This window comes from Luteibacter anthropi (assembly GCF_023699965.1).
Taxonomy (GTDB): domain Bacteria; phylum Pseudomonadota; class Gammaproteobacteria; order Xanthomonadales; family Rhodanobacteraceae; genus Luteibacter; species Luteibacter anthropi.
Genome location: NZ_CP077072.1, coordinates 57,672 through 172,559 on the forward strand (window position 1 = coordinate 57,672; position 114,888 = coordinate 172,559).

At 64.9% G+C, this 114,888-nt stretch carries 103 protein-coding genes and 4 tRNA genes (1 of these 107 cut by a window edge); 51 read left to right on the forward strand and 56 right to left on the reverse strand.

What is annotated here, in order from left to right; translation table 11 throughout:
• A protein-coding gene (locus tag KR767_RS00300) for a LysR substrate-binding domain-containing protein (protein ID WP_250877731.1) crosses the window boundary here: on the forward strand, positions 1–943 show its 3' portion. The gene continues 47 nt to the left of window position 1, outside the view; the window shows 943 of its 990 coding nt (coding positions 48–990); its start codon lies beyond the left edge, outside the window; the stop codon is at positions 941–943.
• Positions 944–1,150: 207 nt separating this feature from the next.
• Positions 1,151–1,891, forward strand: a complete 741-nt coding sequence (locus KR767_RS00305) for a sulfite exporter TauE/SafE family protein (RefSeq protein ID WP_341778051.1) — start codon at positions 1,151–1,153, stop codon at positions 1,889–1,891.
• Here KR767_RS00305 and KR767_RS00310 read toward each other — a convergent pair.
• Positions 1,841–2,812 (reverse strand): LysR family transcriptional regulator, encoded by a 972-nt coding sequence (locus KR767_RS00310; RefSeq protein ID WP_250877732.1) that lies wholly within the window; start codon positions 2,810–2,812, stop codon positions 1,841–1,843. The two genes, KR767_RS00305 and KR767_RS00310, sit on opposite strands and share 51 nt — an antisense overlap.
• Positions 2,813–2,932: 120 nt before the next feature.
• Here KR767_RS00310 and KR767_RS00315 point away from each other — a divergent pair, with 120 nt between their 5' ends.
• The 5 genes from KR767_RS00315 (at position 2,933) to KR767_RS00335 (ending at position 8,508) form a co-directional block, all read left to right on the forward strand.
• Positions 2,933–3,565: an NAD(P)-dependent oxidoreductase gene (locus KR767_RS00315; protein ID WP_250877733.1), complete on the forward strand. Its 633-nt coding sequence runs from the start codon at positions 2,933–2,935 to the stop codon at positions 3,563–3,565.
• Between the two features lie 141 nt (positions 3,566–3,706).
• Positions 3,707–4,612 (forward strand): 23S rRNA (adenine(2030)-N(6))-methyltransferase RlmJ, encoded by a 906-nt coding sequence (locus tag KR767_RS00320; protein WP_250877734.1) that lies wholly within the window; start codon positions 3,707–3,709, stop codon positions 4,610–4,612.
• Positions 4,613–4,640: 28 nt separating this feature from the next.
• Complete coding sequence (locus KR767_RS00325; RefSeq protein WP_250877735.1) at positions 4,641–5,147, forward strand: Slp family lipoprotein; 507 nt, start codon at positions 4,641–4,643, stop codon at positions 5,145–5,147.
• A gap of 68 nt (positions 5,148–5,215) precedes the next feature.
• The gene (locus KR767_RS00330) at positions 5,216–7,942 is read left to right on the forward strand and encodes a serine/threonine-protein kinase (RefSeq protein ID WP_250877736.1); all 2,727 of its coding nucleotides are present in this window, start codon (positions 5,216–5,218) and stop codon (positions 7,940–7,942) included.
• A complete protein-coding gene (locus tag KR767_RS00335) occupies positions 7,939–8,508 on the forward strand; it encodes an ECF-type sigma factor (RefSeq protein WP_250877737.1) in 570 nt (189 codons plus the stop codon). The genes KR767_RS00330 and KR767_RS00335 overlap by 4 nt, the downstream gene beginning before the upstream one ends.
• Positions 8,509–8,514: 6 nt before the next feature.
• On the opposite strand, the gene KR767_RS00340 is transcribed toward KR767_RS00335, so the two are convergent.
• Entirely contained in the window at positions 8,515–11,904 is a 3,390-nt protein-coding gene (locus tag KR767_RS00340; RefSeq protein ID WP_250877738.1) for an autotransporter domain-containing protein, read from the reverse strand.
• 289 nt (positions 11,905–12,193) lie between these two features.
• Between KR767_RS00340 and KR767_RS00345 the strand changes: the two genes are divergently transcribed.
• From KR767_RS00345 to mfd, 5 genes are all read left to right on the forward strand, one after another.
• Entirely contained in the window at positions 12,194–12,619 is a 426-nt protein-coding gene (locus KR767_RS00345) for a LuxR C-terminal-related transcriptional regulator (protein WP_250877739.1), read from the forward strand.
• A gap of 131 nt (positions 12,620–12,750) precedes the next feature.
• Complete coding sequence (locus tag KR767_RS00350; protein WP_250877740.1) at positions 12,751–14,250, forward strand: hypothetical protein; 1,500 nt, start codon at positions 12,751–12,753, stop codon at positions 14,248–14,250.
• 30 nt (positions 14,251–14,280) lie between these two features.
• A complete protein-coding gene (locus tag KR767_RS00355) occupies positions 14,281–14,706 on the forward strand; it encodes a hypothetical protein (protein WP_250877741.1) in 426 nt (141 codons plus the stop codon).
• Between the two features lie 75 nt (positions 14,707–14,781).
• Positions 14,782–15,690, forward strand: a complete 909-nt coding sequence (locus KR767_RS00360; RefSeq protein ID WP_250877742.1) for a cation diffusion facilitator family transporter — start codon at positions 14,782–14,784, stop codon at positions 15,688–15,690.
• A 267-nt stretch (positions 15,691–15,957) separates the two neighbouring features.
• Complete coding sequence (gene mfd, locus KR767_RS00365; RefSeq protein WP_250879202.1) at positions 15,958–19,407, forward strand: transcription-repair coupling factor; 3,450 nt, start codon at positions 15,958–15,960, stop codon at positions 19,405–19,407.
• A gap of 101 nt (positions 19,408–19,508) precedes the next feature.
• Here the strand turns inward: mfd and egtD are convergent, their stop codons facing one another.
• Both egtD and egtB read right to left on the reverse strand, forming a co-directional pair.
• A complete protein-coding gene (gene egtD, locus KR767_RS00370) occupies positions 19,509–20,492 on the reverse strand; it encodes an L-histidine N(alpha)-methyltransferase (RefSeq protein WP_250877743.1) in 984 nt (327 codons plus the stop codon).
• Positions 20,489–21,757, reverse strand: a complete 1,269-nt coding sequence (gene egtB / locus KR767_RS00375) for an ergothioneine biosynthesis protein EgtB (protein WP_250877744.1) — start codon at positions 21,755–21,757, stop codon at positions 20,489–20,491. The genes egtD and egtB overlap by 4 nt, the downstream gene beginning before the upstream one ends.
• Before the next feature lie 183 nt (positions 21,758–21,940).
• Between egtB and KR767_RS00380 the strand changes: the two genes are divergently transcribed.
• Complete coding sequence (locus tag KR767_RS00380) at positions 21,941–22,378, forward strand: DUF6491 family protein (RefSeq protein ID WP_166947172.1); 438 nt, start codon at positions 21,941–21,943, stop codon at positions 22,376–22,378.
• A 127-nt stretch (positions 22,379–22,505) separates the two neighbouring features.
• Here the strand turns inward: KR767_RS00380 and KR767_RS00385 are convergent, their stop codons facing one another.
• The 3 genes from KR767_RS00385 to KR767_RS00395 form a co-directional block, all read right to left on the reverse strand.
• Positions 22,506–22,910, reverse strand: a complete 405-nt coding sequence (locus KR767_RS00385) for a hypothetical protein (RefSeq protein ID WP_250877745.1) — start codon at positions 22,908–22,910, stop codon at positions 22,506–22,508.
• A gap of 77 nt (positions 22,911–22,987) precedes the next feature.
• Positions 22,988–25,129: a bifunctional 23S rRNA (guanine(2069)-N(7))-methyltransferase RlmK/23S rRNA (guanine(2445)-N(2))-methyltransferase RlmL gene (rlmKL, locus tag KR767_RS00390; protein ID WP_250877746.1), complete on the reverse strand. Its 2,142-nt coding sequence runs from the start codon at positions 25,127–25,129 to the stop codon at positions 22,988–22,990.
• Entirely contained in the window at positions 25,126–25,644 is a 519-nt protein-coding gene (locus KR767_RS00395; RefSeq protein WP_250877747.1) for an alpha/beta hydrolase, read from the reverse strand. Before KR767_RS00395 ends, rlmKL begins: the two co-directional genes overlap by 4 nt.
• Before the next feature lie 45 nt (positions 25,645–25,689).
• Here KR767_RS00395 and KR767_RS00400 point away from each other — a divergent pair, with 45 nt between their 5' ends.
• The 9 genes from KR767_RS00400 to KR767_RS00440 all read left to right on the forward strand — a co-directional run bounded on the left by KR767_RS00400 (position 25,690) and on the right by KR767_RS00440 (position 33,292).
• The gene (locus tag KR767_RS00400; RefSeq protein WP_250877748.1) at positions 25,690–26,247 is read left to right on the forward strand and encodes an N-acetylmuramoyl-L-alanine amidase; all 558 of its coding nucleotides are present in this window, start codon (positions 25,690–25,692) and stop codon (positions 26,245–26,247) included.
• 40 nt (positions 26,248–26,287) lie between these two features.
• Positions 26,288–27,154: an acyl-CoA thioesterase II gene (tesB, locus tag KR767_RS00405; protein ID WP_166947177.1), complete on the forward strand. Its 867-nt coding sequence runs from the start codon at positions 26,288–26,290 to the stop codon at positions 27,152–27,154.
• 4 nt (positions 27,155–27,158) lie between these two features.
• Positions 27,159–28,049 (forward strand): LysR family transcriptional regulator, encoded by an 891-nt coding sequence (locus KR767_RS00410; RefSeq protein ID WP_250877749.1) that lies wholly within the window; start codon positions 27,159–27,161, stop codon positions 28,047–28,049.
• A 126-nt stretch (positions 28,050–28,175) separates the two neighbouring features.
• Positions 28,176–28,253 (forward strand): pyrroloquinoline quinone precursor peptide PqqA, encoded by a 78-nt coding sequence (gene pqqA, locus KR767_RS00415; RefSeq protein ID WP_166947340.1) that lies wholly within the window; start codon positions 28,176–28,178, stop codon positions 28,251–28,253.
• A 66-nt stretch (positions 28,254–28,319) separates the two neighbouring features.
• Complete coding sequence (gene pqqB / locus KR767_RS00420) at positions 28,320–29,231, forward strand: pyrroloquinoline quinone biosynthesis protein PqqB (protein WP_166947179.1); 912 nt, start codon at positions 28,320–28,322, stop codon at positions 29,229–29,231.
• 9 nt (positions 29,232–29,240) lie between these two features.
• Positions 29,241–29,990 carry a pyrroloquinoline-quinone synthase PqqC gene (pqqC, locus tag KR767_RS00425; RefSeq protein WP_250877750.1) on the forward strand — a complete coding sequence of 250 codons (750 nt, stop codon included), beginning with the start codon at positions 29,241–29,243 and terminating at the stop codon, positions 29,988–29,990.
• A complete protein-coding gene (gene pqqD, locus KR767_RS00430; protein WP_250877751.1) occupies positions 29,987–30,253 on the forward strand; it encodes a pyrroloquinoline quinone biosynthesis peptide chaperone PqqD in 267 nt (88 codons plus the stop codon). The genes pqqC and pqqD overlap by 4 nt, the downstream gene beginning before the upstream one ends.
• Positions 30,225–31,385: a pyrroloquinoline quinone biosynthesis protein PqqE gene (gene pqqE, locus KR767_RS00435; RefSeq protein WP_250877752.1), complete on the forward strand. Its 1,161-nt coding sequence runs from the start codon at positions 30,225–30,227 to the stop codon at positions 31,383–31,385. Before pqqD ends, pqqE begins: the two co-directional genes overlap by 29 nt.
• Complete coding sequence (locus tag KR767_RS00440; RefSeq protein ID WP_250877753.1) at positions 31,382–33,292, forward strand: alpha/beta hydrolase family protein; 1,911 nt, start codon at positions 31,382–31,384, stop codon at positions 33,290–33,292. The genes pqqE and KR767_RS00440 overlap by 4 nt, the downstream gene beginning before the upstream one ends.
• A gap of 77 nt (positions 33,293–33,369) precedes the next feature.
• Here KR767_RS00440 and KR767_RS00445 read toward each other — a convergent pair whose 3' ends face one another.
• The 6 genes from KR767_RS00445 to KR767_RS00470 all read right to left on the reverse strand — a co-directional run bounded on the left by KR767_RS00445 (position 33,370) and on the right by KR767_RS00470 (position 41,753).
• Positions 33,370–34,599 carry an MFS transporter gene (locus KR767_RS00445; protein WP_250877754.1) on the reverse strand — a complete coding sequence of 410 codons (1,230 nt, stop codon included), beginning with the start codon at positions 34,597–34,599 and terminating at the stop codon, positions 33,370–33,372.
• 228 nt (positions 34,600–34,827) lie between these two features.
• Entirely contained in the window at positions 34,828–35,259 is a 432-nt protein-coding gene (locus KR767_RS00450; protein WP_166947187.1) for a hypothetical protein, read from the reverse strand.
• 42 nt (positions 35,260–35,301) lie between these two features.
• On the reverse strand, positions 35,302–36,276 hold the full coding sequence (locus KR767_RS00455; RefSeq protein WP_250877755.1) for a multidrug resistance efflux transporter family protein: 975 nt from the start codon (positions 36,274–36,276) through the stop codon (positions 35,302–35,304).
• 890 nt (positions 36,277–37,166) lie between these two features.
• The gene (gene recJ, locus KR767_RS00460; protein ID WP_250877756.1) at positions 37,167–38,879 is read right to left on the reverse strand and encodes a single-stranded-DNA-specific exonuclease RecJ; all 1,713 of its coding nucleotides are present in this window, start codon (positions 38,877–38,879) and stop codon (positions 37,167–37,169) included.
• Complete coding sequence (locus tag KR767_RS00465) at positions 38,876–39,862, reverse strand: phosphoglycerate mutase (RefSeq protein ID WP_250877757.1); 987 nt, start codon at positions 39,860–39,862, stop codon at positions 38,876–38,878. The genes recJ and KR767_RS00465 overlap by 4 nt, the downstream gene beginning before the upstream one ends.
• A 1-nt stretch (position 39,863) precedes the next feature.
• Positions 39,864–41,753, reverse strand: coding sequence for an ABC-F family ATP-binding cassette domain-containing protein (locus KR767_RS00470; RefSeq protein WP_250877758.1), 1,890 nt, complete (start codon positions 41,751–41,753; stop codon positions 39,864–39,866).
• Positions 41,754–41,934: 181 nt separating this feature from the next.
• Here KR767_RS00470 and KR767_RS00475 point away from each other — a divergent pair, with 181 nt between their 5' ends.
• From KR767_RS00475 to KR767_RS00500, 6 genes are all read left to right on the forward strand, one after another.
• Positions 41,935–42,261 (forward strand): hypothetical protein, encoded by a 327-nt coding sequence (locus KR767_RS00475; protein WP_250877759.1) that lies wholly within the window; start codon positions 41,935–41,937, stop codon positions 42,259–42,261.
• A 223-nt stretch (positions 42,262–42,484) separates the two neighbouring features.
• The gene (locus KR767_RS00480; RefSeq protein ID WP_250877760.1) at positions 42,485–43,522 is read left to right on the forward strand and encodes an agmatine deiminase family protein; all 1,038 of its coding nucleotides are present in this window, start codon (positions 42,485–42,487) and stop codon (positions 43,520–43,522) included.
• Positions 43,523–43,565: 43 nt separating this feature from the next.
• Positions 43,566–44,456, forward strand: coding sequence for a carbon-nitrogen hydrolase (locus KR767_RS00485; RefSeq protein ID WP_250877761.1), 891 nt, complete (start codon positions 43,566–43,568; stop codon positions 44,454–44,456).
• Positions 44,457–44,562: 106 nt separating this feature from the next.
• Positions 44,563–45,798 (forward strand): TraB/GumN family protein, encoded by a 1,236-nt coding sequence (locus KR767_RS00490; RefSeq protein WP_166947195.1) that lies wholly within the window; start codon positions 44,563–44,565, stop codon positions 45,796–45,798.
• 97 nt (positions 45,799–45,895) lie between these two features.
• The gene (locus KR767_RS00495; RefSeq protein WP_425602713.1) at positions 45,896–46,216 is read left to right on the forward strand and encodes a c-type cytochrome; all 321 of its coding nucleotides are present in this window, start codon (positions 45,896–45,898) and stop codon (positions 46,214–46,216) included.
• A 19-nt stretch (positions 46,217–46,235) separates the two neighbouring features.
• A complete protein-coding gene (locus KR767_RS00500; RefSeq protein ID WP_166947197.1) occupies positions 46,236–46,583 on the forward strand; it encodes a c-type cytochrome in 348 nt (115 codons plus the stop codon).
• A gap of 164 nt (positions 46,584–46,747) precedes the next feature.
• Here KR767_RS00500 and KR767_RS00505 read toward each other — a convergent pair whose 3' ends face one another.
• Positions 46,748–47,341, reverse strand: coding sequence for an NfuA family Fe-S biogenesis protein (locus KR767_RS00505; protein ID WP_250877762.1), 594 nt, complete (start codon positions 47,339–47,341; stop codon positions 46,748–46,750).
• A 140-nt stretch (positions 47,342–47,481) separates the two neighbouring features.
• On the opposite strand from KR767_RS00505, the gene KR767_RS00510 reads away from it, so the two are divergent.
• A complete protein-coding gene (locus tag KR767_RS00510) occupies positions 47,482–47,823 on the forward strand; it encodes a 4a-hydroxytetrahydrobiopterin dehydratase (RefSeq protein WP_166947199.1) in 342 nt (113 codons plus the stop codon).
• 1 nt (position 47,824) lies between these two features.
• On the forward strand, positions 47,825–49,225 hold the full coding sequence (locus KR767_RS00515) for a CPBP family glutamic-type intramembrane protease (RefSeq protein WP_250877763.1): 1,401 nt from the start codon (positions 47,825–47,827) through the stop codon (positions 49,223–49,225).
• A 130-nt stretch (positions 49,226–49,355) separates the two neighbouring features.
• On the opposite strand, the gene KR767_RS00520 is transcribed toward KR767_RS00515, so the two are convergent.
• On the reverse strand, positions 49,356–50,210 hold the full coding sequence (locus KR767_RS00520; protein ID WP_250877764.1) for an RluA family pseudouridine synthase: 855 nt from the start codon (positions 50,208–50,210) through the stop codon (positions 49,356–49,358).
• Positions 50,211–50,662: 452 nt separating this feature from the next.
• Between KR767_RS00520 and rne the strand changes: the two genes are divergently transcribed.
• The gene (gene rne / locus KR767_RS00525; RefSeq protein ID WP_425602758.1) at positions 50,663–54,421 is read left to right on the forward strand and encodes a ribonuclease E; all 3,759 of its coding nucleotides are present in this window, start codon (positions 50,663–50,665) and stop codon (positions 54,419–54,421) included.
• Positions 54,422–54,714: 293 nt separating this feature from the next.
• On the opposite strand, the gene KR767_RS00530 is transcribed toward rne, so the two are convergent.
• A complete protein-coding gene (locus tag KR767_RS00530; RefSeq protein WP_166947203.1) occupies positions 54,715–55,368 on the reverse strand; it encodes a response regulator in 654 nt (217 codons plus the stop codon).
• A gap of 569 nt (positions 55,369–55,937) precedes the next feature.
• Here KR767_RS00530 and KR767_RS00535 point away from each other — a divergent pair.
• Together KR767_RS00535 and KR767_RS00540 are read left to right on the forward strand one after the other, a co-directional pair.
• Entirely contained in the window at positions 55,938–56,162 is a 225-nt protein-coding gene (locus KR767_RS00535; RefSeq protein ID WP_166947204.1) for a hypothetical protein, read from the forward strand.
• Between the two features lie 86 nt (positions 56,163–56,248).
• Complete coding sequence (locus KR767_RS00540; RefSeq protein WP_250877766.1) at positions 56,249–56,866, forward strand: hypothetical protein; 618 nt, start codon at positions 56,249–56,251, stop codon at positions 56,864–56,866.
• Between the two features lie 131 nt (positions 56,867–56,997).
• Here KR767_RS00540 and KR767_RS00545 read toward each other — a convergent pair whose 3' ends face one another.
• Positions 56,998–57,867: a methylenetetrahydrofolate reductase gene (locus tag KR767_RS00545; RefSeq protein ID WP_345779888.1), complete on the reverse strand. Its 870-nt coding sequence runs from the start codon at positions 57,865–57,867 to the stop codon at positions 56,998–57,000.
• A gap of 169 nt (positions 57,868–58,036) precedes the next feature.
• Here KR767_RS00545 and msuE point away from each other — a divergent pair, with 169 nt between their 5' ends.
• The 4 genes from msuE to KR767_RS00565 all read left to right on the forward strand — a co-directional run bounded on the left by msuE (position 58,037) and on the right by KR767_RS00565 (position 61,781).
• The gene (gene msuE, locus KR767_RS00550) at positions 58,037–58,618 is read left to right on the forward strand and encodes an FMN reductase (RefSeq protein WP_166947207.1); all 582 of its coding nucleotides are present in this window, start codon (positions 58,037–58,039) and stop codon (positions 58,616–58,618) included.
• A gap of 75 nt (positions 58,619–58,693) precedes the next feature.
• Positions 58,694–59,677, forward strand: coding sequence for a DUF1852 domain-containing protein (locus KR767_RS00555; protein ID WP_250877768.1), 984 nt, complete (start codon positions 58,694–58,696; stop codon positions 59,675–59,677).
• Between the two features lie 25 nt (positions 59,678–59,702).
• Positions 59,703–60,731, forward strand: coding sequence for a methionine synthase (locus tag KR767_RS00560; protein WP_166947209.1), 1,029 nt, complete (start codon positions 59,703–59,705; stop codon positions 60,729–60,731).
• Positions 60,732–60,881: 150 nt separating this feature from the next.
• Positions 60,882–61,781, forward strand: coding sequence for a LysR family transcriptional regulator (locus KR767_RS00565; RefSeq protein ID WP_250877769.1), 900 nt, complete (start codon positions 60,882–60,884; stop codon positions 61,779–61,781).
• A gap of 52 nt (positions 61,782–61,833) precedes the next feature.
• Here KR767_RS00565 and KR767_RS00570 read toward each other — a convergent pair whose 3' ends face one another.
• From KR767_RS00570 to KR767_RS00610, 10 genes are all read right to left on the reverse strand, one after another.
• Positions 61,834–63,093 carry a type II toxin-antitoxin system HipA family toxin gene (locus tag KR767_RS00570; RefSeq protein ID WP_250877770.1) on the reverse strand — a complete coding sequence of 420 codons (1,260 nt, stop codon included), beginning with the start codon at positions 63,091–63,093 and terminating at the stop codon, positions 61,834–61,836.
• The gene (locus KR767_RS00575) at positions 63,086–63,400 is read right to left on the reverse strand and encodes a helix-turn-helix domain-containing protein (RefSeq protein ID WP_208392482.1); all 315 of its coding nucleotides are present in this window, start codon (positions 63,398–63,400) and stop codon (positions 63,086–63,088) included. Before KR767_RS00575 ends, KR767_RS00570 begins: the two co-directional genes overlap by 8 nt.
• 342 nt (positions 63,401–63,742) lie before the next feature.
• A tRNA-Gly gene (locus KR767_RS00580) sits at positions 63,743–63,818 on the reverse strand.
• Between the two features lie 64 nt (positions 63,819–63,882).
• The gene (locus KR767_RS00585; RefSeq protein WP_250877771.1) at positions 63,883–65,031 is read right to left on the reverse strand and encodes a threonine aldolase family protein; all 1,149 of its coding nucleotides are present in this window, start codon (positions 65,029–65,031) and stop codon (positions 63,883–63,885) included.
• 105 nt (positions 65,032–65,136) lie between these two features.
• On the reverse strand, positions 65,137–67,314 hold the full coding sequence (locus tag KR767_RS00590; protein ID WP_250877772.1) for an alpha-galactosidase D: 2,178 nt from the start codon (positions 67,312–67,314) through the stop codon (positions 65,137–65,139).
• A gap of 99 nt (positions 67,315–67,413) precedes the next feature.
• Positions 67,414–69,642 (reverse strand): alpha-galactosidase, encoded by a 2,229-nt coding sequence (locus KR767_RS00595; RefSeq protein WP_250877773.1) that lies wholly within the window; start codon positions 69,640–69,642, stop codon positions 67,414–67,416.
• Positions 69,643–69,681: 39 nt separating this feature from the next.
• Entirely contained in the window at positions 69,682–70,554 is an 873-nt protein-coding gene (locus KR767_RS00600) for an aldose 1-epimerase (protein WP_166947213.1), read from the reverse strand.
• 318 nt (positions 70,555–70,872) lie between these two features.
• The gene (locus KR767_RS00605; RefSeq protein WP_243853105.1) at positions 70,873–71,694 is read right to left on the reverse strand and encodes a FadR/GntR family transcriptional regulator; all 822 of its coding nucleotides are present in this window, start codon (positions 71,692–71,694) and stop codon (positions 70,873–70,875) included.
• Between the two features lie 101 nt (positions 71,695–71,795).
• The gene (locus tag KR767_RS21295) at positions 71,796–71,930 is read right to left on the reverse strand and encodes a hypothetical protein (protein WP_279588134.1); all 135 of its coding nucleotides are present in this window, start codon (positions 71,928–71,930) and stop codon (positions 71,796–71,798) included.
• A gap of 583 nt (positions 71,931–72,513) precedes the next feature.
• A complete protein-coding gene (locus tag KR767_RS00610; RefSeq protein WP_250877774.1) occupies positions 72,514–73,071 on the reverse strand; it encodes a P-loop nucleotide/nucleoside kinase family protein in 558 nt (185 codons plus the stop codon).
• 417 nt (positions 73,072–73,488) lie between these two features.
• Here KR767_RS00610 and KR767_RS00615 point away from each other — a divergent pair, with 417 nt between their 5' ends.
• Entirely contained in the window at positions 73,489–73,821 is a 333-nt protein-coding gene (locus KR767_RS00615) for a YnfA family protein (protein WP_250877775.1), read from the forward strand.
• A gap of 447 nt (positions 73,822–74,268) precedes the next feature.
• Here the strand turns inward: KR767_RS00615 and KR767_RS00620 are convergent, their stop codons facing one another.
• The 3 genes from KR767_RS00620 to KR767_RS00630 form a co-directional block, all read right to left on the reverse strand.
• Complete coding sequence (locus tag KR767_RS00620) at positions 74,269–75,357, reverse strand: alpha/beta hydrolase family protein (protein WP_250877776.1); 1,089 nt, start codon at positions 75,355–75,357, stop codon at positions 74,269–74,271.
• Between the two features lie 90 nt (positions 75,358–75,447).
• A complete protein-coding gene (locus KR767_RS00625; RefSeq protein ID WP_250877777.1) occupies positions 75,448–77,037 on the reverse strand; it encodes a M56 family metallopeptidase in 1,590 nt (529 codons plus the stop codon).
• The gene (locus tag KR767_RS00630; RefSeq protein ID WP_243853107.1) at positions 77,037–77,399 is read right to left on the reverse strand and encodes a BlaI/MecI/CopY family transcriptional regulator; all 363 of its coding nucleotides are present in this window, start codon (positions 77,397–77,399) and stop codon (positions 77,037–77,039) included. Before KR767_RS00630 ends, KR767_RS00625 begins: the two co-directional genes overlap by 1 nt.
• Before the next feature lie 246 nt (positions 77,400–77,645).
• Here KR767_RS00630 and KR767_RS00635 point away from each other — a divergent pair, with 246 nt between their 5' ends.
• Entirely contained in the window at positions 77,646–78,023 is a 378-nt protein-coding gene (locus KR767_RS00635; protein ID WP_250877778.1) for a hypothetical protein, read from the forward strand.
• A 138-nt stretch (positions 78,024–78,161) separates the two neighbouring features.
• Here the strand turns inward: KR767_RS00635 and KR767_RS00640 are convergent.
• From KR767_RS00640 to KR767_RS00690, 11 genes are all read right to left on the reverse strand, one after another.
• Positions 78,162–78,245, reverse strand: a tRNA-Leu gene (locus KR767_RS00640).
• 48 nt (positions 78,246–78,293) lie between these two features.
• Positions 78,294–78,367, reverse strand: a tRNA-Cys gene (locus KR767_RS00645).
• Positions 78,368–78,444: 77 nt separating this feature from the next.
• Positions 78,445–78,520: transfer RNA gene (locus KR767_RS00650), tRNA-Gly, on the reverse strand.
• 38 nt (positions 78,521–78,558) lie between these two features.
• On the reverse strand, positions 78,559–79,173 hold the full coding sequence (pgsA, locus tag KR767_RS00655) for a CDP-diacylglycerol--glycerol-3-phosphate 3-phosphatidyltransferase (protein ID WP_166947223.1): 615 nt from the start codon (positions 79,171–79,173) through the stop codon (positions 78,559–78,561).
• A gap of 44 nt (positions 79,174–79,217) precedes the next feature.
• Positions 79,218–81,041: an excinuclease ABC subunit UvrC gene (uvrC, locus tag KR767_RS00660; protein ID WP_250877779.1), complete on the reverse strand. Its 1,824-nt coding sequence runs from the start codon at positions 81,039–81,041 to the stop codon at positions 79,218–79,220.
• A 208-nt stretch (positions 81,042–81,249) separates the two neighbouring features.
• Entirely contained in the window at positions 81,250–82,035 is a 786-nt protein-coding gene (gene kdsB, locus KR767_RS00665; RefSeq protein WP_250877780.1) for a 3-deoxy-manno-octulosonate cytidylyltransferase, read from the reverse strand.
• A 174-nt stretch (positions 82,036–82,209) separates the two neighbouring features.
• Entirely contained in the window at positions 82,210–83,517 is a 1,308-nt protein-coding gene (aroA, locus tag KR767_RS00670) for a 3-phosphoshikimate 1-carboxyvinyltransferase (RefSeq protein WP_250877781.1), read from the reverse strand.
• Complete coding sequence (gene hisC, locus KR767_RS00675; RefSeq protein ID WP_250877782.1) at positions 83,514–84,626, reverse strand: histidinol-phosphate transaminase; 1,113 nt, start codon at positions 84,624–84,626, stop codon at positions 83,514–83,516. Before hisC (KR767_RS00675) ends, aroA begins: the two co-directional genes overlap by 4 nt.
• Positions 84,623–85,723: a prephenate dehydratase gene (gene pheA / locus KR767_RS00680; RefSeq protein WP_250877783.1), complete on the reverse strand. Its 1,101-nt coding sequence runs from the start codon at positions 85,721–85,723 to the stop codon at positions 84,623–84,625. The genes hisC (KR767_RS00675) and pheA overlap by 4 nt, the downstream gene beginning before the upstream one ends.
• Before the next feature lie 79 nt (positions 85,724–85,802).
• Positions 85,803–86,888 (reverse strand): 3-phosphoserine/phosphohydroxythreonine transaminase, encoded by a 1,086-nt coding sequence (gene serC, locus KR767_RS00685; protein ID WP_250877784.1) that lies wholly within the window; start codon positions 86,886–86,888, stop codon positions 85,803–85,805.
• Between the two features lie 79 nt (positions 86,889–86,967).
• Positions 86,968–87,741, reverse strand: coding sequence for an FHA domain-containing protein (locus tag KR767_RS00690; RefSeq protein ID WP_250877785.1), 774 nt, complete (start codon positions 87,739–87,741; stop codon positions 86,968–86,970).
• A gap of 128 nt (positions 87,742–87,869) precedes the next feature.
• Between KR767_RS00690 and KR767_RS00695 the strand changes: the two genes are divergently transcribed.
• The gene (locus KR767_RS00695) at positions 87,870–88,148 is read left to right on the forward strand and encodes a polyhydroxyalkanoic acid system family protein (RefSeq protein WP_250877786.1); all 279 of its coding nucleotides are present in this window, start codon (positions 87,870–87,872) and stop codon (positions 88,146–88,148) included.
• Between the two features lie 97 nt (positions 88,149–88,245).
• Positions 88,246–88,464, forward strand: a complete 219-nt coding sequence (infA, locus tag KR767_RS00700) for a translation initiation factor IF-1 (RefSeq protein WP_019466733.1) — start codon at positions 88,246–88,248, stop codon at positions 88,462–88,464.
• Between the two features lie 63 nt (positions 88,465–88,527).
• On the opposite strand, the gene KR767_RS00705 is transcribed toward infA, so the two are convergent.
• Positions 88,528–89,127, reverse strand: coding sequence for an ATP-dependent Clp protease proteolytic subunit (locus KR767_RS00705; protein WP_250877787.1), 600 nt, complete (start codon positions 89,125–89,127; stop codon positions 88,528–88,530).
• A gap of 57 nt (positions 89,128–89,184) precedes the next feature.
• Here KR767_RS00705 and KR767_RS00710 point away from each other — a divergent pair, with 57 nt between their 5' ends.
• Positions 89,185–89,838, forward strand: a complete 654-nt coding sequence (locus KR767_RS00710) for an RNA polymerase sigma factor (RefSeq protein ID WP_250877788.1) — start codon at positions 89,185–89,187, stop codon at positions 89,836–89,838.
• Positions 89,839–89,996: 158 nt separating this feature from the next.
• On the opposite strand, the gene clpA is transcribed toward KR767_RS00710, so the two are convergent.
• Both clpA and clpS read right to left on the reverse strand, forming a co-directional pair.
• Positions 89,997–92,264: an ATP-dependent Clp protease ATP-binding subunit ClpA gene (gene clpA, locus KR767_RS00715; protein ID WP_166947234.1), complete on the reverse strand. Its 2,268-nt coding sequence runs from the start codon at positions 92,262–92,264 to the stop codon at positions 89,997–89,999.
• 76 nt (positions 92,265–92,340) lie between these two features.
• Positions 92,341–92,673 (reverse strand): ATP-dependent Clp protease adapter ClpS, encoded by a 333-nt coding sequence (gene clpS / locus KR767_RS00720; RefSeq protein ID WP_166947235.1) that lies wholly within the window; start codon positions 92,671–92,673, stop codon positions 92,341–92,343.
• A 122-nt stretch (positions 92,674–92,795) separates the two neighbouring features.
• On the opposite strand from clpS, the gene KR767_RS00725 reads away from it, so the two are divergent.
• The 3 genes from KR767_RS00725 (at position 92,796) to hflD (ending at position 95,291) form a co-directional block, all read left to right on the forward strand.
• Positions 92,796–93,284 carry an NUDIX hydrolase gene (locus KR767_RS00725; protein WP_166947236.1) on the forward strand — a complete coding sequence of 163 codons (489 nt, stop codon included), beginning with the start codon at positions 92,796–92,798 and terminating at the stop codon, positions 93,282–93,284.
• Complete coding sequence (mnmA, locus tag KR767_RS00730) at positions 93,281–94,375, forward strand: tRNA 2-thiouridine(34) synthase MnmA (protein WP_166947237.1); 1,095 nt, start codon at positions 93,281–93,283, stop codon at positions 94,373–94,375. The genes KR767_RS00725 and mnmA overlap by 4 nt, the downstream gene beginning before the upstream one ends.
• A 289-nt stretch (positions 94,376–94,664) precedes the next feature.
• Positions 94,665–95,291, forward strand: a complete 627-nt coding sequence (gene hflD / locus KR767_RS00735; RefSeq protein ID WP_166947238.1) for a high frequency lysogenization protein HflD — start codon at positions 94,665–94,667, stop codon at positions 95,289–95,291.
• A 90-nt stretch (positions 95,292–95,381) separates the two neighbouring features.
• Here hflD and KR767_RS00740 read toward each other — a convergent pair whose 3' ends face one another.
• On the reverse strand, positions 95,382–96,350 hold the full coding sequence (locus KR767_RS00740; protein ID WP_250877789.1) for a LysR family transcriptional regulator: 969 nt from the start codon (positions 96,348–96,350) through the stop codon (positions 95,382–95,384).
• Positions 96,351–96,540: 190 nt separating this feature from the next.
• Here KR767_RS00740 and acnA point away from each other — a divergent pair, with 190 nt between their 5' ends.
• Together acnA and KR767_RS00750 are read left to right on the forward strand one after the other, a co-directional pair.
• On the forward strand, positions 96,541–99,282 hold the full coding sequence (gene acnA / locus KR767_RS00745) for an aconitate hydratase AcnA (RefSeq protein WP_166947239.1): 2,742 nt from the start codon (positions 96,541–96,543) through the stop codon (positions 99,280–99,282).
• A gap of 510 nt (positions 99,283–99,792) precedes the next feature.
• A complete protein-coding gene (locus tag KR767_RS00750) occupies positions 99,793–101,490 on the forward strand; it encodes an AMP-binding protein (RefSeq protein WP_250877790.1) in 1,698 nt (565 codons plus the stop codon).
• A 196-nt stretch (positions 101,491–101,686) separates the two neighbouring features.
• Here KR767_RS00750 and KR767_RS00755 read toward each other — a convergent pair whose 3' ends face one another.
• Complete coding sequence (locus KR767_RS00755; RefSeq protein ID WP_166947241.1) at positions 101,687–102,043, reverse strand: PilZ domain-containing protein; 357 nt, start codon at positions 102,041–102,043, stop codon at positions 101,687–101,689.
• Positions 102,044–102,176: 133 nt separating this feature from the next.
• Positions 102,177–103,328, reverse strand: a complete 1,152-nt coding sequence (gene dinB, locus KR767_RS00760) for a DNA polymerase IV (protein WP_250877791.1) — start codon at positions 103,326–103,328, stop codon at positions 102,177–102,179.
• A 435-nt stretch (positions 103,329–103,763) separates the two neighbouring features.
• Between dinB and KR767_RS00765 the strand changes: the two genes are divergently transcribed.
• From KR767_RS00765 to arsC, 4 genes are all read left to right on the forward strand, one after another.
• The gene (locus KR767_RS00765; protein WP_243853126.1) at positions 103,764–104,567 is read left to right on the forward strand and encodes a segregation and condensation protein A; all 804 of its coding nucleotides are present in this window, start codon (positions 103,764–103,766) and stop codon (positions 104,565–104,567) included.
• Between the two features lie 90 nt (positions 104,568–104,657).
• Positions 104,658–105,491 (forward strand): SMC-Scp complex subunit ScpB, encoded by an 834-nt coding sequence (gene scpB / locus KR767_RS00770; protein ID WP_166947244.1) that lies wholly within the window; start codon positions 104,658–104,660, stop codon positions 105,489–105,491.
• A complete protein-coding gene (locus tag KR767_RS00775) occupies positions 105,488–106,984 on the forward strand; it encodes a pseudouridine synthase (RefSeq protein WP_250877792.1) in 1,497 nt (498 codons plus the stop codon). The genes scpB and KR767_RS00775 overlap by 4 nt, the downstream gene beginning before the upstream one ends.
• Complete coding sequence (gene arsC, locus KR767_RS00780) at positions 106,981–107,322, forward strand: arsenate reductase (glutaredoxin) (RefSeq protein ID WP_250877793.1); 342 nt, start codon at positions 106,981–106,983, stop codon at positions 107,320–107,322. The genes KR767_RS00775 and arsC overlap by 4 nt, the downstream gene beginning before the upstream one ends.
• Positions 107,323–107,468: 146 nt before the next feature.
• Here the strand turns inward: arsC and hisIE are convergent, their stop codons facing one another.
• The 9 genes from hisIE to KR767_RS00825 are packed head-to-tail and all read right to left on the reverse strand — an operon-like array spanning position 107,469 to position 114,804.
• Entirely contained in the window at positions 107,469–108,071 is a 603-nt protein-coding gene (gene hisIE, locus KR767_RS00785) for a bifunctional phosphoribosyl-AMP cyclohydrolase/phosphoribosyl-ATP diphosphatase HisIE (RefSeq protein WP_250877794.1), read from the reverse strand.
• Positions 108,068–108,838: an imidazole glycerol phosphate synthase subunit HisF gene (hisF, locus tag KR767_RS00790; protein WP_250877795.1), complete on the reverse strand. Its 771-nt coding sequence runs from the start codon at positions 108,836–108,838 to the stop codon at positions 108,068–108,070. The genes hisIE and hisF overlap by 4 nt, the downstream gene beginning before the upstream one ends.
• Positions 108,832–109,584 carry a 1-(5-phosphoribosyl)-5-[(5-phosphoribosylamino)methylideneamino]imidazole-4-carboxamide isomerase gene (gene hisA / locus KR767_RS00795; RefSeq protein ID WP_250877796.1) on the reverse strand — a complete coding sequence of 251 codons (753 nt, stop codon included), beginning with the start codon at positions 109,582–109,584 and terminating at the stop codon, positions 108,832–108,834. The genes hisF and hisA overlap by 7 nt, the downstream gene beginning before the upstream one ends.
• A complete protein-coding gene (gene hisH / locus KR767_RS00800; protein WP_250877797.1) occupies positions 109,581–110,171 on the reverse strand; it encodes an imidazole glycerol phosphate synthase subunit HisH in 591 nt (196 codons plus the stop codon). Before hisH ends, hisA begins: the two co-directional genes overlap by 4 nt.
• The gene (gene hisB / locus KR767_RS00805) at positions 110,171–111,235 is read right to left on the reverse strand and encodes a bifunctional histidinol-phosphatase/imidazoleglycerol-phosphate dehydratase HisB (RefSeq protein ID WP_250877798.1); all 1,065 of its coding nucleotides are present in this window, start codon (positions 111,233–111,235) and stop codon (positions 110,171–110,173) included. Before hisB ends, hisH begins: the two co-directional genes overlap by 1 nt.
• Positions 111,232–112,296, reverse strand: a complete 1,065-nt coding sequence (gene hisC, locus KR767_RS00810) for a histidinol-phosphate transaminase (RefSeq protein WP_250877799.1) — start codon at positions 112,294–112,296, stop codon at positions 111,232–111,234. Before hisC (KR767_RS00810) ends, hisB begins: the two co-directional genes overlap by 4 nt.
• A complete protein-coding gene (gene hisD / locus KR767_RS00815; protein ID WP_250877800.1) occupies positions 112,293–113,600 on the reverse strand; it encodes a histidinol dehydrogenase in 1,308 nt (435 codons plus the stop codon). Before hisD ends, hisC (KR767_RS00810) begins: the two co-directional genes overlap by 4 nt.
• Positions 113,597–114,490 (reverse strand): ATP phosphoribosyltransferase, encoded by an 894-nt coding sequence (hisG, locus tag KR767_RS00820; RefSeq protein WP_166947254.1) that lies wholly within the window; start codon positions 114,488–114,490, stop codon positions 113,597–113,599. The genes hisD and hisG overlap by 4 nt, the downstream gene beginning before the upstream one ends.
• Positions 114,487–114,804, reverse strand: coding sequence for a YerC/YecD family TrpR-related protein (locus KR767_RS00825; RefSeq protein ID WP_166947255.1), 318 nt, complete (start codon positions 114,802–114,804; stop codon positions 114,487–114,489). The genes hisG and KR767_RS00825 overlap by 4 nt, the downstream gene beginning before the upstream one ends.
• Between the last annotated feature and the right edge of the window lie 84 nt (positions 114,805–114,888).

Below are 114,888 nucleotides of genomic sequence, written 5' to 3' on the forward strand. Positions count from 1 at the left end.
TCTTAATATCACTGCGGCCGCAAGCCGGGTGCATGCCACCCAGCCCGGCCTGTCCAAGCAACTGCGCCAGCTGGAAGACGAACTCGGCTTCCAGCTGTTCCAGCGTCGGGGCAAGAGCCTGCAAGGCGTCACGCCGGCCGGCGAAACGGTGCTACAGCGCGCCCGTGCCATCCTCGCCGAGGCCGGCAACATCCTTTCCATCGCCGCCAACCTGCGCAGCGACGCGCATGGCAGCCTGCGCATCGCCACCACGCATACCCAGGCACGCTTTGCGTTGCCGGACGTGGTCAGCGCCTTCACACGCCGCCATCCGCACGTCAGCGTGCACCTGAATCCCGGTCGTGAATCCGGGGTGTTGCCCCTGTTGCGCACCGGGGGCGCCGAACTGGCCGTGGTCAGTGGCAGCAGTGCGCTACCGCCTGCGGGCATCGCCCTGCCCGCCTATCGCTGGAATCGCATGATCGTGGTGCCCAGGGATCATCCATTCGCGCGCCGCTCCCGTCCGCCGTCCCTGGAAGAGCTGGCCGCCCAACCGCTGGTGGGCTATGAGTCGTCGCTGCGACCGGATTCCGCCCTGCAACGCACGTTCTTCGGCGCCGGCCTTCGGCCGCGCATCGCCCTGACGGCGGGTGACGGCGACCTCATCCGCACCTATGTCCGTGAGGGACTGGGCGTGGGCATCCTCGCTGAAATGGCCGTGGCACCCGATGAGCGCGATCTCGTCGTGCTGCCGGCAGATCATCTGTTCGGCGAATGCACCACCTGGATCGTGCTACCCGACGCCCTGGTGCCACGCGACTACCTGCTGGATTTCATCCACGCCTTCGCGCCGCACATCGACCCGCGCGACGTGCGCCGCGCCCTGGCCGGCGACGGCAACCGCGACTGGCCGCTGGCACCGCACTGGCGGGAACGCTTCGAACAAGCCGAAGAAGCCGCCTGACCGATGTAGGAGCGCGCCTCGCGCGCGACCGGTATGGGCGATATCCGGCAAGCCATCGTGCGTCTTCGCCTGTACCGGTCGCGCGCGAGGCGCGCTCCTACACGAGGCCGGGCTCGTCGGGCGGACAAGCAACACTTACTTCACCCCGTCATGGGGCACTGCGGATACTCTGACCCTGGCTTCTTCCATGGGTCACGCATGCCGCCGATGTCCGAATTCCTTACCTTTCTCGCCGCCGGCGCGCTTGCGCAGCTGGTCGATGGCGCGTTGGGCATGGCGTTCGGGGTGGTCTCGGCAGGCATCCTGCTTGCCCTCGGCCTGCCGCCTGCACTGGCCAGCGCCAGCGTCCACTACGCGGAAACCTTCACCTGCGGCGCGTCGGGCATCAGCCATTACTTCGCGGGCAACGTGCGCAAGCGCCTCCTGCTGCTCCTGGCGCTGCCCGGGCTGGTGGGCGCCACCATCGGTGCCTACGTGGTCAGCCATGTGCCGGCCGGCTGGATGAAGCTGGCGCTGACACCTTACCTGCTGGGTGTCGGCGTGTTCCTGATCCTGCGTGGTGCGAAACAGGCTCGCGCCACCGACGACAATCCCGCTGCGCCTCGCTGGCTGGGCTTCGTGGCCGGCCTCGCCGACACCATCGGCGGCGGCGGATGGAGTGCGATCAACGTCACCGCGCTCATCGCACGCGGCGCCACGCCACGCATCGTCGTCGGCACGGTACACGTGGCGAAATGCATCGTCAGCGCAGCGGCGAGCGTGAGCTTCCTGTTCCATGTCGGGCCGCCGCATATCGTCTCCGTCGGCGGTCTCATCGTGGGCGGCATGGTGGCGGCACCCTTCGGCGCGCTGTTCGCCCGCCATGTTCCCGCGCGGGCCATGACATGGCTGGCGGCGCTAGCCGTGCTGGGGCTGGGCCTCAACAACATGGCCCATGCGTTCGGCTGACACTGGCGTCGTGGCATTCGGGCAGATGCCGGCCATGTGTTCCTTCAGCAGGTCGATGAAGGCACGCACCTTCACCGGCGGCTGCTTGCCGGGATAGACAGCATAGACACCGCCCTGGGGCAGCCGGTAATCCGATAACAGCGCTATAAGGCGACCCGCTGCGATGTCGTCCTCCACCAGGTAATCCGGCAGCACGGAGAGGCCCGAGCCTGCCATCACGAAGGCATGGGCCGCTGGCGTGCTGTTGGCGCTGGCGACCGCGCGGGTCTGCACCACATGCTCGGCGCCCGACGCATCGGTAAAGGTCCAGCGGGTGGGCGAGGACAGCACGGTCAGGGCGATCCAGTCGTGCCCGGCGAGGTCGTCGGGCGTGAGTGGCGTGCCCCGGCGCGCCAGATAAGCCGGCGAGGCCACGAGACACTGGCGGAACGAGGACAACTTGGCGGCCCGGTGGCTGGAATCGCGCAGCCAGCCGATGCGGATGGACAGGTCGAAGCGCTCTGCGATCAGGTCCACGATGGCGTCGCTCACCACCAGCTCCACGTCCACCTGCGGGTAACGCGCTACGAAGGCCGCCAGCGCCGGGGCAACGATGGCCGGGCCATGGTCGCCGGCGGCGGCTACGCGAAGCGTACCCATCGGCGTGTCGCGGCACTCGCCCAGCCGCGCGACGGCGGCATCTGCGTCGGCCAGCACCCGGGCGCAGTCTTCGTAGAAACGCTCGCCAGTGTCCGTGAGCGACATGCGCCGCGTGCTGCGCAGGAGCAGGGTCACCCCGAGTTCTTCTTCCAGCTTCGCCAGATGCTGGCTCACCATGGCCTTGGTCGTGCCCAGCTGCTCGGCGGCAGCGGTGAACGAGCCGGCCCGGACCAGGGCCACGAAAACGGCGAGGCGATTGAGGTTGAGCTCCGAACTGGCCATGGATGGGCGCTCGATCGTAAAGCCATACTTTACGATGAATTGTCTTGAAAGGCGTATTTCCGAAACGATCAAGAGCGCATCCTTGGCCCATTCTCTTTCCTTACCCCCAAGGATCCACCCATGAAGATCGTCCTGTTCGGCGCCACCGGCAACATCGGCAAGGTCATCCTCGACGAGGCCCTGGCCCGCGGCCACCAGGTGACCGCCGTGGTCCGCGACCCGGCCAAGGTCGCCACGAAGCATGCCCATCTCCACGTGGTCCAGGGCGACGTCGCCCACCCGGCCACCATCGCGACCCCGCTGGCCGGTGCCGATGCGGCCATCGCCAGTCTCAATGACCCCAATCCCGCCAACGTCCGCACGCAGGCCGAAACCCTGCTCGGCGCCCTGGACAAGGCCGGTGTCCGCCGCTTCGCCTGGGTGGGTGGCGCCGGCAGCCTGCTGAACGCCGAGGGCGTGCGCGTGATCGACGACCCGCACTTCCCGGAAGCCTGGAAGAACGCCGCCAACGGCCAGGTCGCGGCCCTGGACGGCTTCCGCGCCAGCCACGCCAACGTGGACTGGACCTACATCAGCCCGGCCAAGGTCATCGCCCCGGGCGAGCGCACCGGCCAGTTCCGCGTGGGCGGCGACCAGGTGCTGGTGGACGCCAAGGGTGAAAGCCACATCTCCATCGCCGACTTCGCCATCGGCGTGCTCGACCGCATCGAGAAGGGCGACGCCGCGAAGAAGCGCGTGACATTCGCTTACTGATATCCCCTTTCGGTGACAAAGGCCCCTGTAGGAGCGCGCCTTGCGCGCGACCGGTGCGGAGCAAAAGATCACTACGCTCCGTACCGGTCGCGCGCAAGGCGCGCTCCTACGGGAGAGTGGCGTGGCGGCTATACTGCGTCGATGAACTATCGCCACGCCTACCACGCCGGCAACTTTGCCGATGTCATGAAGCACATGGTGCTCGTGGCCCTTATCGACGCCATGAAGCAGAAGCCCACGCCGTTCTGCTACATCGAAACGCACGCCGGACGCGGCCGCTACGACCTGCGCGGCACCGAGGCCCGCAAGACCGGTGAGTCCGACGAAGGTGTCGCCGTGCTGAAAACGGCCACCGGCCTGCCGCCCCTGCTGTGGAAGTGGCTGGAAACCGTCCGCGCCTGCAACGAAGGCGACGACACCCTCCGCCATTACCCCGGCTCGCCGTGGATCGCCGCGCACCTGATGCGCGACACCGACACGGCCCAGCTGTGCGAACTGCACCCGGAAGAAGCCGGCCAGTTGCGCCAGCTGTTCCACAACGACAAGCGCGTGCACGTGCACCACCGCGACGGCTACGAGGCCATGAAGGCCCTGGTGCCGCCGAAGGAAAAGCGCGGCGTCGTCCTCATCGACCCGCCCTTCGAGCAGCAGGAAGCCGAATTCCGCATCATCGAGAAGGCGCTGGCGGCAGCCATGGAGAAATGGCCCGGTGGCATCTTCGCGGTCTGGTACCCCATCAAGCTGCGCAGCCACGTGCAGCCCTTCCATCGCTGGCTGGCCACCAAGAGCGGCGCCAAGCGCGTGCTGGCGGCCGAACTGCTGCTGCGCCCTGACGACTCCCCGCTGCGGCTCAACGGCACCGGCATGGTCATCGTCAATGCGCCCTGGAAGCTCGACGATACGATCCGCGATTCCCTGCGCCTGCTGCCGAAGCTGCTCGGCCAGCCCGGCGAGGCCGAATACCGGCTGACCTGGCTGGTGGAAGAAGGCAAGGACCCGGCGCCCATGCACACCGCGCATCCGCCGCGTTCATTGCCGAAGCGGTAAAGTCGGCCCATACGACAGGAGCCGACCCATGCGCACGATCATCGCCCGTCTCGCCATCCCCGCCTCCCTGCTTGCCGTGGCCCTGGCCGGCTGTGCGCCGGCACCGATCTACAAGCCGACGGCGAACACGGTGGCCGTGCCCCCGGCGCAGGTGGCCCGCGAACCGGAGCGCTACGGCACGTCCGACGTGATCTGGGGCGGCCGTATCGTGCAGGTGCGTAACTTCAACGATCACAGCGAGATCGAAGTGCTGGCCTATCCGCTGGACAGCTCGCAGCGTCCCAAGGCCAACGATTCGGGCAACGGCCGTTTCATCGCCTCGATGCCCGGCTACGTCGAAAGCCTCGACTTCCCGGCAGGCGGCATGGTCACCGTCGCCGGCAGGCTCAACGGCACGCGCTCGGCCAACGTGGGCCAGGCTCCTTACACGTTCCCCCTGGTGTCCGTGAACCAGTCGCACGTGTGGACGGCCAAGGAAATGTCTGGCGGCCATCCCAACGTCAGTTTCGGCGTGGGCGTCGGCGTCATCCGCTAAGCCGCCAGCCGGCCCCGCATAGCGTCTTATACTTCCCCCGCCGCAAGGGTCGCGGCGGGGGAAGACCATTGCCTGACGATCGTGGCCAGCTTTACCTGCGCGCCAAACCCATCGCGCTTGCGATGCTGGATCTGCCCGAGGGCCGGCGCAAAGACCATCTCGCCAGCGCCTGTGGCGACGATGCCGCGCTGCTGGCCGAAGTGGAGTGGATCATCCGCGCTGCCGAAACCACGGAACCCTCCTGGCCATCCCTTCCCGGCGCACTGCCGGTGGATGGCGACCGCCTGACGACCGCCCTTCCCGCGCAATACCGGATCGAGCGCGTCCTCGGCGAGGGCGGCATGGGCGTGGTCTATCTGGCGGAGCGCACTGTTGATTCCGGCCCGGCCAATGCATGGCAGCAGCCGGTTGCCCTCAAGCTGCTGCGATTCGCAGGATTCGAAGGCAGCGAGGCTCACCGCCGTTTTGCGGAGGAACGCCGCATCCTGGCCACGCTCAGCCACCCGCACATCGCTCATCTGCTGGATGCGGGCCGCACAGGCGACGGAGTGCCTTATCTCGCGATGGAATATGTCGACGGCGAACGCATCGACCATTGGTGCCAGGAGCGGCGGACATCCCTGCGTGACCGCATCGCGCTGTTCCTGAAGGTGTGCGATGCCGTGCAGTACGCCCATGGCAAGCTGGTGATCCACCGCGATCTCAAGCCGGCCAATATCCTCGTGACGGCCAGCGGCGAACCAAAGCTGCTGGACTTCGGCATATCACGTCTGCTCGATGGCCCGGATGTGCTGGTCGATGCACGGACCACCACCGCCCATCGTGCGCTCACGCTGGCCTATGCCAGTCCCGAGCAGGTGCGTGGACAGGCACTCGATGTCCGCGCGGACGTCTGGTCGCTCGGTGTCGTGCTTTACCAACTCGTGTGCGGCAAACGTCCGTTCGACGATGCTACCGGCACCTCTGCGCTGGATCTGTCCAACGCCATCGTGGACGGCAACCTCGTGGGACCCCGGCGCCACGCACCGAAAACCGTACCCGTGGATATCGACGCCATCGTCATGAAGGCGCTGCGTATCGATCCGCAAGATCGCTATGCCAGCGCCGCTGCGCTGGCCCACGACCTGCGACGCTATCTCGACGCCCTGCCCGTACTGGCAAGCCAGGGCCGTCGCTGGTACCGCGCGCGGCTGTTCGCGCGTCGTCACCGGATCGCCCTGGGCGTGGCAAGCCTGGTCAGCCTGCTGGCCATCGCATTCGTCGTCACCTTGCTGGGCCAGCTGCAACGGGTGCAGCAGGAGCGCGACAAGACCCAGGCCGTGGCGGGTTTCATGAGCGACCTGTTCGAACATGCCGACCCCGGGCATGCGCAAGGCGAGAACCTGCGAGTACGCGACATGCTCGATCGCGGTGCGCGGCAGGTCGCGGACGATGCACGCCTGTCGCCTGAGGTCAAAGCGGCCCTGTTACTGTCCATCGGCAAGAGCTACAACGCGCTCGACCAGGGTGCGCGTGCCATTCCCCTGCTGCGCCAGGCCATCGCCTTGCAGTCGTTCAGTGATGCGCCGGCACTCGACAAAGGACGCGCATGGGCCGCGCTGGCACGCGCCTATGGCATCCAGACGGACGCCATTCCCGCCGCTGATGCCGACCGGCAGGCGCTGGCCCTGCTGGCAAACGCAGCAAATGTTCCGAAGAACGAAAGCTACACCGTGCGCACGCATCTGCTGCTGCAGGAACTCAATGCCGGCACGGCAACTCCCATATCGCTGGCGGAACGCCTCCGCGCCCTCGTTGCCGAACTGGAGCACGAGCAACCGGCCCTGCCGGTAGAACAGGAACAGGCATTGACGACCTGGGCCCTGGCCCTCAGCCGCGCAGGCCAAAACGCACAGGCCGTGACGGTGGCGCAGCGTGCCTCCGCACTGTCGGCCACGACGTATGGCAAGGACGATCCGGAACGCCTGCACGCGGACTTCGTCCTCGCGACAGTAACCAGCGCACGTGATCCCGCCACGGCGGCAGGCATCTACGAACGGTTGATTGCAGACCGGATGCGCATGCTCGGCACGAAGGGCGCAGGCATGTCGACCTTGCAAGGGTATCTGGGGCTCACGCTCGCGGGCATGGGAGAACATGCGCGCGCAGCGGCGATGCTGGAACAAGCCTATGCATCATCGCTGGACGAACCGGAACCCCGCGTGGATTTCCAGCACAGCGTGTTGCTGGCGCTGGCGAGCGAATACCTGGAACAGGGACGATATCGCGACGCCGCAGCCGTTATCGCACCGCATCTGGAAACCCTGGCCAGTCAGGCACGTGCCGGTGCTGCGTGGCCCCTGGTCAATTTCACCGAAGCGTTGAACACGCTCGAAACCGTCGCCCTGCACGAAAACCGGCTGACCGAGGCCGAGGCGCTGGTCGCCCGCCTGCCTGCCCTGCCCGAACCGGGGACGGCACCGGACGCATGGACCGCCGCCCTCGACGGCACCGGTGCATTGCAGGTGGCACGACACCGTTTTGCCGAGGCACGCGATACCTTGCATCGTTTCGACGACATCAACCGCCGGCTTGGCGCCGCGCCGGACAGTCTTCCCGTGCTGCGCGCCCGGTTGCTGGAAGCACGACTGCTCGCTGCGCAAGGTGATACGGTCGGCGCAAAACGCATCGCAGACAACGCGGCGGCACTCAGGAAGGGCCGATGCGATCGCATCGATCGTGAGTTGCGGGCCAGCGCCTATACCACTCCGATCGCGACGTGCACGGTTGCAGCGAACCACGGAATATCGCCATGAACGACATCACCACCGACAAGGAGGTGACCGAATGGCTGCACCGCGCACGCTCCGGCGACGTACAGGCACTGGATCGTGCCCTGCGCGAAATGTATGCCGCCCTGCACTCGCTTGCCCTTGGCAAGCTCCGGCAGAACCGCAGCGAACGTACCTTGAGTGCCACGGCCCTGGTCAACGAAGCCTATCTCAAGGTCTTCGGCGGTCAGGCAAGCCCTGCATGGGACGATCGCGGCCATCTGCTGGGCGTGGTGGCGCGGGCCATGCGCGAGGTGCTGATCGATGCGGCACGACGGCGCCAGGCGGCGAAGCGACCGCAGGATGCCGACCGCCTGCAGCTGACCGAAATCGCAGCATCGATGAACGACGATGTGGATCCCATGGCGCTGTCCGAAAGCCTTGATCTGCTGGAACGGCTCGACCCACGCCAGGCGCAGATCGTGACGCTGCGCTTTTTCGTCGGCATGAGTGCGGAGGAAATCGCCGCCGCCCTGGGTATTTCGCCAGCAACCGTGCAACGCGAGTGGCGCGTTGCACGGGCGTGGCTGCAACGGGAACTATCCCGCTGACATGCGTCAGAGCGACTTGTTCACGGTCAGGCGAATGGACTGGTCGCGCATGTGTGGCTGCACGAGGTAGCTGTATTCGCTTCCCAGCGACCATCCGCCCGAGAAGCCAAGATCGAGCCCGAGGCCGACCTGCACACGGGTACCGTTGGCACTGTAGGGACTGGACATGACGCTCCACTCTCCTGCGGAAGGTATCTGCGCATAGGTCAGCAACATGCGGCTTTCTCCCTGGAAATCGTGCCCCACCTCGATTCGCGCACGCGGCGCGAGCGTGCCCCAGGCCCGTTCGTTTTCTCCGCTGATGCGCAAGCCGACGGCACCGATCGAACTGCGCACCAGTTGTCGTCCATAGGACAGTGCGCTGGTCACGGGGCCGTTTTCGGCGAAGCCGTTCAGTGACGACAGCGACCACGAAGCGCGTGCATATGGCGACCATGACCACGCCCCCGTCCGGTAGGCCAGACCCGTCGTGACCGAACCGAACCATTGCTGGCCCGTACGCCTGCCCGCCAGTTGCCGCCCGCTATCGGCATCCATGCGACGGCTGTCGAAGCGCAGGCCACCGCCGCCGATCACCACGTCGATATACATACCTTCGCCCGGTTGAACGCTACCGTAGATCGCCGCGCTATAGCCCTGAGCGGTGCTGTGCGCACCCTCGCGACCGATGTCGCTGTTGTCGTGCGAATAACCGAACGCCATGCCGAGCAGGCCATGCTCGCCTACGCGTACGTCGGCGCCCGTACTGATACTCACGGTATCGCTGTCGAAACCCGACCCACCACGACGCGCATCGAAGCTGCCGAAACTCGCCTGTCCACCCAGCCAGGTACGCATGCCATGGTCGGCCGCTACGACAGGCGATGCCTGTGCCATGTCGGTTTCCGTGCCGGCCGCTCCGATACCGGGGCGAGCGGACATGGGCACGGCGCGACCGTTCACGTTGAACGCCAGCCGGTTGCTGACGACAGGCGCATCATGCAGCCGGTCGTGCAGGCTTTCCAGGCGCCCCTGGATGTTATCCAGCTGCCCTTGCGCGAAGCGGCGTGCCTGTTCCACCTGCGCTGCGACGATGCCAAGCGCATCGGCGTTCTTCGACGGATCGGGCTGGCTGCTGACCAGTACGAGCACGCTGACCGGCAGGATCGTGCCGCCGTTCGTGGTGAGCGTCGCGCTGACCTGTGCGAGCCCATGGAACGATGGCTGCGACGTAAAGCTCAGCACGCCTTGCGGCGACAGGGACACCTCTGCTGCCTGCCCCGGCGAAAGGCCGCTCAGGCTCGCCGAGGCAATACCGGGCTGAATGCTTGAGAGGTCCACCGTCACGGTGGCTCCGGGCAAGGCTGTGACGGTGCGGCTCAGCACTCCCGTACCTCCTTCGCGGGTCACGGTGACCGTCACGGTGGCGGGTGCCGACATAGCGAATGCGGTACCCGATCGATAGGCAAACGTATCGGTTCCGATGAATCCATTGGCCGGTGTGTAGACGAGGGTTCGTCCGCTCGCCACCACGTGTCCGTGGGCGGGAGAGTTGCCGATATCCAGGCGGTCCCATGCCTGCGGACCGGGTGTCCCCGGTGCCGGCAGGATCGTGACCGGCACGCCCACCGTGGTGACCACGGCCAGGGGCTGGGGCGTCGGCACCGCCAGTGCGTTGACCGTGATCGACACGCGGCCTGGCGACGAATGCCCCATGGCATTGCTGGTGATGTAGGTGAAGCTGTCTGTCGCCCCCTGAAAACCCTCGGCGGGTACATAGGTCACCACCGTTCCAGAAACGGTCGCCGTGCCGTGTGCAGGCGGCATATCGATACTGACCTGCGCAATGCCCGTGCCGTTCGTCGCCGTTCCCAGATCAACGCTGATGGCTTTGCCGTAATCCGTGGCGAGGGTCTGGTCGAGCGCCGTGGGTAACGCCATCGGAACGACCGGGCGGGACGCGGCGGACGGTACACTGGTGCCCGCTGCATTCGTTGCCGTCACGGTGAACGTATACGACGTACCGTTGGCAAGGCCGGTCACGGTCAATGGACTGCCACTACCTGCGGCCGTGACTCCACCGGGTTGCGAGATGACGACATAGTTCGTGACTGGCGAACCGCCGTCGTCCGCCGGAGCGGAGAAAGACACCGTCGCCTGGCCGCTACCTGCCGAGACCGCGCCGATGAAAGGCGCATCGGGCACGCGGACGGGAACACGTCCCACGGCAACCGATACGCGTCCGGGGGATGAACGTCCGACGGCATTGGTGGTGATGTACGTAAAGCTGTCCGTGTCACCCTGGAAGCCATCGGCCGGTGTGTAGGTTACGACCGTGCCAGACACCGTCGTCTTGCCGTGTGCTGGCGGTGTATCGATGATGACATCCGTGATGCCCGCGCCATTCGTCGCCACACCAAGATCGACACTGATGGCCTTGCCGTAATCCGTGGACAGGTTACGGTCGAGTGCGGTGGGCAATGCCATGGGTACGACGGCGGAGGACGCGGCTGATGACACGCTTGTACCTGCGGCGTTGGTCGCCGTGACGCTGAAGGTATACGACGTGCCGTTGGTCAGGCCACTCACCGTCAGGGGACTGGCCGCGCCCGAGGCCGTGGCGTTTCCTGGATGCGAGGTCACCACGTAATTCGTGACCGGCAGGCCACCCGTGTTCACCGGCGGCGAGAACGCTACCGTCGCCTGTCCGTTGCCTGGCGACACCGCACCTATAACTGGGGCATCGGGGGCGCTGACGTAGGTGAACGGGCCACCCGTGGCGCTGCCCGCATCGGTCGTCACGGTGACACCAACCGTCCCAGTACCGGCAGGTATCGTCGCGTTGATCAGCGTGTCCCCCGCCACGGTGAACGCCGCCGGCTGACCGCCGAAGGTCACCGCCGAGGTGCCCAGGAATCCCGTTCCCACCACTGATATCGTCGCGCCGGGCCTGCCGGACGATGGGGCGATCTGGGTGACCGTCGGCCCCACCGAGCGGCAGCTGATCGCATAGTTCGCCACCAGGCCGGGCGTGGCCTGGGTGGTAGTCACGAACAGGGTCGCGGGCCCACCGAGCACGGAACGTGGCATCGCCACCGATTGCGTGGTCTGCATGGTGTCGAGAAAGTTCGTGACCGAAATCACGGCGACATCGAGCCGGATGAGATCGCCGCGGGCATTGGGAGAGGACGACGTCAGTGCCACCAGGTCGCCAGCGTTGAAGTTGATGCCCTGCGACGGATTGAGCGTGACGGTCTGTCCCGGCCCCAGCTGTCCGCTCTTCCCGTCGATGAGCCGACACCCCGTGGATGCGTAACCGGCCTGCGGAGCCACGGCCCCCAGGAGGGCCAAAAGCCCCGCGGTGGCCCAGGTCCGCAGGCGTGCGGCCATCGCCCGCGGCGAAATGATGCGATGCATGAAGATCCCCTGTTCGGTACTACCTGCAAGGGAGTGCGTAAAACGATCGGGAATCCTGTCATGCCATGTCCGGCCCGGTCCGACACCGGCCAACGCGAGGTCGGCACGGCACCGGGGAATGACAGGATGCCGGCGGTTTTTCCGCACTGTCGGACATGGAAACGAAAAACCTGCCTGCCCGGTCCACCAGGATCCATAGCTCTCATTGCATCGCGCGCCGCAACGTGGTGCCGGGCGATGGCCGGGGAAATCCATAGCGTGACCGCCGTCGCGCCTGCGATGTCCCGCCGTGCCCGCCTTACCACCGGGCCATCCCGAAACAGACCGCGACCTGACCGACCGGGAATGGCAGGTGGTACGCCTCGCCGCCCGGGGCGTGGACTGCCAGCAGATGGCGCTGCTGTTGCGAATTGCTCCCTACACGGTCCGCAAGCACCGGAGCAACCTGCTCGCCAAGCTCGGGCTGCACAGCACGGCGCAGTTGTCCGCGTATGCCCGCCGCATCTTCGATACGGAAGCCGACAGGCAGCGCAGGCAGGCCGAACTATCGTTGCTGAGTCCCAGGGAGCGTGAGGTGATGTCGTTGGTGGACGAGGGACTCACCAGCAAGGAAATTGCCCGCCGGCTGGCGCTCAGCCCCGCCACGGTACGCAAGCACAGGGAGAACGCAACGCGACGCCACGACACCGGAAGCGATGGCGCATCGGTGTACTGAACCGGCCTGCGTCTACGTCATCGGAGTTATTTCCCGCTGCAGGGGGCCGATGCAATCTCTGCACTGCGACACGTCCTTGATGTCCGTCGGGACATGTCGCACGACGGACGCTTATCGAGGAATGAATAATCATGGGTAACGAACATCTGGACATGGCTGCCCTGCTGGACGAGAGCGGCCGGGAACAAAGCCACCTGGACTACCAGTTGTCGGACGTGCGCTGGAACCCGCGCAGCTTCTCCCTGGGCAAGGGCGTGGATGCCGTCACGGGGGAGATTGCCAAGCAGGCTGTCGAGGCCACGGCACCCCGGAGCGAGCTGACGCGCGATGTGGAATTCACCTATCACATGGTGCGTTCGCAGAGCGAAATGCAGAGTCTCGTCGACGTCAGCACGAAGGGTAAATACAACATCAAGTCGGTGTCGATCTCCGAGAGCACCCAGTTCCTCGAGGAGGTCAGCTTTTCGGAAACGCAGCATACGGTGGTGGCCCGGCTGGTCGTCGGATCACCCGCCATGCTGCCCATCGACCATGCGTCCTACCGGCTGACACCTGCTGCGCAGACCTTGATGCGGGAACATCCGGAGCGTTTCCGGGAAACCTATGGCGACTACTTCATCAGCAGCTACTCATGGCGCGGCGAATTCCTGGTGGTGTACAAGTTCCGCTCCCACGACAGCAGCAAGCTGCGCGAGCTGACCACCACCCTTGATGTGACAGCGGAAGGCCTCTTCTCGAAAGAAGGCACCCTGAAGCTCCGCAACAAGGCCGAGCAGCACGGCGTGGAGGTATCCATCAACATCCACATGTCGGGCCTCGGACCCCTGGCTGCCGGTGAGGATAGGCCCGCTTCCGGCGGACTGCCTGACATTGCCGAATCCCTCGCCTGGTTTGCGAGGCATGTGGTGGGAAAGCCGGAAATGGCACAACTGACCCACTACAAGTTCTTCGACGACAACTATCCCGCATCCGTTCCCATTGCACCGGATGCCTTCGTCAGCCTGAAAGGCCTCTACGATGGGCTGTGGCTGATCCGCTCACGCTTCCACGGCATACCCGACTTTTACCAACGGAATTTCCGCGAGCGTTTCAACCGGCTGGATGCGGAGATCACCTCGAAGAAAAACCATCTGCCCGGGCAGAGAGAGAAGGTCGGCGAGCTCAACCAGGAAGCCCGCAACCTGTTGCATGACCTCCAGATGGTCTGCGACCGGATGGATTTTCATGCCCGCCTGAAGACGGTCCGGCAGGCGCAGGACAACTGGCTCAAGGGCGACAAGAAGTCGAAGGACCAGACCCACTGGTTGTATGGCATGAGCAGCGACGAGCGCACCGAAGCGGTCACCATCCATAGCGAAGAAAGACATTTCCAGGAAGGTTTCAAGCACCCGGTCTGGTCGCAGCGGCGCGGAAGCGTCCATTTCGGTGACGGCAGCAAGAGGCTGATCGTCGGCGTCGAAGTGCGCTCGAACTGGAAGGATGGCAGCAACGGTACCTGGTCGACACCGCAGCAGCACTTTGTGCTGGAACACAACGCCCTGGTCAATTTCAAGTCGGAAACCGGTCGCGGCTGCAACTGGAGCGCCACGTTCCACTATGTCGACGCAGACCTGTACCGGTTCGACGACTGACGCCCTCATTTCTCTAAAGGACTACTCATCATGAATACGAACATACGTTGCATCGCCCGTGGCGCATCCATCGCCCTGCTGGCATGCCTGGTCTGCCAGGGTGCGCTGGCCCGTGGAAAGAACGATCCCGTGCCCGACGGCTGGGTCGTGATTCGCTCCGGGCAGGCCAACAAGGACAGCAACTACGCCAACGAGACGCGCATCGGCGACCGGTACTTCAATATTTCCGCCCTGTGCGCACCACGCAACACCAATCCCGACGCGCTGGCCTCCACCGACACCACGCGTGACTGGAGCGGGTCCGAGCTATGGCAGACATCGTCCTCGACCATCATCGCGAACAAGAAGCAGAGTGGAAAAATCGTGAAGGACGAGCAAGCCGGCAACCCCAACCACTGCCTGATCAACGATGTGGATGTCACCGCCATCAAGGGTGTGTGGCACAAGGTACGGTAAGCAAAAACCTGCGGTAGTATCGAAACCCACCGGTCAGCAGGCCGGTGGCTTTCACTTGCCGGGGCCACAGCACACATGTCGGGACACGCCGATTCGAAGCGCGCCATCTTCCTCGCGCTCGGAGCCAACTTCGCCATCTTCGTCGCCAAGCTCGTGGCGGCCCTGTTCACCGGCTCGGGCGCCATGCTGGCCGAAGCAGTCCACTCGCTGGCCGACTGCGGCAACCAGGGTCTGCTTCTGCTCGGCATGCGCCAGGCCAAACGCCCGCCATCACCGGAGTATCCGCTTGGCTGGGGCCGTGCCCTGTATTTCTGGTCGTTCCTCGTCGCCATCCTGCTGTTCAGCGTGGGCGGCATGTTTTCGGTGTACGAGGGTGTGCACAAGCTCACTCATCCCGAACCGTTGCGCTGGGCGTGGCTGGCCGTGGGCGTGCTGGCCTTCTCGATCGTCACCGAGGGCATCTCCATGCACGGCTGCCTGCAGGAGGTGAACAAGGCGCGTGAGGGTCGCAGTCTGTGGCAGTGGTTCCGCGAGACACGGGCCAGTGAGCTGCTGGTGATCTTCGGCGAGGATCTCGCCGCCCTGCTGGGACTGACCTTCGCCCTTGCCGCCGTCCTGCTGACCATGGCAACCGGCAATCTCATCTACGACGCCATCGGCACCATCGCCATCGGCGTACTGCTGATCGTGGTCGCCGTGGCGGTGGCCCGCGAGGTGAAGGCCCTGCTGATCGGCCAGGGCGTGGAGCCGAAGCGCCGGGCCGAGATGGTGGCCTTCCTGGAGGCCCGGCTGGAGATCGACCTGGTCTACAACCTGCTTACGCTGCAGATGGGCACGGATGTCATGGTGGCCATCAAGGCGCGCATGGCGCCCGCACCGACGGCACGGGCCATGATCGAGGCCATCAATATCGTGGAGGCCGATTTCAAGGCGCGGTTCAAGGATGTGCGCTGGAGTTTCTTCGAGCCGGATATTGCCGATTGAGCTGGCCGGTGGGGCGGCCTGGACGGAAGCCTCGGCCTGACCGGTCGCGCGCAAGGCGCGCTCCTACATGGTGGCTCCGGTCGGCTGGTCGTGCGCAAGGCGCGCTCCTACAGGGGGGCTTGTGTAGGAGCGCGCCTTGCGCGCGACCGTGACCCTCGGCGCCCCACTGCACCCGGCGTCGGCAACGCCTACAAACCCACGAAGGCAAGGCCTTCATGACGGGGTAGTACAATCACCGGCTTGTCCGCAAGCCGAGCCGTCGATCCGATGCCCGTAGCGATTCCCCGTCCGCCCCTCCCCGCCAACGCCAAGACCCGCCGCTACTGGGCGGTGCCAAACGGCTCCTCCTGGGCCCTGGAAATCGCCGAGGCCGCCCGGGCGCACGATGGCCTGCTCGTGGTGGTCACCCGGGATACCCGCAGCGCCGACAACCTGGAAAGCGAACTGGGCGTCTTTGCGGGCGAATTGTCCGTGCTGCACTTCCCCGACTGGGAAACCCTGCCCTACGACGTCTTCAGCCCCCACCCCGAGGTGGTCTCCCAGCGCATCGCCACCCTGTATCGCCTGCCTTCGGTAAAACGCGGCGTGCTGGTGGTGCCGGTCGCCACCCTCATGCAGCGCATCGCCCCCCGCAGCCACATCACCGGCTCCGGGCTGGTGCTGCGCAAGGGCCAGAAACTCGACATCGTGGCCGAACAGCGCCGGCTGGAGGCTGCCGGATACCGCAACGTGCCGCAGGTGTCCGAGCCGGGCGACTTCGCCGTGCGCGGCGCCCTCATCGACATCTACGCGATGGGCGCCAGCGAACCCTACCGTGTGGAGCTGTTCGACGACGAAGTGGAATCGATCCGCACCTTCGATCCGGAAACCCAGCGCTCGCAGCAGCAGGTCGAAAACGTGGAACTGCTGCCCGCCCGCGAGTTCCCGGTGACGGAGGAAGCCGCGAAGACCTTCCGCGCCGCATTGCGCGACCGCTTTCCCATCGACGTGCGTCGCTGTCCGCTGTACCAGGACATGAAAGAAGGCGTCACGCCCGGCGGCATCGAGTACTACCTGCCTCTGTTCTTCAGCGCCACGGAAACCCTGTTCGACTACCTCGCCGGTGAAACGCTGTTCGTGCTGGGCGACGGCACGCTCGACGCCGCCGACGCCTTCTGGACACAGGTGGCCGAGCGCTATGACCAGCGCGCGCACGATATCGAACGCCCGGTCCTGCCGCCTGCCGATATCTATCTCGCCCCGGAACAACTGCGCGAGCGCCTCAACAAGCAACCACGCATCGATGTCGTGGCGAAAGACCACGAGCACGCCGTGGACCTGGGCACGCAGCCAGCTCCGGAACTGCCGATCAACCGCAAGGGCGAGGAGCCCGGCACGGCCCTGCGCCATTTCCTGGCGCATTATCCTGGCCGCGTGCTGGTGGCCGCGGATTCCGCCGGTCGTCGCGAGGCGCTGATCGAGCAGCTCGCAGGCGCCGGCATGAAACCGGCAAACATCGACGGCTGGAAAGCCTTTCTCGCCAGTGACGAGAAGCTGACCATCACGGTCGCGTCGCTGGAACAGGGTTTCGCACTTACGAAGCCGGCGGTCACCGTGCTCACCGAACGCGAGCTGTTCGGCGAACGCGTACGCACCGACCGGCGCAAGCGCGCAGGCGCCGCGCGCGATCCGGAAAGCATCATCAAGGACCTCACCGAGCTGTCCATCGGCTCGCCCATCGTCCATATCGATCACGGCGTGGGTCGCTACCAGGGCCTGCTGTCGCTCGATGTGGGCGACATGCCCGGTGAATTCCTCACCATCGAATACGCCAAGGGCGACAAGCTCTACGTGCCCGTGGCACAGCTGGGGCTGGTCAGCCGCTACACCGGCACGGCACCGGAACTGGCGCCGCTGCACTCCCTGGGCGGCGACGCCTGGGAACGCGCACGCAAGAAGGCCGCCGAAAAGGTGCGCGACGTTGCCGCCGAGCTGCTGGCGATCTACGCGCAGCGCGAAGCCAAGCAGGGCGAAGCCCTGCCGGTAGACAGGCAGATGATCGAAGAATTCGCCGCCACCTTCCCCTTCGAGGAAACCGCCGACCAGCAACGCGCCATCGACGCGGTGATCGCCGACCTGGCACGGCCCCGCGCCATGGATCGCGTGGTCTGCGGTGATGTGGGCTTCGGCAAGACGGAGGTTGCCCTTCGCGCCGCCTTCGCCGCAGCTACCGCCGGCAAGCAGGTCGCCGTGCTGGTGCCCACTACCCTGCTCGCCCAGCAGCACTACCGCAACTTCGCCGATCGCTTCGCCGACTGGCCCGTGCGCGTGGAAGTGCTCTCGCGCTTCAAGTCGAAAAAGGAAGTGGACAACGCACTGGAACGGCTGGCCGACGGCCAGGTGGATGTCATGGTCGGCACGCACAAGCTGTTGCAGGCAGACATCCGCTTCAAGAACCTCGGCCTGGTCATCGTGGATGAGGAACAGCGCTTCGGTGTACGCCAGAAAGAGCAGCTGAAGAAACTGCGCGCCGAGGTCGACCTGCTCACCCTCACCGCCACGCCCATCCCGCGTACGCTGAACATGGCCATGAGCGGTCTGCGCGATCTCTCCATCATCGCCACTCCGCCGGCCCACCGCACGGCGGTGCGCACGCTGATCTCCACCTACCAGCCCGCCATGATCCGCGAGGCCATCCAGCGCGAGCTGTCGCGTGGCGGCCAGGTGTATTTCCTGCACAACGAAGTGGAGTCCATCGAGCGCATTGCCCGCGAACTGGGTGAGCTGGTGCCCGAAGCACGCATCCGCGTCGCGCACGGGCAAATGCCGGAGCGTGAGCTGGAACAGGTCATGGCCGACTTCCACCGCCAGCGCTTCAACGTGCTGGTGTCCACCACCATCATCGAATCCGGCATCGATATTCCCACGGCGAACACCATCATCGTGAACCGTGCAGACCGTTTCGGCCTTGCCCAGCTGCATCAGCTGCGCGGTCGCGTCGGCCGTTCGCATCACCGTGCCTACGCCTATCTCATCGTGCCGGATCGCAAGGCGATGACGGCCGACGCCGAGAAGCGCCTGGAAGCACTGGCTTCCCTGGAAGAACTGGGCGCCGGCTTCACCCTTGCCACGCACGATCTCGAAATCCGTGGTGCGGGCGAGATGCTGGGCGACGAACAATCCGGCCAGATCCAGGAAATCGGTTTCGGCCTCTACACCGAACTGCTCGACCGCGCCGTGCGTGCGCTCAAGTCGGGCAAGGTGCCTGACTTCGACCTCACGTCGGAACACGAGACGGAGGTGGAACTGCACCTGCCGGCATTGATCCCCGAGGATTACCTGCCGGATGTGCATACGCGCCTGACGCTGTACAAGCGAATCGCCAGCGCGAAGGACGACGAAGGCCTGCGCGAGCTTCAGGTCGAGATGATCGATCGCTTCGGCCTGCTGCCCGACCAGACCAAATGCCTGTTCGCCGTGGCACAGCTGAAGCTCATGGCCACGCCGCTGGGCATCCGCAAGCTGGACTTCGGCGCAAACGGCGGCCGCGTCACCTTCCGCGACAAGCCGGATATCGACCCGATGGCGCTGATCAAGCTGATCCAGCAGCAGCCGCGTGTGTTCAAGATGGACGGGCAGGACAAGCTGCGCGTGATCATGGACCTTCCCGGCAGCAGTGAGCGGATCAGGGCAGCGCAGGAAACCCTCGTCTCACTGGGCGCCCGCCGCCCGAGCTAACCGGCATTTGCAGGCGCGCGCCTTGCGCGCGACCGGAGTCATCGTGAAAACCGGTCGCGCGCAAGGCGCGCTCCTACAAGGTGTCGGATATGGATCTGGAATCAGGGGGCCGGCGTGGAGCGCACCAGGTACTGCACGCTGAATTTCTTCTCTGCATCCATCCACACCTTCTCCACCGAAAGCCCCGCCTTCGAAGCCATCAGCGCGAAATCCTCCAGCGAATACTTGCAGCTGTACTCCACCTGCATTGCCTCGTCTTCGCGAAAGACATAAGTCTCCGGCCCCACGCGTACTTCCTGTCGAACCGTGCTGACCAGTGAGGTCTCTATACGACCGGCAAGAGCGTTGTAACGCGCACGATGGCGGAACGCATCGACATCGAAATCGGTGCCGATCTCGCGATTCAGGCGCACCAGCATATTGAGGGTGAAATCACGCGTGACACCCGCGGCATCGTTATAGGCCGCCTCGATCTCGGCGGCATCCTTCTTCAGATCGACGCCGATCAGCACGCCACCGCCATCGCTCATCTCCGCACGCATCTGGCGAAGAATCTTCATGGCGTCCTTGCTCTCGAAGTTGCCGATCGTGGAACCAGGAAAATAGATGATCGTACGACGCGGTGCCCGGGCGGCCACCGGCAGGCGCAACGGCTGGGTGAAGTCGGCGCACACCGGCTGCATCGGCACATGCGGGAAACGCGCCGCCAGTGCGGCCACGCTTTCCATCAACGCCGTGCGCGAGATTTCCACCGGCACATAAGCCGCCGGAGATTCCATGTGCTCCAGCAACATGCGCGTCTTGACGCCACTGCCGCTGCCGTATTCCACCAGACGTGCCTCGGGGCCAAGCGTCGCCGCGATCTCGGCGGCATGATCGCGCATGATCGCGATCTCGGTTCGCGTCAGGTAATACTCCGGTTGCTCGCAGATCGCCTCGAACAGCGCGGAACCGCGTTCGTCATAGAACAGCCGCGAGGGAAGCCGCTTGGGTTTCGCCGACAGGCCGCGGCGGACGGTATGCAGGGTGTCCTCGACATCCGGATGGCGGTCGTCGACACGGATGTCTTTCGGTAGAGCGCTCATCGATCATTTCCCAGTCGTATCCCCGAGAACTGCCAGCGGGCATGGGGAGGAAAGAAGTTGCGGTAAGTCGCGCGAATGTGGTCCGCGGGCGTGGCGCAGGAACCTCCTCGAAGCACCCATTGCCCATTCATGAACTTTCCGTTGTATTCACCGAGCGCACCGGCCAGGGGCCGGAAACCCGGATAACTGACATATGGGCTCATCGTCCATTCCCAAACGTCACCGTACATCTGTCCGAGCGCCGTCTCGAACGACGAGGCACGAGGTTGGAGCATGTCGGTGTCCTGAAGGTTCCCCTGAACGGGAAGATCTTCGGCCATCGTCTCCCACTCGGTTTCCGTGGGCAGGCGCGCACCGGCCCAGCGCGCGAACGCATCTGCCTCGAAGTAACTGATATGCGTGACGGGCGCATGGGGATCGATGGGGCGCCGGCCGGACAACGTGAATTCGGTCTCCAGCGCCTCGTCCCAGTACAGCGGGCGCTTCCAGCCTTCGGCCTGCACGGCCGCCCATCCATCCGAAAGCCACAGCGTGGGCTCTTCGTAACCACCATCGTGGACGAAGGCACGGTACTCCGCATTGGTCACCGGACGATTGGCGATGGCACCCGCCTGCCGATAGGTACGGTGGCGCGGCCCTTCATTATCGAAGTGGAATCCTTCGCCTTCATGACCGACCTTCACCACGCCTTCTTCGAAAGGCACGAAACGCAAGGCAGGTGCCACGACAGGCAGGGCTCGCGGTGCGTCAGCGGCAAAGGCGGGCTCCAGCGGGTTCTGCGCAAAGGCATGCTTGATGTCGGTGAGCAACAGTTCCTGGTGTTGCTGCTCGTGCTGCACTCCCAGTTCAACCAGTGCAGCAAGCGCCGGATCATCACCACGGGAGATCATCGATGCGATGGCTTCATCCACGCGGTGACGATAGTCGAGCACTTCATCGAGCGCCGGGCGTGTAAGCATGCCGCGGCGCGGCCGCGCGTGCATCGGCCCCACCGACTGGTAGTACGAGTTGAACAGGTAATGCCATTCCGGATTCGCCACCACGTACCGGCGATCGCGCGAGAGGATGAACTGCTCGAAGAACCACGTCGTATGCGCCAGGTGCCATTTGGTCGGACTCGCGTCCGGCATGGACTGCACCACCGTGTCCTCGGGACGCAGATGGGCAGCGAGCGCGACCGTACGATGACGTATGGAAAGAAAACGCGTGGCGAGATCCGTGCCTGCCGGCGAAAGGGAAGCGAGGCCTAGCGGATGATGGCTCATCGAACGGTTCCATGCGGACGAAGGGGCGCCAGCGATCGCGCCGACCATGCCGCAGGAAACGTTCAACGGGTGTGAGCGCGACCGACCACCGCCTTAACGCGCGGTGCACCGGGGCGCCCTGCCCCTCGTATCCGGGGCCCCGGAGGCTTAACGTAGGGTTACCTCACCGCGGAGGACTTCACCATGTATGCCCGCTCCCTGTTCGTGACCGGCCTGATCCTGATCGGAGCCGCCCAGGCCGCCGATGCCCCGGCCCCCTTACCTCGCAAGGAATTGCCCGTCGCCGATTGCCTGCGCACCGACCAGATCAGCAACTGGGCCATGGTCGACAACCGCACGGTCATCGTCGCCAACGGTCCTAACTTCTACCGGGTAACCACCAACGTGGATTGCCCGCGCATGGACCTGGGCGGCGGCATCCGCTTCCGCGGCGCCGAGAGCATCAAGGCCGTGGCGCCCATGCGCATCTGCGGCAGCATCAACGAGCAGATCGTGCGCCGCGACGATCCACCGTGCCAGATCCAGACGGTAGAGAAGATCGACAAGGCCACCTATCAGTCGCTGGAGAAGAAGGCACAGCGCAAGGGATCGGGCGCCGAGCCCAACGGCATGGTCAGGTAACCATCCCCCTGTAGGAGCGCGCCTGCGCGCGACCGGTTATGACGCAAACCTCGGTCGCGCGCAGGCGCGCTCCTACAATAAAAAAGCCCGGCGCGAGGCCGGGCTTTTGTTCAACGGATGCCGACGATCAATAGCCTTCGTCGCGGACGTAGCGCGTGGTGTAGCCATCGTCATACGTCGTGGTGGTCGTGGTGACGCGACGGGTGGTGTATGCCGGACCGTCGTCATAGATGACCGTGGTGGCCGGGCGGCTGTAGTACACCGGGCGATCGTCATAGACCACCGTGGTGGCCGGACGCGTGGCACCGTAGACCAGGCCGGCGACTGCACCGGCAACGATGGCGCCAGCAACCCAGCGGCCCGCGTGGTCATAGTGACCGCGACCGTAGTAACCGCCATGGTAGCCACCGTAATAGCCACCGCCGTGGTAGTAACCGCCGCGACCCCACCCGTGGGCGAAGGATGCGGGTGCGAATGCCATCAACCCCGCAGCGGCGAGAAAAAGAGCGGACTTGACGAACTGACCTTTCATGACGGTGACCTCCGGGTGGTGATTCCAGATTCGCGCTCCGGCACTGAATCCGGACTGAAGTTTTCTGCACCCTATGTTCACGTTCTCCATGGGTTCACGAACGGCTTCCGGAGCAGCCAGCAGCCATGAATATCGTGGCGCCGTGAGAAGTCGAACGGGATGCTGGGTGCACTCCAGTCCTCGATCTCGAAATGGGGCTCGAGGGCCGCCCGATCAAGCTGGAAGCGACGGAAGTTGTTGGAGAACACGATGATGCCTTCAGGCAGCAGTCGCTCGGCGCAGAGCAGCAGCAGCTTGACGTGGTCGCGCTGCACGTCGAAATCGTCGGCCTTCTTCGAGTTGGAAAAGGTCGGCGGGTCGACGTAGATCAGCCCGTACTGCATCGAGCGCTTCTCCAGGAAGGAGAGCGCGTCTTCCTGAACGAGACGGTGGCGGTTGCCGGTGAAGCCGTTCAGCGCAAGATTGCGCGATGCCCAGTCGAGGTAGGTGGCGGACAAATCGACCGTGGTCGTGTCGCGCGCATCGCCCGCGGCCGCGTAGACGCTGGCCGTACCGGTGTAGGCGAACAGGTTCAGGAAATGCTTGCCGGCGGCAAGTTCCCGGATCTTGGCACGCACCAGGCGGTGGTCGAGGAACAGGCCCGTGTCGAGGTAATCGGTGGGATTGATGAGGAAGCGCAGGCCGCCCTCGCCCACTTCCACGAACTGGCCCTGCTGGTCGAACTGGCCATACTTGGAGCCGCCCTTGCCGCGCTCGCGGGTTTTCACCGCGATGCGATCACGCGGGGTGCCGAACACCTCGGCCGCCACGCGCACCACCTCGCGCAGGCGGTTGCGGGCGACATCCACCGGGATATCCTGCGGCGCCTTGTATTCCTGGATGTGCAGCCAGTCTTCGTATACGTCGATGGCGGCGGCGTATTCCGGGAGATCCTGGTCATAGGCGCGCCAGCAGCTGATGCCTTCGCGGGACAGGCGCTTGCGCAGGTGGCGGACATTCTTCTCCAGCCGGTTCTTCAGCATCTGCGCGCCGTCGGACAACGGCCTGGCCTCACGCGGCGCCTCGTCGCGGGCACGCAGGCTGAAGGTGAGCAGCGGGGTTTCCAGCGCGCCGTTGAACAGCGCGTAGCGCTTGTCCGGCGACAGGCGCAGGGCGCGGCCCAGTTCTTCATCGCCCGCCAGCACGGCGGCACGCCAGCCCGGGAAGCGCTCCTTCAGCGCCTGGCCCAGCTCACGGTAGAGCTGCGGCAGCTCGGCACGATCGCCCAGGCGCTCGCCGTAAGGCGGATTGGTGATGACCAGGCCCAGCGGGGTTTCCGGCGGGGGGGCCACGTGCACGGCATCGCGGCGATCCAGATGGACGAAGCCGGCCACGTTGGCCGCCTGCGCGTTGCGCTTGGCGGTCTGCACCATGTTGCCGTCGCTGTCGCTGCCAAAGAACACAGGGCGCAGGTTGCGCAGGCCCTCGTCGGCGACCGCCTTGGCCTCTTCCCACAGGGTGCGCCACATGGCGTAGTCGTGCTTCAGCCACCCCAGGAAGCCGTAGTAGCCACGGCGCAGGCCCGGGGCCACGCCGGCGGCCATCAGGGCGCCCTCGATCAGCAGGGTGCCCGAACCGCACATGGGATCGACCAGCGCGCCGCCCTCGGCGTAGATGCGCGGCCACTGGGCGCGCACCAGCATCGCCGAGGCGAGGTTTTCCTTCAGGGGCGCCTCGCCCTGGCGTTCGCGCCAGCCACGACGGTGCAACGGGGAGCCGGACAGGTCGATCGACACCGTGGCGCGGTCGCGGCGCAGGCGCACGTTGACGCGCAAGTCGGGTTCCTCCGGGTCCACGTCGGGGCGCGCGCCACTGGCGGCGCGGAACTGGTCGACGATGGCGTCCTTGGTCTTCAGCGCGATGAACTGGCTGTGGGTGAGCTTGCTCTGGGCCGTATTGGCATCCACGGCCAGGGTGCCGTGAGCGGCCAGATGTTCGGCCCAGTCGATGTCCTGGATGCCCTCGTAGAGCGCCTCGGGGGTGGCCGCCTCGAACTCGGCCACGGGCAGCAGCACGCGGCTGGCCATGCGCGACCACAGGCAGGCACGGTAGGCCGTCTCCAGGGAGCCCTCGAAGGACACGCCGGCCAGGGCCTCCTTGACGTTCCCGGCGCCGATGGCGACCAGTTCGTCCTTGAGGAGGTATTCCAGGCCCTTGGGGCAGGTAGCGAACAAATTCATGCGAGGCCTTCCAGGAAACGGCGGAATTCAGCCTCGACGACAGGCAGGGTGACGCTCAGGCGGTGATCGTCGCGCAACAGCAGGGCCGGCATGCCATGGCCCCGGGCGAAGCCGATGGCCTCGTCCACGGAGCAGACGTCGTCGTCGTAGCCGTGGACCAGGAACGACGGTACATCCTTGCGGGCGGCAAAGCCGCGCGGGTAGCCGGGGATGTGGGTCGGCAGGGCCAGCAGGAACAGGCCGGCGACCGGCGCGTCGAGCGAGGCCAGCCCCGAGACGAAAGCACCCATGCTGGAACCGACCAGCACCGGCGGTGCCGGCGAGGCCGCCATGGCCCCGGCGAGCCTGTCCAGGCGCGGTTCGATGCAGCCTGCGTAGCCCTTGAGGTCGTCCTCGCGGTAATCGGGACGCTGGGTGGTCCAGCCGAGCGATTCGGCCACGGCCGCCAGGACGCTCACCTTGGTGGCGTCAGGACCGGAATCGGAACCGTGGGAAAGGATGATGTGGCCGCGCATGGCGGTCTCCGTACGCGGAATGACCGGCTATGTTATCAAAGCGGCATGATCGACATCCTCCACGCCCCCCTGCCCTACGAAGCCCGGCTGCCCGAACGCGCCGCAACCGAGATCGACCTGATCGTCCTGCACTGCACCGAACTGCCCGACCTGGCCATGGCCCGTGAGTATGGCGAGCGCGTGCTCTACGAAGACCGTGGCACGGGCGCCAGCGGCCATTACTACATCGACCGCGACGGCTCGATGCTGTGCTACGTGGACCCGCTGCGTATCGCCAACCACACGCGGGGCTTCAATCCACGCTCCATAGGGATCGAACTGGTGAACCTCGGCCGCTACCCCGACTGGTTCGATTCCCGCCGGCAGGAGATGACCGAACCCTACCCGGAGGCCCAGATCGGGGCACTGCGTGCCCTGCTCGGCCACCTGCTCGCCCGCTTTCCATCGCTGGGCCACGTGGCCGGCCACGAAGATCTCGATACCGCGATGGTGCCGGCCAGCAACGATCCGGATACCGAAGTGCCGCGCAAGCGCGATCCCGGCCCGCAGTTTCCCTGGGCACGCGCGCTGCAAGGCTTGCGGCTGACCCGGCTGGACACCTGAGCGCCGTATAATTCGCGCATCGTTACCGGGAAACCGTTCCATGTCGGACAACCACGTCAGCGAACTCGTCGATCTGCTCGAACTGGAGCGCCTGGAAGACAACCTCTTCCGCGGCCAGAGCCGCGACATCGGCACCCGCTTCGTCTTCGGTGGCCAGGTGCTCGGACAGGCCCTCTCCGCCGCGCAGCGCACGGTCGATCCGCAACGCGAAGCCCACTCGCTGCACGCCTACTTCCTGCGCGCGGGCGATATCGAGGCACCCATCGTCTACAGCGTGGAACGCACCCGCGACGGTGGTTCGTTCTCGTCGCGCCGGGTGGTCGCCATCCAGCACGGCCAGCCGATCCTCGACGGCTCCATCTCGTTCCAGGTCCCTGAAACCGGTTACGAGCACCAGATGTCCATGCCCGAGGTACCGGCGCCGGAAGACGTCGAACCCATGCACGAACTCTCGGGTGAGCAACTGGCGCGCCTGCCGGAGAAAACCCAGCGCTGGCTGGGCATCGGCGGCCCGTTCGAGTTTCGTCATGTGTGGCCGCGCGACGAACTGCGCCCGGCCAAGCGGCCGCCCTACCAGCACATATGGTTCCGCATCAACGCGCCCGTGGGCGACGCGCTGACGCTCCACCAGGCCTTGCTCGCCTATGCGTCCGACTTCCACCTCATCGGCACGGCCACGCTACCGCACGGCATCTCCTATCTCACGCGCAACATGCAGATGGCGAGCCTCGACCATGCCCTGTGGTTCCATCGTCCGTTCCGCATCGACGAATGGCTGCTGTATTCATTCGACAGCCCTACCTCGCAGGGCGGCCGCGGACTGGCGCGCGGCATGATCTACACGCGCGACGGCAAGCTCATTGCCTCGACGGCGCAGGAAGGCCTGATCCGCGTGCGTCCCGACTGAACGCATGAACGTCGAGCTGCGGCACCTGCGTTACTTCATCGCCGTGGCCGACGAGCTGCACTTCAGCCGCGCCGCCGAGCGGCTGGGCATGTCCCAGCCGCCACTCAGCCAGCAGATCCGCGACCTGGAATCCACGCTGGGCGTGCGCCTGCTGCGCCGGACCAACCGCCGCGTCGAACTCACCGACGCCGGCCGTGCCTATCTCGATGCCGCGCGCGACATCATCGCGCGGGTGGACGATGCGGGCGATCTTGCCCGCCGTGCCGAACGCGGCGAGATCGGCGAGCTGCATGTCGCATTCACCCGCTCTACGCCGCTCATCGAGCGATTCCCCCGCGCCATACGCAACTTCCGCGAAACCTGGCCTGCGGTGCGACTCGTGCTGGTGGAGCGCAATACGATGCAGCAGATCGAAGCCCTGCTCGACGGACGCCAGCAGATCGGCTTGCTACGCGGTGGAACGCTGCCATCCACCCTGGTATCCCACTGCATCGTCTCCGATCCCCTCGTCGCCGTACTGCGCGCAGACCATCCGCTGGTGAAGGGGCGACGCAAAGGCCTGCGCATGGAAGAACTGGCTGACGAAAACTTCGTGGTGTTCTCGCGCGGTGCCGGCACCGGTGTGTACGACCAGTTGCTGAGCATGTGCCGCCATGCAGGCTTCATGCCGCGTATCGCGCAGGAGGCCGGCGAATCCTCTACGATGATCAGCCTCGTGGCTGCGGGCCTCGGTGTGGCCGTACTGCCGGAATCGATGCGCCATGTGCATATCGACGGCGTGGCTTATATCGCCATCGACTCTCCGGATTCGGCCAGCGAGTTGCATCTGGTTCATCGCCGCGATGACCGCTCGCCACTGGTGCAGGCCTTTACCGGGCTCATGCTGCGCCCCTGATGCACGTCTTTGGACGTTTCTATCGCCCGGTACGAAACTGCCGTCCAGTACACAGTTTGACCACGCAGGGTGGGTGTTAATCTCGAAGAAGCCAGGACGTCTGGCGACTACCCGAGGATCGACCCCATGCGTAAGTGGAAGAAGCCCGCCTACACCGATCTGCGTCTCGGTTTCGAAGTGACGATGTACGTGTCGAACCGCTGACACGCGGCGCGTCGGCGCCCCGGCATTCCGGGGCGTTTCCTTCCTGCAACGGACGAACGGATCACCGTGCATATCCAGGTTCTGGGCTCCGCCGCCGGCGGCGGCTTTCCGCAATGGAACTGCAACTGCGCCAACTGCGCCGGCTTTCGCGCCGGCACGCTGCGCGCCACGGCGAGGACGCAATCGTCCATCGCGCTTTCCGACGATGGCGTGCACTGGGTGCTATGCAACGCCTCTCCCGACATCCGTGCACAGCTTGCCGCTTTCGCGCCCATGCAGCCCAATCGTGCGCTGCGTGACACCGGCATCTCGGCGATCGTGCTGCTGGACAGCCAGATCGACCATACGACCGGCCTGCTCAGCCTTCGCGAAGGATGCCCGCATGAAGTGTGGTGCACGGACATGGTCCATGAGGACCTCACCCAGGGGTTTCCCCTGTTCCGCATGCTCACGCACTGGAATGGCGGCCTCACGCACCGGGGCATCGTGCCGGGCCAACCATTCGTGATTGCCGCATGCCCACGTCTGCGTTTCACGCCTTTTGCCTTACGCAGTGCCGCGCCGCCTTATTCGCCGCATCGCGGCGACCCGCATCCTGGCGACAACATCGGCCTGGTCGTGGACGATCTCGATACGGGCGGCCGCCTTTTTTATGCACCCGGACTCGGCGAAGCAGACGACGAACTGCGCCAGATCATGGCAAGCGCACACTGCCTGCTCGTGGACGGCACGCTATGGCACGACGATGAAATGCAACGATGCGGCGTCGGCACGCGTACCGGCAAGGAAATGGGGCATCTCGCCCAGCACGGCCATGGCGGCATGCTCGACGTGCTGGATGCGCTGAACGTGCAGCGCAAGATCCTCATCCATATCAACAACACCAATCCTATCCTGGACGAGGATTCGCCCGAGCGCGCCGAGTTGCAGCGCCGCGGCATCGACGTCGCCTGGGATGGAATGGGCATCACTCTCTAGGCGACGATCGTGACCCAGGCGCTATCCCGCGATGCATTCGAACAGGCCCTGCGCGACAAGGGCCGTTACTACCATAGCCACCACCCCTACCATGTAGCGATGTACGAAGGCCGTGCCACGCGCGAACAGATCCATGGCTGGGTGGCCAATCGCTTCTACTATCAGGTGAACATTCCCCTGAAGGATGCCGCGATCCTGGCCAACTGCCCGGATCGCGACACTCGTCGCGAATGGGTCCAGCGCATCATCGATCACGACGGGGCACCCGACGAAGGTGGCGGTATCGAGGCATGGCTCACGCTCGCCGAAGCCGTGGGACTGGATCGCAAGCAGGTGCTATCGCAAGAGCTGGTGCTGCCTGGCGTACGCTTCGCGGTGGATGCATACGTCAACTTTGCTCGGCGAGCGAGCTGGCAGGAGGCGGCAAGCAGTTCGCTCACCGAGCTATTCGCCCCGGAAATCCACCAGTCGCGCCTCAGCAGCTGGCCGCAGCATTACCCATGGATCAACGCGGAAGGCTATGCCTACTTCCGCACACGACTCGGGCAGGCACGCCGCGACGTCGAGCACGGCCTCTCGATCACGCTCGACCACTACACAACGCATGAGGCCCAGCAGCGCATGCTGGACATCCTCCAGTTCAAGCTCGACATCCTGTGGACCATGCTCGATGCCATGAGCATGGCCTATGAACTGCATCGCCCGCCCTACCATAGCGTCACGACGGAGCGAGCCTGGCACAAGGGAATCGCCCTGTGAGCCGTGAACGCATTCCGCACTGGCGTCCTGGCTATCGCTTCCAGTGGGAGCCCGCGCAGGAAGCCTTCGTGCTGCTGTATCCCGAAGGCATGGTCCGCCTCAATGAAGGCGCCGGCATGATCGGCGAACTCATCGACGGCCAGCGCAGCGTCGGGCAGATCGTCGCAGCACTTGCGCAGGAGTTTCCCGAAGAAGATATCGGCAGCGACGTAGACGACTTCATGCAGGTGGCCCATGAAAAGCACTGGCTCCGCTTCGCCTGACGCCGGCCGGTCCGGCATGCCGTTCTGGCTGCTGGCCGAGCTGACTTATCGCTGCCCGTTGCAATGCCCGTATTGCTCCAATCCGCTGGATTTCGCGGCACAGGGCAAGGAGCTGACCACCGAAGACTGGTTTCGTGTGCTGCGCGAGGCGCGTGCCATGGGTGCGGCGCAGCTGGGCTTTTCCGGTGGCGAGCCGCTGGTGCGGCAGGATCTCCCTGAACTCATTGGCGAGGCTCGCCGGCTTGGCTTCTACACCAACCTGATCACCTCCGGTATTGGCCTGACGGAAGCAAAGATCGCCGACTTCCGCGAACGAGGCCTGGACCATATCCAGATCAGTTTCCAGGCCAGCGACGAGGATATGAACAACCTCATTGCCGGTTCGCCCAAGGCTTTCGCGCAGAAACTCGCCATGGCGCGCATGGTGAAGGCGCAGGGCTATCCCATGGTGCTGAACTTCGTGACGCACCGTCACAACATCGATCGCATCGACCGCATCATCGAACTCTGCCTTGCGCTGGAAGCCGACTACGTGGAGCTGGCCACCTGCCAGTTCTACGGCTGGGCGCATCTGAACCGGCTCGGCCTGCTACCCACGCGCGAGCAACTGGAACACGCCGAGCGCGTCACGAATGAATATCGTGAGAGACTGGCACGCGAGGATCATCCCTGCCAGCTGATCTTCGTGACGCCCGATTACTACGAGGAACGCCCCAAGCCCTGCATGAGTGGCTGGGGCAGCATCTTCCTCACGGTGACACCTGACGGTACCGCCCTTCCCTGTCATGGCGCGCGGCAGTTGCCCATTGCCTTTCCGAACGTTCGCGAGCACTCGCTGCAACACATCTGGTACGACTCGCCAGGCTTCAATCATTTCCGTGGTGACGGCTGGATGCCCGAGCCCTGCCGATCCTGCGACGAGAAGGACAAGGACTTCGGCGGATGCCGCTGCCAGGCCTTCATGCTGACCGGCGACGCCAGCGCGACCGATCCGGTATGCGCGAAATCACCACGGCACGACCTGATCCTGGCGGCCCGCGCCGAGGCGGAAACCGCCATGAAACGGATCGACCAGCTGACCTTCCGCAATGCTCCCAATTCCCGCCTGATCGCACGCGTTACACCGACATGAGCCCACCGCTGACCGCAGCCCAGGCCGTCGCTGCCGGCACTGACTTCACCGAACTCGCCGCCGCTTCCGGTGTGCTCGTGTATGGACGATTCGATCCTGCCGATGGCACGACCCGGCTATGGATGCATCGCGACGGTCATACTGCTTGCCTCACGCCCGATGGCTACAGCGTGCGCAGCCGGGTCTACGAGTATGGCGGCGGTTCGTTCTGCCTGGGTGACGGTGCCGCCTTCTTCGTCAACGAGAAAGACCAGCAGGTCTACAGGCAATCGCTCGATGGATCGCCACCTGCGCCATTCGGTGGCATGGACGATGCGCGTTATGGCGATCTCGTTTACGACGAGGTACATGCCCGCATACTTGCCGTGGAAGAACATCCGGAAGGCGGCCGTTTTCCGGTCCATCGACTGGTGGCCATCCACGCACAGGGCAAACGACGCGTGCTCGCCGAAGGCGCCGATTTCTACGCATCACCGCGCGCCCACTCGCACGCACTCGCCTGGATCGAATGGGATCGTCCTCACCAGCCGTGGACGCGCACGCGCCTGATGAAAGCGTCGCTTGATCAGCAAGGACAGGTATCGCGCCCTGCCACGGTCGTGGCCGAAGGCGACGAATCCATCCAGCAGCCGCTCTTCGACAACGATGGCGCACCCATGGCGCTGACGGATCGCGATGGCTGGTGGCGACCCTGGCGATTTTCGGATGACGCGATGGACATGCCGTTACGGAGTCCGCTCGCCGATCACGCAGGTGCGCCCTGGCAGATGGGAACACGTACATGGGTGGTCTTGCCGGATGGCTGCCATGCCGTCTGCTGGTTCGATCGCGGATTCGGGCGGTTGTCGCTGCTGGAGGGCGACGCATGGCATGACCTCGCATCTGACTACACGCGTTTTCGCGCGCTGGCCGTGGATGGCAACCACCTATACGCCATCGCGGCGTCGCCGACACGCCCCTCGACGGTCATAAGCATCGACCTGCACACGCGGGACCTCATCGTGATCGCAGGCGGCGAATCACCGCTGGCCGAAAGCTACATCGCATTACCCCAACCCATCACCTGGCCGGTACATGTAGGAGCGCGCCTCGCGCGCGACCGGTCATGCGAATGCGTTGATGGTGTTCGCGACAACCGGTCGCGCGCAAGGCGCGCTCCTACAGAGGCTAACGAAGCCTCTCACGCCACGACCGCCCACGGCTTCCTCTACCTTCCCACATCCGAAACCCCACCCCCACTCATCGTCTTCATCCACGGCGGCCCCACCTCCGCCACGCATCCGGTCTTCGACCCCCGCATCCAGTTCTGGACCGGCCACGGCTTCGCAGTCGCCGACATCAACTACCGCGGCAGCACCGGCTACGGCCGTGCCTATCGCGATGCACTGCGCGGCGCATGGGGCGTCGCAGACGTCGAAGACGCCTGCGCCCTCGTCCCCTGGCTTATCGCGCAAGGCCTCATCGACCCATCGGCCGCCTTCATCCGTGGCGGCAGTGCCGGGGGCTACACCGCGCTTTGTGCACTCGCATTCCGCGACGTGTTCCGTGGCGGTGGAAGCCTGTATGGCGTCAGCGATCCCATCGCCCTGGCGAAAGACACCCACAAGTTCGAAGCCGACTACATGGACTGGCTCATCGGCGACCCGGATGCCGACGAAGCCATCTATCGCGAACGCACGCCACTGCTGCATGTCGATGGCATCCGCGTACCGGTCATCTTCTTCCAGGGCGGCCGCGACGCGGTCGTCGTGCCCGCCCAGACCGAAGCCATGGTCGACGCCCTGCGCCACAGGGGCATCCTATGCGAGTACCACGCCTACCCCGAAGAACGCCACGGCTTCCGCCAGGCCACCAACCTCGCCCACGCCCTGGATCACGAACACGCCTTCTACCAAAACCTCCTGTAGGAGCGCGCCTGCGCGCGACCGGGGTGGCGTAAGCGATGAAATTTTCCGCGATAGCCGGGCGCGCGCAAGGCGCGCTCCTACAGGGGTAGAGGGACGAGGCGGCGGAGCTTCATCGCGATGGCGAGGCCTGCCAGCACAAGCACGCCGACGTATGCCGCCACGCCATTCCAGCCGGCATGTGTCCAGGCGAAGCCACCGAGCGACCCGGCGATGCTGGAGCCCATGTAGTAGGAGAACAGATAAAACGATGATGCATGTGCCTTGGCGAACGGCGCTCGCTTGCCTACCCAGCTGCTCGCGATGGAGTGGCCGCCGAAGAAACCGAACGTGACCATGGCAATACCCGTGACGATCGCCCACAGCGACGACGTCGCCGTCAACGCTACACCCGCCAGCATGATGACGAAGGTAGTCCACAGCACCCGGCGGCGACCTAGCCTGCCGGCGATGGAGCCCATCCATGCGGAACTGGCCACGCCGATCAGGTACACCGTGAAGATGGCGCCGACATGCGATTGCGACAGCGAGAACGGCGGCGCCAGCAGGCGGTACGAGGCGTAGTTGTAGATGGTGACGAAGGCACCCATCAACAGGAACGCTTCGGCAAACAGCCAGGGCAGACCCTTGTCGCGCCATAGCGAACCAAACGAAGCCAGCAGCGCACGCGGATGTGCGCGGCGTTTTTCGAAATGCAATGACGTCGGCAAGCCTTTCGCAACGAGCGCGCAGGCGACGAGGCCCAGCGCACCGATCACGCCCACGGCCACGCGCCACGATGAGTGATCGGCCGCGAAACCGGAGATCAGGCGTCCCCCCATGCCACCGATGGCGTTGCCGCCGATGTACAGGCCCATGGCAAAGCCGAGTGAATCAGCGTGGATCTCCTCGCTGACGTACGTCATGGCGACCGCCGGCAGGCCGGCTAACGTGATGCCAAGCATCGCGCGCAGCACGAGCAGTGTGGACCAGTTGGGCGCCATCGCGGTGGCAAGCACGAGCAACGACGAGCCCAGCAGGGAAGCCAGCATCACGGGCTTGCGGCCCCACATGTCGGACAGCGCGCCGGCGAACAGCATCGCCACGGCCAGTACGCCCGTGGTGACGGAGAGCGACAGCGAGCTGCTCGCCGCGTCCAGGCCGAAGGCTTTGGAGAAGGCCGGCAGCAGCGGCTGCACGCAGTACAACAGGCCGAAGGTGGCAAAGCCCGACGAGAACAGGGCCAGGTTGGTGCGCCGGAATGCCGGCGTACCGTGACGAATGCGCCGATCAATTAACGCCGCCGGCGCGGCGGGCGAGGAGCCGTCCACGGGAACCTCCAGGAGATGAACCATAGAGACAGGTTAGACCCTGAATTGAGTCGGATCGATAAGCCAAGCCATCCGGTTCAATATCCCTGACGAATCAATCGCACCCTGTAGGAGCGCGCCTTGCGCGCGACCGGTTATCGCGATCCCTGTCCATTCCGCCAAAACCGGTCGCGCGCAAGGCGCGCTCCTACAGAGTCATGGGTATCGAGGCCCATCCATGCAGAAAGGCTAGCGCGACGCCTCGCCCGAGGCCGCCCCATCCCACTGCACCGCCGCCGCCAGCTCGTCATCCGACAGCCCCAGCCCTTCTCCGTCGTCCCCCGGCGTGATGGTCACCACCCGCCCGTCATGCCGGGACAGCTCCCGGTCGCCCGAGGCCACCAGAATCCTGGCCTTGGCCTCATCCCCACTATGCAGGGTCAGCAAGGTCTTGCCACCCGCCACGAAACGCACCCCATCCCCGTGTTCCAACCGTACCGCCTGCACCACGCCCGCCCAGCGGGCCGGACCAACGAAGGTGAAACCTGCCTGGGCGTCGCGCCATTCGAAACGCCGCATCGGCTCGGCCGAGGGGGCGGGCTCGCCATGGGTGCCTGGCGGCGGCGAGGTCTGGGCGAACGCTGGCAGCGCCAGGAGCAAGGCGAAAGCGGCGATCTTCATGGAAGCCTCCGATAGGTCTACACAGCGTACGCCGACCGCGCCTCAGGCGCCTCTGTCGCCCGTCGAAGCAGGATCGACCGCTGATTCCCGCCCACTGACCCAGGCGAAAAGAACGATGCCCAGCACGATGGCCACGGCACCGAAGGCGGCCAGCGTGTCGGGGAACGGCTCGCCGAGGAAGGCCACGCCGATGCCCGTGGCAAACAGCAGTTCCGCCGCCTGCATGGCTTCCACCGCCGCCAGCGCGGTGGGCTGCCGGCCGACGCTTTCAGTGGCGTGGAAAAAGAGCACCGTGGCGATCACGCCCGACGACAAGGCGACACCGCCGGCCAGCAGTGCCTCCCGCAGCGTGGGCGGCCCCACGGTCATCCAGGTCACTACCGCCAGCAGCAGCCATAGCGGCCAGCTGGCGAGGGTCATGCCGAACACGCGCTGCACCGCGCCCAGCCGGGTGCCGCTGCGCTCCAGGTGCAGCAGGATCATCCGGTTACCCAGCGGGTAGGCAAAGGCGGCGAAAACCACCGCTGCCACCGAAAACCATGCCGCGGCATCGAGGGTGCCGTTTGCATGACCCAATTGCAGGAGCAAGACACCTGCGAGGATGAGCAGGCCGATGGACAGTGTGCCCAGGTGCCAGCGGGCGCGCTCATCGCGGTAAATGAAGGGCGCCAGGAGCGGCCCGGCAAGCACCGTCGTCTGAAAGCTGCCGGCCACCAGCCACGATGGGCCGCTGTTGGCGGCCCAGGTCAGCGGCAGGCCGAACAATACGAAGCCGATGCCGCTCCAAAGGAGCCAGGTGCGCGGATAGGTGCGCAGTTCGTGAGGCAAGCCACCGAGCCCTCCCTGGAACGGCAACACGAGGGCAAGCAAAGGCAAGGTGATGAGATAACGCAGCACCACCGCCCATTGCCAATGGCCCCCCTCACTGACCAGGGCCCGGTTGAGTACGTAGGTGAAGGTGAAGAACAGCGCCGATGATAAGGCGATCGCCACGGCTTTAAGGGCGGTTGGACGCATGGTGGCTCAGCAGCAAAACGAATGTACCAACTATGCCAGATGCCCCCACCCGTCGTTCCAGCGAACGCTGGAACCCAGTGCCTCGGTCCACCAGAAAACAAGGCAACGTTACATCGGCCTTATGTAGGTAGCATGCCCGCGAAAACCCACTGCATCGCACTGGGTTCCTGCGTGCGCAGGAACGACGTGAGGGGTAGTGAGGTAACGGCAAGCCCGCCACCCCGTCGTTCCAGCGAACGCTGGAACCCAGCGCTTCGGTCTGCCAGAAAACAAGGCAACGTTACATCGGCTCTTATGTAGGCGGCATGCCCGCGAAAACCCACTGCACCGCACTGGGTTCCTGCCTGCGCAGGAACGACGTGAGGGGTAGCGAGGTAACAGCAGCCCGCCACCCCGTCGTTCCAGCGAACGCTGGAACCCAGCGCTTCAGTTCACCAGAAAACAAGGTGACGCTACATCGGCTCTTATGTAGGCAGTATGCCCGCGAAAACCCACTGCATCGCACTGGGTTCCTGCGTGCGCAGGAACGACGTGAGGGGTAGTGAGGTAACGGCAAGCCGCCACCCCGTCGTTCCAGCGAACGCTGGAACCCAGCGCCTCGGTTCACCAGAAAACAAGGCAACGTTGCATCGGCTCTTATGTCGGCAGCATGCCCGCGAAAACCCACTGCATCGCACTGGGTTCCTGCCTGCGCAGGAACGACGTGAGGGGTAGTGAGGTAACGGCAAGCCGCCACCCCGTCGTTCCAGCGAACGCTGGAACCCAGCGCCTCGGTCTGCCAGAAAACAAGGCAACGTTACATCGGCCTTATGTAGGCAGCATGCCCGCGAAAACCCACTGCATCGCACTGGGTTCCTGCGTGCGCAGGAACGACGTGAGGGGACGACTGATTACATGGGTTCCAGGTGGGTGAGCAGCAGGCGGACGCTTTCCCTGCCCTGCCAGTCGTTCACCGTCAGCTCGTAGGCTGCACGGAAACGCTGTGGGGGCGGCGTGCCGTCGTAGCAGCTGAACATCACGGCATCCAGCGGGGCGCCACCTTGTTCGTGGCGCAGCTGGAAACGCAGGTGTCGTGTTCCCATCGGCTTCCACGACGCACATTCGAACACGTTTTCGAACAGTGGCGGCGGGAAGCCCTGCCCCCATGGGCCAGCGTGACGCAGCTGCTTTGCCAGTTCCAGCGTGTGGTCGCGGTAATCCAGTTCGCCATCGGTATGGATCGATGCCTGCAAGCGCTCTTCGTCGAGATGAGCGATCGCCACGGCATCGAAGGCGGCGGCAAAACGTGCGAAATCTTCACTGCGCAGGCTCATGCCGGCAGCCATGGCATGGCCACCGAAACGCAGGATCAGGCCAGGATGCTTCGCATCGATTTCCGCCAGCGCATCGCGGATATGAAAGCCGGGAATCGAACGTGCCGAACCTCGAAGCTCGTCCGTTTCGTCACCCGCTGGCGCGAACGCCATGACCGGACGATGCAGTTTGTCCTTCAGCTTCGAGGCCACCAGGCCCACGATGCCCGCATGCCAGCCGGGATCGAACAGTGCCACGCCTACGGCATCCACGTGGGCCGCCTTCGCCACCATGCGTTCGGCTTCGTCCACCATGCCCGCCTGCATCTCGCGGCGTTCCTGGTTGATGGCAGACAGCTGTTCCGCATAGCGACGGGCAATGGCCATGTCGTCGGTGAGCAGGCAGGCCACGCCCAGCGACATGTCTTCGAGGCGTCCCGCTGCATTGAGCCGAGGGCCAATGGCAAAACCGAGATCGGTGGCGGCTACCGTGGCAACGGAGCGATTGCTTGCCTCGACCAGCGCCGTGATGCCGGCACAGGCACGCCCTGCCCTCATGCGCCGCAGACCCGCTTCGACGAGGATGCGGTTGTTGAAATCCAGCGGCACGAGGTCGGCGACGGTCCCCAGTGCAACGAGGTCCAGCAGCACGCTCAGGTCTGGCTCTTCGCCTTCGGCAAAACGCCCCTGCTCGCGCAATGACGCACGCAAGGCGAGCAAGAGGTAGAACATGACGCCTACCCCCGCTAGCGCCTTGCTCGGGAAACCATCACCGGAAAGATTCGGATTCACCATCGCATCGGCGTCGGGCAGCACATCGCCCGGCAGATGATGATCGGTGACAAGCACACGGATACCGCGCGCATGCGCAGCGGCTACACCGGCCACGCTCGCCACGCCGTTGTCGACGGTGACGATCAGCTCGGGTGCCGGATCAAGCGAGGCAACCAGCGCTTCACTCAGGCCGTATCCGTGGACGAAGCGATTAGGAATGACATGGCGCACCTGGGTCGCGCCAAGCAGACGCAATCCACGTACAGCCACTGCCGTGCCGGTGGCACCATCGCAGTCGTAGTCGCCCGCGACCACGATGCGCCAGTTCTCGTCGATGGCCTGGGTAAGCAGGGCCACGGCGCGATCCATGCCGCCCAGTTGCGTCGGCAGCAGCATGCGGGCCAGCTTGTGTTCCGCACCATCAGGCGTGCAGACGCCTCGCGCGGCATAGATGCGCTGAAGCACCGGATGCGTCCATGCGGACCAGCCGCTGGGCGGTGCCTCCATGGCACGCCGGTGCCACTGCTTGCCGCTCATGCCTTGCGCCAGAAGCGCAGGCGATGAAGCTTGCGCAGCACCATGCGCCGGCCATCGGCAAAGGACAGGCGAAGTTCCACGCCTGCCTCGATGCGCGACTGCAGCCAGGGCCACCAGTCGCGTTCGAAAGCGGTGGGCTGCACATCCTGAAGATCAAGCAAGCTCACCTGTAGGAGCGCGCCTTGCGCGCGACCGGTGTCGCGAGATGTCTGGTTGCTGGCGTTATCACTCGGCGCCTGGTCGCGCGCGAGGCGCGCTCCTACAGGGAGTGACGACCTTGGCTGGATGTCTACGTTGGCTTTCTGGGCCAAGGCCCAGACCAGCAGGTCGTCGCTGTAGATACGTTGCTGGCCGCATTCCACCCAGTCGGGCAGCACGCCCGCGCCCCACAGCCATACGCTGTTGATCGGCGGCAGGCCTTCCTGCATGCGCAGGGCATTGGCCGGATGATTGTGCAGTACCACCTGCGCTTCATTGATGAGCGCGCGCCAGCGCCGGCCGTCATCGCCCTGGGGCAGTTGTTCGAAAAGATCGGCGCCCAGCGCTTCTTCCGGCTCAGGGAACGACGGTACCTGCACGTAGTCGGGCACGCGTAGCTGCCAGTGCTGCGGATCGCCCACCGACAGGCTCATGCCTTCGGCGGTGAAGGTTTCAGCCAGTGCGTCCACCATGTTCGCCGCTTCTTCCGGCAGCACGCCGAGATTGCCGCAGCCAAGCAGTCGTGCACCGTTGAGCTCCGGCTGTACCCATGCCGGATCGGCGCAGACCCAGAGTGCATTGCCGGCATCACCGGCAACGGCCTGGCGAATCAGCGCGGCGGCAGGCAACGGACCCGCCGGCCAGCGGAAATGTTCCGCCAGCGCAGCAAGATAACCCGGCACCGCCGATGACAGCGACGTGCCCCGCGCAAGCCATTGGGCGAAGGCGGGAATAGGCGCGAGCTTGTCGCGGCCGGGCAGCAGCAGGTGCAGGACGTCGGCCATGTCAGGCGTCGAGCTTTTCGAGAAGGTCGAGCCATTCCAGTTCGAGGGATTCCTTCTCCCCGCGCAGCTCGGCCTGACGTTGCCCCAGGCGCATCAGTTCCGCCGTGGAACCGCCATAGACTGCCGGATCGGCAAGCTTGGCTTCAATGGCGGCCAGCTCCTTGTCCATGCCGGCGATCAGGGTTTCGATCTTCTTCACCCGGGCGCGCAGCGGTTTTTCCTTCTCGCGTTCCTCGGCACTGAGCTTGCGCTTCTCTTTCGAGGAGCTCTGGATCGGCGCTTCGGGTGCAGCGGAAGCCACGGCTGCGGTCTTGCGCGTGGTGGCGCGGGTCTTCAGCCACTTTGCGTAGTCGTCGAGGTCGCCGTCGAACGGCGAGACATCACCGTCGGCCACGCGCCAGAACTCGTCGCAGACCATGCCGAGCAGGTGGCGGTCATGCGAGACCAGCACCAGCGCGCCATCGAAGGCGGACAAGGCATCGGCCAGCGCTTCGCGCATGTCGAGGTCGAGATGGTTGGTCGGTTCGTCGAGCAGCAGCAGGTTGGGCTTGTCCCAGGCGATGAGTGCCAGGGCGAGTCGCGCACGCTCGCCACCGGAGAACGCGTCCACGGGTTCGAAGGCACGATCGGCGGGGAAGTTCCACGTACCGAGGTAATCGCGCAGCATCTGCGCACCGGCATTGGGCGCCTTCTGCTGGAGATGGTCGAACGGGCTCGCGCCTTCGATCAGGCTTTCCACCGTGTGCTGGGCGAAGTAGCCGATCTTCGTATCCTTGTGGAAGCCACGCTCGCCGGTCATGGGCTCCAGTTCGCCCATCAACGACTTCACCATGGTGGACTTGCCGGCGCCGTTCGGGCCGAGCAGGCCTATGCGGTCGCCGGATTCCAGGCCGAAGGCCACATCGCGCAGCACTACGTGCGAGCCGTAGCCCGCGTCGATGTGATCGAGCTGAAGCATCGACGTGGGCAGGCGATCCGGTGCGGGAAACGAGAAGCTGAAGGAGCGCTCGGCGCGCACGGCCTCGGTGCCGGCCATCTTTTCCAGGCGCTTCATGCGCGACTGCGCCTGCTTGGCCTTGCTGGCCTTGGCCTTGAAGCGGTCGATGAAGGATTGCAGGTGGGCGCGCTCGGCCTGCTCGCGCTCGTGCGCGATCTGCTGCTGGCGCAGGTGTTCGGCGCGCTGGCGTTCGAAGGCCGTGTAGTTGCCCGTGTAGAGCTTCGCCGTGCCGTCGTGCAGGTGCATCGTGTGCGAAGTGACAGCATCGAGGAACTCGCGGTCATGCGAGATGATCAGCAGCGTGCCCTGGTAGCGGCGCAGCCATTCCTCGAGCCACAGCACGGCGTCGAGATCGAGATGGTTGGTGGGCTCGTCGAGCAGCAGCAGGTCGGACGGTGCCATCAGCGCGCGGGCCAGGTTGAGGCGCACGCGCCAGCCACCGGAGAACGAGGCCACGGCCTGTTCGTGGGTTTCCGGGCTGAAGCCCAGGCCGTGCATGAGGCGACCGGCGCGGGCGCGGGCGTCGTAACCGTTGAGCTCTTCGATGCGATGGTGGGCGCGGGCCACGGCTTCGTGGTCTTCGGCCAGGTAGGCCTCCTGCTCGGCCTTGAGGGCCGCCGCCACCTCGACATCGCCGCCCAGCACGTATTCGATGGCCGGATCGGGCAGCGCCGGGGTTTCCTGCGCCACCGAGGCCAGGCGCACCTTCGAGGGCATGTCGAGATCGCCGACTTCCGGTTCCAGCTCGCCCTTCAGCGCGGCGAACAGCGTGGACTTGCCGCAGCCGTTGCGGCCGATGACGCCAAGGCTCCAGCCGGACTGGATGGTGAGGTCCATCTGCGAGAGCAGCGTGCGGCTGCCCCGGCGCAGGGCGAGGTTGCGGAAGGAGATCATGATGGGCAATCAGCGATAGGCGACTGCGCATGATAACGGCCCGGCCGCGCCGCGTCGCCCGAAACGCGACGTAGCACACAGCCGTGAAGACGGCAGCGTGGCGGTCGTGGCGTGCCCCGGGGCGATCTGCTACAACGGCGTCCTGCGCCGCCTTGGGGAGCGCGACGGAGTTCCTATGTCCATGTACAAGCCTGTTTTCGCCGCGCTCGCCCTGGCGTTCGCCCTGACGCCTGCCGCCCGTGCCGGCGATAACCTGCTCGTGCAGCGCGTGCAGCAGGAGCAGGGCATGAACCTGCCCGCCAAGGGCATGTCCATGGCCGAGGTGGAGCGCCGCTTCGGCGCGCCCACATCGAAGCTGGACGCCCGTGGCGGCGGCAAGCCGAAGCAGCCGGTGATCAACCGCTGGATGTACCCCGGATACATCGTGTATTTCGAGCGCAGCCGGGTGATCCACACGGTGCTCAACACCCCGGCCGGCAACAACACGAACCCCTCGCCCCCCCTGTAGGAGCGCGCCTCGCGCGCGACCGGCTCCTCGCGAACATTGGGTCGCGCGCAGGCGCGCTCCTACAACGCCCCGCGCACGATCGCCTCATTGCCCTGTAGGAGCGCGCCTCGCGCGCGACCGGGGAGGTCGTAAGGCCGGTCGCGCGCGAGGCGCGCTCCTACACAGCAAGGGTCATCTGGAAGCCTTACAATAGCCGGCTTTCCCCAAGCAGCCCCTTCCGACCATGACCGAGCGCTCCTCCTACCGCCTGCCCGCCGAATGGGAGCCGCAGGCCGGCGTCCTCATTGCCTGGCCGCACGCGGATACCGACTGGGCCGACCGCCTGGCCGAGGTGGAGACCACCTACGTCGCCCTGGCCGCTGCCGTTACCCGCTTCGAGCCGCTGCACGTCATCGTGGCCGATGCCGAGCTGCGCGAACGCGCCCGCCTGCTGGCCGAACAGGCCGGCGCCGACATGTCGCGCCTGCACTTCATCGAACTGCCCTACGACGACACCTGGTTGCGCGACTCCGGCCCCATCACCCTCACGGGCCCGGACGGCGTGCTGCTCAACGACTACCGCTTCACCGGCTGGGGCGGCAAGTTCGGCGCCGAGCAGGACGACGCCATCATCGCGGGCCTGCTTGAGCGCGGCGTGCTCTGCGGCCTGCCGCACAAGCGCATCGACTGGGCACTGGAAGGCGGCGGCATCGAGAGCGACGGCCAGGGCACCATCCTCACCACGTGGAAGTGCCTCAACCAGCGCCACCCACAGCTCTCGCGGGAGTCGATGACCGACACGCTCGCCACCACCCTGCACGCCGACCGCGTGCTGTGGCTGGACCACGGCTACCTCGAAGGCGACGACACCGACGCCCACATCGACACGCTCGCCCGCTTCAGCCCGGACGGCAGCATCGTCTACCAGGCCTGCGACGACGCCAGCGACCCGCATTTCGCGGAGCTGGGCGAGATGGGCAAGGAACTGGCGGCCCTGCGTTCGCCGGAAGGGCAGTCGTATCCGCTGCATCCGCTGCCCTGGGCCCAGCCGATCATCGACGAAGGCCGTCGCCTGGCCGCGTCGTACGCGAACTATCTGATCGTCAACGGCGCCGTGCTGGTGCCTGCCTATGGCGACCGCGTGGATGCCGAGGCCGCCCGCATCATCGGCCTGGCCCATCCGGGCCGCGAGGTGGTGCAGGTGCCCTGCCGCCCGCTGATCTGGCAAAACGGCAGCCTGCACTGCATCACCATGCAGCTGCCGGCCGACATCGCCAAGTAATTCACCTACACAGCGCGGCGAGAGCCGCGCGAGGATCGACGACATGACCCGCAAGACCCTCAAGGTCGCCCTCCTCCAGGAAACCGACCACGGCAGCCGCGACGCCAACCTCGACGCCATCGAGGCGGGCCTACGCAAGGCCGCGGCCGCTGGCGTGGAACTGGTGCTGCTGCAGGAGCTGCACAACGGCCCGTATTTCTGCCAGCACGAGAGTGTCGATGTATTCGACCTGGCCGAGACCATCCCGGGCCCAGGCACCGACCGCATCGGCAAGCTCGCCGAAGAGCTGAAGCTCGTCGTGGTCGCGTCCATCTTCGAAAAGCGCGCCACCGGCCTGTATCACAACACCGCCGTGGTCTTCGACCGCTCGCGCGAGATCGCCGGCAAGTACCGCAAGATGCACATCCCCGACGATCCGGCGTTCTACGAGAAGTTCTACTTCACGCCGGGCGACATCGGCTTTGAGCCGATCCGCACCTCGGTGGGCAAGCTCGGCGTGCTGGTGTGCTGGGACCAGTGGTATCCGGAAGCCGCGCGCCTCATGGCGCTGGCCGGCGCCGACCTGCTGTTCTACCCCACGGCCATCGGCTGGGACCCGAACGACAACGACGCCGAGAAGGCCCGCCAGCGCGAGGCCTGGATCACCGTGCAGCGCGGCCATGCCGTCGCCAACGGCCTGCCCCTGCTCTCGTGCAACCGCACGGGCTACGAGGCGGATCCTTCGGGCGTCGGCAGCGGCATCCAGTTCTGGGGTTCCAGCTTCGTGGCGGGTCCGCAGGGCGAATTCCTCGCCCAGGCCGGCACCGACGGCGCCGAACTGCTGATCTGCGATGTGGACATGGAGCGCAGCGAACATGTGCGCCGCATCTGGCCGTTCCTGCGTGATCGTCGCATCGACGCCTACGGCGACCTGACCAGGCGCTTCCGCGACTGAGCCTGGATCGCACGAGCCGTGAAGCGCCTACTTGCGCTTCGCGGTTCACGCCCCACTAGTTACTGTTCGCCGTTCACGCTCCACTCCTAACGCGCTGGAATACCGAATGCTCCCGGACGAGATAGCCACCACCGACGTCGCAGCCCTGGAAGGCCAGCCCATCCAGCGCATGGAGCGCGATGGCGTCGAGTACGTCATCCTCGGCACGGCGCATGTGTCGCGTGCCAGTGTGCAGGCGGTGGATGCCCTGCTCGCCACCGAGCATTTCGATGCCGTGGCAGTGGAGCTTTGCGCCAGCCGTGCCCACGGCATCCGCGATCCGGAAGCCTTCAAGCAGCTGGACCTGTTCCAGGTCATCCGCCAGGGCAAGGCCGGCATGGTGGCGGCAAGCCTGGTTCTCGGCTCGTTCCAGAAGCGCCTCGCCTCGCAGTACGGCATCGAACCCGGCGCAGAAATGAAAGCGGCCATGGATGGCGCCGAAGCGCGCGGCATTCCCGTGTGGCTGGTGGATCGCGAAGTCGGCACCACGCTCAAGCGCGCCTGGCGCAGCGTCGGTTTCTTCCAGCGTTTCGGCCTGCTCGGCGGCATGCTTGGCAGTGTGTTCGAGCGCGAGGACATCGCCGAGGAAGACATCGAGAAGCTCAAGCAGTCCGATCTTCTTGAAAGTGCCTTCAGCGATTTCGCCAAGGGCTCGGCCCCGCTTTATCACGCACTGATCGCCGAACGCGACCAGTTCATGGCTGCACGTCTTCGCGAGAATGGCGAACGCATGGACGCCGATGCACCGTCGCGCAAGGTGCTGGTCGTGATCGGCGCCGGTCATCTGAAGGGCATGAGCGAACAGCTGGCCCACCAGCACGGCGATGCCCGCTCCACGGCCGACGACCTCGCCGTGACTCCACCGGCATCGAAGTGGCCCAAGTACATCGCCGTGGGCGTGGTGCTCGCGATTTTCGCCGTGATCGGCTTCGCCTTCTACCGCAATCCGAGCCTGGGCAAGGATGCGCTGATGAGCTGGGTGCTGCTCACCGGCGGCCTGTCGGCGCTTGGTGCGCTCATCGCGGGCGCTCATCCACTGAGCATCATCGCGGCCTTCGTTGCCGGCCCCATCAAGCCGTTCCGCCCCGGCATTCCGTCCGGCGCCATCAGTGCGATGGTCGAAGCCTGGATCCGCAAGCCGCGCGTCGGCGACTTCGAACGCCTGCGCGACGACATCACCCACTGGACGGGCTGGTGGAAGAACCGGGTGGCGCGCACGCTGCTCAACTTCTTCCTGGTGTGCATCGGCACCATCGCCGGCGAGTACATCGCCGGGTTCCATATCCTGCGCAGCCTGCTCTAGGGTTTGTGCAGGGCGAGTTGTCGGGCGTCGCGAACCGCTTCTATACTCCGGGAGCTACTTTTACCCCGGCCCCGCCCGGCACCCAGGGAACCCATTGATGAAGCGTTTGCATCTGATTGGTCTGACCGCTGTAGCCATGTGCGCCGCTTTTGCGGCGCACGCTGAAGGAAACAAGGCCAACGGGCGAACGCTCGTGTATACCTGTCAGGGGTGCCACGGCATCCCGGGGTACTCCAATGCCTACCCCAGTTACCACGTGCCGCATATCGCGGGCCAGAACGAGCAATACCTCGTCAATGCGCTGAAGGCCTACAAGAGTGGCGAGCGCACGCATCCGACGATGGGTGCGCAGGCGCAAAGCATGTCGGACCAGGAAATCGCCGACATCGCCGCCTATCTCTCCAGCATCGCCAAGTAAGCCGCCGAGGATGCATACGATGACCCGTGGGATCGCCCTGACCGCCATCGCCGCCCTGCTGGCGCTGACTGCCACCTCTTCCATGGCCGCCGGTGACCCGGCTGCCGGCGCCAAGAAGGTCGCCACCTGCGTGGCCTGCCATGGCAAGGACGGCAATGCCGTCGACCCGCAGTACCCGCGCCTCGCCGGCCAGTACGCCGACTACCTCGCGCAGTCGCTGCACGAGTACAAGGACGGCCGCCGCAACAACGCCATCATGAAGGGCTTCGCGGCCACGCTGTCCGACCAGGACATCAGCGACATCTCCGCCTACTTCTCCAGCCTGCCGACCAAGTTGCAGGGGCTGGAGGGGCATGTGCAGGATTAAGTCACCCCCTGTAGGAGCGCGCCTCGCGCGCGACCGGATTCGCCATACGCGCCCTGACGGGGGCGTACCTACATGTGCAACCCGATCGCGATGCCGGTCGCGCGCGAGGCGCGCTCCTACAACGGTGAGGTGATCCTTGCGGAACGCCGGAACCGTTACCTGGATTATCCGGCCTTGCGCTCGAAATAAGGCTTCTCGCCTGTCTCGTGGTCTGTGACGTCGCGCACTTCGGTCACTTCGGGGATGCGCTCGCGCAGGGTCTTCTCCACGCCGTTCTTCAGCGTGACATCCACCATGCCGCAACCGTGGCAACCGCCGCCGAAGCGCAGCACCACCACGCCTTCGGCCGTGACCTCCACCAGCGAAATGCGCCCGCCGTGCGAGGCGATCTGCGGTGCGATCTCGGATTCCAGCACGTAACGCACCCGCTCGACCAGCCCGGCGCCCTCGCCCGGGGCCTCGCCCTTGATGCGCGGCGCACGGATGTTGAGCTGGCTGCCCGTGGGCGTCATCTCGTAGTCGATATTGGCCGGATCGAGCCAGCGCATGCTTTCGCCATCGACATAGAGGTTGAAGCCCTCGCATTCGATGGTCCACTCGTCGCCCGTGAGTTCACCAGCGGCGCAGAATTCCAGCTCGCACTGGGCGGCGGGCGTGCCAGCGTCGACCACGCGCAGGCGAATGCCCAGGCCGTCTTCGCCCTGTTGCGCCACGAGGCGCTGGAAATGCGCCTGTGCGCGTTCCGAGATATCGATCATGTTGGCTCCGAAACGGGTCCGGCCGTCGAGCTGCCGGAAAACAGCACCATTTTAGTACGGTTTCCACATGAGCGCGCCGTTTTGACAATTCAACCGCCTGCACGCCACGCTTCACGCTTTCTACGTACGGACGCCCGGCCATGACGCTTTCCCCGCTCGCCTCCCAGCACTGCCAGCCGCGCAAGGGCGCGGAGCACGCGCTCGATCGCGCCGCCATCGACAGCCACCTGGCGTCGCTGCCGGGCTGGAAGGTGACCGCCGACGGCAAGGCCATTGTGAAAGACTTCCCTTTCAAGGACTTCCACCACACGCTGGGTTTCATCAACGCCGTAGGCTTCATGGCCAACCAGGAAGACCACCACCCTGACCTGGAAGCCGGTTACGGCCATTGCCAGATCCTGTGGTCCACCCACGATGTCGGCGGCCTCTCGCTGAACGACTTCATCTGTGCCGCCCGCGTCGAGGCCCTGCTCGATCGCTGACGTGCGCCCCGGCAGCTCTTCATTGTGGACGATGATCGCGACGGCCCTGCTGGCCGCGCTGGCGTTCGTCCTCGTGCAGCCCTTTGCTTCGCGGGTGATCCGTTTCTCCCTTGAACGCGAAGGGGCGGCGGAACGGGCAGCCCTCGCCAGCGGCGACTCACCCTGGCACTGGCGCTTTGCCGGGCGCGACGACGTGGTGGCCGGGCGCGTTTTCGGCACTGGCCAGCTCGAGCCGGTGGATGACGGATTACAGGTCCGGGCAACGGACGACCGGCCGAACGAAGTCGGCTTTCCCCTCGCCCGCACGGTCGATCTGCGCCGGCTCGACACCCTGCGTTTGGACATGACGGCCTCGACTGCGGGCGAATACACCCTGAGCGCCCGCCAGACGCTGATTTCGCCCCTGCTGTTCGCCGATCTCGGCAAGCAGCCCCGTGGCCGGCTGCCCACGGCAATCCGTCTCGACCAGCTCGCGTGGCGCGATGCGGCCGGACGGCCCACGGATCTACCACCCCGGCTCGCGATGCTGCGCCTGGGCGTTCGCCTGCCCGCGCAGGCCAGCCTGACGCTGCGCGAGGCCTGGCTGTCTTCCGGCTCCGGGCCACTGGAAACCTCGGGCGTGCCCATGCCTGCAGGTCTCAGCGCCGAGGCCCTGCTGCACTGGCGTGACCGACGCTATGCAAGCGATCCGCTGGCGACGTTTGGGTCGCAGGCACCACCGGGCCCCCATTGGACGGGCTGGACCTGGCTGCCCCTGCCCATCTATGTCGTGATTCTTGTCATCAGCGGCCGGCGAGCCCACCGGCGCGGTGCAGCCGGAGCCACGGATGCGCTGCTGGCACTGGCCGGCCCGCTCTGGCTGATCGCCGGCCTGGGGCTAGGCCCGGCTTTATCTCCCGCTGGCGTGGCAATGTTCGCCCTGGGCGTGGCCTATGCGGGCGCCCTGGCCTGGCGCCGCCTGATACCTGCGTGGCACTGGTCAGGATCGTGGCGGATGGCAGGGTGGCCCCTGCTGGCCATTCCCGTGACCATCGCCCTGGTTGCCGTCGCAGGCCATTCGCTGGCCTGGCCTCCGGCCGGGCGCGCCGCGCTTTATGTCGGCTGGGCCCTGTTCCAGCAATGGCTGCTGCTTGCGGTGGCCGGAAGCCTGCTGGACCGGACGATGCCCCGGCCATTCGCCGTGTTGCTCACGGCACTGGCCTTCGCCCTGCTGCACACGCCGAACGGATTGCTGATGCAGCTGTGCTTCGTGGCCGAGCTGGGCTGGGCCTGGTGGTACATGTACCACCGCTCGCTTCTGCCGGTGGCCCTGGCCCATGCTGCGGCAGCCGTGGTGCTACAGGCCGGACTCACCGGCGGCATCCTCCGCTCCCTGGAAGTCAGCGCCCGCTACCTCATGTAACGCGTCGCCCTCGTGTAGGAGCGCGCCTGCGCGCGACCGGGGCGGAGCGCAAAGTAAAAGTCTGCGACACGCGACGGATGATTTCGCCTGGCCGGTCGCGCGCAGGCGCGCTCCTACAGGGGCGGCTGCTTCAGCCGCGGAGATTATCCAGGAACGTCTTCAATTCATCCGGCAACGGCGCCGAAAAGTCGTAATTGCGACCATCCAGGTCGAAACTCATGCGTGCCGCGTGCAGGAACATCCGCTTCAGCCCCATGGCGCGGTAGCGCTTGTTGGCTTCCTCGTCGCCGTACTTCGGGTCGCCCGCCAGCGGGTGGCCGATGTACTGCGAATGGACGCGGATCTGGTGGGTGCGGCCCGTGCCCAGGGTGGCCTGCATCAGGCGGGCACCCTTGTACTGCTCCACTTCCTGGAAAAAGGTGAGCGACGGCTTGCCGGCGTCGTCCACCCGCACCATGCGCTCGCCACCGTGCATCACCGACTTCAGCAGCGGCTCGTTCACGTCGAACTTGGCCCGGCGCGGGGTGCCTACCATGAGGCACAGGTACTGCTTGATGACCGCGTTGTCACGGATCAGGGCCTGCAGGCCCGTGAGCCCCGAGCGGGACTTGGCCAGCACCAGCACACCGCTGGTGTCGCGATCCAGGCGATGGACCAGCTCCAGGTGTTCGTTCGGCCGGGCGGCACGCAGCAGCTCGATGGCGCCATGACTCACGCCACTGCCGCCATGAGCCGCAATGCCCACCGGCTTGTCGATCACCAGGAAGTGCTTGTCTTCAAAGATGATGGCTTCCGTGACGGCCCGGACCATGCCGGCCGGAGCCACGCCCTCTTCCCGTTCAGCGACGCGGACCGGCGGAATCCGCAGCATGTCACCGGCCGCGAGACGGGTTTCCGGCTTGGCGCGCTTGCCGTTGATCCGCACCTGTCCCGTGCGCAGGATGCGATAGACAAGGCCCTTGGGCACCCCCTTCAGGAGGGTCATGAGAGCGTTGTCCACGCGCTGGCCGTCCCTCTCGGGACCGATTTCGACCAGGCGCACACCTTGGCCGCCGTCGAGGGAAGTTACCGTCTGCATTGATAAAACTCGAAATTGATAGGATACTCGGCTCGCGCCAGGCTCCGCTGAAGACTCATCTCTCGCGGGGTGCCGGTTCCGTCGCGTAAGGCGAGTGTCGCGCCAACCCGTCCGAGGGGTCGGGGGCGCTGGGCACCCCACATCGTAACGGTTCGGGTTGCGGTTGTCCGGTTAATCCGTAAGGACGCGGGCCGGTTGCAAGGCGCTTATTCACGAATCACGCCGGGCCCAGGTATCGGTCCCGGATCTTATGCCGCTTTACGCCTCATCGCAGCGGCGCGATCCCCGGCAGGCCGCCAATTGGGCGCCACCGCGGCGCGCGGCCGCGCGGCAAGGCCGAGGAATCTACAATGAAGCGTATGTTGATCAACGCGACTCAGCGCGAAGAGTTGCGCGTGGCCATCGTCGACGGACAGAACCTCTACGATCTCGACATCGAGATCCCGTCCCGCGAACAGAAAAAAGCCAACATCTACAAGGGCCGCATCACCCGCGTCGAGCCCTCCCTCGAAGCCTGCTTCGTCGACTACGGCGCCGAGCGCCACGGCTTCCTTCCCCTGAAGGAAATCGCCCGGGAATACTTCAATCCCAACGCGGAAGGTAAATCCAACATCCGCGAACTCCTGAAGGAAGGCCAGGAGATCATCGTCCAGGTCGAGAAGGAAGAACGCGGCAACAAGGGTGCCGCGCTCACCACCTTCATCAGCCTGGCCGGCCGCTACATGGTGCTGATGCCCAACAACCCCCGTGCCGGCGGCGTATCGCGCCGTATCGAGGGTGAGGATCGCCAGGCCCTCAAGGAGGCCATGGAGCACCTCAACGTGCCCGACGAAATGGGCCTCATCGTGCGCACCGCCGGCATGGGCCGCGACGCCGAAGAGCTCCAGTGGGATCTCGACTACCTGCTGCAGCTGTGGAAGTCGATCTCGGCCGCCGCCAACTCGCAGAAAGCGCCGTTCCTGATCTACCAGGAATCCAAGCTCTTCATCCGCGCCCTGCGCGACTACCTGCGCAACGACATCGGCGAAATCCTCATCGACGAAGAGTCGCTGTTCAAGGACGCCCGCGATTTCGTCCAGCAGGTGATGCCGAACAACCTGCGCAAGCTCAAGCTCTACCAGGATCCCACGCCGCTCTTCTCGCGCTACCAGATCGAAACCCAGATCGAGAGCATCTTCGAGCGCAATGTGCGCCTGCCCTCGGGCGGTTCGATCGTGATCGACCAGACCGAAGCCCTCACCGCCATCGACATCAACTCGTCGAAGGCCACCAAGGGCAGCGACATCGAGGAAACGGCGTTCAACACCAACCTCGAAGCCGCCACCGAGATCGCCCGCCAGCTGCGCATCCGCGATGCCGGCGGCCTGATCGTCATCGACTTCATCGACATGGACAGCCCGCGCCACCAGCGCGAGGTTGAGGAGCGCCTGAAGGACGCCCTCAAGGCCGACCGTGCCCGCGTCCAGATCGGTCGCATCTCGCGCTTCGGCCTGCTGGAGATGTCGCGCCAGCGCCTGCGCCCGAGCCTCGGCGAAGCCACCCAGATCGTCTGCCCCCGCTGCGAAGGCCACGGCCATATCCGCAGCGTGGAGTCCCTGGCGCTGTCCACCCTGCGCCTGATCGAAGAACACGCCATGAAGGAAAACACCGGGCAGGTCCTGGTGCAGGCACCGCCGTCGGTCGCCAACTTCCTGCTCAACGAAAAGCGCGCCAGCATCGTCGAGATCGAACTGCGCCACAGCGTGCACGTGGTCGTGGTCGCCGACGACAAGCTGGAAACCCCGCATCTGGAAATCACCCGTATCCGCGAGGCGGACATGGGCGAACACAGCAAGCCGAGCTACGAGCGCACCACCCCCGTGCTCGCCACGCCGCTGCCGAAGATGGGCCAGATGCTGGGCAGTGGCGAACAGCCGCTGGTGACCGGCGTCGTGCCGGCCTCTCCGGCCCCTATCCGTGATGAAACGCCGGAAGCCACGCCCGTGGCGCAGCCAGCCCGTCAGCCGGCCGCTGCGGCCAAGCCCAGCGGCGGCTTCTTCTCCCGCCTGTTCGGCGCCCTGTTCGGTGGCGGTTCCGCCCAGCCGGCACCGGCCGCCCAGCCGGCTACCAGCCCCCGCCGCGACGAATCGCGCCCGGGTGGCCGCAACGAGCGCAACGGTCGTCGCGACGAGCGTCGTGGCGAAGGCCGTGGCAAGAGCGGCGATCCGCAGCGCCAGGGTCCGCGCAACAAGGACAACGCCCCGCAGGGCAAGGGCCAGCAGCAGGCCAAGGGCAACAAGGCCCAGGGTCAGCCGCAGGGCAAGGGCCAGCAGGCCGAAGACAAGAATCGCCAGAAGGACACCCAGCCGTCGCAGGGCCGCCAGGGCGGACGTAACGAGCAGGACAAGAACCCGCAGCAGGCCGGCAACGAGAATCGCCGCCAGCAGCAGCCGCGCGGCGAGCGCGTGCCGCAGGCAGACAAGGCCGAGAAGGTGACGGAGAAGGCCGATAAGGCCGCCGCACCCGCCCAGCCGGTCCAGCCGCGCGCCGAGAAGGCGCCGGCGCAGGCCCCGGTGGTGGACGAAAAGCTGCTCGTCGCCGGCGCGGCCGCCGCTACGGTGGCCGCCACGGCCGCCGAGGCCACGGCAGCCACTGCAGCCACTGCAGCCACCAGCGAAGTGGAGAACACCGAGTCCGTCGCAGCCGATGGCACGAAGGAAGCCGGTGAAGGCGGTCAGCGCCGTCGTCGCGGTCGTCGCGGCGGTCGCCGCCGTCGTCGCCAGGAAGACGGTGCGCAGGGTGCCAGCGTCGATGGTGCCGCGGGCGCCGACGATCTCGATGACGAAGAGGGTGAGGACAACTCGCCGGTCACTGCCCGTGACAGCGACAGCGTTCCGCCGGTCTTCGACACCGCGGAAGCTGCAACCCATGCCTTCAAGGTAGAGGCTCCGAAGACCGAAGCCACCCGCCCCGCCGTCGAATCGACCGATGACGACGACAAGGTACCGTCGGCCCTCACCCTGCCTTCGCTGCCGAAGCTGCCGCCCATTCCGGGCAGCACCGCCGCGGCGCAGGTCACGTCTGTCGCCATCTCGTCCGAGCCCGTGGCCACGCCGGCGGAATCCGCCGACCTGCGCACGACCGAACGTCGCCAGACCGAATCGAACGCCCCACTGAAGAACGAGTCCCCGGCGCCGGCTGTTGCCGCGCCTGTGGAAACGACCGTTCCGGCCGCCCCGGCGGTTGTCGAAGCGAAGGCAGAGGAAACGAAGCCCGTCGTAGCGGCACCTGCCCCGACGCCCGTCCAGGAGCAGCCGGAGCCGACGTCCGAACTCGACGCCCCGGCCCGCGGTCTCCTGCCGGAAGCCTCCGAGCCCTCGAAGGCTGTCGAGCCAGTGATCGCCACCGCACCCGTGGCCGCCGCCGAGAAGGCTGAAGTAGCGACGCCGCACGCTTCTACCGCGGAGCAGAGCCAGGCCGCCCCGGCTGCGCCCGCACCGGTCGTGGCCCGTGATGCTGAAAAGCCCGCAACGGTGGAAGTTGCAAAGACCGAGGTGACGGAGGTCCAGGCTCCGACGGCAGACGTCAAGGCATCGGTTGCTCCGACGGCTCCTGCGCAGGAAGCCCCGACGACAGACGCTCCGAAGGTCTCGGTACAGGACGCTCCGGCCGCCGACGTCCAGAAGGCTTCCGAACATGGCGCCCCGGTTGAGGAAGCCTCCACGGCTCACGCTACGGAAGCACCCAACACCCAGGCACCGGTCGCGCCAGCCCCTGAAGCTCCGAAGGCTCACGCACAGGAAGCTCAGGTAACCCAAACGCCTGTCGTGGAAACCCCGGCTGCCCCAGTCAAGCAGGTCGCCTCCGAAAAGGCTGCCGATGAGGCAGGCCATGTGGAAGACGAATCCGCGAAGCCTGTCGCTGCCGCCCCGGCCGCATCCCCTGAAGAGTCGGCATCGGCTACGGCCCCGGTAACACCGAAGTCGCCCGAAGCGTCGAACGTGTCGCACGTATCCCACACGCCGGCATCTTCGTCGGAGAAGTCGGGATGGACGCCGCCTACTCAGGGCGACCTGCTGACCCGTCCGCGCCATGAGTCGCACGGTGGGGATTCGTCGCCGCGGGATGCCCAGTCGTAAGGGTTGAGGGATAGCGGTCGCGCGCAAGGCGCGCTCCTACAAGGGGCGCGCCGGGCAGACATCGGATCAAGCACCTCGCCCGCGCCACACCGCCGCCCTGCACATGACCGACCGGCACCCCACACGCCCCGACACCCCTGTAGGAGCGCGCCTCGCGCGCGACCGGCAGATGGGCACGACCCAATCAGGCAGAGTGACGGCCCCGCATACCAGGTGCATCCCGAATAACCCGCTCCACCAACAAAAACGCCGGGCATTGCCCGGCGTTTTTGTTTACTCACGACAGCAACGAATCAGCTGCCAACCTGATGATTATGCGTATCAAGCAGCCCATGCACTGTCATGAGATGGGCCAGCCCCACCACATGATCGACGTGCAGCTTTTCCATCAACCTCTGCTTATAGGTGGAAACCGTCTTCGGACTGAGATTCAGCCTTTCACCAATGGACGTGAGCGGCATACCACGCACCAGCATCATGGAGACTTCCATCTCACGAGTGGACAAGGTATCGAACGGCGAATCGGAGCCATCGAGCGTCGCCAGCGCGAGCTGCTGGGCCACCGTGGGCGCGAGGTAACGCCGGCCGGATGCCACCTGCCGGACGGCACTCAACAGCTCATCGGCGGAGCAACCCTTCGTGAGATACCCCAGGGCACCCGCATCGAGCAGCCGCTTGGGGAAACGCGCATCGTCCACCACCGTGAGGATCACGATGTTGGTACGAAGCTTGGCCCGGATCACACGCTCCGTAAGCTCGACGCCACTCATCCCTGGCATGTGGACGTCTACCAGGGCGATATCCGGCGCCTGGGAACGAATCAGGCGCAGGCCCTCCTCGGCCGACGATGCTTCTCCTCGAATCCGGATGTCTGCCTGTTGCTGCAGGATCATCCGGAAACCGGTCCTGACCAATTCATGGTCATCGACCAAAACTACGTTAATCATCTGAAGCCCTCCCTGGGCCGACCGTACTTCTGAACGCCTCCCACTGGAGGCGCGCAGCCTGCGAACACGTACAATGCCAGATGTGCAGGCGAGACAACCAGCGCAGGTCTATGATCGGGTGGGCGAGCGACGGCATGTAGTGGGGTTACCCCTCACTCCCTGGGCGGAAAAACCAGAGGCTATTGTCATCCTCTTCCCGGCTCGTGTGTGAGGGCTTTCTGACAGCGCGCTCTCCGGACGTTCAGGACCCTGCTAGCGCCGCGCGGGCACGGAAGACCGCTGCCGATGGGCAGCCCTCACAGCCATCCACCGTCGAAAGAACACGATGCCCGCCAGGATGACAATGGCCGGGCCCCATTTTCCGCCAGCCGCCTCCGCCAGCAACCGGCTCGCGGCCAGGGCGCCCAGACTATTCTTATGATCATGCGCCATGGCGGCCCCCTCCTTCATGAGGGCTCCAGCCTTGCGTGCCGTCGATAGGCAGGGCGTGAAGGGGATGCCGACTCCATGTGCACGTCACGGCTTTCGGCGTCGTATGATTGCCGTCAGTTCAACTCCCCCACCCCGCCGTGCCCAGAAGCCTGACCGACTACCTCCCGTGGATCGCCATCGTGCTGGCGGTGATCGTCGCGGCTGTGTATTTCGACACGCAGTCCAGGGCGCCGGAACCGGACACCTACGAGAGCTGCATCGCCCGGCTCACGGCCACCGACCAGAGCGAGGCCGATCGCGCACTCAACCGGTCGATCTGCGCAGGCAAGCCCAAGGCCCCCGCCAGCAGCAGCACCCGATAGGCTCCGGTTTATCCGACCGAAAGGGTCCGGAAAGAGGCGCAGCGCGCAAATAGCCGCACTTCACCTCCCTTATGGATCCGTGTCGCATGCGCCTGACTCCGGCCCTCGCCCTTATCGCGCTTTCCTGCCTCCCTTCTGCTGCCGCCCTCGCTGCGAGCAAGCCCACCACGGAAACCATCGTCTTCATGCGCCATGGCGAGAAGCCGGACGGCGGCTATGGCCAGCTGGACTGCCAGGGTCTGAACCGCTCGCTCGCCCTGCCCGATGTACTGATCGGTCGCTACGGCCAACCGGCGGCGATCTTCGCTCCGGACCCGGGCGCCACGCAGGTCTCCGACCCCGCCGGCAAGTTCGACTACATCCGCCCCCTGGCCACCATCGAGCCCACGGCGATCCGCCTGGGCATGCCGGTGAACGTGCCCTATGGCTTTACCGACATCAGCGACATGAAGGATGTGCTGCTGGGTTCCGACTTCCGGTCGAGCACGATCTTCGTGGCCTGGGAGCACAAGCAGCTGGTCAAGCTGGTGAAGAAGATCGTCAAGGACAGCGGCGGCGACGACAGCATCGTGCCCAAGTGGCCGGACAGCGATTTCGACAGTCTCTACGTACTGACCCTGGTGCACGACGGCAAGACCACCACGGCCAGCCTGCACCAGGACAGCGAAGGCCTGAACGGCCTTTCGCAGACCTGCCCGCGCTAGGACCACAAGCCGGCAGGCACGATTACCAAAAAGCCCCTGCATCAGGGGCTTTTTGCTTGCTGACGGTACCATCGGGCAGCAGATGTCCCAATGGACCAGACCAAAGCGCTACCCGTGGCCGGCCAATGACGTCATGGTGCCGTTCCCGCACGTGCCCGGTAGCGTCCTATCCACTCCACGGACTGTGCGACGCCCCCAAAGGGGAAAAAGTGCAGCTGCACGTCCCCATGGGCTGCCGTGAGGCCAGCCACCAGCCGATCCACGAAGTGATCGGGCCCTGCCGTGCCGAGCAGCCTGCCAAGTGACAGGCCATAGCTGGCCCACATGGAGGCGCATGCACTCACGCCGCATAAAGCGGCATAACGCGCGAGCACCGCTAAACCCGCAGGGCCGGGCACGCCCACGCGTACGGGATGCGCGATGCCGCGCTCGCGCAATGCGCCCAGCCAGGCCAGGACAAGGTCAGCGTCAAAGGCGAACTGCGTGATGATCAAGGGAGCCATGCCGCGACTGACGATGGCCTGGCACTTGCGTTCGAGGACATCCCAGCGATCGGCCTCGCTCATGATCGAATGGCCGTCTGGATGGCCACCTACTCCTACCACCTTGATGCCGGCGCGCTCGAAGACGCCCGTTTCAATCAACGAGTAGCTATCGGCGAACGGCCCCTTGGGAGTTGCCGGATCGCCTGCAATGACAAAGCACCGCTCGATGCCACCCTCGGCGACCGCGCGCTGGATAAAGGCTTCCAGCTCGACACGCGAAGCAATGCGGCGAGCAGCAAGATGCGGCATCGGCTGGAAGCCCAGCTCACGAATGGCCCGGATGGCTGCAAGCCGCGCGTCGTTGCTCTCGCCCGGCAGCCAGGGAACGGAAACCATGGATCCGCGCGGTATACCTGCGGCGTTCGCCGCCAGGACGGGCACGGCCCTCGCACTGACTTCCAGCGAATAGCCGTCTGTAAGGCTAAATGCCGTTACGGGCTTATCGATGTAAATCAAGGGGTTTACCTTCAAAGCACAGAGTGGCGGCCATTCATATGACTCAAGCTCATAGATGGGTGAATTTTAACCATTTTATTTCATGACCGCCCATCGATAGCATCAAACGACGTTGACCACTCCCTCTTCCGGAGCGGCTACGCCCTCACTCGCCGGGTCTTTGAAGAACATGACACGTCCCCTTCGTGCCGTAGCCGTCTCTGGCGGACTACAGCGCCCCTCACGCGCTGCCACGCTGGCAATGCACCTGCTCGGGCTGATCGGCAACGAGGTCCCGTGCGAGCAGCACCTGGTGGAACTGGGAGTACTCGCACCGCACCTTTCCGGCGCGATCTGGCGCACTCAGCTCCCGGTCGCGGTGGAACGGGAACTCGTGGCCGTTGAGCAAGCGGACATCCTGGTCGTGGTGACGCCCGTGTTTCGCGGCTCCTACACGGGATTGTTCAAGCATTTCTTCGATTTCATCGGTCAGGATGCCTTGGTGGACAAGCCGGTCCTGCTGGCCGCCACCGGCGGAAGCGAGCGCCACGCACTGATGATCGATCACCAGCTGCGCCCGCTCTTCAGCTTCTTCCAGGCACGCACATTGCCTTTGGGCGTCTACGCGACCGAGGCGGATTACGTCGACTATCAGGTCCGGAACGAGGCCCTGATCCAGAGGACCAGGCTGGCTATCGAACGCGCCATGCCCTTGCTCGACCTGACCCACGGCGCACTACGCACGCGTGTCGCTGATGTCGTCGCCGCCTGATGGGCGCATCGGTGGCCCGTAGCGGGTCACGGACAGATTCACCATTTATCGCAGAACCTTACGGTGCCAGGCCCTATGAACAACGCATTTGCATTCAGCATCAAGACCACGTGCTTCGACGAAAACTACCATCCTGCGGAAAGCACGCGCGCAACGACGAATTTCGCCAATCTGGCCCGGGGCGAAAGCCGTCAGGAGAACCTGCGCAATACCCTGCGGATGATCGACAATCGCTTCAATAACCTGGCGCACTGGGACAACCCCGGCCAGGATCGCTACTCGGTAGAACTCGACATCATTTCCGTGGAAATGGCCATCGACACCGCTGCCGGCGGTGATGCGTTCCCGTTGATCGAGATCCTGAAGACAAAGATCGTCGACAAGAAAACCAACCGCTCCTTTGAAGGCATGGTCGGGAACAACTTCTCCTCGTATGTGCGTGACTACGATTTCAGCGTGCTGCTGCCAGAGTACAACCGCGACCGTCCCACCTTCGGCGCTCCCGATGACTTCGGTGACTTGCACGGCAAGCTGTTCAAGCACTTCGTGAACTCGGACGTCTACAAGGCGAACTTCCACAAACCGCCTGTCATCTGCATAAGCGCGTCAAGCAGCAAGACCTATCATCGGACGGGCGTACAGCACCCGATACTCGGTGTCGAATACGAGCAGAACGAATTCTCTTCGACGGACCAGTATTTCGCGAAGATGGGGCTTCAGGTGCGCTTCTTCATGCCGCCGAACAGTGTCGCTCCCCTGGCCTTCTACTTCCTCGGAGACCTGCTGGCCGATTACACCAGCCTTGAGCTGATCAGCCTCGTCAGCACCATGGAAACCTTCCAGAAGATCTACCGTCCCGAGATCTACAACGCCAACTCGGCGGCGGGCCCGTTATATCAACCCAGCCTGAAGCATCAGGATTATTCATTGACCAAGATCGTCTACGACCGCGAAGAGCGTAGCCAGATGGCCGTCAAGCAAGGCAGGTTCACGGAAGAGCATTTCATCAAGCCCCACAGGCAGGTCCTTGAAAAATGGGCAGCCGAGTGCGCTCTCTAATCCACCAGAAAAATCATTATCTTTCATGAAGAAACTACTCCCCACCTCTACCGCCGGCAGCCTGCCCAAGCCTTCCTGGCTGGCCCAGCCTGAAAAACTCTGGTCCCCCTGGAAATTGCAAGATGAAGAGCTTGCCGAAGGCAAGCGGGATGCCCTTCGTCTCTCCCTGCATGAGCAGCAGCTGGCAGGCATCGACATCGTCAGTGACGGCGAGCAGACCCGCCAGCATTTCGTCACCACGTTTATCGAGCATCTGAGTGGCGTCGACTTCGAAAAGCGCGAGACCGTCCGCATCCGTGATCGCTACGACGCCAGCGTGCCGACCGTCGTGGGCGCCGTGAGCCGGCCGCGCCCGGTTTTCGTGGACGACGCCCGCTTCCTTCGCCAGCAGACCCGTCAGCCCATCAAATGGGCCCTCCCCGGTCCCATGACGATGATCGACACCCTCTACGACAATCACTACAAGAGCCGCGAAAAGCTCGCCTGGGAGTTTGCAAAACTCCTGAACCAGGAAGCCCTCGAACTGGAGGCTGCCGGCGTCGATATCATTCAATTCGACGAACCGGCGTTCAACGTCTTTTTCGATGAAGTCAACGACTGGGGCGTTGCCGCCCTGGAACGTGCCATCGAAGGGCTCAAGTGCGAAACAGCCGTGCACATCTGCTACGGCTACGGCATCAAGGCGAACACCGACTGGAAAAAGACGCTGGGCTCCGAATGGCGCCAGTATGAAGAGTCGTTTCCCAAGCTGCAGAAATCGAAGATCGACATCATTTCCCTGGAATGCCACAACTCCCATGTCCCCATCGACCTGATCGAACTCGTTCGCGGCAAGAAGGTCATGGTAGGGGCCATCGACGTGGCGAGCGATACCATCGAAACAGCGGAAGAAGTCGCCGCCACCCTGCGCAAGGCACTGCGCTTCGTCGATGCCGACAAGCTCTATCCGTCCACGAATTGCGGCATGGCACCACTCGCCCGCCAGGTGGCCAGGGGCAAGCTCAACGCACTCAGCGCCGGGGCAGATATCGTCCGCGCCGAACTCTCTGCCTAGTCATCCTTGCCGCACCGATGCGCTGGACGTCCGGGCCATGGGCTGACCCCATGGTTTGGACGTCCATTTAACGGGTGGGATGTGCTTGGCATAAAAACGCCAACCCATGAAGTAAGATGGTCTTTTTTCAGTCATCCATCGAAACTGATCATGCTAGAGCGTGGACATCTCACCATCCTCAGGGCCGTCGAGGAGCAGGGCTCCCTGACCAAGGCGGCCGAGTTCCTTTGTCTCACCCAGTCGGCATTGAGCCACACCATGCGCAAGCTGGAGCGGGAGCTGGGCACGGAACTGTGGTTGCGCCAGGGCCGCTCCATGCACCTGACCCAGGCGGGCGAATACCTGCTGGCAGTTGCCAATCGCCTGCTTCCCCAGTTCGAACTGGCGGAGACCCGCTTGCGCCAGTTCGCCCAGGGCGAGCGCGGCACACTGCGTATCGGCATGGAGTGCCACCCCTGCTACCAGTGGCTGCTGAAGATCGTGTCGCCCTACCTCAAGGCATGGCCGGAGGTCGATGTCGACGTGAAACAGAAGTTCCAGTTCGGCGGCATCGGCGCGCTCTTTGGCCACGAGATTGATCTGCTTGTCACGCCGGACCCGCTTTACAAAACGGGGCTCCATTACGAACCGGTGTTCGACTACGAGCAGGTGCTGGTGGTGAATCACTCCCATCCACTGGCTGGCGAACCCTGGCTTCGCCCCGAGCAGTTGTCCAACGAAGTGCTCATCACCTACCCCGTGACCCTGGATCGGCTGGACATCTACAGCCAGTTCCTGCAACCGGCGGGCATCAGCCCCCGGAAGCAGAAAGCGATCGAAACCACCGACATCATGATGCAGATGGTGGCCAGCGGCCGGGGCGTCGCGGCACTGCCCCGTTGGCTTGCCGAGGAATACGCCACGAAGATGCCCCTGGTGGCCTTGCGCATGGGCAACCATGGCATCGCCAAGCAGATCCATCTGGGTGTTCGCGAGGCCGATATGGGCGTCGACTATGTCAAGGCATTCTTCGAGCTGGCCCGGGCCCACGGGCGAGCGCAGGCTCCTTAGCCGTCGGCTATGCAGCTAACGACGGGCCATGTGCCAGGGAAACTGCGGGGCGTCACCCCAACAAGGCAACGTTCTGATCAATGCGACGTTGAATCATGTCTAGCGTGTCGCGTGTAATCGCCTGCGGAAAAAGTTCGTTGGCGATGCCTTTAAACCGGCTTGCCACGTCACGGATGCTGTCGATGATGCTGGCAGCGATCGTCTCCGGAATTTCGGCTTCCCTGGCAAGCCTGAGCATGGCTGCACGAGTAATCGCCAGCGCTTCGCCCATCACGTCCATCTGGTGATATCCGCCCGGCCCTTCGCAGAACGTCACGTCATAAGCGGGAGCGAGCCTCCATCGCCCTTCCGGCGACATGAGGTAGGCGAAGTTCTTCGGGTGATCATCCCTGTTGTTGAACGCCACGTTGAAGACGGCACGCTCGAAGGCCGATGCCTTTTCTCGCACATCATGGGTACACCGATGTGTCGCACGCAGGAAGGTGACGTAATCCAGGCTCCCGGGAGAGCGGTAGTCGGCACCCGTAAAGGTGGCGAGGCTTTGCATGGGTACGCGCAGGCCATCCTGGCGGTCGAAGCGTTTGCTGGCGAACGCGGCCAGGCCACCGGGAAGGCTGAAGTACTGCGTGTCAGGGGTCTCGATGCCACACAGGCGCAGGCAATGGGCGTAAACCATTTCCATGGCGCACACCTCCGCATGCTCTTCCCCTGACGGGAACTTGATCAACCAGGCCTCGAAGCCTGGCGTGACGGCCGTGGTGAAGCTGCCGGACGCAGGGTCCCGGTACACCAGGGCCTTGGGCCTGGCACCCTGGGGCGAACCGCCCACCATCAACAACGTCTGCAGGAACTCGCCACCCTCACCGTGGAGCACCTGCTGCACTTCGGCAGCAAGTTGCTCCAGGGGGATATGCGCACGTAACCGCTGTCCTTCGGGCAACACAGGCTCGAACGTCATGGCGCCCATGGCATTGCCGCCAATGTATGCCAGCCGCTCCAGTGCACCGATGCGTTCCGCGACGAAACCACGACGCCTGAACATGCGGTCCATCAGCAACATACCCCAGCCGTCGGGCAACGCGTCGTAGACCGGCCCGGGCAAGTCCAGTTGATGGGAAGGAAAGCCCCTGCGTAACGCTGGTCCATTCAGCGGCAGCGTATACGACGCCAGCTCCAGTCCCCTTTGCCTTGCCTCGTCGCTGTATTCGAACACGACCTGAGGACGACCATTGATAGCCGTGGTAGACACCAACGTGCCCCACCGCCATCGCTCGCCCCAGCCTTCGTAGTAGGCGTTCACCTGCTCAGGCATGGCCGGATTTCTTCTTGATGCGCTGGCGACTGGCGCTGTGTTCGTAGCGCCGGATGTCCTCGATGCTATCCAGCCTGGGCAGGAAAAGGCCCTCAAGCTCCTGGGCCCGGCCAAGAACCATGGCGACGCGAACGACGGTCTCGAACCCCACGTTGCGCCCGGACTCCAGATTGGACACGGTGTTGGTGCCGACGCCCGCCCGAGCAGCCAGTTCGGCCTGCGTCATCTGCTGGGCGAGCCGCTCCATACGCAGCCGCTGGCAAAGCCGATGAACGATTTCGCTCGATGTACTGAAGCTTAAATCCATTATATGGGCCGCCAAATTCGATTCTGGAAGTTAACACCCAGAATTATAGATTTATGCCATCAAACCATCAAGGAAATTAATTCCTTTATTTTGCTTCTTATACCACTAGCATAGATATAAGACACGTTATTTTGGATTTATATGGACATCGTTAAATCCCGGTCCCGGAGCGACCAGTGGCGCAGGAACGCCCGACAGCGCGGCAACAGGCGGGCCGTGTTGGAGGTGGTGTATTGCCTGGAGCGGATGGCCCACGGAAGGGGCAGAAACGAAAAAAGAGGCTTTCGCCTCTTTTTCCTTCACTGGCCAACAGAATGTCTGGAAGACCCGTCGGCCTGAATATGGAGCGGGAAACGAGACTCGAACTCGCGACCCCGACCTTGGCAAGGTCGTGCTCTACCAACTGAGCTATTCCCGCGTCGTGAGCCGGCCATTATAGGTTTTTTTCGACATCGCGCAAGCCCCCTTTCACCATGGGCTTGTCAGGGAGAAAACACCGCGGCAATGGCCTCCACCGGGCGACGCAGAAGGGTTTCGTTGAAGGAGATCGGAAGACGCCCGTCTTCCGGGCCCGCCACGAAGATATTCGCCGCTTCGGCCCGCTTGCCCAGGCCTTCGACAATGCGCGGTTCCAGGTGCAGGATCGCGATATTGCTCGCACGCGCCACCCGCTCCACCCGGATGCCCGGCATGCCTTCCAGCTTTGCCAGCAGTGCATCACCCGCAGTACGGACTTTCGCGAAACGACCCAAGAAGCCATCGAGCCCTTGCGATGCAAGCAGGGCCGCCGGCCAGCCGTGGAAGAGGGTGCCGCCAAAGATATGCCTGAGCTGGCGCGCCCGTGCCATCTGCGGCTTGCTGCCCGCAAGCACTGCACCAAAAGGCGCACCAAGGTACTTGTAGAGCGATACATAGACGGTGTCGAACGGCTCCGCATAGATACGCGGATCAAACCCGGGCTGCCCGCTCATCAACAGCAAACGCGCGCCATCCAGGTGCATGCCGATGCCATTGGTCTTCGCCAGCGATGCAATGCGGCCGATGACGTCCATCGAGATGCAGGAGCCATCCAGCCTTCGCACAGGGCTTTCCAGCGAAATGGCGCCGATCTCGATCGGATAAGGATCCTCCTTGCGCTGCGCCAGCGCCGCCTCGACCGAGGCAATCAGGCCGTCACCGGTACCTCCCTCGATCGGTACCGGATTGATCCCGCTCAGGATCGCCGTGGAATCTTCCTCATCGCGGTAGACATGGCTTTCCTTCTGCAACAACAGATGACGCCGGTCGCCGCAGAGGATGCGTATCGCGACCTGGTTGGCCATCGTGCCCGTGGGCATGAAGACGGCGTCCTCCTTGCCGAGCAGACGGGCGAAGGCTTCCTCCATGCGCCCTGTCGCGCCGTTATGCAGGTACATGTCGCCAGCTTTCGTCGTGGTGTCCAGCGCGCCCTGGAGTCGTGCAGGCAGGCTCGTCGATGCGGTGGGAACGTCATCTCCCACCAGCGCCACCGCCTTGTCCAGCGACGATGCCTTTGCCTGTGCCGATGCCACGGCCGTACCTGGCGCCGCGCCCGTCGCGAGCGCCAGCGCACCCGCCGGCACCGCCTGGATGAATTCCCGACGACTGACCATCCCATGCCCCCGCAACGATAGTGCCCGGAGCGTCGCACGTCCCAAGTAGCTGCGCCATGTGCCGTAAGTGTCAGCCAGCCATCCCGGCCGGCTGACACGGCTGCCTTAACGGCAAGGCGACGAAGCGAGCCCGAGCAGCGCCGGAACGACGGGTGGAGCGATCACGATGCGGTCCAGGTCGGGAGCGAAGCCACTCGCGTTGCCGAAGCGGATCGTGTTGACCCCTTTCTTCAGAGCCACCGTCACAACCTTTGCCACCGGGTCGTCGAAGCTGCTGCCGTCGAGTGCAAACTCCATCGCCGTGGCACCGTTGATCGACATTTGCAGACTCCGCGCTCCCTTCGTCGCGTAATCGATCTCCAGCTGATAGTTCCCTGTTGCCGGGACGGTGACGCTGGTGAACGTCACAGAATTGGCAACACCGCCACCGATATTGCCGGCCTTGGCGAGGCCCGAGAAATAATTACTGAAGCCTGCCGTGACCGTGCCACCGAGCACCGCCGACTCCGCTTCATACGTGGCGACGTCAGGACGCGGCGCGTCGCCACGGCCTGATACCACGATGCGATCCAGATCCGGTGGATAACTCACCGTATTGCCGAAGCTGATGCGGTTGTAGCCCTTGCGCAGGCAAATCGGCACCGTGCCCGACGAGGGCAACTGGAAGCTGCCGCCGCCGGAGTTGAAGGTCTGCTGCGGACCGTCGTTTACCTGATACAGATAGGAACGCAGGCCCTGGGTAAGCGAATCGATACGCAGAAAATAACTGCCGTCACGCGGCGCGTAGACCTGGCCGAACGTCACCGTATTGCCAGCCCCAAGCCCGAGGCCGCCGACCTTGTTCCCACCCGAGCAGGCCGGGCATGCATATACGGCTGCCGTACCGGCGAGCGCTGCAGCTTCGGCCTCGAAGCTCGCGAATGGATCGGCTGCCACCTGCCCCGGCATGGCTTCCACGAGCAACAGCTGCGTGGCGTGCCCCGGCAGCACCGTGACATGGCTACCGAACGACGGACCCAGCTCCTTGTGGGTCCAGAGATCGCGCACACGCAAGGCGCCGTTGATGCCCATGCGTCGCCACTGCCACTCCGCAACGGTGCGCGTCGCGTTCATATTGAATAGGGCTACGTAATAGCGTCCGTTGCCCAGGTCGCTCACCCATACCTGAAGATCGCCCGCCTGCAACTGCTTCGCCGGCTTGCCAGACTGGTTCACCGCAATCACGTCGTCGTTGATGGCAAGCTGGCGACCCGTATCGTCGAGCTTCGTCAGATCGCCACCGAGATAGATCGGTGCATTCGCCATCGACCACAACGTGAAGGCCGAGCGCTTTTCGTCGAGGCTCAGGCCGTCGAGGTCGCCATCGCCAATGTCCAGGGAATCCAGGTCGTTCCAACCCTGCGAGCCACCGGCGGCATCCTGCCAGTTCGGCAGGTCGCGGAAGCGTTTTTCGATGCGTGGCCAGTTGGTCAGCGTTGCGCAACGACCTTCGCATTCCACGTCATCGTCGATGCGCCGTGCGTTGGAGTAGGCACGCCAGGTATCGAGGTAATCCTTGCCGACCTGCCAGGACACGGTGAGCCAGATCGGACGCCCGCTGCGCTGGATGGCACGCGACCATGCCGCCACATCGTCGCGGTTGTCGATACTCAGGTCATCGCTGTACGACCCCGGCGTCACGCCATCGAGCTTGATGAAATCCACACCCCATGATGCAAACAACGCCACCACCGAATCCATGTACTCCTGCGCGCCCGGCCTGGAGAAATCGATCTTGTAGTGATAAGGCGAGGTGCCGGGCCCACCGAAGGCATTGCCGGCGCGATGCGGCACCGCCAGGATGTCCTGGATGTGGTACGGGGTGCCGAGGATGGGCGAGTTCGCCTGCACCGCTGGTTCTTCCACGCCGGGAATCCAGTAGATGCCGGCCTTCTGACCGTTGGCATGGATATGGTCGATCATCGCCTTGATGTCGGGAAAGACCGACAAATTCGGCGTGGGCCGGCCATTGGCATCGAAACTACCCTGCCATCCCGAGTCGAGATTGATATAGGTGTAGCCATGGTCCTGAAGCCCCGACGATTTCAGCGCGTCGGACTGGCGGATCATGTTCGCCTGGGTCAGAAAATCCGGTTCGATCGTCTGCTGGCTGAAACTGCTCCAGCCAAGATAAGGCTTCTGGGCAACGCCATTGACCTGCGCCATGACGCAGGGGGCAACAAGGGATAGCGCGCAGGCAATGACGAGCCTGCGTAACGCGAAACGACGGTTACGGTCGTGCATGGTTCGACTCCATGGGTGAAGGAGGCGCCCGCCATGACGGGCACCGGTCGAAGAACCCCTGCTGCTCCCGCGCGACGCACCGCGCGTGGAACGAATCGGTCAGCGCACGCGCTCGAACACCACGCCTGCGGCCTGGAGATCACCCTTGATCGCAAGGTTGATGCCACGCTGCATCCAGTAGGCTCCGCTGGCGACCTCCGGCGTGCCGGCAGCGGCGGTGCCGTGGATGAAGCGCGTGCGGTAGCGTGCCTTCGGATCGAGGCCGCGCAGGCGCAGCGTCGGATAGGCGCGGGCTTCCTCGCCCTGGCGCTGGAAGGCAAACAACACGGCCTGCGCGCGATCGGGCGACACCGATTCAGTCGCCGACCACGGCGCCCTGCCCTGCGGCGAGAGCAGGCGATACAACTCACCCTGCTGCACCGTGGTGCGGATGGTCTTGTATTCAGCGATGTAACGCTTACCCGTCTCGTGCTCGGCAGGCGTCCAGTCCAGCAGATTGGCACCGATACCGAGGCCCCCTTGCATCGCCGACAGGAAACGGAAATCCAGTGAACTGGTGCGTCCGTTGACCCAGTTCGGTGAGCCGGTGACCCAGGCCATCATCGTCGCGGGTGCATATGCGTAGCTGAAACCGTCCTGGATCGACAGACGATCCGACGGATCGGTGTTATCGGAAGGCCATACCTCGTCGGTAAGCGCCATGATGCCCAGATCCACGCGCGCACCACCGCCCGAGCAGGATTCGATCTCGATGGCCGGATGCTTCGCCCGCAGGCGACGCAGGATGTCGTACAGGTTGCGCGTGTAGGCGACATACACCTTCTGCTGTTCGTCCGGCGCCATCTGCGGCCAGCCCGGCTCCGACCAGTTACGGTTGTAGTCCCACTTCAGGAACTGAATGTCGTTTTCGGTGAGCAGGCGATCCAGTTCCTGGAAGACGTGCTCGCGGACATCTTCGCGGGCGAGGTTAAGCACGAGCTGATGGCGGCCCAGGCTGCGCTCGCGATCCGGGAAGTTGAGCACCCAGTCCGGATGCGCACGATAGAGATCGCTGTCGGGGTTCACCATCTCCGGCTCGACCCAGAGACCGAAGGTCATGCCCAGGCCATGCACGCGGTCGATCAGCGGCTTCAGGCCATTGGGAAACTTCCGCCGGTTGACCACCCAGTCACCCAGGCCGGCATGGTCGCTGTCACGCGCACCGAACCAGCCGTCGTCCACCACGAAACGCTCGACACCCAGCGCGGCGGCTTTCTCGGCAAGACGTTCCTGCCCGGCCTCATCCACCTTGAACTCCGTGGCTTCCCACGAGTTGTACAACACCGGACGGATCTTCGGAGTGGGCCCCTGCGGCAACACGCGCGTACGCTCGAAGCGGTGCAGCAGGCGCGATGCCTCGCCCACGCCATCGCTCGTAAAGCCTGCGTAGAACACGGGTGTGTCCAGCGCTTCGCCCGGCTTGAGGCGGTAGGCGAAATCGAAGGGGTTGAAGCCACCGGTCACGCGGACCTGGCCAAGGATGTCTTCATCCACGCGCAGCTGCCAGGAGCCGCTCCAGGCCAGCGCGCCGAACCAGACATCGCCGTGTTCCTCGTTCCACTCGCTGCCACGGCCGATGGCAAACCATGGATTGTTTTCGTCGCCCGTGCTGCCACGGCGGCTTTCCAGCACCGTGGCGCCGGGCGTCACCGGACGCGTCTGCATATGCCACTCGCCGGCCCAGGTGCCGGTGAGGTAGCGCAGGGAGTAGTCGCTGGCCGGCGGCAGGCTCCAGGTCGCGGATGCCGCGCTGTCGATGGTGAGCGGCTTGCCGCTGCCATTCTCGATATGGGCCGAGCGTCCCACGATGCCGGTGGCGGCGTCGGCGGTGTAATGCAGGGTGACCTTCACGCCGGCCTGCGCGTCACGCATGAGGATGGCCAGATCACCGCCGTCGATGCGGTAGCTGTCGTAGCGCAATACCAGGTCGCGATTGCCATCGTCGAAGCGCAGCTTCAATGCAGGGGTTGCGGTGAGCGAGCCGCCCCAGCCGGCATATTCCTGCAGACTCAGCGCGCCGGCCGGATCGAACGACGAGCGTTCCGGCGCCGGCAGCGCGGCGAGCGGATCGTCCTCGGCCAGCCGGGCACCCCAGTAGACGTTCTGCAGCATGCCGTCGGGATTCACGCCCATGGCATAGGTGACCTTGCCCGCGTCGATACGGAACACCCGTTGCGAGGCGTCGTAGCGTGGCGTCGCGTCGTTCTTGCCGGCCGCCATGGCGGCAAGCGGCATCAGGGCGATGACCAGCACGGACGAAAAGCGGCGATATCGGGTGAACGTATTCAACGTGCGTATCCTCGTCATTCGATGGAGCGCGATGCCCCGCTATGCCACGCCGGCTTCCACGCGGAAGCGGAACAGGCGTTCCAGTTGCTGGCCCGGGGCCAGGGCCGTCATCCCATTGACGACCGCTCCCCCGGGAAGGTGCACCGCATTGATCGGATGGTCTACCGGTTCAAGGCAGAAGAAATCCTCGCCCTCGGGCACATAAAGCACATAGACATCGGCCTGTGCATCCACATGCAGGCGCAGCGAACGCGACGGCCAGTGCACGGCGGCCTGCCCCGGCCAGCCGGTGAAGGCGTGGTTGATGCCCCCCCTGGGCAGCGGGCGCGGCTTCGTGAAGTCCCACTCGGGCGGCACACGCATCAGGGCAATGGGTAGCGGGTCTTCGCCGTCGTTCATCCACAGTGCGGATGCACCGGCCTGAAGACGGGTGTCGGCATCGCGCGGAAAGAACGGATGCACGCCCAGGCCGAAGGGCAGCACGAAGTCGCCGGTGTTCGTGACCCGCAGGCGGATTTCCAGCGAGGGGCCATCCAGCCGGTAATGCTGGGTGGCCCGGAAGGCATAAGCCCCCGCCGTGGCATCGTGCAGCGTCAGTACGATGTCGGTGGCGTCGTGATGCGCCACCGTCCAGGGCCGCTGCCAGCCGGTGCCATGAATCGGGTAGGGCTCGTCGCTGCGGTTCGGTGCGAGGACGACATCATGCCCTTCATGGGTGAAACCACCCTTGGCGATGCGGTTGCTCCACGGCAGCAAGGGATAACAGCCCAGGCGATTCGGCTCCGTGGTGTCCGGATCATCGCAGGGGCGCAGCAAGGGACCGCCATCTTCCAGCCAGTCGAAACGGGCGATACCGCCTCCGGTGCCGGGAAGCACGCCGAGTCGCAGGTACGTATTACGTAGTTCCAGCATGTCAGAACGCCCCGCTCACGCCGTCTCTCCCCGTTCAATCGTTGCCGGCGAAAGGCCGCAGTCCGGCGTTGACAGCAAGCCCCCTTGCCATCGCGCGTCAGGCGCATTCGTCGATCCCGAACCCTTTCCCCGAGCGGCATGCGGCATAGTTGGCATGACGTCGTGTCGCGGCCGTGAGGTCGCTGCTGGGTTAATTGTAGTATTTTATTAGCAGTGGGCCGCAAGCTGCGGCGCAGCATCTGTAGGATGCCGGCGGGGTCGGCGACCGGGGTGACTGTGGCCTGTCCGGTCGCGCGCAAGGCGCGCTCCTACAACGGCTCAGGCCGATTTTAGTTTGCGGCCCTGGCGGCGGATGTTGTCGCGTGACTCGCCTACCATCCGCAGCATCGCCTGGCGTGCCACGTCGGGCTGACGCTTGCGCACCGCTTCGTAGACCTTTTCGTGATGCGGCAGCGCCAGCTTGAAGTTCTCGGAATTGCGGGCCGATAGCAGGAAGAACGTGCCCAGCGCCGTTTCGATCACCGAGAACAGCGACACCATCAGCTCGTTGTTCGTACAACGCAGCAGGGTTTCATGAAAGGCCAGGTCGGCCTCCGCCCAGCTGTCCAGGTCTTCGGAGGAGGCCATGGCCTCGTACGCGGTCTTCAGGTCAGCCAGTTGTTCCGTCGTGCGCCGCCTGGCCGCCGAGGCGGCGGCGGCGGGCTCGATCAACTCGCGCATCTCCACCAGCTTCTCCACGAAGCTGTCCGTCGGCATCAGGGCGCAGCGCCAGGCAAGCACGTCGGCGTCGAGCTGGTTCCAGTGCACGGCCTCGCGCACGCGGGCGCCCGTACGCTGCCGGGATTCGATGAGGCCCTTGGTCACGAGCACCTTCATCGCCTCGCGCAGCGCGGTGCGGCTGACCTTGAGCTGTTCGGCCAGCACTTCTTCGCGAGGCAGCCCCTCGCCCGGCGCCAGCTTGCCGCTGACGATCATCTGACCCAGTTCCTGGACCACCTGGCCGTGCAGGTTGCGCGCCGCCACGGGCTTCACGATCACATCGTTCCTCAAGGGCATCGGGTCCAGGTAGTAGCCAAACGAGCGTCCGCCGAACGGCGCAGGCCCCGATGTGAGGCCTGCGCCTTCGCGACCATAGGGCATGACGTTACGTCACGCCACCGGAAACAAGGCGTGAGGATCGTACGTGGGACCGTGCCGGCCGTCGAGATACGGCGTCGCGAATGCCCGGCAGCTGTACGGCGCTAGGGCGCTGCCGTACAGCCCTTCACACAGGCGAACCATGCCTTCCGATGGGCATAATCGACCGTCATGCGGAACGGCGCGAAGATATTGCCACCGGCGGCGCCATAGACCTCGCTGTCCATGAAGGACGACATGCCTTTGCCGAGAAAGCGGTCGTCAGCGCGCTCAGTGAACCATACGGGTCCTGTACGCCATGTGCCGATCTGTACATAAGGGACGCGGATGGCAGGATGAGCCGTAGACCCGTATCGAGAAGCAGGTCGATTTTCTCCCCCGCGACGTCCTGCGTGATGCGCGGGAAGGGGGCGCGATCGCACCTGAGTCAGGAATAGATGAACTTACTGCTTCGGCAACGCCGAGTTCAAAAGCATCGTCGATGCGCAGGCGGCCGTCTTTCCACCAGGCCCGGAGGAACACACGGGCTGCGGTTTCTGCACACCGATAGGCGGCCTGTCGTCTGCATAGCTGTGCCCCGTCGTGGCGCAACCGGAAAGCGCGACCGTCATGACCGCAAGACTGAAGAAGATTCGCATAGCCCATCCTGGCAGTGAGATGCCGCATATTCAGATATTGGGCAGGCCTTGTACATAGGTAGGCCGGGCGCATCGCCTCATCGCATTCAGCAAAACGATAATCTGGCCGTCATCATCGAAAACCTCGCGGACGAATCCTTCCTCATCGCCCGCCTACGACAGACATCGTAATCCCGGATAACGATCAGGCCGAAACGACAGGTGGTACCCGACGTTGCCCCTCATCGTCATAGACCACGACATGAAGCCCTTCTTCCGCCACAGGCGCGACAAAGTACTGCGTGATCTGCGCAAACTCCGCTTCCGTAGCCTGGAACGGGTGCTCAGCTCGGGCATTGCGTGCATGTAGCCGGGCAAGACACACCGCGTCGCTCACGTCCAGATAGTGAAGCCGGTGCCCGCAGCCAGCCTGCGACGCAATATTACGTCCCCATGCACGCGAGGCCACCGTATTGAACGGAAAATCGAGCACAACGCAGATGCCCGACGCCAGCATCCTTGTCACGTGCTCTGCCATGGCATCCTTCAAACGCGTTGAGCAGCGGATGTAATCATCGATCGACCGGATGTCATCGGGATAAAGCCGGGATAGCCACACGTCTTCGCTGATCGCCACATGCCTCACCTCGCCGGCCAGGCGCGCGGTCAAGGTCGATTTTCCGGCTGCGATTTTTCCGCACACCATGTGGAGAATCGCTGTGTTCTGCTCTACTGCGGCATCGCCTTTTGTCGACGTATACATTTCCAGGTTCTCCGTGTGGTGCCCGGAAAGCAAAAACCCGCCATCCGGGCGGGTTTTCGTGACTTTTTTCCAGTCGATGGCTACCCCGCCGTTTAAGGGACAGCGCCAATAATGAAAGGGGCATTCGACGGGTGCATGGGCTCACATTAATGGAAGGAGCCCACGCCCGCAAGACGATGCCCACGCCATATCCCGGAACGCATCCATACGCTGGGTCGTCCAGATGCGATACGCAAGATAAAGCGAGGAAGAATGCTGATAGAAGTTCGCAATTCAGTTGCCGGGAAACGAAATATTTTTGTAGGAACGCGCCTTGCGCGCGACCGGTTGTGCCGTTATTCCCGGTCGCGCGCAAGGCGCGCTCCTACAAACGCACGCTAGAATCGGCGCTCTCGTCGCTACCTGCTTCCTGAGCCCATGGCTGAATTCTCCTGGCGTGTCGTCCTTTTCGTCCTGACCGCCCTGGCGGAGATCGTGGGCTGCTACCTGCCCTGGCTGGTGCTTCGCCAATCGAAGCCACTATGGCTTCTTATTTCGGCAGCACTCTCCCTCGCGGCATTCGCATGGCTGCTGACCCTGCACCCTACGGCTGCCGGACGCACCTATGCAGCGTACGGCGGCATCTACATCGCCGTGGCACTGGCGTGGCTTGCTCTCGTCGAAGGCGTGCGGCTCACGGCATGGGACATGGTTGGCGCAGCCATCGCCCTGGCTGGCATGACGATCATCGTCATCCAGCCGGCGCATTGACGAGATCCGGTCGCCCAGGCGCGATTGAGACCGTGCATCGATGACTGGTGTACGGGCACCCCACAGTGGGCATCGCCTTAAATGCAGGCTATGTGCCCCGCAATGCACGCAAGTCATACGAAGAACAGTCTCGGCAAGACTGGCAGCCATATCAATGGTCCCAGGCATCTCATGACTGACGTACCCCCAGGGAAGCTCCCTGTAGACGCTATCGCCGTCCGCCGCCGAATATATGCCTGGATACCGGCATGGTTGCCGAGAAGAAGCGAGGATCCTGATCTTTCATGGTAAATGCCATCGCATTGCGAAGCATTCCCCTACCTGCTGGATTTGAGCACCTTCAGGCAGGGAAGCACCACTCACGGCAACATGGCCTTCACCCTGTCGCAGAAGCTGACCGATTGTCTCTTGATGGCCTGGGCGAAGCCCGCTGGTTGTAAACCATGGCTAGTCAGCACCTGCCTTTCGCACCAAGGCATCAAATGCCTTAGACGCCTGATCGTCGGTAAAATCACAGTGACCATCCCCTGTCGGATCGAGCACGGTAAGCCACTTACCGTTTCCCGCCGCCCTGACCTGCTTCGGGTACACATCATGGAATCTGGCTGGAATAGTCTGGTCGAACGTATTCCACTGCATCACGAGCGGAACTTCGATATGCCCCGTCAGGGTGACATTGCGCCTGGCATAGGCGATTGCTTCCGGCGAGGCGCTATAGCGATGTACCTTCTGGTTGAACGAAACGTCGTCACCAAAGCCCTCGTACCTCTCCTTCCGATTATCGACAGGCATGCCGCCCGCACGTTTTTCAATTTCACGAAGACCCATGTAATACAGGGCCAACGTCGGCAACGTCTCCGGCCTCTCTTCCAGACGCTTTGCCAGTATGGCGGCCTCCTTCGGGTGCGCCTCCAGCGCCTCGGCAATCACGTCGGGTGCAATCGCCGGCGGAGAATCGGCCGCCGCCAGGTCGGGAATGACGCCCGGTATCAACGCATCAAATGCCACCAGAGGTGTCACTATGCCCCGGGCCAGGAAGTCCGGTGTAGACACCGTTAATCCGCAGGTGATCATGGCGCCGGTATACGCATGGGGATAACGCTCGATGCTTGCAGCTACAGCCAGACCACCCAGCGAAAAGCCATAGATATACGTGTGGTTGGGCTGGACATAGGTTCGGACAAAGTACTGGCGGAGCCGCTCATTGTCGGCAATGGCATCGCCCACCGCCCACCCCTGCGATGAAAACTGGCTCTGGGCAACAGCGAACCCTTTGTTGAGGAATACAGGGGTCGTATCCGCCGCCGTCATCGGTGACGACACAGGAGCTCCCACGGGCTGATAGCCATGCATGAGCATGACAAGATCGCCGTTCCAGTTGGCTGGGATATCGATGCGGTAGAGGGCACCGTGCAACTTGCCCGTATAGACGCCAGGATTGGGCTTTTCGGCACGAACAGGCAACGAAGCACCGGCACTGCACATGGCCACGACCAGGCCGAATCCCGCGACCTTGCGTAATGCTGTAAAGATCATTTCATCACTCCCGGTGGTCAAACAGGGCGCAGGAATACCTGTCCGGCCACGACGTGGTCGCCAGCGTCAACTGCGCAATGGGGTTAAGCCTCAGGAATCAGGCGGAGAAGCCATGGGCGAGTACCGGACGGCATTCGCCAGGGTGCCGTCCTCATCGACCACCAGCATGATGGTTTCATCGCCGTTCTTGCGTTTGACCCGATAGGTATCGGAACCAAACTCGTTGACACCGGTGAACGCGTAGGACTGAACTGGTCCGATGGCGGCGAGGTATTTTTCGCGCGATTCTTTCTGCTGCTGACGCTGCCAGGCGAGTTCAGGGCTCATACCGACGCCACTGTCGGGGTCGCTCAGAAGCAGGCGCAACGCTTTCTCGCTACCAGCAAAGGGCTTTTGTGCCTTGATGCGAGCGGCGAGTGCACGATGGATCCGTTGTGCGGTTACCTCGTCGATGCGAGGCCGATCAAGTATGGCGCGACCTCCCTGGGTGGCGATCAAGCGCATGGCGTGCCCGGAGGCGTCCATCACAAAACGCACGGCCAGCGCATCGCTGCCTTGCACCGCGAACTGGTCACCGCCAGCGCGAACGAGTTGAAATGGCTTCGGCGCGGCCATCTGGCCACTTATGCTGACCGATAGGCCATTGGCGGTCCTTGTTACTTCGATAAGTGAAATAGCACTGATCTGATAGAAACCAGTATAGCGATCCGACGTGTCCGGGCTCGACGTCACCGACAACCGCATGCCTGAACGACTCGCATCGGGCGGAGTAAGCTGTGCCGCAACCACCGCCATGCTGATCGAAAGACATAGGAAGATCGCAGCCGATCCGCGCGCCCACTTGCCTTGCTTGCGCAGCATCTGGCGCATACGAGATTCAAGAAACGTCACAGAGTCGCTCATCGCGGGAAGCAGGGGGATATGCCTCGACTTCTGCTGGCCGACGTAGAGAAGTGTTTCACAATAGCCGGCAACGTCACATCCGCCCTGAAGCACCCGTGCATCGCAGTCCATCTCGATGGCACGACGCAGCCTGTGAAACTGCCACCACAACAGCCCGTTCCACGGCATCAGTACCAGTAGCACCAAGGCAACGGCGATGACATACGGGTCACGGGCTTGCAGATGTGAGCGTTCGTGAGTCAGCGCGTAGCCCTGTTGCTCCGGGCTCATCTGGAGAAGCCACTTGGGCACGACGATCTGCGGATGGATCAAGCCGACAACGGCTGGACCTGTGTCGGGTGCAATGCACACACGCTCGCCATGTACCATGCCGTGAACCCAGCCGCGCTTGCGACGCGATACCCAGGCTACGCCTAACGAGAGCGTCAGCAGCATGATTGCCGATGCCGACAGCCATAGGCCGATAGCGACAGCATCGGCACTGATGGACCACCCATATACAGGGACGTCGTCGAGGTGGATCTGCGTCAAGGGAGTTCGAATGGACGTGGTATCACTCAATACCAGCGCTGCCGTCGTCCTGTCGCCGGCGGCGCTGCCGGGAAGCTGTATCGATGCGCAGGCGATCACTATGGGCACCACCAGCGATCCAAGCATCGACACCACCCATGGCCACCTCGTCGGTACTCCCCTGCCCTTGGCGGCCCGTTCTGCCATGAATGCTGCCGTGGTCAGTGCCAGGGCCACCAAAGCGGCATACAACATCCAGGCAATCATCAGGATTCATCCTCGCCGGAACGTTCGGCCAGAAGCCGGCGCATGCGCTGGATCTGCTCCGCGCTGAGTTTCTGCTCCGACACCATGTGCGAGAAAAGCAACTCTGCCGAGCCTTTGAACAGCTTGTCCGTCAGGTGCTGAATCGCGTTTCGCCGCGCCGCCTTCTGCTTCACGCTGGCGAAATAGCGGTGCCCCCGCCCCTCTTCCTGGTGTCCTACGTAGCCTTTGCTCTCCAGGACACGCAGTACCGTCAGGACCGTGGTGTACGCGAGGTCATCTCCCAGACGCTCACGGACTTCGGCGACAAGGCATGGGCCCTGGTCCCAGAGCACCTGCATGATGTCGGCTTCGCGATCGGTCAATGAGATTTTCATGTCTCCGGCCCGTTCTTACTATGAGCATAGTTATTACCTGCCCAGAAGGCGCAAGTCAACTATGTAAATAGTAGATGAGCAGGCCGCGGTCATCCTGAGTGTCAAGCACCGGCCCGTCACGGATACTGAGGGCCGGCCACTAAAGATCGACCAAGGTATGCCGATAGCGCTGATTTACGGGGTGCTGATTACCGGACAGTGCTGGGTAGCCATGCACGGAGATCACACGAATCGATGGACCGCCCGATCATGAAGCAATGTCCGCCAGTTATTCCGTCGATCAAGTATTCAACTGTACGTGACACAGGACTCTCAATTTCCTGCACGTTCTGCTTTACGGAGAGAAGGGAAGCAATCCAGCTCGCCACCATCCTCAGCCATCTGGCCGTCAACGATGTGCTTGGCATACCCCTCCCGGACGCAGACGGTGGACTGGAAGTACGTCGGACGAGAGACGGATACGAGAAGAAGGTTGGGCGCCACGGCTGCCATGGAACCTGGACACCGACAACGGCCAGCGAGGCCGTGGATTGGCTTCTGCCTGGAGCGGTCTATGCGGTGAAGTTCGCGGGGCACGGTTACGGCGGAACAATCGAATTCCATAAAGGCTGACCGCTGCGCTTGCTCGACGTTCGCGACTTCGCCGTGCCGGTTGTGAACACGTCCGAAGATGAGCGATTTTTACGGTGATTTTTACGGGCAAGAGAAGCCAGGATCGTTGCGATCCGCTAAACCCGTTGGAGGACAACATGCCCGGAGTGGGACTCGAACCCACATACCCTTGCGGATGAGGGATTTTAAGTCCCTTGCGTCTACCGATTTCGCCATCCGGGCGGAAAGAAAAAAGGCGCACCGCTGTTGCGGATGCGCCTTGGAATGCGATGGAGGCCGAGGTCGGAATCGAACCGGCGTACGCGGATTTGCAGTCCGCTGCATGACCACTCTGCCACCCGGCCATCGCTTGCGCACGCGGAGAGTATCCGATAGCGCTTAAAAAACAAAACCTCGGGTTTGCCGAGGCTTTGTGGAAATCTGGAGCGGGAAACGAGACTCGAACTCGCGACCCCGACCTTGGCAAGGTCGTGCTCTACCAACTGAGCTATTCCCGCGTCGTGGTCCAGCTATTCTAGATGAGTTCGACAATGTGTCAACTACTTTGCACCGGATTTTTTTCCGTTTTCTTTACGTCGACGTCATCACCGCGTAGTGCCGGCCATGCGGCCCGCAGGTAGTCCACGCCCGACCATATGGTGAGGATGCCTGCGATCACCAGCAGGGCTTCGCCGATGTGGTACAGCCGCAGGGTTTCGGCGTCGTGCTGGAGCAGCAGGACCACCAGGGCCACCATCTGCATCGCGGTTTTCAGCTTGCCCAGGAAGGCCACCTTCACCTTGGAGCGGGCGCCGATCTCGGCCATCCACTCACGCAGTGCCGAGACGCTGATCTCACGCCCCACGATCACCGCCGCCGTCACCGCCAGCAGGATGCCCTGCCAGCCACCGGGGTGGGACTGCACCAGGAGGAACAGGGTGATGGCGACCATCAGCTTGTCGGCCACCGGATCGAGAAAGGCACCGAAGGCCGAGGTCATGTTCAGCTTTCGGGCCAGATAGCCGTCTAGCCAGTCGGTGACGCCCGCCAGGACGAAGACGATGGCCGCGCCCAGGTTGGCGCCGCGAAACGGCAGGTAGAACACGACGACCATCACCGGCAGCAGCAGCACTCGGAAAAGGGTCAGCCAGGTAGGCAGGTTGATTCGCATAGGTGAGCCGGTCTTCCGGGCAGCCATCCAGCCGCCTCGTACATTCAGGGATGAAGCATGGCATAGATGCGTTCTGCGAGACCGCGATCAATACCCTTCACGCTCATCAATTCCTCGACGCCCGCGGCTTCCACGCCCGCCAGCCCGCCGAAGGCCTTCAGCAGGGCCGCACGGCGCCGTGCGCCCACGCCTGCCACGTCTTCAAGGGTACTCCGCTCGCGAGCCGCCTCACGACGACGGCGATGGCCGCTGATCGCGAAACGGTGCGCTTCGTCACGTACCGCGGCCACCAGGTGCAGGGCCGGCGAGGAGGTGCCCGGGTGCAGCGTGCGTCCGCTCTCGGCCAGTACCAGGGTCTCTTCGCCCGCGCGACGGCCCGGCCCCTTGGCCACGCCCACTACGCGGATACCCTCCACGCCCAGCTCGCGCAGGACGTCCACGGCCTGCCCCACCTGGCCCGTGCCACCGTCGATCAGCAGGATGTCGGGCTTCGCACCACCCTCCACCACCTTCTTGAAGCGTCGGGTGAGGGCCTGATGCATGGCGGCGTAATCGTCGCCCGGCGTAATGCCCGCGATATTGAAGCGGCGGTAGTGCGACTTCTCGGGGCCTTCGGGGCCGAACACCACACACGAGGCCACGGTGGCTTCGCCACGGGTATGGCTGATGTCGAAGCATTCGATACGGCGCGGCGCCGCGTCGAGTTCGAGCACTTTCTGCAGGTCATCGAAACGGGTGAGCAAGGTGTGACGGCTGGCCAGACGCGACGTGAGTGCCGCGCTGGCGTTGCGCTGGGCCATTTCAAGAAAGCGGGCGCGCTCACCGCGCACATTCGTTTTCAATGCAACGATGTGACCCGCATGCTCGGACAGCACGGAGGCCAGCACGTCATCGTCTTCCACCGCATCGCTAAGCACCAGCTCGCGCGGCACCTGGCGCTCCAGGTAATACTGGGCGAGGAATTGCTCCATGACGTCGGATACCGAGGCATCGGTGGGCAGGCGCGGGAAGAAGTCGCGCGATCCCAGGCTCACGCCGTTGCGGAAGAACAGCACGCTGACGCAGGCCATGCCGCCGTCCATGCAGCAGGCGATCACGTCCATGTCGGCGCTGGCGCCCTGCACGAAGTGCTGGGCCTGGATGCGACGCAGCGCCGCCACCTGGTCGCGCAGCGACGCGGCGCGCTCGAAGTTCAGTGTGGCGCTGGCCTGCTCCATCGACAACGCCAGCTCGTCGATGACGGCACTGCTGCGCCCCTCGAGGAACATCTCGGCGTGGCGCACATCGTTGCGGTAGTCATCCACCTCGATCAGCTGCACGCAGGGCGCACTGCAACGACCGATCTGGTGTTGCAGGCAGGGGCGCGAGCGATTGCGGAAGTAGCTGTCTTCGCACTGGCGCACCTTGAACAGCTTCTGCATGAGGCCGAGACTCTCGCGCACGGCGAAGGTGCTGGGATACGGCCCGAAATAGCGGCCCGGGCCGGTCTTGGCGCCACGATGAAAAGCCAGGCGCGGGTAGGACTCGTTACCGGACAGGTAGATATACGGATAACTCTTGTCGTCGCGAAGCACGATGTTGTATCGCGGCTTCAGCGACTTGATGAGCTGGGATTCCAGCAGCAGGGCTTCGCCTGCCGTGCGCGTCAGCGTGACTTCCGCACGATCGATCTGCGACACCATCGAGGCGATGCGCGGATCCATGGGGGGCTTCAGGAAGTAGTTGCTGACCCGCTTCTTCAGGTTCGCCGCTTTGCCCACGTACAGCAGCTCGCCCTCCGCGTCGAAATAGCGATAGACGCCGGGCGAGGTGGTGAGGTGGCGGACGAAGGCCTTGCCGTCGAACGGGTGCGACTCGGTGTGCTCCATGGGGGCATTTTACCGCGTCGACGATGACCGCAGACGAAAACGCCGGCATGGGGTGGCCATGCCGGCGTGGACCTTCCGTGGGAGTGTCGCCGTCCTTAGGGGGTGACTGTGGCGACAGGGATAGATTACGGGCTTGCCCCGGGTAGGGCATTCGGGTGAAGCCATGAAAGGGGGTGGGTCTTCGGCCCGTTGCCGTGTACGGGAATTCCTACACGCCGCCTGAGGAAGCCAGCCAGCGCTCGGCGCGATCCAGATCCTCGGCGGTGTCGATGCCCGGCGGGAACGGCTCGGGCGTGGGCTGGACCGAGATGGCGTAGCCATGTTCCATGGCACGCAACTGCTCCAGCGACTCGGCCTGTTCCAGCGGGGTGCGCGGCAGGGCCGCGAGGCGACGCAGGAAGCCGGCGCGGTAGGCATAGATGCCGATATGGCGCAGGAAGGGGACGTCGGCGGGCAGCGAGGTGCGGTCGCGGGCGAAGGCGTCGCGGGCCCAGGGCGAGGGAGCGCGGGTGAAGTACAGGGCACGGCCGTTGGCGGCGCGTACGACCTTGACGATATTGGGGTCGAACAGTTCGTCGGCGTGGTCGATGGGGGTGGCCAGGGTGGCCATGGGGGCGTCATCGCCCGCCAGTGCCGCCACCACGGCGCGGATGCCGGCGGCCGGGGCGAAGGGTTCGTCACCCTGGAGGTTCACCACGATGGTGTCTTCGGGCCAGCCGTAGTGGGTGGCCACTTCGGCGATGCGGTCGGTGCCGGAGGCGTGGTCTTCGCGGGTCATGCAGACGAGGATGTCGCCGCAGCCACGCAATTCGCCGGCCACGCGCATGTCGTCGGTCGCCACCACCACCTGTGCCGCACCCGCCTGCCCTGCCCGCTCGGCCACGCGGCGGATCATCGACACCCCGCCGATCTTCAGCATCGGCTTGCCGGGCAGCCGCGTGGAGCCGAAGCGTGCGGGTACGACGACGACGAAGGGAGGGAGCTTGGCGGCCATGTCGGCTTCCGTAAGGGGGATGCGGAAGCGTGTCGCGAATGGGGGGCGGGTGCAAGGTGGGGATGGGTACCGCGTTCCCGGTCGCGCGCGAGGCGCGCTCCTACAAGGATGTCGTGGACATGGGAGAGCTGCCCTGTAGGAGCGCGCCTCGCGCGCGACCGGAAATACGAAAACTTACCGGACTGGCCCGAGGTTGAACCCCACACCATTGGCCAGCTCCATGAACCCCGGGAACGACGTCGCCACATTGGCGCAGTCGCCGATGACGACGGGGCCGGAGGCCAGCAGGCCGGCGATGGCGAAGCTCATCGCGATGCGGTGATCGCCATGGCTGTCGATGGTGCCGCCGTGGATCTGGCCACCACGGATCATCGCGCCATCGGGCAGTTCATCGATAAGCACGCCACACGCCTTCAGGCCGTTCGCCATGCTGGCGATGCGGTCGGATTCCTTCACGCGCAACTCGGCCGCGCCACGGATCGTGGTCATGCCTTCGGCCGCCGCAGCGGCAACGAACAGCGCGGGGAACTCGTCGATCATGTCGGGCACGATGTCGAGCGGCAGGGCCACGCCATGCAGCCGGCGATAACGCACCACCAGGTCGGCAATATCCTCACCACCGCTGGTGCGCTCGTTTTCTACCGTGATATCGGCACCCATCAGCTCCAGCGCGGCCAACAGGCCCGTGCGTCGCGGATTCAGGCCCACGGCCTTCAGGCGCAGCTCGGAGCCCGGCACGATGCAGGCGGCCACGATGAAGAACGCCGCAGACGAGAAATCCGCCGGCACGTCGACATCCACCGCCCGCAGCGTATGACCACCTTCGAGCTTCGCCTTGCCCGGCGAGTATTCGATGGGCCAGCCGAACGCCTTGAGCATGCTCTCGGTGTAGTCGCGGGTGGGATGCGGCTCGATGACTTCGGTGGTGCCATCGGCATACAGGCCGGCCAGCAGCAACGCGGACTTGATCTGCGCGCTGGCCACCGGCGGGTGGTACGTGATGCCCTTGAGCTTACGCCCGCCGTGGATATGCAGCGGCGGCTTGCCGTCGTTCGTGTCGATCTGCGCGCCCATCTCACCGAGCGGATCGGTGACGCGGCGCATCGGACGACGCGAAAGCGATTCGTCGCCCACCAGGGTCGAGTCGAACGCCTGACCTGCAAGCAGGCCGGCGAGCAGGCGCATGCCGGTGCCTGCGTTGCCGCAGTCGAGCGTGTCCGCCGTGCCGCGCAGACCATGCAGGCCCACGCCGTGCACGATGCGCTCGCCGGGTGCCGGCGTCTCGAAACGCACGCCGAGCTTGCCGAGGATGGCTGCCGTGGCACGGGTATCCTCGCCTTCGAGGAAGCCTCGGATATGCGACGTGCCTTCTGCCAGCGCGCCGAACATCAGCGAGCGATGCGATACCGACTTGTCGCCGGGCACGGTGATCTCGCCGCGCAGCGGGCCACCCTGGTGGCTGGTCCAGTCGATACGGCTCACGGCAGGTTCTCCAGCAGGCGTTGCAGTTCCGAGCGGCTGCCGATGCTGATGCGCACCGTGGTGAGCAGGCGGTAGCCGACCATGGGGCGCACGATCACGCCGGTGCCGAACAGGTGGGATTCCAGCTCGGCGGCATCGCGGCCGACGTCCACCAGGAGAAAATTGGTCTGCGACGGAAACACGCGCATGCCGCGCGCCGTGAGTTCTCCGGCCAGCCATTCGCGATCGCGACGGTTGGTGTCACGCACGCGTGCACGGTGTTCGTGATCGCCCAGCGCAGCCTCGGCCGCGGCCAGGGCCACGCCGTTCACGTTGAAGGATTCGCGCAGGCGCTCGCACACCGCCGCCACCGACGGATGGCTGAGCATGTAACCCACGCGCAGCCCTGCCAGGGCATAGGCCTTGGAGAACGTGCGGGTGACGATCAGGTTCGGGTAACGGCCCAGCAGATGCAGCGCGGTGCTGAGGCCCGGTGCATCCACGTATTCGTTATAGGCCTCGTCTACCACCACGAGCGTGCTCGATGGCACTTGTGCAAGGAAGCGTTCGAGCGCGGCATCGGTAAACCAGGTGCCGGTGGGGTTATTCGGGTTGGCGAGGTAGACCAGCCGCGTATCGGGCGTGACCGCCTTTGCCATGGCATCCAGATCGTGCCCGTAAGGCGCCTCGGGATGATCCACCGGCAAGGCCGGCACCACGATGCCGCGCGCACCAGCGGCCGCAGCGGCGATGGGAAACACCGCGAAGCTGTACTGCGAATGCACCACCGGATGTTCGGCATCGGCAAAGCACTGCGCCAGCAGCATCAGCAGTTCGTGCGAACCGTTGCCGAGCGTGATGCCGGACACCGGCACGCCCAGTTCGTCGCCGATGCGATGCTTGAGCGACGCACCCAGCGGATCGGGATAACGGAAGATGTCGTCGAGCACGCGCGTGGCCGCGCGCATGGCGAGCTTGCTGGGGCCCAGCGGATTTTCGTTGGAGCCCAGCTCCGACAATACGTCGCCGAAGCGCGCACGGAGCGTGGGCAGGTCGTGACCGGGATCATAGGCGCGAAGTGCCGACGTCGCCCGGTTGGCGAGCGTCGCTGCGTCGAACCCGGCGGTCACGGCAAGGCGACCGGGTAGGAACCGAGCACACGCACATCGGCGGCCGAGGGTTTCATTTCCTCAAGCGCGGCCTGCACGGCGGCATCGTCCACATGACCGGAAACGTCGATGAAGAACGCGTACTGCCACTTGCCCGTATGCGCCGGGCGCGATTCGATGCGATTCATGCTGACGCCGTGCTTTGCCAGCGGGCTGAGCACGTCGTAGAGCGCGCCCGGCTTGTCCTTCACGGCGACGAGCAGCGAGGTGCGGTCGTTGCCGGAGGCCGGGAAGATGGAGCGGCCGATCACGAGGAATCGCGTGGTGTTGTCCGAGCGATCCTCGATGGGGCCTGCCACCGTCTTCAGGCCGTACACGCGCCCGGCCGTTTCACCGGCAATGGCGGCGGAATCCGGCGAGAGGCGCGCGGTGCGCGCGGCCTCGGCGTTGCTGGATACCGCGATGCGCTCGGCGTTGGGCAGGTTCACGCGCAGCCAGCCCTGGCACTGCTGCAACGACTGCGGGTGCGAGTAGATGCGCTTCACATCCTTCAGCTCGCCGTTAAGCGAGAGCAGGTTCTGGTGAACGCGTAGCTCCACTTCGCCGCAGATGGTGGCCTTGGATACGAGGAACATGTCCAGGGTCATCTGGATCATGCCCTGGCCGGAGTTCTCCACCGGCACCACGCCGAAGTCGGCATTGCCGGCAGCCACTTCCTGGAAGACTTCCTCGATGCTGCCCAGCGGCAGTCCGTAGGCGGCATGGCCGAAGTGCTTGCGCACGGCCTGCTCGCTGAAGGTGCCCTCGGGCCCCAGGAAGCCGATCTTCAGCGGCTGCTGCTGCGAGAGGCACGACGACATGATCTCGCGGAACAGGCGCACAAGCTCGCCATCGGGCAGCGGGCCGTCGTTGCGGTCGATCACGCCGCGCAGGACCTGGGCTTCGCGTTCGGGTCGGTAATAGTCCACCGCCGCCTTCAACGGGCCCTTGGCCCGGCCGACCTGCTGCGCCCACTGGGCGCGCTCGCTGATGAGCGATTGCAGTTGCTGGTCGATGCTGTCGATGCGCTGGCGCGCTTCGACGAGCGTGGCTTGTTTGTCGGCAGGGGTCTTGCTCATGGACGTCCGGGCGGCTAAATGGTTGCAATTGAAAGGGAATTGTCGCCGCAGGCATGCTGCATTGCGGCGACTTCCGACTTTAACCGTGCCGCGTTGCAAAGTCCCGCATAAATTTCACGAGGACGTCCACGGCCTCCTGTGGCACGGCGTTGTAGATCGATGCGCGCATGCCGCCCACGGCCTTGTGCCCCTTGAGCGCCAGCAGCCCCGCCTTCTCCGATTCGGCGAGAAATGCCGCATCGAGCGCGCTGTCGTGCAGGGTGAAGGGCACGTTCATCCGCGAGCGAGCGGACACCTCCACCGGACTGCGGTAGAAACCGCCCGAGCCGTCGATGGCGTCGTAGAGCGTCGTTGCCTTGCGTGCGTTGTGTTCGCCCATCGCGGCAAGACCACCCTGCTCTTCCAGCCAGTCGAAGGTGAGCTTCGCGAGATACCAGCCCCAGGTATTGGGCGTGTTGAGCATGGAATCGTTTGCCGCATGCTCGGCGTAACGGAAGATCTTCGCCATCGGCCGGCCTGCGCGTGCGAGCAGGTCGTCGCGCACGATCATCACCACGAAGCCCGAAGGTCCGATGTTCTTCTGCGCGCCGGCGTAGATGAGCCCGAAACGCGAGACATCCAGGGGTTCGCTGAGGATGTTCGACGACATGTCCGCCACCAGCGGCACATCGCCAACGTCAGGGATGTCGTGGAATTCGACGCCGTGGATCGTCTCGTTCGTTGTGTAGTGAACGTAGGAAGCACCCGGGCTCAGGCGCCACGTGTCGCGGGCAGGCAGCTTCAGATAATGATCGGATTCCGACGTGGCCGCGATGCGTGCATCGATATAGGGCGCCGCTTCACGCACGGCCTTTTCGCCCCAGTGCCCGGTGACGATGTAGTCGGCATGATCGCCGGGGCCGGCGAGGTTCATCGGCACCAGGGCGAACTGTTGCGTGGCCCCGCCCTGGAGAAAGAGCACCTTGTAGCCGGACGGCACGCCCAGCAGTCGGCGCAGGCTGGCTTCGGCCTCGGCCGCCAGCTCCATGAAACGCTTGCCCCGGTGGGACAGTTCCATCACGGAGGCACCCGAGCCATTCCACTCGAGCAGCTCCGCCTGGGCACGCCGCAGGACCGGTTCCGGCAACGCAGCCGGGCCCGCACTGAAATTCCAGGCTCTTGTCACGCCAGAAGCACCTTGAAAAGGGGGGAACCCCGATTATGCTCCCAGCGCCCTGTGCAATTGAAAGGGCTTTGCCCTGCAATCAGCCGGGCATGAATAGCACTGCTGCGATGCCCGCGGCCAGCAGGGCCGCCGTAAGGATCAGCCACCAGACATCGTTGCGCGAGCCGGCGCTTTCCTCGGACTCGGCGGCGGCATCGGGAATCTCCTCGACAACGGTTACCACCGGCTCGGCGGCCCAGCCGGGCGCATCGAGCACGAAGCGATGGTTGGCGATGCCGATCTGATCGCCGGGCTGCAGGGCCGCACGGGCCACGGTGACGCCGTTGATACGCACCGCGTGACGCGGAGGGACCCGGGTGGCGTCCAGGATCAGCTGGTCGTCTTCCCAGAACAGGCTGAGCAGGGCCGCGTCGTTGCCCGGAAGCTCCAGCGGCAGCGCACCATGGGTGGCGCCCAGTTCCAGGCGCTCGCCCACGGTCACGGTGCGACCGGACAGCGGGCCGGCAACCGGCCGCAGGGCGACGGTGCAGCGCGCATCGGTGGGCGCCGCCAGCTCGCGGTTATCGATGTCGGCGTCGTCACGGATGAGCATGCGGCAGTCGCCCATCGACAGGCTGTCGCCCGAGCGCAGCAGGGCCCACTCGCGCACGGGACGCGCGTTGACGTACACGCGGCCTGTCTCCGGCGCCACCTCGAGCACGAGGCCGCGGCGGTCGCGATGGATGCGGACATGGCGGGCGGCGACCTGGGCTTCGGAGACCACGAGGTCGTTATCCTCGGCGCGGCCGATCGTGAGCACGGGCCGTGACCAGTGGAAATCACCGCGTGCCGAGCTGACGAATTCGATGCGCATGAATGAACCGGGACGTTGACGACGCGACTTTAGCAGGTTGCGGTATCTGTTTGAAACGTAAAGATGTCGTGATCGTCGCCCAACGTGCCTGCTAGACTCGTGAGTCGACACGTTCTCCGGAAATCCCCATGCCCACGATCGACATCCATCGCCCCCATGGCACCACGCGCGCCGCTGCCCTCGAGACGACACAGAAGATCGCCTCGCGCATGAGCGAGAAGCTGGGCACCAAGGGCCAGTGGCAGGATGGCCTCTATACCTTTACCGGCCCGGGGGCCAAGGGCTCGATCAACGTCGACGACACCCAGGTCCGCGTGGTGGTCGAGCTGGGCATGATGCTGGCCCTCATGAAGGGCACCATCGAGGACGAAATCCGCCGCAAGCTCGAGGAGCATTTCGGTCGCTGAGCGGGCGTCACTCCCGGGCGGGTGGTCTTGGCCTCCCTGCCATGCCATAATACGGGACTTATGCGGCCACGCCGGCCAACTATCCGACCCGGAACACATGGCAAAAGACGACGTCATCGAAATGGAAGGCACGGTCCAGGAGACCCTGCCCAACACCATGTTCCGCGTGCAGCTCGAGAACGGGCACGTCATTACTGCCCATATCTCCGGCCGCATGCGCAAGCATTACATCCGTATTCTCACGGGCGACAAGGTGAAGGTCGAGATGACCCCCTACGACCTCACCAAGGGTCGTATCACCTACCGCATGAAGTAAGCGCCACCGCGCCACTTCGCCGGAAGGAAAAAAGCCGCGGCCCTCGCCGCGGCTTTTTCATTGTCAGGCCTTCGCCAGCTCCGTGCGTCGCTCGATGATCCGCGAGACGAGGCCGTACTCCTTCGCCTCCTCCGCCGGCATCCACAGATCGCGCTCGATATCGGCCCTCACGCGCTCCAGCGGCTGCCCGCATTCGCGGGCGATCACCTGGGCGATGCGCTCGCGTGCCTTGATGATCTCCTTGGCCTGGATGGCGATATCGCTGGCCTGCCCACCCGCCCCGCCACTCGGCTGATGGATGAGGAAACGTGTCTGCGGCAGGCACACGCGACGCTCCCGGGGCACGCCCAGGAACAGGTGCGTCGCCGCGCTGCCGACCCAGCCGGAACCGATCATGTTCACCGGTGCGCTGATGAAACGCAGCATGTCGTGGATGACGTCGCCGGATTCCAGGTGGCCGCCCGGCGAGGAGACGATGACGTCGATGGGCGCATCGGAATCGGCATCCAGCGCCAGCAGGCGGCGCGCCGTTTCGGCGGCCATCGTGTCGGTGATGGTGCCGAACACGAGTACCGTGCGGGCGCGGAAGGCCTTTTCTTCGAGGAAGGCGCTGTTCTGGCCCGGGAAGGGCGACGAAGGCTTATCGGTTTCGCTGGTGAACATGTACGTGGCTCCATGGCGTGCTAGGTTCATTCCCTATACGAACGAGCGGCCACGAACGTGACATCTCCTGCCCCTTTCCACCCCTTCGTCGGCGACATCGCCCTGCGCCGGCGCCTGCTGGCACTGGCCACGCGCTGGACGGTCGCTGGGGGTGACGCCGAGGACCTCGTGCAGGAAACCTATCTGCGCACGGCCCAGGGCGCCTTGCCTGCGGCCGGCCACGAGGCGTGGATGGTCACGGTGCTGCGCAACCTGTGCATCGATGGCCTGCGACGGCATGAACGGTACCGGGCGATCCTGGCGAAGCTGCATGTCACGCAGGGCGCCGCTACCGATACCGATACACCCGAGCACCTTGCCGACGAGGAACAGCGCGTGGCGATGGCACTGGCGCATCTCGTGCGCGCGCTGCCGCCCGGTGATGTCGCCCTTCTGCTGCTGCATGAGGTGTTCGAGCTGGATCATGCGCGGCTTGGCGAGCTGTCAGGGCGCACTGAGGCCGCGTCGCGCCAGCATGTGCGTCGCTTGCTGGCCCGCGTGCGCGGGGACCGGCAGAGCTGGGACGATGCGTATGGCGACGAGGACACGGGCGACCTGCTGGCGCTTTGCCAACTGGCGGTATGGCAGAGAGACCCCGCCGGCTTGATCGCGACACTGCGCGTATCGTCGCCCGTGGCACTGATGGACCTGGCCACCACCCTTACCCTGTAGGAGCGCGCCCTGCGCGCGACCGGTTCTCGCGAAAATCCGGTCGCGCGCAAGGCGCGCTCCTACAGGGTAGCTGCAAAAAAAAGCCGCGGGCTGGCCGCGGCTTTTTCTTTGGGACTGTCGCGCCCGAAGCGCGCTCCTGCACAGGAGCGCGCTTCGGGTTACGCCGTGGCCGTGGCCGGCTCGGCCGACTCGGTTTCCACGTGCAGCTCTTCGCCTTCCACCGACAGGGTGACCTTGCCGCCCTCGGCCAGCTTGCCGAAGAGCAGTTCGTCGGCCAGGGCACGCTTGACCTTGTCCTGGATGACACGGGCCATCGGGCGTGCGCCCATCTGCGGGTCGAAGCCGTGCTCGGCCAGCCAGCGGCGGGCTTCCGGCGTGACGTCCACGCTCACCTTCTTCTCGGCCAGCTGGGTTTCCAGTTCGATAAGGAACTTGTCGACCACGCGCAGGATGTGGTCGAAGTCCAGCGCGTTGAACTGGATGATGGCGTCGAGACGGTTGCGGAACTCCGGCGTGAACAGGCGACGGATGGTTTCCATGGCATCCGGTGCGTGGTTCTGCTTCACGAAGCCGATACCCCGGCGCGAAGCGAGCTGGGCGCCCGCATTCGTCGTCATCACGATGATGACGTTCTTGAAGTTGGCCTCGCGACCGTTGGTGTCGGTAAGCACCCCGCGGTCCATCACCTGCAGCAGGATGTTGTACACATCCGGATGCGCCTTCTCGATTTCGTCCAGCAGCAGCACGCAGTGCGGATGCTTGGTGATCTGCTCGGTGAGCAGGCCACCCTGGTCGAAGCCGACGTAGCCCGGAGGGGCACCGACCAGGCGCGAGACCGAATGCGCTTCCATGTACTCGGACATGTCGAAGCGAACCATCTCGATGCCCAGCTGCATGGCGAGCTGGCGCGTGACTTCCGTCTTGCCGACGCCCGTGGGGCCGGCGAGCAGGAAGCTGCCGATGGGCTTGGACGGATCGCCCAGGCCCGAACGCGCCATCTTGATGGATGAAGCCAGGGCCTCGATCGCGGCATCCTGGCCGAACACCACCATCTTCAGGTTGCGCTCCAGGTTGCGCAGCACGTCGCGGTCGGATGCCGAGACCTGCTTGGCCGGGATCCGCGCCATCTTGGCCACGATGTACTCGATTTCCGGCACATCGACCTTGCCCGTGCGCTGGTCTTCCGGCAGCAGACGCTGGCGGGCGCCGGCCTCGTCGATGACGTCGATGGCCTTGTCCGGCAGCAGGCGGTCAGGGATGTGCTTGACCGACAGATCGACCGCCGCACGCAGCGCCTCACCGGTGTACTCCACCGAGTGATGCTCTTCGAAGCGGGTCTTCAGGCCGCGCAGGATCTCGATGGAGTCAGCCACGGTGGGCTCGACCACGTCGATCTTCTGGAAGCGGCGGGCCAGGGCGCGATCCTTCTCGAACACGCCGCGGAACTCCTGGAACGTGGTGGAACCGATGCAGCGCAGCTCGCCGGAGGCCAGCATGGGCTTGATCAGGTTCGAGGCGTCCATGGTGCCGCCCGACGCCGAACCCGCACCGATGATGGTGTGGATCTCGTCGATGAAGAGGATGGCGTTCGGCTGCTTCTTCAGCTGCGCGATCACCGCCTTCAGGCGCTTTTCGAAGTCGCCACGGTACTTGGTGCCGGCCACGAGCGCGCCGAGGTCGAGCGACCAGATGGTGCAGTCTTCCAGCACCTCGGGCACCTGTCCTTCGACAATGCGCTTGGCGAGGCCTTCGGCCAGGGCCGTCTTGCCCACGCCCGCCTCACCCACGTAGAGCGGGTTGTTCTTCCGGCGGCGGCAGAGCACCTGGATGGTGCGCTCCACCTCGTCGTGGCGGCCGATCAGCGGATCGATCTTGCCCTGGATGGCCAGCTCGTTGAGGTTGGAGGCGTACTCGCTGAGCGGGTTGCCCTTGCCCTCGCCGCCCTCCTCGCTGTCGCGCTCATTGCTGGACGCGGCCGCGGCGGATTCGTCGCCGATCTTGGCGATGCCGTGTGAGATGTAGTTGACGACGTCCAGGCGGGTGATCTCCTGCTGGTGCAGGAAATAGACCGCGTGGGAGTCCTTTTCGCCGAAGATGGCCACCAGCACGTTCGCGCCGGTGACTTCCTTCCGGCCCGAGGACTGCACGTGGTAGACGGCGCGCTGGAGCACGCGCTGGAAACCCAGCGTGGGCTGCGTGTCACGCTCGTCGCCGGCGGGGAGGACCGGGACGGTCTCGGCGATGATCCGCTGGAGGTCGGCCGCGAGGCGCGGCAGGTCGACACCGCAGGCGCGCAAGGCTGCCAGGGCGGAGGTGTTTTCGGTAAGGGCAAGCAACAGGTGCTCCACGGTCATGAACTCGTGGCGCTGCTCGCGGGCCTGCTTGTAGCAGTGCCCGATGGTGACTTCGAGATCCTTGCTGAACATACGGACCGTCTCCGATAGCTGTGGGCGGCGGGGTGTAACCCGTTGGTTGCCGCATGTATTCCAGATGGGGGACTGGCTACATCTTTTCCATAGTGCACAACAGCGGGTGTTGATTGGAACGTGAGTACTCGTTGACCTGGGTCACCTTGGTTTCTGCCACCTCGCGGGTGAACACGCCGCACACGCCTTTTCCGCGGGTGTGGACGTGGAGCATCACCTGGACCGCCTTCTCCTGGTCCATGCCGAAGAAACTGCGCAGTACCTCGATCACGAAATCCATCGGCGTGAAGTCGTCGTTCAGCAGGACGACCTGGAAAAGCGGCGGCCGTGCGGTCTCGGGGCGGCTGGTCTCGACGGCCAGGCCATGCCCACGGTCGCCTTCCTGTTCGTGTTCGTGTTCCTGGGACATGTAAGAAGAACCTTGGGTACGCGATTCGATTATATACACCCGATTTTCGCCGGGCTTTCGGGTCGATCCCCCGAGGTGATGGCACAATAGGCCGATTTCCAGAGCCCCTCCCCTCCCAAGTCATGACTTCCCGCCCCGTCCCGGCCGAAAACGTCTGGTGCCCCCGTGTCACGGTGGCCTGCGTCGTCGCGCACGAAGGCCGCTTCCTGATGGTCGAGGAGGAGGTCTTCGGCGAACTGGCCTATAACCAGCCCGCCGGGCACCTCGATCCGGGCGAGAGCCTGCGCACCGCCGCCATCCGCGAGGCGCTGGAGGAAACCGGCCACACCATCGAACTGGACGCCTTCCTCGGTGCCTGGCAGTGGCTGAGCCCCGAGCACGGCGAACAGGTGATCAGGTTCGCCTTCAGCGGGCACTCGGTCTTGCACGATCCCGCGCGCCCGCTGGACACCGGCATCCGCCGCGCCCTGTGGATGCGCCGGGACGAAATCGAGGCCCTGGGCCCGCGCCTGCGCAGCCCGCTCATCCTCACCACCATCGACACCTGGCTGTCCGGGCGGCGCCTGCCGCTGGAGGCCGTGGCCAGCCTGCTGCCGGAGAACCCGGCATGAAGGTGATCCTGGGCGTCTCCGGTGGCGTGGATTCCTCCGTCGCGGCCCTCCTGCTCCAGCAGGCCGGTCACGAGGTGGAAGGCATGTTCATGCAGAACTGGGAAGAAGACGACCGCTCCGGACCCTGCACCACCGACGAGGACCGCAAGGACGCCGTGGCCGTCTGCGGCCGGCTGGGCATCCCGTTCCACGCGCGCAACTTCGCGGGCGAGTACTGGGATGGCGTGTTTGAGTATTTCCTGGCCGAATACGCAGCGGGGCGCACGCCCAATCCGGATGTTCTGTGCAACCGCGAGATCAAGTTCAAGACCTTCCTTGAACATGCACAGGCGCTCGGCGCCGAGAAGATCGCCACGGGCCACTACGCCCGGGTGGATTTCCGCGACGGCCACTACCGCCTGCTGCGCGCCGTGGATGCGAGCAAGGATCAGAGCTATTTCCTTCACGCCCTGGGCCAGAAGCAGCTGGCGGCCACGTTGTTCCCCGTGGGTGAAATCGAGAAGCCACGGGTCCGCGAGCTGGCCCGTGAAGCCGGCCTCGCCACGCATGCCAAGAAGGATTCCACCGGTATCTGCTTTATCGGCGAACGGGATTTTCGCGCCTTCCTGTCGCAGTACCTGCCCGCGAAGCCGGGCGCCATGGTCGATCCGGACGGCAACGTCATCGGCGAGCATCAGGGCGTGATGTATTACACGCTGGGCCAGCGCAACGGCCTGGGCATCGGCGGGCGCGTGGGTGCCTCGAACGATCCCTGGTACGTGGTAGGCAAGGACGTCGCCAGCAATGTGCTGATCGTCGCACAGGGTGGTGAGAACCACTGGCTGCAGTCCACGCGGCTCGAAGCCACCGATGCCACCTGGGTGGCCGGCGAGGCGCCCGGCCTGTCGTTCCGTTGCACGGCCAAGACCCGCTACCGCCAGTCCGACCAGGCCTGCACGGTCGAGGTCCGTGGTGACACCTTGCATGTCGTCTTCGACGAGCCCCAGCGCGCGGTCACCCCGGGCCAGTCCGTGGTGCTCTACGACGGCGAGGCCTGCCTGGGCGGCGCGGTGATAGCCGCCACGGATGCAGCCTACGGCGGCCTGACATGAACCCCCATCCCCCTGTAGGAGCGCGCCTTGCGCGCCACCGGTATCGCGATATGGCTGAAGAACGCAGGGCCCCTGCTTTCCGCAGATGGTCGCGATGTGGGTCGCGCGCAAGGCGCGCTCCTACAGTTCAGCCATATCGCGATACCGGTGGCGCGCAGGGCGCGCTCCTACAGTTCAGCCATATTGCGATACCGGTCGCGCGCAAGGCGCGCCCTACCGTTCAGCTGTGTCGCGGTTCTGGTTGCGCGCGAGGCGCGCTCCTACATGAAATGTTTTCTGAGTCTGACCAATGAATGAAGAACGCGTCCTAGCCCTTGCCGGAGTTTTCCAGGGGGCCGCCCTCGCCCAGCAGCTTGCCACCGACGGCCGCTGCGACGACGTCGCGTTCGAAGCCAGCATGGCCAGCGTGTTCCGCATCGACGCGGATACGGTGGCCGGTGTCTACGGCGGCGTGGCCGGCGTGCGGAAAGGCCTGCGCACCCTCGTGGCCCAGTTCGAGGACCAGACCCGCGACATCGCCGTGATGCGCATGGCCGTCACGGTGCTGCGCCTGGAACGTTCGCTGTCGCGTAACCGCCCCCTGCTCGACCGTCTGCGCGAAGGCATCGTCGCCACCCAGCGCCAGGTGGAGCATTTCGGGATGGACCATCCGAACGTCACCGCCCGGCTCGCCGAGGTGTATGCGAGCACCCTGTCCACGTTGAAACCGCGGGTGATGGTCACCGGCACCCCGGCCCATCTTCAGCAGAAGGCGAACGTGGAGCGCGTGCGCGCCGCACTGCTGGCCGCCGTGCGTTCCGCGGTGCTGTGGCACCAGATCGGCGGACGGCAGTGGCAGATCCTGTTCTATCGCAAGCAATGCGCGATGCTGGCCCGCGGCCTTCTTACCGGCTCCACGCTCGACAACGGCCTCTGAGCCCCTGGCATGGCCCGCCCTCCTGTAGGAGCGCGCCTGCGCGCGACCGTTCCGTCGTAGCGCCATGCAGGTCGCGCGCAAGGCGCGCTCCTACAGGGGGGTGGTGGTGTCCAGGCCGGGGATGGTGCCGGCGAGGGTTCTGAGCAGTTCGCCGAAGCCCACCAGGTCGTCGCGCCAGGGGGTGGCGCTGCGCCAGTAGAGGGCGATATGCCGCCCGGGTCGCGCGCCTTCCACTGCGGCCAGCACCACGTTCGGGATGGAATTGAGTCGCTCGTGGGCCAGGATCGGCACCAGCGAATAGCCGCCGCGCAGGGCCACCAGGGTGGCAAGGCTCTCGATGCTGAGATCCTGGATGCGCTCAGGCCGCGCCGCGCCGGGCATGCCCAGATCCGACACCCCGTTCCCGTGGCTTTCCGCCATCAGGGTCGCATCGGCGGCATCCAGTTCCGTGAGGGCAATGGCCTCCCGGCCCGCCAGCGGGTGACCCTTGTGCAGCATCAGCTCATAGGGCTCGAAGAACAGCGCCACGGAATCCAGCCCCGTCATGGCCGTGCTCGGCGGCGCCAGCACGGCATCCAGTTCGCCCTCGCCCAGTCGCCGGAGCAGTCCACGTGGCTTGCCTTCGGAGATGGTCAGGCGCGTATCCGGGAAACGCTGCGGAAACGGCTCGATGACATGCGGCAGCAGATAAGGCCCCAGCGTGGACGGCACGCCCAGTCGCAATTCCCCACCGAAAGCCACGTCACCCGCCCGCGCCGCGTGCTCCAGGTGCTCCGCGGCCGATAACACGCTGTCGATGTAACCCAACAGACGCTGACCGCTGGCCGTGGGCGCAACCCGCCGGCCACCGCGCTCGAAGAGCGGCATGCCCAGGGCCTGCTCCACCTTCTGCACCTGGTGGGAAAGCCCGGAAGGGCTGATGTACATGGCCCGCGCGGCGCTGTTGAAGCTGCCTTCACGCGCCACGGCCTGGACGAGCGCGAGGTCGCGCAACGACACCGACGACAGGGCCATCGAAATCATCGAACGCTGCGTGCCATCAAATGCGTTTGCGCCCATGCGTCCCCGCCTTCATCCTTCAGCCGCCGAATTTCGCGCGGCTTGCGCCACGGACCGCGCATTGTAGCCGCACCCAGGCCGCATGGCGGTCGCATACGGGCGGCAGACTGCGCGATAATCGACGCTTTGACGGCCCCGACCGGGTCCGTCAGGCCTCCCCAGCTAAAGAACGTCACGCCAGGAGTACAGCATGAAAGACTCGTTCTCGGTCCGAGACAGTATCGAAGTCAACGGCAAGCGCCACGCCATCGCCAGCCTGGCCAAGCTCGGCGAAAAGTTCGACCTCAAGCGCCTGCCCTACTCCATGAAGATCCTCCTGGAGAACCTCCTCCGCCAGGAAGACGGCGTGAACGTCACCTCGAAGGAAATCGAGGCCGTCGCCAAGTGGGACGCCAAGGCCGAGCCGGACACCGAAATCTCCTTCATGCCCGCCCGCGTGGTCCTTCAGGACTTCACCGGCGTGCCCTGCGTGGTCGACCTCGCCGCCATGCGCGACGCCGTGGTGAAGCTCGGCGGCGACGCCAAGCGCATCAACCCGCTGGTGCCGGCCGAGCTGGTCATCGACCACTCCGTGCAGGTCGACGCCTTCGGTACCGAATCGGCCCTCGAAAAGAACGTCGAAATCGAATTCGAGCGCAACCAGGAGCGCTATTCCTTCCTGCGCTGGGGCCAGAAGGCCTTCAACAACTTCGCCGTCGTGCCGCCGCGCACCGGCATCGTCCACCAGGTGAACCTCGAGAACCTGGCGCGCGTCGTGTTCACCAGTGAAGTAGACGGCGAATCCTTCGCCTACCCCGACAGCGTGTTCGGCACCGACTCGCACACCACGATGATCAACGGCATCGGCGTGCTGGGCTGGGGCGTGGGCGGTATCGAGGCCGAGGCCGCGATGCTGGGCCAGCCGTCGTCCATGCTGATCCCGCAGGTCGTGGGCTTCCGCCTCACCGGCAAGCTCTCCGAAGGCGTCACCGCCACCGACCTCGTGCTCACCGTCACCCAGATGCTGCGCAAGCTCGGCGTCGTGGGCAAGTTCGTCGAGTTCTTCGGCAACGGCCTGCAGAACCTGCCGCTGGCCGACCGCGCCACCATCGCCAACATGGCCCCGGAATACGGCGCCACCTGCGGCATCTTCCCGGTCGACCAGGAAGCCCTGAACTACCTGCACCTGTCCGGTCGCGACGACGCCCAGATCAAGCTGGTGGAAACCTACGCCAAGGCCCAGGGCCTGTGGCACGACGCCAACACGCCGGAAGCCGAGTTCACCACGGTGCTCGAGCTCGACATGGCCACGGTCAAGCCGTCGCTGGCCGGCCCGAAGCGTCCGCAGGACCGCGTGCTGCTCGAAGGCGTGAAGCAGAGCTTCCTCGACGTCGTGGGTCCGCTCACCGCCAACCGCAAAACCAAGAACGGCGACACCTCGCGCTTCAGCAATGAAGGCGGCGGCACCGCCATCGGCAACGAAGCCAACGGCATCAACGAGGAAGGCGTGCTCGTCCACAAGGACGGCCAGAACTTCCGCATCAACGACGGCTCCGTCGTGATCGCCGCCATCACCTCGTGCACCAACACCTCCAACCCGGCCGTGATGCTTGCCGCCGGCCTGGTGGCGAAGAAGGCCGCCGCGCGTGGCCTCACCTCCAAGCCGTGGGTGAAGCCCTCGCTCGGACCGGGCTCGCTCGTGGTCACCGAGTACCTGAAGAAGACCGGCCTGCTCGCCGAGCTGGAAAAGGTCAACTTCTACGTGGTCGGCTACGGCTGCACCACCTGTATCGGCAACTCGGGTCCGCTGCCGACCGAAATCAGCAAGGGCATCTCCGAAGGCGATCTCGCCGTGGCTTCGGTGCTCTCGGGCAACCGCAACTTCGAAGGCCGCGTGCATCCGGAAGTGAAGATGAACTACCTGGCCTCGCCGCCGCTGGTGGTCGCCTACGCCCTGGCCGGTACGCTCAACATCGACCTCACGAAGGACGCGATCGGCACGGGCAGCGATGGCCAGCCCGTGTACCTGAAGGACATCTGGCCGAGCAACCAGGAAATCAGCGACCTCATCGCCGGCGCCATCACGCCGCAGATGTTCAAGGACAGCTACGCCGACGTGTTCAAGGGCGACAGCCGCTGGAACCAGATCGCCTCGCCGGATGGCCAGACCTACGCGTGGGACGACTCCACCTACATCAAGAACCCGCCTTACTTCGACGGCATGTCCGCCGAAGCCGGCACCATCGAGGACATCCACGGCGCCCGCGCCATGGGTATCTTCGGTGACTCGATCACCACCGACCACATCTCGCCGGCAGGCTCGATCAAGAAGGACAGCCCGGCGGGCCGCTTCCTGATCTCCAAGGGCGTGGAGCCGAAGGACTTCAACTCCTACGGTTCGCGTCGCGGCAACGACGACGTGATGGTGCGCGGCACCTTCGCCAACATCCGCATCAAGAACCTGATGCTCGATGGCGTCGAAGGCGGCTACACCAAGTACATCCCGTCCGGCGAACAGATGGCCATCTACGATGCCGCCATGAAGTACAAGGCCGACGGCACCCCGCTGGTCGTGCTCGCCGGCAAGGAATACGGCACCGGTTCGTCGCGTGACTGGGCAGCCAAGGGCACCCTGCTGCTGGGCGTCAAGGCTGTCATCACCGAAAGCTTCGAGCGCATCCACCGCTCGAACCTGGTCGGCATGGGCGTGCTGCCCTGCCAGTTCCAGGACGGCGAGAACGCGCAGTCGCTGGGCCTGAAGGGCGACGAAGTGTTCGACATCACCGGCCTCAACGGTGGCGAATCGAAGACGGCGTCGGTCAAGGCCACACGTCCGGACGGCTCGGTCAAGGAGTTCACCGTGAAGGTGCTGCTGCTGACCCCGAAGGAGCGCGAGTTCTTCCGCCACGGCGGCATCCTGCAGTACGTGCTGCGCTCGCTGGCGAAGGCGTAAGCCGTCGTCGACAAGGTCGGCTCCTTCGGGAGCTGATCTGGAAAAAAGCCCCGGTATTCCGGGGCTTTTTTCGTTGCGGATGCGGTGGGCTGTTTTCGTAGGTGGCGGTGGGGCGAAAACCCGTGCCCGGCGCTGGGTCCCTGCTTTCGCAGGGACGACATGAGGGATATCGAAGTGGTTGCAAACATGCGATCCGTCGTTCCAGCGAACGCTGGAACCCAGCGCCGGACGCCGGGTTTTCGCCGCGCCGCAGCTACGACTTTTCTACACTGGGGCAGGCAAGCCCAGGCCCCCGAACACGAAAGACCGCCCCAGCCCGCCGCGACACATAAGCAAGCAACCACTCGCCCCCAGAACAAAGCCCACACGAAAATTCACAATAACCAAGGGGGATTTCGTCGATAAACGACGCTGCAATGCGGCTTGCCGCTATACGCGTGCGTATGCTCCAATGCCGCGATCGTACGACGGATTGCCGTGCGAACGTCACCAATGGAGTCCGCCCCATCCATGAGCACCGAGCGTCCGTGGCTTGATCATTACCCCGAAGGCGTGCCGGCAGATGTTCCCGTCGACACCTATCGCTCCGTCGCTGCCCTGTGCGAAGAGTCCTTCGCCAAATTCAGCGATCGCCCTGCCTTCCGCAACTTCGGCCACACGCTGACGTATCGCGAGGTCGACGAGCAGTCCAAGGCCTTCGCCGGCTTCCTGCACGGCGAGCTGGGCCTGCGCAAGGGCGACCGCATCGCGATCATGCTGCCCAACCTGCTGCAGTATCCCGTAGCCCTGTTCGGCGCCTTGCGCCTCGGTCTCACGGTGGTCAACACCAATCCGCTGTACACCGCACGCGAACTGCACCACCAGCTGGAAGACTCCGGCGCCAAGGTGCTCATCGTGCTGGACAACTTCGCCCACACCGCCGCACAGGCTCTGGACGGTACGAAGGTGCAGCACGTCATCACCACCGGCGTGGGCGATCTCATCGGCTTCCCGAAGGGCGCGATCATCAACTTCGTGGTGAAGCACATCCGCAAGGAAGTACCCGCCTTCCGCCTGCCAAAGGCCATGCGCTTCAAGGACGCCCTCGAACGCGGCCGCAAGCATCCGATGCCCAAGGTCGAGGTGAATCCCGAAGACCTGGCCTTCCTCCAGTACACCGGGGGCACCACTGGCGTGGCCAAGGGCGCGATGCTCACGCACGCGAACATGGTCGCCAACATGCTGCAGACCCGTCCGTGGGTGGCGCATCACGCCACGCCGGGCGAAGAGACCATCATCACGGCGCTGCCGCTGTATCACATCTTCTCGCTCACGGTGAACGGCCTCATCTTCACCAGCCTGGGTGGCCTCAACGTGCTCATCACCAACCCGCGCGACATGGCGGGTTTCGTGAAGGAGCTGCGCAAGACCAGCTTCACCGCCATCACCGGCGTCAACACGCTGTTCAACGGCCTGCTCAACACGCCAGGCTTCGACCAGGTGGATTTCTCTCGCCTGCATCTGGCCATGGCCGGTGGCATGGCCTTGCAGCGTGCGGTCGCCGAGCGCTGGAAGAAGGTCACCGGCCGCGCCATCATCGAAGGCTACGGTCTTACCGAGACCTCGCCCGTGGCGCTCGCCAACAAGGTGGACGTCAACGAGTACACCGGTTCCATCGGCTACCCCATCCCCAACACCTACGCGGAAATCCGCGACGACGAAGGCCACCCCCTGCCCCTTGGCCAGGAAGGCGAGCTCTGCATCCGTGGTCCGCAGGTGATGAAGGGCTACTGGGCGCAACCGGAGGAAACCGCGAAGGTGCTCTCCGACGATGGCTGGCTGCGCACGGGCGACATCGCGAAGATGGACGAAACGGGCCAGGCCTTCATCGTCGATCGCAAGAAGGACATGATCCTCGTCTCCGGCTTCAACGTGTATCCGAATGAGATCGAGGCCACGATCATGCATCACCCCGGCGTAGCCGAAGTGGCCGCCGTGGGCGTGGACGACGAGCACTCCGGTGAAATCGTGAAGATCTACGTGGTGCGCAAGGACCCTTCTCTCACCGAGGAAGCCCTGCGCGAGTACTGCCGCGAAAACCTCACCGGCTACAAGCGTCCGAAGCAGATCGAGTTCCGCGATTCGCTGCCCAAGAGCAACGTGGGCAAGATCCTCCGCCGCGAGCTGCGCGACGAGGAACGGAAGAAGAAAAAGGCCGCGCAGGCCTGATGAAAAAAGGGCCGCGAAAGCGGCCCTTTTTATTTGCGAAACCCTACCCCGTAGGAGCGCGCCTCGCGCGCGACCGGATCTGGCGCGGCGCACGGGGAAACCGGATGCATGACTGGGCCTCGCGTAACGTTCGGAAAAACCGGATGCAGGGCTCCGTAGGGTCGCGCGCGAGGCGCGCTCCTACAGGGGTGATGGATCACTCCTGGTGCCAGGCTTCGAGGGTGTCGGCGTAGCCGCCCAGCAGCTCCCACAGGGGGGCCTGCTTGTCTTCGGGGATGAGGGAATAGCGCAGGCCGATCTGACGCGCCGAGGCGCGGGCCACTTCGGCTTCCATGTTGATGTGCAGGTCGTGGGCGAACACGATATCCAGCACCCATACCTGACCCACTACGCCGCTCCAGCGCTGCGGACGCTTCAGCAGCACGCCCGTGGCCGAGATATCGATCAGATCGGTGGAAAAGGCTTCGTGCCCGCGGCTCATCAATACGGCCGCAGGTACCTTCATGCGTGCATGGCGCTCGTGCGCCTGTGCGCCGGCCTTATCAAGAGACATCAGTTGTTCCACCCATCCCGGTGCCTTGCCTTTGTCTGTCGCGATCGGCATGACCGCACCTCACAAACTTACGTTCCGTGTCACTTATCGACACATTAGCGCAGTCCGGGGCTCCGTTCACCGTCTTTTCGCGTCACTCCTTACCGCGCGTCTTCAGTACGCCAGCCCGGACCAGCGCCCCGGCGCCGAAGCGCCGGTTGATCCGGTCCTGGACGCCATCGGAGCGTTTTTCCGCTACCGGCGCGGCGAACATATCCTGCTGCTCGTCGCCATGCCGGGCATCGAACCCCGACAGCCCCACCCCGAGCAGGCGAAGCCTCGGTCGCGGATGCTGGTTCCACCAGACCTGAAGCAAGCGACGTGCCACGGCGTAAATCTCGGGCGTGGCATTGCCGGGGACCGGCAGCTGGGCCTGGCGGCTATGGGTGACGAAGGGCGGCTCGCGCAGCTTCACCGACACCGTGCGCCCCTCCAGCTCCCTGGCACGGGCCCTGGCGCCCACTCGCTCGCACTGGCGCAGCAGCCAGGCCTCGGCGATGGGCAGGGTGTCCAGGTCGGTCTCGAAGGTCCATTCGGCACTGATCGACACCTCGGCAGCATCGGCCACGACAGGCCGCTGATCCTCTCCGCGACACAGCGCCCGCAGCTGGGCGCCGTGACGGGGCCCCACCGCCTTGTGCAAGCGCCAGTCGTCGGCCCGCAGCAGGTCGCCGATGGTACGGATGCCGACGTTCTGCAAGGCCTCTTCGGCGACCTTGCCCACCGTCCACATGCGCCCGACCGGCAGGGGGTCGAGATACCCACGCACCTCGTCGGGCCGGATCACCAGGAACCCGTCGGGCTTGGACAGCTCACTGGCCAGCTTGGCCAGCAGCTTGTTGTGCGCCATGCCCACGGAAGCATTCAGGCCCGTCCGCGCCTTGATGTCGCCCTTGATCTGGCGCCCGATCGCTTCGATGGATGAGAACAGCCGCAGGCTGGCGCTCACGTCGAGAAAGGCCTCATCCAGCGACAGGCCCTCGATCATCGGCGTGAACTGGCCGAACACCTCGAATACCACGTCGGAAATGGCCTTGTAGCGGTCGTGGCGGGGAAAGATGTACTGGCCGTGGGGGCAGCGGCGACGGGCCTCTGCCGTAGGCATCGCCGAGCGGACGCCGTACTTGCGGGCCTCGTAATTGGCCGTGGAAACCACGCCCCGGCGCCCCAGTCCGGCGACGATCACCGGCTTGCCCACCAGCGAGGGGTCGTCCAGTTCCTCCACCGACGCGTAGAAGGCGTCCATGTCTACATGGATAATTGCGCGCTGGGCCGGCTGCATGACCCGTATTGTGCCGGATCGACAGGCGGCCCGCCGCTGGGTCCGCTGGACTTGGGCCGCCACAGGCGATACCCTGTATCCTCATCGGGTGTACTTATTGCGGGCGTCTCGCCCTAGCCGGCGTTATGGATGTTGCCGGCCAAGGTCCACCCTCCGACGTTCCTCAGAGGTAGTGACCCTTTCCGGGGTATCCAACGGTGATGTCTTTCGCTCGTCGGCGACGATGCGGGGCATGCCGGACGACCGGCGGTGTGGCCGCCGGACGGCATCGATGGTTGATTGCGTACCCGGTCGCCCTGGCGGCCCTTCTGACGTGTGCCGATGACTAACGAGACAACCGAAGTCCAGGTGGTCGAAACAACCCGTGACGCTTTTGCAGGCGTTCCGCAGCAACAGGAAATGCCCCTGGCTCTGGTGCGCGGGCAGCCGGTGCTGCAGATGCCGCAGGACCTGTACATTCCGCCGGACGCGCTCGAAGTCATCCTGGAATCGTTCGAAGGTCCGCTCGACCTGTTGCTTTACCTGATCCGGAGGCAAAACCTCGACATCCTCGACATCCCTGTCGCCGAAATCACCCGGCAGTACATGGACTACATCGGGATGATGCGCGAAGTGATGCGCCTGGAGCTGGCCGCGGAATACCTGCTGATGGCCGCGATCCTCGCGGAGATCAAATCCAGGCTCCTGCTGCCCAGGCCACCTGCGGAAGAAGGCCTCGAGGATGATCCGCGTGCCGAACTGGTACGCCGACTGCAGGAGTACGAACGCTTCAAGAGGGCCGCGCAGGACATCGAAGAACTGCCGCGCCTGGAACGCGACACCACCGTGGTGCATGCCTTTGTCGGCGAACAGACGGTGGTACGTGTCCCACCTCCGCTCGACCTGAAGGAACTGCTGCTCGCGCTCAAGGACGTGCTCAACCGCGCCGAACTGTTCACGCACCATGCGATCCAGCGCGAACCGCTCAGTGTCCGCCAGCGCATGGGTGAAGTGCTCGGCTCGCTCACCGGTGGCTCGTTCCACCGGTTCGAGACGCTGTTCGATATCAGCGAAGGCCGGCTCGGCGTGGTGGTCACCTTCCTTGCGATGCTGGAGCTCGCAAAGGAAATGCTGGTCGAGATCGTGCAGGAGCAAGCCCTGGGGCCCATCTACCTGCGCACGAAGGTCCAGACGGAGGCCGAGCACGAGGAAGCGCTCGCCTGACGGCCCCCGAGGGCCAGACATGGAATCTGCCGCCGCGCGCGGCGCGTTCGCGAAACCCATCCGCGCCCCGGCGCGGCACACCGAAGGCCTATGCAACCCGAACAACTCAAACCCATCGTGGAAGCGGCGCTGCTGGCGTCGACCCAGCCGATGACGATTCTTCAGCTGAAGGCGATCTTCGGCGAGGAAGAGGAGATCGGCAGCGACGAGCTGGCGGCAGCCCTTGCGGCGCTGACAGCGGATTGCGAAGGGCGTGGCGTCGAGCTGGTGGAAGTCGCTTCCGGCTGGCGCTACCAGGTTCGCCGCGAAGTCCACGGCTGGGTCTCCCGGATGTGGGCCGAACGCCCCAGCCGCTACTCGCGGGCCCTGCTGGAAACCCTGGCGCTCATTGCCTACCGCCAGCCGATCACCCGCCCCGAGATCGAACAGATCCGCGGCGTGGTCGTCTCCTCCAACATCATCAAGACGATGGAAGAGCGCGAATGGATCCGCGTGGTGGGCTACCGGGATGTCCCGGGCCGCCCTGCCCTGTTCGGCACCACCCGCACCTTCCTCGACTACTTCAACCTGAAGTCGCTGGACGCGCTGCCCCCGCTGTCCGAGATCCGCGACCTCGACGAGATCAATCCGCAGCTGCGCCTCGATGGCGACACGGAACCCGCCCCGGCCCGGGTGGCCCTGCCCGACGATGTCGAGGGCGACGACACCGATATCGATCTTCCCGCCGAGGCTTTCGCCACGGCCCCCCTCCCTGGTGACGCCGAGGTCGTTTCGCACGACGACGACGAAACCACGAACGAACGGCCTGCCGGCGACGACGTCGCCGCGGCATCCCCCACTGCCGACGAGGCAGAGAACACCGCAAGCACCGCCGACGAAGACGACGACGGTGCCGAGAAGAACCCCGAGGAGTCACGCGCATGAATGCGCCCCAGCGATCCCTGCTTACCCTGAAACGCGGCGGTAGCGCCGAAGAAGCCGCCCAGCTCGAAGAGCGCCTGCACAAGGTGCTCGCCAACGCCGGGCTCGGCTCGCGCCGGATGCTCGAACAGCGCATCCAGGCTGGCGAAGTCGAAGTCAACGGTACGGTCGCCACCATTGGCGAGAGCGTGCACGCCGGCGACCGCGTGGTGCTCGACGGCAAGCAGTTCGTCGTCGCCACCGATACCCGCAGCGATGCCGAAGTGCTGGTCTACCACAAGCCGGAAGGCGTGGTGACCACCCGCGACGACACCGAAGGCCGCCCCACCGTGTTCGAACAGCTGCCGCGCCTGAAGGGCGCGCGCTGGGTCGCCGTGGGTCGCCTCGACATCAACACCACCGGCCTGCTGCTGCTCACCACCGACGGCGAACTCGCCAACGCGCTGATGCATCCGAAGAGCGGCCTCGAGCGTGAATACCTCTGCCGCGTCCACGGCGAAGTGCCCGACGAGATCATCGAGCGCCTCAAGGCCGGTGTGGAACTGGAAGACGGCCCGGCCCGCTTCGACGAGATCGGCGTCATCAGCCGCGGCGGCAGCCACAGCTGGTTCCGCGTGACGATCCGCGAAGGTCGCAACCGCGAGGTCCGCCGCCTGTGGGATTCCCAGGGCTTTCTGGTCAGCCGCCTGAAGCGCATCCGCTATGGCAGCGTCGAGCTGCCCCGCGCCCTGCGTCGTGGCGACTGCGAGTCGCTGGACGAAACCGCCATCAAGGAACTGCGCGAGCGCGCCGGGCTCGGTGCTCCCGATCCGGTGCTCACGCTCAACGCCGTGGTGCACCAGCGCCGCGCACCGCGCCACGTCACCGAATACCGCCCGGACAAGGCGACCTCCGGTGGCTGGAGCTCGGCCCGTCATGACGAGGCCCGTGAACTTACCGCCTTCGACCGTATCCGCGACGACAATCCGCGCGGTGGCAAGGGTGGCGGCCGTGGCGGAAACGCCGGGGGCCGCCGTCGCGAGGTGAATGGCAACGTCGATCGTCCGGACCGTCCGGCCGGTGGCCAGCGCAAGTCGTCGCGTCGCGTGGCGCCCGGCCAGGAACTGCCGGCCCTGCGCACCTGGTTTGCAGGCGACAGCCGCACCGGTGGCGGCAACGCCAACGGTAACGTGGCGGGTAATCCGGGTGGCGGCAATCGCGGCCCCCGTGGACCGCGCAGCGGCCAGGGCGGCGGTGGCAACCGCGCCCAGGGCGGTGGCGGCATGGGCCAGGGCGGCCCGGGACGTGCCGGTGGCAACCGTGCTTCGGGTGGTAACGCTCGTGGTCCGGGCGGCGGCAACAGCCGTGGCCCCGGTGGCGGTAACGCCCGCGGTCCGGGTGGCGGCAACAGCCGAGGCCCGTCCGGTGGTGGCAACCGCGGTGGTCGCCCGGGTGGCGGCGGTAACCGTGGCGGTCGTCCCGGTGGCGGTGGCGGCAATCGTGGCGGCAACTTTTGAGCGCGCTCACGATCTGGCATAACCCGCGCTGTTCGAAGTCGCGGGACACCCTGGCCCTGCTGCAACAGCAGGGCCTTGAGCCGATGATCGTGGAATACCTGAAGACCCCGCCCTCGGCGGCGCAGATCGATGCCGTGCTGAAAGCGCTCGGCATCGAGCCGCGTGAGCTGATGCGCAAGGGCGAGGCGGAATACGCCGATGTGCCGGCGAATGCGACGCGCCAGCAGCTGATCGATGCTATGGCGGCCACCCCGAAGCTCATCGAGCGTCCGGTGGTCATTCATGGGAAGAAGGCGGCCATCGGCCGCCCCCCGGAAGCCGTCCTGGCCATCCTATAACCGTGTAGGAGCGCGCCTCGCGCGCGACCGGTACGGCGATAGATCCCAAGCGCACCGCAGACCACGGTTTCTCGTGGTCCGCCGAAGAAATTCGTGCGTTATCGGTTTTCCCGGTCGCGCGCGAGGCGCGCTCCTACATGAGGAGGTCAGCGGTGGCGTGATGCTAGTTTTTGCACCACGCGCTCGAAGCCGATTCCGCGTGCGCGCAACACCACCATCAGGTGGAAGATCAGGTCGGCAGCCTCGCCAAGCAGGGCGTCGTCATCTTCGGCCACGGCTGCCAGCGCCGTTTCAACGCCCTCTTCGCCCACTTTCTGCGCCATGCGACGGATACCGCCGTCGAACAGCTTCGTGGTGTAGCTGCCTTCGGGGCGCTCGGCGTGGCGCGATGCCACCAGCGCATCCAGCTCCGCCAGGAAACCGAGTCGCGGCGCCACGTCGTCACCGAAACAGCTCGTCGTACCCGTGTGACATGTCGGGCCCGCAGGCAATGCACGCAACAGCAAGGTATCGGCATCGCAATCGATTTTCAGGTCGACCAGCGCCAGCACATCGCCGGAGGTCTCGCCCTTGGTCCACAGGCGCTGTTTGCTGCGGCTGTAGAACGTCACCAGACCGCTCTCACGCGTCTTCGCCAGCGCGGCCTCGTCCATATAGCCAAGCATCAGCACCTCGCCCGTACGCGCGTGCTGCACGATCGCGGGAACCAGGCCATCGCCCTTGGCAAAATCGGGAATTGTCGCGGTCATACACGTACCTCGATACCCTGCGCGCGCAGTTCGCGCTTCAAGGTGGGAATGGCGATCTCGCCGGAATGGAACACACTGGCCGCCAGGGCCGCGTCGACGTCGGCATCGCGGAATACCTCCACAAAATGTCCGGGCGTACCGGCACCGCCCGAAGCGACCAGCGGCACGCGGCAGCGCTGGCGGGCCTCGCGCAGCTGCTCGATGTCGTAACCGCGGCGGACTCCATCGGTTCCCATGCAGTTGAGCACGATCTCACCGGCGCCCAGCGCCTGCACTTCGTCGATCCAGTCGAGCGTGCGCTTGCGCAGCGCCTTCGTCTTCGACGGATCGCCGGTGTACTGGCGTACACGCCACTGGCCGTCGTCATCGCGCAGGCTGTCGATACCCACCACCACGCACTGCACACCGAACGCCTCGGCGATCTCGCCGACCAGCGCCGGACGTTCCAGTGCGGGCGAATTGATCGACACCTTGTCGGCGCCCGCATGCAGCACCTCGCGCGCGTCTTCCACGCTGCGGATACCGCCGGCCACACAGAACGGAATATCGATCTCGCGCGCGACTCGTTCCACCCAGTCGCGATCCACGCGGCGTCCTTCCGGACTTGCCGTGATGTCGTAGAACACCAGTTCGTCGGCGCCCTCGTCGCGATAACGCAGAGCGAGCTCCACGATGCCACCCACGACCACGTGATCGCGGAAACGCACCCCCTTCACCACCTGGCCGTCACGCACATCCAGGCACGGCACGATACGTCGGTTCAGCATGTGGCACCTGCCCTGGCCGCCATGTCGAATGCCTCGCCAAGGGTGAATTCGCCCTGTAACAAGGCTCTGCCGAGGATTACCCCGGAAACGCCCTGCAAGGTGAGCGCGGCGATATCGTCGAGCGAACGGACCCCGCCGGAGGCCTGCACGTCCATCGACGGCGCCAGCTGCTCCAGATGACGATAGAGCGCCGTGTTGGGACCGGTCATCGTGCCGTCGCGATCAATGTCGGTGCATAGCAGGTGCCTTGCACCTGCCCCGACGTAGAAAGGCAGCAAGTCGTCGAGGGTGCGCGCCTCGTCGGCAGTCCAGCCAGCACTGGGAAGCTTCCATTCGCCATCGCGGAAGCGGGTATCCAGTGCAAGCACGATACGCTCGGCGCCATAGGTCGCCAGCCAGCGCGCCACGGTATCGGGTTCGCGGATGGCGATGCTGCCAACAACGACACGAGACACCCCGGCATCGAGCAGTCGTTTCACACCGTCTTCGTCGCGCACCCCGCCACCGGCCTGAACATGCAGGCGCCCGGCATCCACGATGCGCGACAGCGTCGGCAGGTTTTCGAACTGTCCCGACCGCGCGCCGTCGAGATCGACCACATGCAGCCACGCGCTGCCTGCATCGGCATAACGACCGGCCAGGGCCAGGGGCTCCACGTCGAACGTGGTCTGCTGCGCGTAGTCGCCCTTGAACAGGCGCACCACCTTGCCGTCGCGCAGATCGATGGCGGGAATCGGGAGGGTCATAGCGAAAGAAAATTCTTCAGGAGTCGGGCACCCACGCCAGCGGAACGCTCGGGGTGGAACTGCATGCCCATGAAATTGCCGGAGGCGACCATCGCGGAGAAGGCCACGCCATGCTCGCTGGAAACCAGCGTGTAATCGCCGCTGGGCACCCTATAGCTGTGTACGAAGTAGGCGGTGTCGTGGGCTTCCAGCCCCGCCGTGAGCGGATGCTCCGCTTCGCGGCGCAAGCTGTTCCAGCCCATGTGCGGTACACGCAATCCGGGAGACTCGGCAAAGCGTCGTACCGTCGCCGGGATCACACCCAGGCATTCGGTATCGCCCTCTTCCGAGCGCTCGCACAGCAGCTGCATGCCGAGGCAGACGCCCAGCACCGGCTGGGTCAGGCCACGCAATACCTCCACGAGACCCGCCTCGCGAAGGCGTCGCATGCCAGGCGCGGCCGCGCCGACACCGGGGAGGATCACGTGCGTTGCCTCGCGGATACGACGGGCATCCGCGGTCAGTTCCGCATCGGTACCCAACCGCTGCAACGCATAGCGCACCGAGCCGATGTTGGTGCCACCGGCATCGACAAGGACCACACGCATCACAGGCTCCCCTTCGTGCTCGGCAGCTCCGCACCTTCGCGACGGATCGCCTGGCGCAGGGTACGCGCTACGACTTTAAAGCAACCCTCCACCATGTGGTGGGCATTCTCGCCTTCCACCGTGAGGTGCAGGTTGGCGCCCAGCGTTTCGCACAGGGAGCGGAAGAAGTGCGGCACCAGCTCGGTCGGCACATCGCCCACGCGGTCACGCGGGAACTCACCGTTGAAGACGAAGTACGGTCGGCCCGAGAGATCCAGCTCGGCACGCGCGGCGCTCTCGTCCATCGGCAGGGCAAACCCATATCGGCCGATGCCGCGCTTGTCGCCCAGTGCCTGGCGCAAGGCCTGCCCCAGCGCCAGTGCGGAATCCTCGATGGTGTGGTGTTCGTCGACCTGAACGTCGCCATCGCAGCGCAGATCCAGCGCAAAACCGCCGTGCTTGCCAATCTGTTCGAGCATGTGGTCGAAGAAGCCGAGCCCGGTGTGCACGGCAGGCTCGGCGATGCGGTCCAGATCCACGCGGACGCGAATGGAGGTTTCCTTCGTGCGACGGATGACCTCGGCCACGCGCGGTGCGTCGAGCAGGTCATGGGCAATCGACGCCCAGTCCTGTCCATCAGGCCCCACGCGAAAACCGCGCACGCCCATGTTCGCCGCGAAAATCATGTCGCTCTCACGGTCGCCGATCATGGCCGACTGGGCACGACTCCAGCTGTCGTCGGCCAGCCAGTGACGGGCGAGACCCGTGCCCGGTTTGCGCGTATCCCGGTTCTCGTGCGGGAAACTGCGGTCGATCAACTGCTCGCGGAACACGATGCCCTGCGACGACAGGATGCGCAGCAACAGGGCATGTGGGCCGTCGAAGGTATCCTGCGGGAACGATGGCGTGCCCAGGCCGTCCTGGTTGGTCACCATCACCAGCTCGTATCCGGCAGCGACACAGCGCTGCAAGGCGGCGATGACACCCGGCAGCAAGGCGAGCTTTTCGTAGCTGTCGATCTGCTGGTCGGCCGGTTCCTCGATGAGGCAACCGTCGCGATCGACAAAAAGAATCTTCCGGCTCATGCGCCTTCTCCCGCCCGCAGGATCGCCAGCACGCGGTCATTCTCGTTACCGGTGCCCACCGTAATGCGCAGGGCATCGGAAAGCCCCGGATAACGGGTGATATCACGCACCACGATGCCAGCGGCAAGCAGGCGACGATAGGTGCCGGCCGGATCGTCAAAACGCACGGCGATGAAGTTGGCATGCGAGGGAAGCACGGCGCGTACCCCGGGCAAAGTCGCCAGCGCCTGCGTCATGCGCGCCCGCTCGGACAGGGTCTCGCTCACATGGTGGCGCTGCACGCGGCGCCCTTCGTACGAAAGTGCAGACAGTGCCGCCTCGACGCAGGGCGTGGGTAGCGGATACGGCGGGATGATCCGGCGCAGCAGGCCGATCACGTCTTCCCGCGCCATCACCGTACCCACGCGCGCACCTGCCAGGGCCCAGGCCTTGGACAGCGTACGCAGCACGGCAACGTTGTCGAATTCATCAAGCAGGGTCGCCGCACCCGGCGCGCCGCTGAACTCGGCATAGGCCTCGTCGATCACCAGCACGGCACGGCCTGCCAGTTCGCGAGCAATACGACGAAGGGTTTCATGCTCGACCAGATTGCCCGTGGGATTGTTGGGCGAGCACACAAACACCAGGCGCGTACGCTCCGTCACGCTGGCCAACAGACGATCGACATCGAGTGCACCGGAGGCATCCAGCGGCGACTCGATGACGGCTGCATCCTGGATGCGTGCGCAGATCGCGTACATGCCGAACGTCGGCGGTGAAATCACGATGGCATCGCGACCGGCGCGACAGAAGGCACGTACCAGCAGGTCGATGGCCTCGTCGCTGCCTCGGGTGACAAGCAGCTGCGATGCATCGCGACCGTACAGCTCGGCCAGCGCTTCGACGAGCGCACGCGGCTGCGGGTCCGGGTAACGATTCAACCCCTCGCCTCCCGGGATATCCGCCGGTCGTGACGATTCATTGGCATTGAGCAGCACCGTGCCACCGGATGCTTCCATTCGTGCGCTGGAATACGGGGCAAGGGCGCGGATGTCCTCGCGGGCGAGATCGAGCACGCTCATGCCACGGCATCCATGGCGGCAAGGCGCAGCGTCACGGCCCGGCGGTGGGCTTCCAGTTGCTCGGCCTCGGCAAGAATCGCGGCGCACGGCCCGATGTTGCGCAGGCCATCCGCCGAGAGTTCCTGCACGGTGACCTGCTTCTGGAAGCTGGCCACGGAGACACCGCTGTAGCTGCGTGCATAGCCGTAGGTGGGCAGCACGTGGTTGCTGCCGCTGCAATAGTCACCCACCGATTCCGGCGTCCATTCACCGAGGAAAATGGACCCTGCCGACTCGATATCGTCGAGCAGTGCACGCGGATCGGCGGTCTGGATGATCAGGTGTTCCGGCGCATACCGGTTGCTGACTTCCACCGCCTGGGCAAGATCGCTTACGAGCACCAGGCGACTTTCGCCAAGCGCCTTCGCTGCCACCTCGGCACGAGGCAAGGCAAGACGCTGCCGCTCTACCTCGTCGGCCACACGATCGAGCAGATCCGCCGACGGGCTTACCAGCAGCACCTGAGAGTCCGGCCCGTGCTCCGCCTGCGATAGCAGGTCGGCCGCCACGAAGCGTGCATCCGCATCGGCATCGGCGATCACCAGGACTTCGGAGGGGCCGGCCGGCATGTCGATCGCCGCACCGGCCGGATCGCCGGCCACCTGGAGCTTCGCCTCGGTGACCCAGGCGTTGCCGGGGCCGAAGAGCTTGTCGCAACGGGGTACCGTGTCGGTTCCGTACGCCATGGCCGCGATGGCCTGCGCGCCACCGAGCTTGAAGACGCGACTCACCCCCGTGACCTTCGCGGCATACAGCACGGCATCATCGCAGCGGCCGTTCGCCTGTACCGGTGTACACAACACCACTTCGCGGCACCCGGCGATCACGGCCGGCACGCCGAGCATGATGGCCGTGGACGGCAACGGCGCACCACCGGCCGGCACATACAGGCCGACGCGGCGGATGGGACGCAACACGCGTTCGACGCGTACCCCCGGCGCTGTTTCGACGGAAACAGCGGTGGGCGCCGCAGCGCGGTGGAAGGTTTCGATACGTGACGCGGCTTCGCGTACGGCTGCCTTGAGCTCCGGCGCAAGCCGCGCTTCGGCAGCAGCGAATTCGTCGTCGCTCACGCTGAGGGCGTCCAGCGATGCACCATCGTAGCGCTCGGTCAGCTCGCGCAGTGCCACGTCACCGCGTGCGCGCACATCGGCGACGATGGCCTCGACGCCTTCGCGAAGCGGTTCAGCCCGCGATTGCGCCGGTCGCGCCAGGGCCGCGTCGCGGCCGGGTTCGTCCAGCGTGTTCCAGTCGATCCGTTTCATGCCAGCATCTTCTCCACCGGCAGCACCAGCATGTCGCGGGCACCGGCGCGTTTCATGTCTTCCAGCTGCCGCCAGCTCACCGAGCCGGCGCACAGCGCCTGCACCACCACCTGGTCCGGTGCGCCGTCCACCGCCGTGAGCGTGGGGATCGGCAGGCCGGGCAACAGGCGGGTAATTTCGTCGAGTGCGTTGCGTGGTGCCTGCAGCAGGATCAGGCGCGAATCGCGCACCTGGATCACGCCATCGAGACGGCGCAGCAGCAGCTCGGCAATCTCGCCGCGTTCGTCGGTCGGCAGGTCGCGCGGCCCCGCCAGCACGGCCTCGCTCTCCACCAGCACGGCGGTTTCGCGCAGCTGGTTCGCCACGAGGGTGGCGCCGCTGGAGACGAGGTCGCAGATGGCATCGGCCGTGCCCAGGCGGGGGGCGATTTCCACGGAGCCGGCCAGGTAGACGACCTTCGCGTCCACGCCGTTGCTGCGCAGCCATTCGCCCAGCAGGCCGGGATAAGACGTGGCGATGCGCTGGCCGCCCAGCTGTGCCGGGGTGTCGTAGGGTTCGTCCTGCGGCAGGGCAATGGAAAGGCGGCAGCGGCCGAAGCCCAGCGGGCGCAGCTCATCCAGTGCCACCCCGGCTTCGGGATGGGAGTACTGGTATTCCTGCAGCACGTTGCGACCGACGATGCCCATGTCGCAGACGCCCTCGGCGATAAGACCGGGGATGTCGTCGTCGCGGACCAGGAGCAGATCCACGGGCTCGCCCTCGCCGAAGCAGAACAGCTTGTCGCGACTCTGTCGGAATTTCAGCCCGCAGCGGGCGAGCAGCTCCTGCGCCGGCTCGGTCAGCCGGCCGGACTTCTGCATGGCGATGCGCAGGCGGTCACGCGGCTTCATGCCTCACCCCCGAGGTTGCGCCGGGCCGCGGCGGCCATGTAGCCCCCGTTGCCCTGGTTGAGATACCGGGCGACCCGGCCGATGGTGGTGATGCTCACCGCCGTGCGCTCATGGATTTCCCGGTAGGAGCGCCCTTCCAGCAGGTGCGGCACGACCCGCCAGCGATCCACCATGACCTCGATTTCGGCCGGAGTGCAAAGGTCGTGGAGGAACGCCCGCATTTCCTCCACGGAGGACAGGCCCAGCAGGGCCTCGCAGAGGCTGGTTTCGGCCGAATCGGCCGGGGTATCGGGATCGAGCGAGCGACGCTTCATAGTGTATTAACGCGTTAATACGATAACTCATCGTAACGCTGTAACCCGACGGAGGCAAGCGCCCACATGCGATTGCGCTTTTCT

What these genes read in the sequence shown, in the direction of transcription:
- KR767_RS00625 (WP_250877777.1), bottom strand. Translation starts at nt 77,037, where the DNA reads ATGATTGCCTGGATGTTGTATGCCGCTTTGGTGGCCCTGGCACTGACC.
- recJ (WP_250877756.1), bottom strand. Translation starts at nt 38,879, where the DNA reads ATGAGCGGCAAGCAGTGGCACCGGCGTGCCATGGAGGCACCGCCCAGC.
- KR767_RS00755 (WP_166947241.1), bottom strand. Translation starts at nt 102,043, where the DNA reads ATGTCTCTTGATAAGGCCGGCGCACAGGCGCACGAGCGCCATGCACGC.
- pqqE (WP_250877752.1), top strand. Translation starts at nt 30,225, where the DNA reads ATGAAAAGCACTGGCTCCGCTTCGCCTGACGCCGGCCGGTCCGGCATG.
- hisB (WP_250877798.1), bottom strand. Translation starts at nt 111,235, where the DNA reads ATGAGCCGGAAGATTCTTTTTGTCGATCGCGACGGTTGCCTCATCGAG.
- uvrC (WP_250877779.1), bottom strand. Translation starts at nt 81,041, where the DNA reads ATGGAGCACACCGAGTCGCACCCGTTCGACGGCAAGGCCTTCGTCCGC.
- KR767_RS00605 (WP_243853105.1), bottom strand. Translation starts at nt 71,694, where the DNA reads ATGCCCTATGGTCGCGAAGGCGCAGGCCTCACATCGGGGCCTGCGCCG.
- KR767_RS00740 (WP_250877789.1), bottom strand. Translation starts at nt 96,350, where the DNA reads ATGGGCGCAAACGCATTTGATGGCACGCAGCGTTCGATGATTTCGATG.
- KR767_RS00310 (WP_250877732.1), bottom strand. Translation starts at nt 2,812, where the DNA reads ATGGCCAGTTCGGAGCTCAACCTCAATCGCCTCGCCGTTTTCGTGGCC.
- dinB (WP_250877791.1), bottom strand. Translation starts at nt 103,328, where the DNA reads ATGGACGCCTTCTACGCGTCGGTGGAGGAACTGGACGACCCCTCGCTG.
- KR767_RS00450 (WP_166947187.1), bottom strand. Translation starts at nt 35,259, where the DNA reads ATGAAGATCGCCGCTTTCGCCTTGCTCCTGGCGCTGCCAGCGTTCGCC.
- KR767_RS00635 (WP_250877778.1), top strand. Translation starts at nt 77,646, where the DNA reads ATGGACCGCCCGATCATGAAGCAATGTCCGCCAGTTATTCCGTCGATC.
- KR767_RS00355 (WP_250877741.1), top strand. Translation starts at nt 14,281, where the DNA reads ATGAATACGAACATACGTTGCATCGCCCGTGGCGCATCCATCGCCCTG.
- KR767_RS00360 (WP_250877742.1), top strand. Translation starts at nt 14,782, where the DNA reads ATGTCGGGACACGCCGATTCGAAGCGCGCCATCTTCCTCGCGCTCGGA.
- hisG (WP_166947254.1), bottom strand. Translation starts at nt 114,490, where the DNA reads ATGAAGCCGCGTGACCGCCTGCGCATCGCCATGCAGAAGTCCGGCCGG.
- KR767_RS00305 (WP_341778051.1), top strand. Translation starts at nt 1,151, where the DNA reads ATGTCCGAATTCCTTACCTTTCTCGCCGCCGGCGCGCTTGCGCAGCTG.
- KR767_RS00485 (WP_250877761.1), top strand. Translation starts at nt 43,566, where the DNA reads ATGACCCGCAAGACCCTCAAGGTCGCCCTCCTCCAGGAAACCGACCAC.
- KR767_RS00410 (WP_250877749.1), top strand. Translation starts at nt 27,159, where the DNA reads ATGAACGTCGAGCTGCGGCACCTGCGTTACTTCATCGCCGTGGCCGAC.
- KR767_RS00395 (WP_250877747.1), bottom strand. Translation starts at nt 25,644, where the DNA reads ATGCGCGGCCACATCATCCTTTCCCACGGTTCCGATTCCGGTCCTGAC.
- rlmKL (WP_250877746.1), bottom strand. Translation starts at nt 25,129, where the DNA reads ATGAATTTGTTCGCTACCTGCCCCAAGGGCCTGGAATACCTCCTCAAG.
- KR767_RS00750 (WP_250877790.1), top strand. Translation starts at nt 99,793, where the DNA reads ATGAGCACCGAGCGTCCGTGGCTTGATCATTACCCCGAAGGCGTGCCG.
- KR767_RS00590 (WP_250877772.1), bottom strand. Translation starts at nt 67,314, where the DNA reads ATGCACGACCGTAACCGTCGTTTCGCGTTACGCAGGCTCGTCATTGCC.
- KR767_RS00340 (WP_250877738.1), bottom strand. Translation starts at nt 11,904, where the DNA reads ATGCATCGCATCATTTCGCCGCGGGCGATGGCCGCACGCCTGCGGACC.
- KR767_RS00440 (WP_250877753.1), top strand. Translation starts at nt 31,382, where the DNA reads ATGAGCCCACCGCTGACCGCAGCCCAGGCCGTCGCTGCCGGCACTGAC.
- hisD (WP_250877800.1), bottom strand. Translation starts at nt 113,600, where the DNA reads ATGAAACGGATCGACTGGAACACGCTGGACGAACCCGGCCGCGACGCG.
- KR767_RS00465 (WP_250877757.1), bottom strand. Translation starts at nt 39,862, where the DNA reads ATGGCCGACGTCCTGCACCTGCTGCTGCCCGGCCGCGACAAGCTCGCG.
- KR767_RS00320 (WP_250877734.1), top strand. Translation starts at nt 3,707, where the DNA reads ATGAACTATCGCCACGCCTACCACGCCGGCAACTTTGCCGATGTCATG.
- KR767_RS00490 (WP_166947195.1), top strand. Translation starts at nt 44,563, where the DNA reads ATGCTCCCGGACGAGATAGCCACCACCGACGTCGCAGCCCTGGAAGGC.
- KR767_RS00510 (WP_166947199.1), top strand. Translation starts at nt 47,482, where the DNA reads ATGACGCTTTCCCCGCTCGCCTCCCAGCACTGCCAGCCGCGCAAGGGC.
- hisH (WP_250877797.1), bottom strand. Translation starts at nt 110,171, where the DNA reads ATGCGTGTGGTCCTTGTCGATGCCGGTGGCACCAACATCGGCTCGGTG.
- acnA (WP_166947239.1), top strand. Translation starts at nt 96,541, where the DNA reads ATGAAAGACTCGTTCTCGGTCCGAGACAGTATCGAAGTCAACGGCAAG.
- KR767_RS00315 (WP_250877733.1), top strand. Translation starts at nt 2,933, where the DNA reads ATGAAGATCGTCCTGTTCGGCGCCACCGGCAACATCGGCAAGGTCATC.
- KR767_RS00725 (WP_166947236.1), top strand. Translation starts at nt 92,796, where the DNA reads ATGACTTCCCGCCCCGTCCCGGCCGAAAACGTCTGGTGCCCCCGTGTC.
- KR767_RS00690 (WP_250877785.1), bottom strand. Translation starts at nt 87,741, where the DNA reads ATGCGCATCGAATTCGTCAGCTCGGCACGCGGTGATTTCCACTGGTCA.
- KR767_RS00600 (WP_166947213.1), bottom strand. Translation starts at nt 70,554, where the DNA reads ATGCTGGAACTACGTAATACGTACCTGCGACTCGGCGTGCTTCCCGGC.
- pqqA (WP_166947340.1), top strand. Translation starts at nt 28,176, where the DNA reads ATGCGTAAGTGGAAGAAGCCCGCCTACACCGATCTGCGTCTCGGTTTC.
- KR767_RS00455 (WP_250877755.1), bottom strand. Translation starts at nt 36,276, where the DNA reads ATGCGTCCAACCGCCCTTAAAGCCGTGGCGATCGCCTTATCATCGGCG.
- KR767_RS00540 (WP_250877766.1), top strand. Translation starts at nt 56,249, where the DNA reads ATGCGCCTGACTCCGGCCCTCGCCCTTATCGCGCTTTCCTGCCTCCCT.
- KR767_RS00475 (WP_250877759.1), top strand. Translation starts at nt 41,935, where the DNA reads ATGTACAAGCCTGTTTTCGCCGCGCTCGCCCTGGCGTTCGCCCTGACG.
- scpB (WP_166947244.1), top strand. Translation starts at nt 104,658, where the DNA reads ATGCAACCCGAACAACTCAAACCCATCGTGGAAGCGGCGCTGCTGGCG.
- KR767_RS21295 (WP_279588134.1), bottom strand. Translation starts at nt 71,930, where the DNA reads ATGTCGTCCTTCATGGACAGCGAGGTCTATGGCGCCGCCGGTGGCAAT.
- KR767_RS00480 (WP_250877760.1), top strand. Translation starts at nt 42,485, where the DNA reads ATGACCGAGCGCTCCTCCTACCGCCTGCCCGCCGAATGGGAGCCGCAG.
- KR767_RS00705 (WP_250877787.1), bottom strand. Translation starts at nt 89,127, where the DNA reads ATGTTCACCAGCGAAACCGATAAGCCTTCGTCGCCCTTCCCGGGCCAG.
- KR767_RS00335 (WP_250877737.1), top strand. Translation starts at nt 7,939, where the DNA reads ATGAACGACATCACCACCGACAAGGAGGTGACCGAATGGCTGCACCGC.
- KR767_RS00385 (WP_250877745.1), bottom strand. Translation starts at nt 22,910, where the DNA reads ATGAAAGGTCAGTTCGTCAAGTCCGCTCTTTTTCTCGCCGCTGCGGGG.
- KR767_RS00470 (WP_250877758.1), bottom strand. Translation starts at nt 41,753, where the DNA reads ATGATCTCCTTCCGCAACCTCGCCCTGCGCCGGGGCAGCCGCACGCTG.
- hisF (WP_250877795.1), bottom strand. Translation starts at nt 108,838, where the DNA reads ATGCTGAACCGACGTATCGTGCCGTGCCTGGATGTGCGTGACGGCCAG.
- KR767_RS00380 (WP_166947172.1), top strand. Translation starts at nt 21,941, where the DNA reads ATGTATGCCCGCTCCCTGTTCGTGACCGGCCTGATCCTGATCGGAGCC.
- clpS (WP_166947235.1), bottom strand. Translation starts at nt 92,673, where the DNA reads ATGTCCCAGGAACACGAACACGAACAGGAAGGCGACCGTGGGCATGGC.
- KR767_RS00400 (WP_250877748.1), top strand. Translation starts at nt 25,690, where the DNA reads ATGATCGACATCCTCCACGCCCCCCTGCCCTACGAAGCCCGGCTGCCC.
- mnmA (WP_166947237.1), top strand. Translation starts at nt 93,281, where the DNA reads ATGAAGGTGATCCTGGGCGTCTCCGGTGGCGTGGATTCCTCCGTCGCG.
- KR767_RS00325 (WP_250877735.1), top strand. Translation starts at nt 4,641, where the DNA reads ATGCGCACGATCATCGCCCGTCTCGCCATCCCCGCCTCCCTGCTTGCC.
- mfd (WP_250879202.1), top strand. Translation starts at nt 15,958, where the DNA reads ATGCCCGTAGCGATTCCCCGTCCGCCCCTCCCCGCCAACGCCAAGACC.
- hisC (WP_250877799.1), bottom strand. Translation starts at nt 112,296, where the DNA reads ATGAGCGTGCTCGATCTCGCCCGCGAGGACATCCGCGCCCTTGCCCCG.
- egtB (WP_250877744.1), bottom strand. Translation starts at nt 21,757, where the DNA reads ATGAGCCATCATCCGCTAGGCCTCGCTTCCCTTTCGCCGGCAGGCACG.
- infA (WP_019466733.1), top strand. Translation starts at nt 88,246, where the DNA reads ATGGCAAAAGACGACGTCATCGAAATGGAAGGCACGGTCCAGGAGACC.
- KR767_RS00825 (WP_166947255.1), bottom strand. Translation starts at nt 114,804, where the DNA reads ATGAAGCGTCGCTCGCTCGATCCCGATACCCCGGCCGATTCGGCCGAA.
- KR767_RS00350 (WP_250877740.1), top strand. Translation starts at nt 12,751, where the DNA reads ATGGGTAACGAACATCTGGACATGGCTGCCCTGCTGGACGAGAGCGGC.
- KR767_RS00570 (WP_250877770.1), bottom strand. Translation starts at nt 63,093, where the DNA reads ATGCCTGAGCAGGTGAACGCCTACTACGAAGGCTGGGGCGAGCGATGG.
- hisA (WP_250877796.1), bottom strand. Translation starts at nt 109,584, where the DNA reads ATGACCCTCCCGATTCCCGCCATCGATCTGCGCGACGGCAAGGTGGTG.
- KR767_RS00520 (WP_250877764.1), bottom strand. Translation starts at nt 50,210, where the DNA reads ATGACCCTCCTGAAGGGGGTGCCCAAGGGCCTTGTCTATCGCATCCTG.
- KR767_RS00495 (WP_425602713.1), top strand. Translation starts at nt 45,896, where the DNA reads ATGAAGCGTTTGCATCTGATTGGTCTGACCGCTGTAGCCATGTGCGCC.
- KR767_RS00765 (WP_243853126.1), top strand. Translation starts at nt 103,764, where the DNA reads ATGCCCCTGGCTCTGGTGCGCGGGCAGCCGGTGCTGCAGATGCCGCAG.
- KR767_RS00500 (WP_166947197.1), top strand. Translation starts at nt 46,236, where the DNA reads ATGACCCGTGGGATCGCCCTGACCGCCATCGCCGCCCTGCTGGCGCTG.
- rne (WP_425602758.1), top strand. Translation starts at nt 50,663, where the DNA reads ATGTTGATCAACGCGACTCAGCGCGAAGAGTTGCGCGTGGCCATCGTC.
- clpA (WP_166947234.1), bottom strand. Translation starts at nt 92,264, where the DNA reads ATGTTCAGCAAGGATCTCGAAGTCACCATCGGGCACTGCTACAAGCAG.
- egtD (WP_250877743.1), bottom strand. Translation starts at nt 20,492, where the DNA reads ATGAGCGCTCTACCGAAAGACATCCGTGTCGACGACCGCCATCCGGAT.
- KR767_RS00555 (WP_250877768.1), top strand. Translation starts at nt 58,694, where the DNA reads ATGAACAACGCATTTGCATTCAGCATCAAGACCACGTGCTTCGACGAA.
- pgsA (WP_166947223.1), bottom strand. Translation starts at nt 79,173, where the DNA reads ATGCGAATCAACCTGCCTACCTGGCTGACCCTTTTCCGAGTGCTGCTG.
- KR767_RS00620 (WP_250877776.1), bottom strand. Translation starts at nt 75,357, where the DNA reads ATGATCTTTACAGCATTACGCAAGGTCGCGGGATTCGGCCTGGTCGTG.
- kdsB (WP_250877780.1), bottom strand. Translation starts at nt 82,035, where the DNA reads ATGGCCGCCAAGCTCCCTCCCTTCGTCGTCGTCGTACCCGCACGCTTC.
- KR767_RS00610 (WP_250877774.1), bottom strand. Translation starts at nt 73,071, where the DNA reads ATGTATACGTCGACAAAAGGCGATGCCGCAGTAGAGCAGAACACAGCG.
- KR767_RS00775 (WP_250877792.1), top strand. Translation starts at nt 105,488, where the DNA reads ATGAATGCGCCCCAGCGATCCCTGCTTACCCTGAAACGCGGCGGTAGC.
- hisIE (WP_250877794.1), bottom strand. Translation starts at nt 108,071, where the DNA reads ATGACCGCGACAATTCCCGATTTTGCCAAGGGCGATGGCCTGGTTCCC.
- pheA (WP_250877783.1), bottom strand. Translation starts at nt 85,723, where the DNA reads ATGAGCAAGACCCCTGCCGACAAACAAGCCACGCTCGTCGAAGCGCGC.
- KR767_RS00575 (WP_208392482.1), bottom strand. Translation starts at nt 63,400, where the DNA reads ATGGATTTAAGCTTCAGTACATCGAGCGAAATCGTTCATCGGCTTTGC.
- KR767_RS00505 (WP_250877762.1), bottom strand. Translation starts at nt 47,341, where the DNA reads ATGATCGATATCTCGGAACGCGCACAGGCGCATTTCCAGCGCCTCGTG.
- KR767_RS00615 (WP_250877775.1), top strand. Translation starts at nt 73,489, where the DNA reads ATGGCTGAATTCTCCTGGCGTGTCGTCCTTTTCGTCCTGACCGCCCTG.
- KR767_RS00695 (WP_250877786.1), top strand. Translation starts at nt 87,870, where the DNA reads ATGCCCACGATCGACATCCATCGCCCCCATGGCACCACGCGCGCCGCT.
- KR767_RS00565 (WP_250877769.1), top strand. Translation starts at nt 60,882, where the DNA reads ATGCTAGAGCGTGGACATCTCACCATCCTCAGGGCCGTCGAGGAGCAG.
- KR767_RS00560 (WP_166947209.1), top strand. Translation starts at nt 59,703, where the DNA reads ATGAAGAAACTACTCCCCACCTCTACCGCCGGCAGCCTGCCCAAGCCT.
- tesB (WP_166947177.1), top strand. Translation starts at nt 26,288, where the DNA reads ATGTCGGACAACCACGTCAGCGAACTCGTCGATCTGCTCGAACTGGAG.
- KR767_RS00585 (WP_250877771.1), bottom strand. Translation starts at nt 65,031, where the DNA reads ATGGTCAGTCGTCGGGAATTCATCCAGGCGGTGCCGGCGGGTGCGCTG.
- KR767_RS00530 (WP_166947203.1), bottom strand. Translation starts at nt 55,368, where the DNA reads ATGATTAACGTAGTTTTGGTCGATGACCATGAATTGGTCAGGACCGGT.
- hflD (WP_166947238.1), top strand. Translation starts at nt 94,665, where the DNA reads ATGAATGAAGAACGCGTCCTAGCCCTTGCCGGAGTTTTCCAGGGGGCC.
- msuE (WP_166947207.1), top strand. Translation starts at nt 58,037, where the DNA reads ATGACACGTCCCCTTCGTGCCGTAGCCGTCTCTGGCGGACTACAGCGC.